This is a genomic window from Kitasatospora sp. SUK 42 (assembly GCF_015776785.2).
In the GTDB taxonomy this organism is placed as follows: Bacteria; Actinomycetota; Actinomycetes; order Streptomycetales; family Streptomycetaceae; genus Kitasatospora.
This window is the reverse complement of the sequence record NZ_LFMD02000005.1, coordinates 545,465-660,807: the sequence shown is the minus strand read 5'-3', so window position 1 is coordinate 660,807 and position 115,343 is coordinate 545,465. Positions and strand designations below refer to the sequence as shown.

At 74.7% G+C, this 115,343-nt stretch carries 71 protein-coding genes and 1 pseudogene; 33 read left to right on the top strand and 39 right to left on the bottom strand.

Going from position 1 to position 115,343, the window contains the following annotated elements:
* Positions 1-42 precede the first annotated feature (42 nt).
* A complete protein-coding gene (locus RZ50_RS21365; protein WP_196951554.1) occupies positions 43-684 on the top strand; it encodes a phosphoribosyltransferase in 642 nt (213 codons plus the stop codon).
* Between the two features lie 251 nt (positions 685-935).
* Entirely contained in the window at positions 936-2,243 is a 1,308-nt protein-coding gene (locus RZ50_RS21360) for a YhgE/Pip domain-containing protein (protein ID WP_196951553.1), read from the top strand.
* A 6-nt stretch (positions 2,244-2,249) separates the two neighbouring features.
* Here the strand turns inward: RZ50_RS21360 and RZ50_RS21355 are convergent, their stop codons facing one another.
* Complete coding sequence (locus tag RZ50_RS21355; protein WP_196951552.1) at positions 2,250-3,494, bottom strand: MFS transporter; 1,245 nt, start codon at positions 3,492-3,494, stop codon at positions 2,250-2,252.
* Positions 3,495-3,544: 50 nt separating this feature from the next.
* Positions 3,545-4,279 (bottom strand): PIG-L deacetylase family protein, encoded by a 735-nt coding sequence (locus tag RZ50_RS21350; protein ID WP_196951551.1) that lies wholly within the window; start codon positions 4,277-4,279, stop codon positions 3,545-3,547.
* 628 nt (positions 4,280-4,907) lie between these two features.
* On the opposite strand from RZ50_RS21350, the gene RZ50_RS21345 reads away from it, so the two are divergent.
* The 3 genes from RZ50_RS21345 to RZ50_RS21335 are packed head-to-tail and all read left to right on the top strand — an operon-like array spanning position 4,908 to position 8,293.
* Positions 4,908-5,927 carry a polysaccharide deacetylase family protein gene (locus RZ50_RS21345; RefSeq protein WP_196951550.1) on the top strand — a complete coding sequence of 340 codons (1,020 nt, stop codon included), beginning with the start codon at positions 4,908-4,910 and terminating at the stop codon, positions 5,925-5,927.
* A 24-nt stretch (positions 5,928-5,951) separates the two neighbouring features.
* Positions 5,952-6,953 carry an SDR family NAD(P)-dependent oxidoreductase gene (locus RZ50_RS21340; RefSeq protein ID WP_196951549.1) on the top strand — a complete coding sequence of 334 codons (1,002 nt, stop codon included), beginning with the start codon at positions 5,952-5,954 and terminating at the stop codon, positions 6,951-6,953.
* A 41-nt stretch (positions 6,954-6,994) separates the two neighbouring features.
* Positions 6,995-8,293: a glycosyltransferase family 2 protein gene (locus RZ50_RS21335; RefSeq protein ID WP_196951548.1), complete on the top strand. Its 1,299-nt coding sequence runs from the start codon at positions 6,995-6,997 to the stop codon at positions 8,291-8,293.
* Positions 8,294-8,373: 80 nt separating this feature from the next.
* On the opposite strand, the gene RZ50_RS21330 is transcribed toward RZ50_RS21335, so the two are convergent.
* Complete coding sequence (locus tag RZ50_RS21330; protein ID WP_196951596.1) at positions 8,374-9,792, bottom strand: FAD-dependent oxidoreductase; 1,419 nt, start codon at positions 9,790-9,792, stop codon at positions 8,374-8,376.
* A gap of 115 nt (positions 9,793-9,907) precedes the next feature.
* On the opposite strand from RZ50_RS21330, the gene RZ50_RS21325 reads away from it, so the two are divergent.
* On the top strand, positions 9,908-10,552 hold the full coding sequence (locus tag RZ50_RS21325; RefSeq protein WP_196951547.1) for a TetR/AcrR family transcriptional regulator C-terminal domain-containing protein: 645 nt from the start codon (positions 9,908-9,910) through the stop codon (positions 10,550-10,552).
* Between the two features lie 271 nt (positions 10,553-10,823).
* Positions 10,824-12,677, top strand: coding sequence for a phospholipase C (locus tag RZ50_RS21320; protein ID WP_217680699.1), 1,854 nt, complete (start codon positions 10,824-10,826; stop codon positions 12,675-12,677).
* Between the two features lie 128 nt (positions 12,678-12,805).
* On the opposite strand, the gene RZ50_RS21315 is transcribed toward RZ50_RS21320, so the two are convergent.
* Together RZ50_RS21315 and RZ50_RS21310 are read right to left on the bottom strand one after the other, a co-directional pair.
* The gene (locus RZ50_RS21315; RefSeq protein ID WP_196947450.1) at positions 12,806-14,809 is read right to left on the bottom strand and encodes a LamG-like jellyroll fold domain-containing protein; all 2,004 of its coding nucleotides are present in this window, start codon (positions 14,807-14,809) and stop codon (positions 12,806-12,808) included.
* Positions 14,810-14,980: 171 nt separating this feature from the next.
* Positions 14,981-16,558 carry an alpha/beta hydrolase gene (locus RZ50_RS21310; RefSeq protein ID WP_196947449.1) on the bottom strand — a complete coding sequence of 526 codons (1,578 nt, stop codon included), beginning with the start codon at positions 16,556-16,558 and terminating at the stop codon, positions 14,981-14,983.
* Between the two features lie 284 nt (positions 16,559-16,842).
* Between RZ50_RS21310 and RZ50_RS21305 the strand changes: the two genes are divergently transcribed.
* Positions 16,843-17,523, top strand: coding sequence for a Tat pathway signal sequence domain protein (locus tag RZ50_RS21305; RefSeq protein WP_196947448.1), 681 nt, complete (start codon positions 16,843-16,845; stop codon positions 17,521-17,523).
* A gap of 18 nt (positions 17,524-17,541) precedes the next feature.
* On the opposite strand, the gene RZ50_RS21300 is transcribed toward RZ50_RS21305, so the two are convergent.
* Entirely contained in the window at positions 17,542-19,812 is a 2,271-nt protein-coding gene (locus RZ50_RS21300; RefSeq protein ID WP_196947455.1) for a heavy metal translocating P-type ATPase, read from the bottom strand.
* A 242-nt stretch (positions 19,813-20,054) separates the two neighbouring features.
* Here RZ50_RS21300 and RZ50_RS21295 point away from each other — a divergent pair, with 242 nt between their 5' ends.
* Together RZ50_RS21295 and RZ50_RS21290 are read left to right on the top strand one after the other, a co-directional pair.
* Complete coding sequence (locus RZ50_RS21295; RefSeq protein WP_196947447.1) at positions 20,055-21,308, top strand: threonine/serine exporter family protein; 1,254 nt, start codon at positions 20,055-20,057, stop codon at positions 21,306-21,308.
* 72 nt (positions 21,309-21,380) lie between these two features.
* The gene (locus RZ50_RS21290; protein ID WP_196947446.1) at positions 21,381-21,773 is read left to right on the top strand and encodes a DUF302 domain-containing protein; all 393 of its coding nucleotides are present in this window, start codon (positions 21,381-21,383) and stop codon (positions 21,771-21,773) included.
* 28 nt (positions 21,774-21,801) lie between these two features.
* On the opposite strand, the gene RZ50_RS21285 is transcribed toward RZ50_RS21290, so the two are convergent.
* Together RZ50_RS21285 and RZ50_RS21280 are read right to left on the bottom strand one after the other, a co-directional pair.
* Positions 21,802-22,941, bottom strand: a complete 1,140-nt coding sequence (locus RZ50_RS21285) for a PP2C family protein-serine/threonine phosphatase (RefSeq protein WP_254802899.1) — start codon at positions 22,939-22,941, stop codon at positions 21,802-21,804.
* Between the two features lie 198 nt (positions 22,942-23,139).
* Positions 23,140-23,736, bottom strand: a complete 597-nt coding sequence (locus RZ50_RS21280; protein WP_196947445.1) for a TetR/AcrR family transcriptional regulator — start codon at positions 23,734-23,736, stop codon at positions 23,140-23,142.
* A 143-nt stretch (positions 23,737-23,879) separates the two neighbouring features.
* Here RZ50_RS21280 and RZ50_RS21275 point away from each other — a divergent pair, with 143 nt between their 5' ends.
* Positions 23,880-24,854, top strand: a complete 975-nt coding sequence (locus tag RZ50_RS21275) for a zinc-binding dehydrogenase (protein ID WP_196947444.1) — start codon at positions 23,880-23,882, stop codon at positions 24,852-24,854.
* 156 nt (positions 24,855-25,010) lie between these two features.
* On the top strand, positions 25,011-25,751 hold the full coding sequence (locus tag RZ50_RS21270) for a sigma 54 modulation/S30EA ribosomal C-terminal domain-containing protein (RefSeq protein WP_254802898.1): 741 nt from the start codon (positions 25,011-25,013) through the stop codon (positions 25,749-25,751).
* A 73-nt stretch (positions 25,752-25,824) separates the two neighbouring features.
* Here the strand turns inward: RZ50_RS21270 and lpdA are convergent, their stop codons facing one another.
* Positions 25,825-27,231 (bottom strand): dihydrolipoyl dehydrogenase, encoded by a 1,407-nt coding sequence (gene lpdA, locus RZ50_RS21265; protein WP_196947443.1) that lies wholly within the window; start codon positions 27,229-27,231, stop codon positions 25,825-25,827.
* Between the two features lie 266 nt (positions 27,232-27,497).
* Positions 27,498-28,991 (bottom strand): M28 family metallopeptidase, encoded by a 1,494-nt coding sequence (locus RZ50_RS21260; RefSeq protein ID WP_196947452.1) that lies wholly within the window; start codon positions 28,989-28,991, stop codon positions 27,498-27,500.
* 273 nt (positions 28,992-29,264) lie between these two features.
* On the opposite strand from RZ50_RS21260, the gene RZ50_RS21255 reads away from it, so the two are divergent.
* The gene (locus RZ50_RS21255) at positions 29,265-29,441 is read left to right on the top strand and encodes an antitoxin (protein ID WP_196947442.1); all 177 of its coding nucleotides are present in this window, start codon (positions 29,265-29,267) and stop codon (positions 29,439-29,441) included.
* A gap of 45 nt (positions 29,442-29,486) precedes the next feature.
* On the opposite strand, the gene RZ50_RS21250 is transcribed toward RZ50_RS21255, so the two are convergent.
* A complete protein-coding gene (locus RZ50_RS21250) occupies positions 29,487-29,648 on the bottom strand; it encodes a hypothetical protein (protein ID WP_196947441.1) in 162 nt (53 codons plus the stop codon).
* 74 nt (positions 29,649-29,722) lie between these two features.
* Here RZ50_RS21250 and RZ50_RS29390 point away from each other — a divergent pair, with 74 nt between their 5' ends.
* Both RZ50_RS29390 and RZ50_RS21245 read left to right on the top strand, forming a co-directional pair.
* Entirely contained in the window at positions 29,723-30,313 is a 591-nt protein-coding gene (locus tag RZ50_RS29390) for a TetR/AcrR family transcriptional regulator (protein ID WP_254802897.1), read from the top strand.
* Complete coding sequence (locus RZ50_RS21245; RefSeq protein WP_308271996.1) at positions 30,310-31,722, top strand: MFS transporter; 1,413 nt, start codon at positions 30,310-30,312, stop codon at positions 31,720-31,722. The genes RZ50_RS29390 and RZ50_RS21245 overlap by 4 nt, the downstream gene beginning before the upstream one ends.
* A 61-nt stretch (positions 31,723-31,783) precedes the next feature.
* On the opposite strand, the gene RZ50_RS21240 is transcribed toward RZ50_RS21245, so the two are convergent.
* The 8 genes from RZ50_RS21240 to RZ50_RS21205 form a co-directional block, all read right to left on the bottom strand.
* Complete coding sequence (locus RZ50_RS21240) at positions 31,784-32,341, bottom strand: GNAT family N-acetyltransferase (RefSeq protein WP_196948639.1); 558 nt, start codon at positions 32,339-32,341, stop codon at positions 31,784-31,786.
* A 70-nt stretch (positions 32,342-32,411) separates the two neighbouring features.
* A complete protein-coding gene (locus RZ50_RS21235; RefSeq protein ID WP_196948638.1) occupies positions 32,412-32,924 on the bottom strand; it encodes a GNAT family N-acetyltransferase in 513 nt (170 codons plus the stop codon).
* 97 nt (positions 32,925-33,021) lie between these two features.
* Positions 33,022-33,225: an MbtH family protein gene (locus tag RZ50_RS21230; protein ID WP_196948640.1), complete on the bottom strand. Its 204-nt coding sequence runs from the start codon at positions 33,223-33,225 to the stop codon at positions 33,022-33,024.
* Between the two features lie 45 nt (positions 33,226-33,270).
* Complete coding sequence (locus tag RZ50_RS21225; protein ID WP_217680694.1) at positions 33,271-53,166, bottom strand: non-ribosomal peptide synthase/polyketide synthase; 19,896 nt, start codon at positions 53,164-53,166, stop codon at positions 33,271-33,273.
* Between the two features lie 13 nt (positions 53,167-53,179).
* Positions 53,180-71,902 (bottom strand): non-ribosomal peptide synthetase, encoded by an 18,723-nt coding sequence (locus RZ50_RS21220; protein WP_217680692.1) that lies wholly within the window; start codon positions 71,900-71,902, stop codon positions 53,180-53,182.
* Between the two features lie 167 nt (positions 71,903-72,069).
* Entirely contained in the window at positions 72,070-73,419 is a 1,350-nt protein-coding gene (locus RZ50_RS21215) for a serine hydrolase (protein WP_196950376.1), read from the bottom strand.
* A gap of 969 nt (positions 73,420-74,388) precedes the next feature.
* A complete protein-coding gene (locus RZ50_RS21210) occupies positions 74,389-75,669 on the bottom strand; it encodes a S53 family peptidase (RefSeq protein WP_254802896.1) in 1,281 nt (426 codons plus the stop codon).
* Between the two features lie 422 nt (positions 75,670-76,091).
* Positions 76,092-77,441 carry an MATE family efflux transporter gene (locus RZ50_RS21205; protein WP_217680690.1) on the bottom strand — a complete coding sequence of 450 codons (1,350 nt, stop codon included), beginning with the start codon at positions 77,439-77,441 and terminating at the stop codon, positions 76,092-76,094.
* 159 nt (positions 77,442-77,600) lie between these two features.
* Between RZ50_RS21205 and RZ50_RS21200 the strand changes: the two genes are divergently transcribed.
* From RZ50_RS21200 to RZ50_RS21180, 5 genes are all read left to right on the top strand, one after another.
* Positions 77,601-78,137 carry a PadR family transcriptional regulator gene (locus RZ50_RS21200; RefSeq protein ID WP_196949309.1) on the top strand — a complete coding sequence of 179 codons (537 nt, stop codon included), beginning with the start codon at positions 77,601-77,603 and terminating at the stop codon, positions 78,135-78,137.
* Positions 78,138-78,305: 168 nt separating this feature from the next.
* Positions 78,306-79,154, top strand: coding sequence for a class I SAM-dependent methyltransferase (locus RZ50_RS21195; RefSeq protein ID WP_308271992.1), 849 nt, complete (start codon positions 78,306-78,308; stop codon positions 79,152-79,154).
* A gap of 279 nt (positions 79,155-79,433) precedes the next feature.
* Positions 79,434-80,318 carry an oxaloacetate decarboxylase gene (locus RZ50_RS21190; RefSeq protein ID WP_196949305.1) on the top strand — a complete coding sequence of 295 codons (885 nt, stop codon included), beginning with the start codon at positions 79,434-79,436 and terminating at the stop codon, positions 80,316-80,318.
* Entirely contained in the window at positions 80,315-80,593 is a 279-nt protein-coding gene (locus tag RZ50_RS21185) for a hypothetical protein (RefSeq protein ID WP_308271989.1), read from the top strand. The genes RZ50_RS21190 and RZ50_RS21185 overlap by 4 nt, the downstream gene beginning before the upstream one ends.
* Positions 80,590-81,630 (top strand): bile acid:sodium symporter family protein, encoded by a 1,041-nt coding sequence (locus tag RZ50_RS21180; RefSeq protein ID WP_196949304.1) that lies wholly within the window; start codon positions 80,590-80,592, stop codon positions 81,628-81,630. The genes RZ50_RS21185 and RZ50_RS21180 overlap by 4 nt, the downstream gene beginning before the upstream one ends.
* On the opposite strand, the gene RZ50_RS21175 is transcribed toward RZ50_RS21180, so the two are convergent.
* The 7 genes from RZ50_RS21175 to RZ50_RS21145 form a co-directional block, all read right to left on the bottom strand.
* The gene (locus tag RZ50_RS21175) at positions 81,596-82,114 is read right to left on the bottom strand and encodes a hypothetical protein (protein WP_254802894.1); all 519 of its coding nucleotides are present in this window, start codon (positions 82,112-82,114) and stop codon (positions 81,596-81,598) included. The genes RZ50_RS21180 and RZ50_RS21175 overlap by 35 nt on opposite strands.
* A 32-nt stretch (positions 82,115-82,146) precedes the next feature.
* Positions 82,147-82,839 (bottom strand): DUF402 domain-containing protein, encoded by a 693-nt coding sequence (locus tag RZ50_RS21170; RefSeq protein WP_196949303.1) that lies wholly within the window; start codon positions 82,837-82,839, stop codon positions 82,147-82,149.
* Positions 82,836-83,678, bottom strand: a complete 843-nt coding sequence (locus tag RZ50_RS21165) for a hypothetical protein (protein ID WP_196949302.1) — start codon at positions 83,676-83,678, stop codon at positions 82,836-82,838. Before RZ50_RS21165 ends, RZ50_RS21170 begins: the two co-directional genes overlap by 4 nt.
* Entirely contained in the window at positions 83,675-85,489 is a 1,815-nt protein-coding gene (locus tag RZ50_RS30195; protein WP_217680688.1) for a GMC family oxidoreductase, read from the bottom strand. Before RZ50_RS30195 ends, RZ50_RS21165 begins: the two co-directional genes overlap by 4 nt.
* The gene (locus tag RZ50_RS21155) at positions 85,486-85,920 is read right to left on the bottom strand and encodes a hypothetical protein (RefSeq protein ID WP_196952707.1); all 435 of its coding nucleotides are present in this window, start codon (positions 85,918-85,920) and stop codon (positions 85,486-85,488) included. Before RZ50_RS21155 ends, RZ50_RS30195 begins: the two co-directional genes overlap by 4 nt.
* A gap of 284 nt (positions 85,921-86,204) precedes the next feature.
* Positions 86,205-87,251 carry a TIGR03617 family F420-dependent LLM class oxidoreductase gene (locus RZ50_RS21150; protein ID WP_196952708.1) on the bottom strand — a complete coding sequence of 349 codons (1,047 nt, stop codon included), beginning with the start codon at positions 87,249-87,251 and terminating at the stop codon, positions 86,205-86,207.
* Between the two features lie 61 nt (positions 87,252-87,312).
* Positions 87,313-87,954: a TetR/AcrR family transcriptional regulator gene (locus RZ50_RS21145; protein ID WP_196952709.1), complete on the bottom strand. Its 642-nt coding sequence runs from the start codon at positions 87,952-87,954 to the stop codon at positions 87,313-87,315.
* Positions 87,955-88,054: 100 nt separating this feature from the next.
* On the opposite strand from RZ50_RS21145, the gene RZ50_RS21140 reads away from it, so the two are divergent.
* Complete coding sequence (locus tag RZ50_RS21140; RefSeq protein ID WP_196952710.1) at positions 88,055-89,545, top strand: carboxylesterase/lipase family protein; 1,491 nt, start codon at positions 88,055-88,057, stop codon at positions 89,543-89,545.
* Between the two features lie 131 nt (positions 89,546-89,676).
* Here RZ50_RS21140 and RZ50_RS21135 read toward each other — a convergent pair whose 3' ends face one another.
* The 3 genes from RZ50_RS21135 to wecB form a co-directional block, all read right to left on the bottom strand.
* Positions 89,677-91,104, bottom strand: a complete 1,428-nt coding sequence (locus RZ50_RS21135) for an RtcB family protein (RefSeq protein ID WP_308271983.1) — start codon at positions 91,102-91,104, stop codon at positions 89,677-89,679.
* Positions 91,105-91,148: 44 nt separating this feature from the next.
* Positions 91,149-91,604 (bottom strand): archease, encoded by a 456-nt coding sequence (locus RZ50_RS21130; protein WP_196952711.1) that lies wholly within the window; start codon positions 91,602-91,604, stop codon positions 91,149-91,151.
* Between the two features lie 95 nt (positions 91,605-91,699).
* Positions 91,700-92,872 (bottom strand): non-hydrolyzing UDP-N-acetylglucosamine 2-epimerase, encoded by a 1,173-nt coding sequence (wecB, locus tag RZ50_RS21125; protein WP_196952712.1) that lies wholly within the window; start codon positions 92,870-92,872, stop codon positions 91,700-91,702.
* Between the two features lie 390 nt (positions 92,873-93,262).
* Here wecB and RZ50_RS21120 point away from each other — a divergent pair, with 390 nt between their 5' ends.
* From RZ50_RS21120 to RZ50_RS21105, 4 genes are all read left to right on the top strand, one after another.
* On the top strand, positions 93,263-93,460 hold the full coding sequence (locus tag RZ50_RS21120; protein ID WP_196952713.1) for a hypothetical protein: 198 nt from the start codon (positions 93,263-93,265) through the stop codon (positions 93,458-93,460).
* Between the two features lie 150 nt (positions 93,461-93,610).
* On the top strand, positions 93,611-94,258 hold the full coding sequence (locus RZ50_RS21115; RefSeq protein ID WP_196952714.1) for an exosortase/archaeosortase family protein: 648 nt from the start codon (positions 93,611-93,613) through the stop codon (positions 94,256-94,258).
* On the top strand, positions 94,255-95,616 hold the full coding sequence (locus RZ50_RS21110; protein ID WP_196952715.1) for a glycosyltransferase family 2 protein: 1,362 nt from the start codon (positions 94,255-94,257) through the stop codon (positions 95,614-95,616). Before RZ50_RS21115 ends, RZ50_RS21110 begins: the two co-directional genes overlap by 4 nt.
* 103 nt (positions 95,617-95,719) lie before the next feature.
* Complete coding sequence (locus tag RZ50_RS21105; RefSeq protein ID WP_196952716.1) at positions 95,720-96,472, top strand: choice-of-anchor P family protein; 753 nt, start codon at positions 95,720-95,722, stop codon at positions 96,470-96,472.
* A 56-nt stretch (positions 96,473-96,528) separates the two neighbouring features.
* Here the strand turns inward: RZ50_RS21105 and RZ50_RS21100 are convergent, their stop codons facing one another.
* Positions 96,529-96,807, bottom strand: a complete 279-nt coding sequence (locus RZ50_RS21100) for a hypothetical protein (RefSeq protein WP_217680687.1) — start codon at positions 96,805-96,807, stop codon at positions 96,529-96,531.
* Between the two features lie 461 nt (positions 96,808-97,268).
* Here RZ50_RS21100 and RZ50_RS21095 point away from each other — a divergent pair, with 461 nt between their 5' ends.
* The 3 genes from RZ50_RS21095 to RZ50_RS21085 all read left to right on the top strand — a co-directional run bounded on the left by RZ50_RS21095 (position 97,269) and on the right by RZ50_RS21085 (position 100,509).
* The gene (locus RZ50_RS21095) at positions 97,269-98,858 is read left to right on the top strand and encodes an oleate hydratase (RefSeq protein WP_196952718.1); all 1,590 of its coding nucleotides are present in this window, start codon (positions 97,269-97,271) and stop codon (positions 98,856-98,858) included.
* A 124-nt stretch (positions 98,859-98,982) separates the two neighbouring features.
* A complete protein-coding gene (locus tag RZ50_RS21090; RefSeq protein ID WP_196952719.1) occupies positions 98,983-99,855 on the top strand; it encodes a universal stress protein in 873 nt (290 codons plus the stop codon).
* A 222-nt stretch (positions 99,856-100,077) separates the two neighbouring features.
* Positions 100,078-100,509 carry a CBS domain-containing protein gene (locus RZ50_RS21085; protein ID WP_196952720.1) on the top strand — a complete coding sequence of 144 codons (432 nt, stop codon included), beginning with the start codon at positions 100,078-100,080 and terminating at the stop codon, positions 100,507-100,509.
* Between the two features lie 16 nt (positions 100,510-100,525).
* On the opposite strand, the gene RZ50_RS21080 is transcribed toward RZ50_RS21085, so the two are convergent.
* Together RZ50_RS21080 and RZ50_RS21075 are read right to left on the bottom strand one after the other, a co-directional pair.
* Positions 100,526-101,743 (bottom strand): PP2C family protein-serine/threonine phosphatase, encoded by a 1,218-nt coding sequence (locus RZ50_RS21080; RefSeq protein WP_374199964.1) that lies wholly within the window; start codon positions 101,741-101,743, stop codon positions 100,526-100,528.
* 155 nt (positions 101,744-101,898) lie between these two features.
* Complete coding sequence (locus tag RZ50_RS21075; RefSeq protein ID WP_196952721.1) at positions 101,899-103,506, bottom strand: MFS transporter; 1,608 nt, start codon at positions 103,504-103,506, stop codon at positions 101,899-101,901.
* Positions 103,507-103,595: 89 nt separating this feature from the next.
* Here RZ50_RS21075 and RZ50_RS21070 point away from each other — a divergent pair, with 89 nt between their 5' ends.
* Positions 103,596-103,961, top strand: coding sequence for a helix-turn-helix domain-containing protein (locus RZ50_RS21070; protein WP_308271980.1), 366 nt, complete (start codon positions 103,596-103,598; stop codon positions 103,959-103,961).
* 38 nt (positions 103,962-103,999) lie between these two features.
* Here RZ50_RS21070 and RZ50_RS21065 read toward each other — a convergent pair whose 3' ends face one another.
* From RZ50_RS21065 to RZ50_RS21040, 6 genes are all read right to left on the bottom strand, one after another.
* Complete coding sequence (locus RZ50_RS21065) at positions 104,000-104,587, bottom strand: malonic semialdehyde reductase (RefSeq protein ID WP_196952722.1); 588 nt, start codon at positions 104,585-104,587, stop codon at positions 104,000-104,002.
* A 39-nt stretch (positions 104,588-104,626) separates the two neighbouring features.
* A complete protein-coding gene (locus tag RZ50_RS21060) occupies positions 104,627-105,940 on the bottom strand; it encodes an NtaA/DmoA family FMN-dependent monooxygenase (protein ID WP_196952723.1) in 1,314 nt (437 codons plus the stop codon).
* Complete coding sequence (locus RZ50_RS21055; protein WP_196952724.1) at positions 105,937-106,785, bottom strand: creatininase family protein; 849 nt, start codon at positions 106,783-106,785, stop codon at positions 105,937-105,939. Before RZ50_RS21055 ends, RZ50_RS21060 begins: the two co-directional genes overlap by 4 nt.
* Positions 106,782-107,675: a dihydroorotate dehydrogenase gene (locus RZ50_RS21050; protein WP_196952725.1), complete on the bottom strand. Its 894-nt coding sequence runs from the start codon at positions 107,673-107,675 to the stop codon at positions 106,782-106,784. Before RZ50_RS21050 ends, RZ50_RS21055 begins: the two co-directional genes overlap by 4 nt.
* A gap of 46 nt (positions 107,676-107,721) precedes the next feature.
* Complete coding sequence (locus tag RZ50_RS21045) at positions 107,722-108,294, bottom strand: nucleoside 2-deoxyribosyltransferase (protein ID WP_196952726.1); 573 nt, start codon at positions 108,292-108,294, stop codon at positions 107,722-107,724.
* Between the two features lie 162 nt (positions 108,295-108,456).
* Positions 108,457-108,936, bottom strand: coding sequence for a flavin reductase family protein (locus tag RZ50_RS21040; RefSeq protein ID WP_308271976.1), 480 nt, complete (start codon positions 108,934-108,936; stop codon positions 108,457-108,459).
* Positions 108,937-109,126: 190 nt separating this feature from the next.
* On the opposite strand from RZ50_RS21040, the gene RZ50_RS21035 reads away from it, so the two are divergent.
* The gene (locus RZ50_RS21035; RefSeq protein WP_217680686.1) at positions 109,127-110,128 is read left to right on the top strand and encodes an Lrp/AsnC family transcriptional regulator; all 1,002 of its coding nucleotides are present in this window, start codon (positions 109,127-109,129) and stop codon (positions 110,126-110,128) included.
* Positions 110,129-110,181: 53 nt separating this feature from the next.
* Entirely contained in the window at positions 110,182-111,867 is a 1,686-nt protein-coding gene (locus tag RZ50_RS21030; RefSeq protein ID WP_196952729.1) for a CTP synthase, read from the top strand.
* Between the two features lie 114 nt (positions 111,868-111,981).
* On the opposite strand, the gene pepN is transcribed toward RZ50_RS21030, so the two are convergent.
* Positions 111,982-114,471 carry an aminopeptidase N gene (pepN, locus tag RZ50_RS21025; protein WP_196952730.1) on the bottom strand — a complete coding sequence of 830 codons (2,490 nt, stop codon included), beginning with the start codon at positions 114,469-114,471 and terminating at the stop codon, positions 111,982-111,984.
* A gap of 184 nt (positions 114,472-114,655) precedes the next feature.
* On the opposite strand from pepN, the gene RZ50_RS21020 reads away from it, so the two are divergent.
* Entirely contained in the window at positions 114,656-115,159 is a 504-nt protein-coding gene (locus RZ50_RS21020; protein WP_196952734.1) for a hypothetical protein, read from the top strand.
* A pseudogene (locus RZ50_RS21015) lies at positions 115,159-115,343 on the top strand (hypothetical protein); the annotation flags it as partial. The gene RZ50_RS21020 and the pseudogene RZ50_RS21015, both read left to right, overlap by 1 nt.

Genomic DNA, 115,343 nt, shown 5'->3' with positions numbered 1-115,343 from the left:
CCCAAACCTGCGGATCGTAGTGCTCCCGAGGAGGACACGCCCGTGAGATTCCTCGACCGCAGCGCCGCCGGGCTCCAACTCGCCCGGGCGCTGGCCCCGTTCGCGCGCGACCGGCGTGGCGGCGGGCTCGTCGTGCTCGGCCTGGCCCCCGGCGGGCTGCCGGTCGCCGTGGAGGTCGCCGACGCCCTGAACGCGCCGCTCGACGTCGCGGTGGTGCGGCCGCTGGCCGTGCCCGGCCACGACCGCCCGGTCGGCGCGATCGCCGACGACGACCCGCCGCTGTTCGACCGGAACTCCCTGAAGAACCTGGGTGTCACGCCGGTGGAGGTCGGCGCGAGCGTCAAGCGCGAACGCGCCGAGGTCCACCGGTGCGAGGCCCTGTACCGCGAGGGCCGGGCCGGGCTCCGGGTCCAGGGGCGCACCGCCGTCCTCGTCTCCGACGGTCTGACCGACGCCCTCACCGCCCGCGCCGCCGTCCGCGCCCTGGCCGGTGGCCGCCCGAAGCGGCTGGTCCTCGCGGCGCCGCTGTGCGACGCCCGGATCGCGGCCGAGCTGCGCCCGGACGTGGACGAGCTGGTCTGCCTCCACCTGCCCCGCTACGCGCACGCCGCCGGCCCCTGGTACGGCGAGTTCCACGACATCACCGACCGCGAGGCGGCCATCCTGCTGCACGGGCGCGGGTAGGGCCTGTCCCGGCGCCCCCCGAGCCCGGCCGGGCGGAGGCGTGTCGCGCCCGGGGGCTGCGGTGGCGGCGTCCAGGCCCTGTCCGGCCGATCTTGCCGGGCGCGCGACGCCGGATCATCCCGCCTGGACGCACGGCCGAACCGCCCAAGTACACCCAGTACGAGGACGGTCCGGCCACACGCCCAGCCGGGCGCCCGACGCCGCGCGCTGATCCGACAAGATCGGCCGGACAGGGCCTAGCGTGGAGCGCCATGGCCTCCCCGCACACCCCGCCCGACGGGGCCTCCTCCTCCCCCGCTCCCGGGCAGCAGCGCGCCGCCGCCCTGCTGCGCCACCCGAAGCTGTGGCTCGTACCCTCCGTGCTCGCCTCGCTGGTCGCCCTGCTGCTGTCGCTGCTCTACATGGGCGGCATCATCGACCCCAACGGCAGTCTGCACCGGCTGCCGGTCGCCGTGGTCGACGCCGACACCGGCACGCCGCCGCCCGGACAGCCGGAGAACCTGGGGGCGCAGCTCACGAGGTCGATCGTCACCGCCGAGCCCGTCGGCTCGGTCGACTGGCGCCAGGTCGGCCAGGGCGAGGCCCGGGACCTGCTGGCCTCCGGCAAGGTGTACGGCGCGCTGGTGATCCCCGCCGACTTCACCGCCTCCGTCGCCGCGCTGTCCACCCCCCAGGCGAAGGCCCGTCCGACGATCACCGTGCTCACCAACCCGGGCCTGGGCAGCCTCGGTTCCTCGATCGCGGCCCAGATCAACCAGAACGCGGCCCACCAGGCCTCGCTGACCATCGGGAAGCAGCTGACCGCCTCCCCCGCGGCCGCGCACGCCGCCCCGGCCGCCCGGCTGCTACTGGCCGACCCGGTCGCCGTCAGCACGCAGGTCGGCCACCCGATCGGGCGGCACAGCGGGCTGGGCCTGAGCGCCTTCTACTACACGCTGCTGCTGGTGCTGGCCGGCTTCATCTCGGGCAACCTGATCCACAACGGCGTGGACACCTCGCTCGGCTACGCCGACAGCGAGATCGGCCCCTGGCACCACCGCCGGCCGACCGTGCCGATCGGCCGGACGCAGACGCTGGTGCTGAAGATGGCGATGACCGCCGGGATCTCGGTGCTCACCACGACGATGGTGATGGTGGGGTGCATCGCGATCCTCGGGATGGACGCCTCGCACCTGCCGCTGTTGTGGATCTTCTCCTACTGCGCCTGCCTCGCGGTCGGCCTCGGTGTCCAGGCCATCAACGCCGCGTTCGGCGGCCTCGGCCAGCTGGTGTCGATGTTCGTCTTCATCGCGCTGGCCCTGCCCTCCTCCGGGGCGACCGTCCCGCTGGAGGCCGTTCCGGCGTTCTTCCGGTTCCTGGGCGCCTTCGAGCCGATCCGCCAACTCAGCGCCGGGGTCCGGGCGATCCTCTACTTCGACGCGCGCGCCGACGCGGGGCTGGCCCGCGCCTGGATCATGATCGCGGTCGGGTTCGCGGTCGCCCTCGCCTTCGGCTTCGCCATGACCCGCTACTACGACCGCAAGGGGCTCCGTCGTCTCACCCCGCAGCCGACCGAATGAGCGGACCTACTTCGCGACGGCGGCGGGGAACATCCGGGCGATGAACGCCGCCCCCGTCCCCACGATCAGTATGAGCACTCCGGGAATGACCAACGAGGCCCGCAACCCCACCAGTTCGGTCAGCCAGCCGATCGCGGGAGGACCGAGCAGGAAGCCGGCGTGCCCCAGCGTCGACACCTGGGAGACGGCGGCCGCCGTCTCCTTCTCCCCGCCGCCCGCGCTGTGGCCCGCCGCACTGGAGATGACCGGGTCGAGAATGGACATGCCCCAGCCGAAGAGGGCGAAGCCGACCACCGTCACGGCGCTCACCGGCGTGACGAGCGAGACCGTGAGGCCCACGACCCCCAGGGCCGCGAACACCCGGAGGAGCCGGGTGGTCTCGAAGCGCTCCCGGAGCCGGTCGCCGACGAGGCGGCCGATGGTCACCGTCGCGGAGAACGCGGTGAACCCGATCGTCGCGGTGAAGCGCGAACCGTGCTGATCCTCCGTGATGAAGACCGCTCCCCAGTCCTCGATCGCCCCCTGCGCGACCAGGCAGCAGAGCCCCAGCCCGCCGAGGAGGACCACCTTTCGGCTCCAACGGCCGCGGCCGCCGGCGGGCCCGTCCGCCGAGGGGGCGTCCTTGTGCTCCGTGTCCGCCTGCTCCGTGTCCGCCCGCTCCGTGTCCGCCGACAGCAGACCCCGCAGCAGCGGAACGGACAGGACGGCGGAGAGGGCGGCTACCACCAGGAAGTGGCTGCTGACGCTCCACTCCGCCCAGGTGAAGCCCATCGAGAGAACCGCGGCGGCCAGCGCCCCGATGCTCCAGGACGCGTGGAAGACGCTCAGGCACGGACGTCCCGACCTGCGCTCCACCGCCACTCCCTGGACGTTCATCCCCACGTTGAGAAGACCGTCGGCCAGCCCGAACAGCAGGAGGGCGAGGGCGAGTTGAACGCCGTTGTGAGCGAGCGCGGCAGCCCACAGCATCCCCGCCTCCGCGAGAAGGGCGAGCCGGATCACCGTGCTGCTGCCGAACGTCCCGATGAGTCGGACGGCCGCCCGCATGGACACCAGGCCCCCGATCACCGAGACCATCAGCACCGAGCCGAGCGCCCCGGCCGTCAGGTGCGTGTTCTCCTTGATGCTGGGGATCCTGGTGAACCACACGGAGATCAGCAGCCCGTTGAAGAGGAAGGCCGCAGCCGTTCCCCAGTAGGCGCGGCGGACCTCTGCGCTCGTCCTGGCAACTGCCGGGGCGGTGAGGGACATGCGAAGGAATCCTTGTCGAAGCGTTGGGCTACTTCTGTCCGGCGACGCCGTCAGCCCACGACCGCCTTCGCCGCCACCGTGCAGACGAACCAGGCTTCGGTGGCGAGCAGTCCGTCCAGCCAGGTCAGCGTGCGCTGGAAGTGGCCGAGGCTGGCCAGCTGGGAGGCGTGCTCGCGCACCAGGGCGATCTTCGCCGCCGCACGGGCAGGGGTGAGGTGGCGCAGTTGCAGCTCGCCGAGCGTCGCCCCGGCCGGCATGCTCGCCAGCGCGTCGGACCAGCGCAGAGTGCCGGTCCGTTCCCCGTCCGGTGTCGTCCAGCCGAGGGCGCCCGCGTACGGGTTGTCGGCGTACAGGTTCAGTCGCGGGATCGCCAGGCGTTGGGCGGCCAGCAGGACGGCGTCCCGGGTGGCGAGGTGGTCCTCGTGGACGCCGATGCCGGTCGGCGCCCAGACCTCGTCCGCCCCGGCCAGGTGCGGCTCCAGTGCCGCGGCGATCTCCTCGACGTCCTTCGGCCCCGAGTAGGGGAGGTCGGCGAACGGCAGGTGGACGGTCGCCGCACCGGCCGCGGCGCAGGCACGCTCGTCCTCCTGCCGACGGTGTTCCGCCGCCTGGTGGCCGTCGGCGAAGCCGCACTGCCAGTCCCACTCGGAGGGCGGGGTGCCCGGGCCGGGTGATCCGCCGCAGACCGTCAGCACGGTCGTCGCGGCGTCGCGGGTGAGCAGGGTGTCGCCGCAGGACAGCACCGCGTCGTCGAAGTGCGGGGAAACGACCAGCCTCGTAGACATCCTCAATCCGATCCCAACTCGACGCGGCCACGAGTCGTGCCGCGTTCTGCCTGATGTCCGCGCGCAGCTCACTCCTGCTCCGCGGTGGACCACATCGGCCAGGCGCCCATTTCGCGATCACGCCCTACCGCTGAAATGCTGGAATGCGCGCGCTCAATAGATTTCGGCGACTCATCACGCACTCCCCGAGCGGGGTGCCACTTCCCGGATCTTCCCGAATCTTCCCGGACAGCGGCAATCCAGAAGCACCCCGGAACGCTAGCAAGACATTCCGGCGAGGGGCAACGGCCTTTCCGGCCTAGCCGGATGGGTAGGTGGCCGACCCGGAGAGTGGTGCCGGGACGCGAGGCGGAAGGGCACCCGAAAACGCCCTGACGTGCGAATCCTTTCGAGCCGCTGATGACCGGTCATGCTCCTGGATCGCCTTTCACGCGGACGAAGTCGGGTGCGAGTACGCCCGTTCGGCTACCCCACACAGGCGGTCGGGTTGATATTCCGCGTCACCGGCGCGTACGCGAGAGTCGCCTTGTGGCCGGCACGGACCCGACCACACTCCAAACGGTCGTCCGGAGCCCGGGGGAAGCACATGTGGATCGCCGCCATTGCGTGGGACTCGCGCGGATACGAGGTGGTCTGCACCCATTCCGACGGACGGAGCCTCGCCCCCTGGCGGATGGGTGCCGGTGAGACGGACGTACTGGTGCGCCGGCTGGGGGAGCTCGCGGCGGAGACGGGCTGTGAGGTCGCGGCGGTCCTCGACAGCACCAACGGGCTGCTGGACGGCCCGTTGCTCGCCGCAGGCGTGACGGTCCTCCGCGCCGACCCGTGGCTGCTGCCGCAGCGCCCGGAGAACGCCTCCGTGAGCGCGGAGCAGCTCGCACGGCACGCGGCGCCCGCGCTGAACCGGCTGGTGCGGCTCTCCACCGAGGTCGGCACCCTGGCAGGGAGGCTCGACGACCTGCGGAGGAACATCAGGGACAGCGCGGACGTCGAGCGCGAGCTGACCCTTCGGGGCCTCTACCTCGTACGGGGCGCGCCCACCGCACCCCGCGTGGCACTGACCTTCGACGACGGTCCGCAACCGCCCCACACCGACGGCGTCCTCGACGTGCTGCGCGAATTCCAGGTGCCCGCCACCTTCTTCTGCGTGGGCCTGCACGCCGACGCGCATCCCGCGACGCTGGAGCGCATCGCGTCCGAAGGCCACCACATCGGCAACCACACGTGGTCGCACCCGTACCTGCCCGACCTGACCAGGGACGAGCTGGACTTCCAGATCGAAGCGACGAACCGTGCGATCCGCCGGGTCACCGGCACCGACCCGCGGATGCTGCGGCCGCCGTACGGTTCGCGCACCCCCGACGTGCTGCGGTGGATCGCCGACCACGGGATGGCCACGGTGCTGTGGGACAACGACCCCTGCGACTGGGCCATGCCGGGCACGGCCGCCATCGTCGACAACGCCGTGCGGCAGACCGGGTGGGGATCCGTCGTGCTGATGCACGACGGCGGTGGTGACCGGTCCCAGACCGTCCGGGCCCTCTCCGACATCATTCGGCAACTCACCGAAGACGGCTACCAGTTCGCGACCGTCGACGAAACCCTCGAACACCACGCGGCGCACCTCGCCGGCACCCCCGCCTGCTGAAACCGACGAGAAGAGGGAAATGCTGTGAACGACACACAGCCCGCCCGGTCGTGGGAGGGCCGCACCGTCGCGGTCACCGGCGCCGGCGGATTCTTGGGCGGCAACCTCGTCCGAGGACTGCTGGACGCGGGCGCCACCGTACGCGCCTTCGTGCGGCACCGTTCCGACGGCGGCACCGGCGCGCTGTCGCCCCTTTCCGGGCACGACCGGCTGGAGATCCACAGGGGGGACCTGCGGGACGAGGACAGCCTTCCCCCGCTCCTGGACGGGGCGGACACCGTCTACCACCTGGGCGCGCTGATCTCCGTGCCGCACAGCTTCCTCGACCCGGCCGCCTACCTGAACGTCAACGCGACCGGTACCGGCAACCTGCTCGTCGCGGCGCGAAAGGCGGGGAGCGGCCGCATCGTCGCGGTGTCGAGCTCCGAGGTCTACGGCACCGCGCAGGCCGAGTGCGTCGGCGAGGACCACCCCCTGGTGGCGCAGTCGCCCTACGCCGCGTCGAAGATCGCCGCGGAGAAGCTCTGCGAGTGCTTCCACCACGCCTACGCCACACCCGTCGTCACCGTGCGCCCCTTCAACCTGTACGGACCGGGCCAGAGCCCTCGCGCCGTCATTCCCGGCATCGCCCGTCAGATCGTCCGCAACGGTGTCGTGCGTCTCGGAAACACCACTTCCTACCGGGACTTCAACTACATCGACGACACGGTCGACGCCATGATCAGGGTTGGCCTCGCGCCCGCGGGGGAGGTCGTCGGCCACGTGTTCAACATCGGTTCCGGGGAGAGCGTCTCCATCAAGGCAGTCGCGGAACTGCTCCAGGAGCTCTCCGGACGCGACGTCGTCTTCGAGACGGACCCCTCCCGACTCAGGCCGCACACCAGCGAAGTACACCGCCTCCGCGCGGACAGCACGCGCCTGCGCTCGGTCGTCGGGGACTGGCGGCGCACACCACTTGAGGAGGGCCTGCGCAAGGTCCTCGACCACGAGCGTCGGACGAGTACCGCTGTCGGCTGCCTTGTCTGAGTTGCGTCTCGACCACCTTCCAGCAGACAAGGAGCCGCTTCATGACCACGCCTGATCTGACCGTGGTGATCCCCAGCTACCAACACGCCGACATGCTCGCCCTCACGTTGGGCACGCTGGCCGAGCAGACCCACAGGAACTTCCGGGTGCTCGTGATGGATGACGACTCCACCGACGACACACCCGAGGTGTGCGCGCGCTACGCCTCGCGGCTCGACCTGGAGTTGCACGTCTCCCAGGCCGACCCGAAGTCGCCGTCACGTGCCCGCGACGAGGGTGCCAGGCTCGCCGGGAGCCCCGTCGTCGCCTTCCTCGACTGCGGGATCCTGGTGCCCTCCGGGTACGTCGCCGCTCACCTCGCCTTCCACGGCGAGGCGTCGGGGCGCACCGGAGTCGGCATGTGCCACGGGCACTCTCCGGGCGCCGAGCAGGGAGACGAGTGGGCGGCGGTCCTCACCCGCCACTCCGTCGACAACTCCTCCGGCGCGTTCGGGGAGGACTCCGGGATGGCGGACGTCCGGCAGGGCTTCCCGGCGCTGCGGGACCTCCGCATGCCGTGGGTCTGGGGCTGGTCGGGCAACTTCTCCGTGGAGACGAGCGCCTACGTGGCAGCGGGGGGCTTCGACGCGTCCCGCACCTACGGGTACGAGGACAGCGACCTCTCCTACCGCCTCCACCTGCTGGGCAACAGCTTCGACTTCGTCGAGGACGGCTGGGGCATCCACTACCCCCATCCGCGCAAGCCCGCCGACGAACTGGAGGCGGCCAACTTCGCCGGGTGGTGGAAGACCTACACGACGCACCGGAGCCTCGCCCTGGAGATCGAGCGCTACTCCAACAGGAACGAGGAGCCCGGGGACGGCATCGCCCTGCACCTGAAGCGCGTCGAGGAGCTGTACACCTACCTCAACGCGCTGGGGAAGGGATGCTCCCTCCTGCCTCCCGTACCCGAGGAGGCGTTGCCGCGGGACGGGGAGAAGTCGCTGCTGATCGGGGGGAAGGAGGACACCGTCGGTTTCGACGGTGTGACCCTCTTCTCCGAGGACACCACCTCCACTCCCGAGCACTGGTCCTGCGCCGGAATCATCATTCCGCTTCCGGACAACTCGCTCGACGTCGTCGTGGTGACCGACGTGTGGCGGTGGCTCGCCCATCCCGCGGCCGGCGCCCGCACCGGGCTGCTGGAGATGATGGTCTCCGAGATCCGGAGGGTCTCGAAGCGGGCGGTGTTCGTCAACTCCCCCGCCGATCTGCCATTCCCGGGGCCCCAGCCCGTCTCGGTGGGTCGGCTGGAACGGCTCTGCTCAAGCGAGGGGCTCCCTTACACCGTTGTGAGCTGACGGCCGGTTCCGGCGCTCGGGGTGCCGGTGTCCCGGGCGCCGTAGCGGCTGCCCCCGGCAGGGCCCCGGCAGAGCCCCGGTCAGGCGCCGGGGACTCCGCAGCGGGCCGCGTACGCGGCGAGGCCCTCGGCGGTGGCCCCGGCCCAGCCGAGGTAGCCGTCCGGGCGGATCAGGAAGACGCCGTCGCCGTAGGCCCCGTAGGACGGGATGCGGACCACGGGGACGTCGAGGGCGGGCAGTTCGGCCCCGGTGCCGACGGTCAGCAGGGTCCAGTGCGGGCCGCGGAAGGCGTCGAAGAGGCGGGTGCCCTCGCGGCGGCCGTCCGGGGCGCGGTCGCCGGCCCGCAGGGCGTCGCCGGCGGGGGCCGGGCGGGTGTCCGCGGCGAGCGAGGACGCCCGGTAGCCGAGGTCGAGCTGCTGGGTGGCCCGGCCGCGGCGGACCTCGCCGCGGTGGACCCGGGTGGAGAGGTCCAGCATGGCGGCCGCGTTGGCGCGCCGCTCCTCCTCGTAGGTGTCGAGCAGCGCGGCGTCCGCGCGGCCGGACAGCACCGCGGCCAGCTTCCAGCCGAGGTTGTAGGCGTCCTGGATGCTGGTGTTCAGGCCCTGTCCGCCCGCCGGGGAGTGCACGTGGGCGGCGTCGCCCGCGAGGAAGGCCCGGCCGGAGCGGAAGCGGTCGGCGAGCGCCGCGCGCGGCCGGAACTCGGACGCCCAGCGCACGCCGGTCAGCTGGTCGGCGCCCAGGTGCGAGCGCTCGGCGACGAGGGCGCGCAGGCCGTCGAGCGAGAGGTCGGCGGTGGCGCCCTCCGGGCACCGGGCGACGAGCTGGAACTCCTCCGTCCCGGCCAGCGGGCAGATCGCCAGCAGTCCCTGCTCGGCGTGGAAGACGTGCCAGTGGTCGCGGTCGAGCCCGGTGAGCCGCACGTCGGCGACCAGCATCGGGTCCGGGTCCACCGTCTCCCCCGTCATCCCGATGCCGAGCAGCCGCCGGACCGTCGAGCGTCCGCCGTCGGCGGCGACGAGGTAGCGCGCCCGCACCGGACCACCGGTCGCGAACTCGGCGGTCACGCCGTCCTCGTCCTGCGCCAGGCCGACCAGCTCGCGCCCGAAGGCGACCTCGCCGCCCAGTTCGCGCAGCCGGGCGTACAGCACCTGCTGGGTGCGCCACTGCGGCAGCATCAGCGTCTCGGTGTACGGCTCGGCCTCGGAGGGCTCGGTCGGGTCGTACATCGGGCGCTCGCCCTGGGGCTCGCCGTCCCGCCAGAACAGGTTGGGCGGGTAGGGGCCGGCCACCGCGCGGACCTCGTCGAGCACGCCGAGGTCGTCCAGGACCTCCAGGGTGCGCGGCTGGAGGCCCTTGCCGCGTGAGCCGGGGAAGAGCGCGGGACCGCGCTCGACCAGCAGTGCGGTGACGCCGTGCCGGGCGAGGTCGAGCGCCAGCGCGAGGCCGGTGGGCCCGGCGCCGACGATCAGGACCTCCGTGGTCGTGCCGTGGAAAGCCATGTGCTGGAGAGCCTCTCCCTGGAAATTCTTGTCGTTGATCGCCACGGGAACCTCCTTAACGTTGTTAAGTAGCCGTTGCCCGCAGCTTGCACTTAACGGCGTTAAACTGTCAACCGTGACACTGCGGAGAACCCCCAAGCTCGACCGCGCCCAGGTCGTCGACACCGCCCTGAGGCTGCTGAACGAGGTCGGCCTCGACGGCCTCACCCTGCGCGCGATCGCCACCGAACTGGACGTCAAGGCACCGGCGCTGTACTGGCACTTCAAGGACAAGCAGGCGCTGCTCGACGAGATGGCGACCGAGATCATGCGCCGCATGACGGCCGAGGCGCCGCCGCCCGCGGGCGACTGGCGCCAGGAGTACCTCGCGACCATGCGCACGCTCCGCGCCCACCTGCTGCGCTACCGCGACGGCGCCAGGGTCTACAGCGGCGCCCGCTTCACGGACACCTCGTACGCGCCCGGCCTGGACGCCGCGCTGCGCGTCCTGATCGGGGCGGGCTTCAGCCCGGCCGCCGCCGCCCGCGCCTGGCAGACCGCGTACAGCTACACCATCGGCTACGTCGTCGAGGAGCAGGCCATGGGCCCCAACCCCTTCGCCGGCGAGGAGGGCCAGGACGTCGAGGCGCGCGCCGAACGGCTGGCCGCCCACCCGCTCGCGGCCGAGGCGGGCCGGGTGATGTTCCAGGACTTCGACCTGGGCTACGAGCAGGGCCTGGCGGCGGTGCTGGCCGGAGTCGAGGCGACGCTGCTGGCCTGAGGCCGCCGGAGCCGATCCGGAGCCGCCAGAAAGGACGAACACGGACCAACGCCCGCATTCGACGCCAATTCGATGGACATCGACAGACTTGTCCCCCGATTGGCCGCTCCGGCGCATCATTCCGTACCGTTGCGGTTTACCAATGGTTCACATGCACTCGTCAAGCGCGTTCATCTGCCACGTCTAGCTTCTAGCCGCCGCACCGCGCGTGCTACGCGCGTCACGGCCCCAACTCCTGACACTGATGACGATGACGTCCGAGGAACCAACCATGCACGCAGTCCCCACCCGCAAGCGGTGGCTCCGGTACGGCGCCGGCCTGGTCGGCGCGGCCTCACTGGCCGCCTTCGGCGGTGCGCCCGCCGCCTTCGCGGCCGACGGCCCGCAGACCGCCACACCGATCAAGCACCTGGTGGTGATCTTCCAGGAGAACGTCTCCTTCGACCACTACTTCGGCACCTACCCGAACGCGGCCAACACCGCCGACGACAAGGTGAAGTTCACCGCCAAGCCGGACACCCCCAAGGTCGACGGTCTCGGCGACGACCTGCTCCACAAGAACCCGAACGGCACCAACCCGAAGCGCCTGACCCCGGCGCAGGCCGTCACCTGCGACCAGGACCACACCTACAAGGCCGAGCAACTCGCCTTCAACGGCGGGAAGATGGACAAGTTCGTCGAGCACACCGACGTCGAGAGCTGCAAGGCCCCGATGTTCACCCAGCCCGGCCTGGTGATGGACTACTACGACGGCAACACCGTCACCGGCCTGTGGAACTACGCCCAGCGCTTCGCGATGAGCGACAACTCCTTCGGCACCACCTTCGGTCCGTCCACCCCCGGCGCGCTCAACCTGGTCTCCGGCCAGACCCACGGCGGCTACCCGATCGACCCGAAGACCGGTCAGAAGACCACCGACGCCTACGTGGTGGCCTCCCCGGACGCCAACGGCGTGGGCACCGTCATCAACGACCCGGACCCGGGCTACGACGACTGCTCCAACCCCAAGCACAACCAGCTGGTGATGACCGGCAAGAACATCGGCGACCTGCTCAACGACAAGGGCGTCACCTGGGGCTGGTTCCAGGGCGGTTTCAAGCCGACCGGCACCAAGGACGGCAAGGCCGCCTGCGACACCGCCCACAACAACATCGTGGGCGCCTCGCAGACCGACTACAACCCGCACCACGAGCCGTTCCAGTACTACAAGTCCACCGCGAACCCGGGCCACCTGGCCCCCAAGAACGTGGACGAGGTCGGCCACAACGGCCAGGCGAACCACCAGTACGACCTCACCGACTTCGACGCCGTGCTGGCCAACGGCAACCTGCCCGCCGTCAGCTACCTCAAGGCCGCCAACTACCAGGACGGCCACGCCGGTTACTCCGACCCGCTGGACGAGCAGCACTTCGTCGTCGACACCCTGAACAAGCTCCAGAAGTCCAAGGACTGGGCCTCCACCGCCGTCGTCATCGCCTACGACGACTCGGACGGCTGGTACGACCACAAGTTCGCCGAGCCGGTCAACGGCTCGCGCGACGCCGCCAACGACAGTCTGAGCGGCGCCGGCCAGTGCGGCAAGGACGCCGGCTCGGGCGGCTACGCCGACCGCTGCGGCTACGGCCCGCGCCTGCCGCTGATGGTGCTGTCGCCGTACGCCAGGACGAACTTCGTCGACCACGCGCTCACCGACCAGTCCTCGATCCTGCGCTTCGTCGAGGACAACTGGAAGACCGGCCGGATCGGCGACTCCTCCTTCGACGAGCGCGCCGGCTCCATCGAGGGCATGTTCGACTTCAAGAACGCCCAATCGGCCACCCTGCTGCTCGACCCGGCCACCGGCCAGCCGGCCGGCGGTGACGGCTCCCCGACCGGCCGGCCCACCGGCGGCCCCACCACCACCCCGGCCGGTTCGGCGGACGGGAACGGGAACGGGAACGGAACCGGAAACGGCAACTCCGGCACCGCGGTCGCCGGGGCCACCAGCACCGTCTCCGGCCCGCCGCTGGCCGAGACCGGCGCCAACTCCGGCACCGGCCCGATCGCGGCCGTGGCCGCGGCGCTGCTGGCGGCCGGCGGCGGCGCGGTCTACTACGCCCGCCGCAAGCGTGGCCGTCGCGCCTGACCCACGGCCCGACGACCCGTCGGGCGCATGATCCCGGTACCGCCGGGCCCTGGCGAGGGCCCGGCGGTACCCGCGTTCCGGCGGAGGGCGGACGGAAGGCGAACGGACGGCGGAGGAAGGGCGGGCGGTCAGCGGGCGTTCATGAACTCGCCCACCCGCAGCGCCCGCCGCACGATCCGCACGTCGCCGACGTACCCGTGGAACACCTTGTCGAGCACCCCCGCGTAGGAGTAGCCGCCGAGCATCCACGGGCGCCCCAGCGTGGTCAGCCCGACCGCCGGGGTCGCGGGGTTGCGCGCCACCTCGCAGCCCTCCACGTACATCCGGCTGAGCTTCCCGTCGTTGACCACCGCCACGTGCCACCATCGGTCCAGCGGCAGCTGGTGGCCCCAACAGGTCGACGCCCCGGACTGGTTGAGCGGGTAGACGCACCACTGGAGTGCCGGGGCCTCGGAGACGCTGAGCGTGGCGATCGGCTCCTGCTCGTCCGTCGAGGGGCCGCTCCTCCCCGCCTCGCCAGCCGCCCCCCAGCGGCTGAGGATCGCCGACCAGCGGCTCTGCCCGGAGTCCCAGTCGGCGGGCAGCTTGAAGAAGGCCTCGACGGTGAAGCCGCGCTCGAAGGTCTCCCGGTTCACCGGCGCGTTCGGGGCGGTCTCCAGGTAGCCGCCGCGCACCGGCGAGCGCTTGCCGTCGAAGAGCACGCTGCCGTGGCCCGGCTGGTCGGGGTGGTGCTCGGCGGACCAGGTGAGCGCCGGCTCGGCCGTGCCCGGCGCGGTCCGCGGCAGCAGGTCGTTGCCCTGCCCCGACAGGTCCTTGACGACCTGCTGCGCGCCGACGGCCGTACCGTCGCCACCTCCGCCGTCGAAGCGCCAGTAGGCCACGGTGTCGCGCACCAGCAGTTCGGCGGGCCTCCGCGCCGGGCGCTGCGGGACGGGTGCGAAGGCGGCGAAGCGCTGCTCGAAGTCGATCGGGATCGAGAAGCGGTCCACGTCCGAGGTCAGCTCCGCCTCCCGGGCCGCCAGCGCGTTGCGGTTCTCGGCGGCGGTCTGCTGGATCCACGGCGAGAAGGTCGACACGTCGATGGTGTTGCGGTCCAGGTCGAAGCGGTAGCTGCGGAGCATCGCCGCGCCGCCGTAGTAGCGGTCCTGGTAGTTGGTGATGTGGACGTGCACGTCGTGCCCGGCCTTGTTCTTCAGCACGGTGCGGCCGGGCGGCCAGTAGTGCCCGTTGACGGTGAGGAAGATCTGGTCGTTGCCGCTGATCAGTTTGTCCCACAGCCGCTTGCCGTAGTCGGACAGCGAGGCCTTGCCGTCGGCGCCGGCGTAGGCCAGCTCATGGGTGGTCAGGATCACCGGGAGCGTGGGGTTGGCGGCGATCACGCCGTTGGCCCAGGCGAAGCCGGCGTCCGACAGCCGCCAGTCCAGCGAGAGCAGCATCCAGTCCCGGCCGCCCGCCCGGAAGACGTGGCAGGTGTTGTAGCCGTCCGGGCTGGAGCCTCGGTAGCCGGCGGTGCGGGCGGCCCTGGCCTTGCTGAAGGTCTCCAGGTACGGGGTGGTGCCGCGCCGGTCGTCGGTCGAGGAGCGGACGTCGTGGTTGCCGGCCAGCACGCCGTAGGCGGCGCCCGCGTCGTCCAGCAGGCCGAACACCTTGGTGACCTCGGCGTACTCGGCGGCCAGCCCGTTCTCGGTGACGTCGCCGAGGTGGGCGAGGAAGACGATGTTGTCGTCCGTGCCGTCCTCGCGGTTGACCCCGCCGTCGAGCACGTACCGGACGGAGGCCTCCAGCGGCGCGGGGTGGATCCGGTCCTGGTCGAACAGGTACTGGGTGTCGGGCAGCACGGCCACGGTGAACTGCCGGGCGTCCGGATCGGGCTGCCAGCGGTTCCCGCGCTTCCCCGGCTTCCCGCCGGACTGCTGGTTCCGGCCCTGCTGGTCCTGCTGGTCGTTCGGCTTCGGGGCGGCCGAGGCGGGCCCGGCGGACAGCAGGCCCAGCCCGGCGGAGCCGACCCCGGCACCCAGCAGCCCGGCCCCGCGCAGGAACCGGCGGCGGCTGGCGGCGGCGGGCCCGTCCCCGTCGAGGTCGGCGGTCCGCGGGCAGCCGCAGCCGTGCTCGGGCGCCTGATCGTCGTGCATGTTCGCTCCAAGTGGGGTGGTTCGGGTCCCTGACCGTAGGTTCCGGGAGCGGTCAGAGATCATCGGCCGAGCCACGATCCGCTGAACAGCCGTCGAACGCGACGGACCCGGCGGCCGGGCGGCGGTCGCGACCGGACGGACCCCGCCCTCGGCGGGGCCCGTCGGGCGGGGCTACTCGAACGGCTGCCGGTCCGGGGCGCAGACCTCGCCGCGCGGCGGCAGCAGGCCGTCGACGAGGTAGCGCTCCTCGTGGCCGGCGGCGCAGCCGCTCGGGTTGCCGAGCACGGTGTGGCCCCCGCCGTCCACGGTCAGCAGGCGGCCGCGGTCGAGGGTGTCGGCCAGGGCGCGGGAGCCCTCGTACGGCCAGACCGGGTCGCCGGTGTTGGCGACCACCAGGACGGGCGCGGCGGTGGGCCGGTCCCACGGCCCGTCGTAGCGGTCCCGGGCGGCCTCGGCCGGCCACTGGGCGCAGCGCTCGGTCTGCCAGACCCAGTACGGGCCGGCGGCGCCGGAGCGCGCCCGGGCGAGGTCGGCGAGCGCCGGGTAGTCCGCGCCCGCGGGCGGGTCGACCGTGTCGGCGCACAGCACGCCGAGGACCTGCGGCTGGTTCGGCGGGCCGCCGACCGGCAGCGGCGCCGCGGGTGTGTCGGGAGCGGTCCACAGGCGCTGCAGCTGCTCGCCCAGGCCCGGCCAGCCGGTGCCGGGGGCGCCCGGCACCGGTGCGACGGCGTACAGCAGCACGGCGATGGTCGAGGCGGCGCTCGCCTGGTCATAGGTGACCGCCTGTGCTCCGGTGCCGACGGTGATCGGCCCCCGGTCCAGGCGCTCCGTCAGCGCGGCGAACTTCGCCCGGGTCGCCTCCGGTCCTCCCGCCGAGAAGGCGCAGGCCGCCGGGCCGGCGGCGCCGCAGCGGTCGAGGAAGGTGTTCAGCGCTCGGGCCGAGGCGAGGTCGCTGCCGGCGCGCAGGAAGGGCGGCAGCGCGCGGTCCTGCGGGGTGCGGCCGGTGGACCAGGCGGCCGGGTCGATCGCGCTGTCCAGGACCATGGCGCGCACCCGGCCCGGGAACAGGTTGGCGTAGGTGGCGCCGAGGTACGTCCCGTACGAGGTGCCCAGGTAGCTGAGCCGCCGGTCGCCGACGGCCTGGCGCAGCAGGTCGAGGTCGCGGGCGACGTCGGCGGTGGACAGGTGGGCGAGCAGGCCGGTCCGGTCGTTCCCGGCGCACCGACGGCCCAGCTGGGCGTACGTGTCGGCCCAGCGCGACTGCTGCTCGGCGCCGACCGGGTAGCCCGCGGGGAGCCCGCCGAGCAGGGCCTGTTCGGCGGCGGCGTCCGGGAAGCAGTTCAGGGTGGTGGAGGCGCCGATGCCGCGCGGGTCGAAGCTGACGATGTCGAAGCGCCGGCGCACCTGCTCGGGGAAGCGGTCGAGGACGGCGGGCAGCGCCATCGTGCCGGGCACGCCCGGGCCGCCCGGGTTGTAGAACAGCGTGCCGATCCGGTGCACCTGGTCGTCGGCGGGGCGGCGGATGAGGGCGAGCCGGATCGACGGACCGTGCGGGGCGCGGTAGTCGAGCGGCACCGGGGCGGTGTCGCACTGGAAGCCGGCCGCGCAGGGCTGCTGCCAGGTCAGGTTCGGCACCGGCGGGGCGGGCTGGGCGGCCGAGGCCGCGGCCGGGGTGAGGCCGGCCAGCAGCAGGGCGGCGGCCGTGGCGGCCGTGGCGCGGAAGGCGGCGGCGAGGCGGGGTCGGGGCACGGGCGACTCTCTCTGTTGATCTTCTGATCGGGCGTCACGGAGTCTTCCGCCCTGCGCTGTCAGGTCACCGGCGGACCGCTGTCCGCTCGCTGACAGGGCGCCGTCACGCGATGACCGGCGGCGATCGGGGAGCTCTTGTTGACGTTTCGTCAACAAGTTCGACGCGGCCGCTTGACGGGCCATCGACACGGTCCTAGAACGTAGTCAGCTCCCCCGATCCCCCACCTGCCGGGAGCAGTGGAAGTTCGTCTTCTCGCCCCCCTCACCGAGGAAGAGGCTTTCCCATGCGCATACGCCCTCACTCCGTCGTGTCCGCCGCCGTCGCCGCGCTCGCCCTGGTGACCGCGGTCCCCGCCTCCGCCGCCCCGGGTGACTCCGCCGTCCCGGTGCTGACCGCCGGGAGCGCGGGAGGCACCGCCGTGGCGGCGGGCGACGCGCTCGCCGCGCCGCTCGCCGCGAACACCTCCGCCACCTTCTACTCGACCGCGACCAGCACCACCGGGGTCACCTGCGCCACCTCCCAGCTCTCCGCGACGGTGCTGACCAACCCGGCGGCGCCCGGCACCGCGACCGAGTCCCTGACCGGGCTCACCTTCGGCGACTGCACCAGCAACGTCACCGGCGTCACCTCGGTACAGAGCCTGACGGTCGACACCCTCCCCTACGGCGTCACGGTCGACGACGGCGCCGGCCTGCCCGTCACCCTCACCGGCGGCGGCGCCGGGCCGATCCAGGCCACCGCCGTGCTCAACAGCTGGTTCGGCGCCATCACCTGCACCTACCAGCTCAGCGGCGCGTTCACCGGCAGCGCCGACAACACCGCGCACGGACTGGCCTTCGTCAACGAGCACTTCGCCAAGAGCGGAGGCTCCGGACTGTGCCCCGCCGACGGGTACTTCTCCGCCGCGTACGGGCCGGTCGCCGACACCGGCCAGCCGAGCGCACCGGCGGTCTACGTCAACTGACCGTCCCGTAGCGGCGGTTCAGTCCGCCAGCGCGAAGTACTGCTCCTCCTCCTGCGCGAAGTGCAGCCGCAGCACCCCGTGCAGCCCGTACAGGGTGGCCCGCAGGTCGTCGACCTGGGCGGGGTCGACCCGGTCCCGGTCGGCGCCCGCCAGCTCCAGGTGGGTGCCGATCCGCTCGGCGAGCCGGTGGATCTCGGTGTGGCCCCGGCTCATCGTGGCCGTCACCTCCGGCCCGCCCAGGCTCGCGGCGAGCGCCGGATACAGTTCCCGCTCCTCCGCCCGCTCGTGCGGCAGCAGGCGGTCGGTCAGCAGCCGGTCCACCCGGCGCACGGCCGTCAGGGCGCGCGGGTCCTCCGGCCGGCCCAGCAGGTCGGCGGCCTCCCGGACGGCCTCGACCACCTCGCGCAGCTCGCCGTGCTCCGCCTCGAAGCGGCGCACCAGCTCCTCCGCCTCCTCCCCCAGCTCCGGGGCCCCCTCCCGGCGGCCCGGCCGCAGCGCCCGCAGGGCGTTGAGGATCACCGCGACGTCGATGGCCTCCTGCAACAGCGCGCCGGCGGCGGGCGGCAGCCAGCCGAGGGCCGCGGCGACCATGGCGGCGCCGGACAGGGCCATGCCGCCGGCGGCGCTCTGCACCGCGATCCGGCGGGAGCGGCCGGCGATCTGGGCGGCGTCGGCCAGCCGGTCCACCCGGTCGGTGGTCAGCACGACGTCCGCCGCCTGGGCCGAGGCCCCGGTGCCGCGGGCGCCCATCGCGACGCCCACGTCCGCGGCGGCCAGCGCCGGAGCGTCGTTGACGCCGTCGCCGACCATCACGGTCACCGCGCGTTCCCGCTCGGCCCGGACCGCGGCCTCCTTGCCGGCCGGGGACAGCTGGGCGCGCACCTCGTCCAGGCCCACCGTGGCCGCGATCGCCCGGGCGGGCTCGGGGCGGTCCCCGGTGAGCATGACCAGCCGGGTGACGCCCGCGTCGCGCAGCCGCTGGACCGTCCGGGGCGCGTCGTGCCGCAGCGGGTCGCGCAGCAGCACCGCGCCCGCGACCTCGCCGTCCACCGCCAGCCAGGCGACGGCGGCGCCGTCCAGCGCGGAGCGGTTGCGGACGGCCTGCGCCCAGGCGGGCCAGACCTCGGCCTCGTGCTGGCCCACGCTCACCCGCCGGCCGTCCACCCGCCCGATGAGCCCGCGCCCGGGGTCCTCGGTCACCTCGCTCGCGGGCCGCAGCTCCAGGCCGCGCCGCCGGGCCTCGGCGACGATCGCCTCCCCCAGCACGTGGTTGGAGTACTGGTCGACGGAGGCCGCCAGCGCCAGCACCTGACCGGAGCCGCGGCCGGGCGCGGCGACCACGTCCAGGACCCGGGGCCGCCCGCCGGTGAGCGTGCCGGTCTTGTCCAGCGCGACGGTACGGGCCCGGCCGAGCGTCTCCAGCGCCGCGCCGTCCCGGACGATCACCCCGCGCCGCGCCGCCCGGGAGATGCCGGAGACCACCGCGACCGGCGCGGCCAGCAGCAGCGGGCACGGGGTGGCGACCACCAGCACCGCGACCGCCCGCACCACGTCCCCGGACAGCAGCCAGGCGAGGGCGGCGGCCGTGAGGGAGAGCGGCAGGAACCAGGCGGCGTAGCGGTCCGCCAGCCGTACGGTCGGGGAGCTCTCCTCCCCGGCCTGCTCGGTGAGCCGGACGATCTCCGCGTAGGTGCTGTCCTCGGCCGTGGCGGTGGCCCTCAGATCGAAGGCGCCGGAGACGTTGACGGCCCCGCTGCGGGCCCGGTCGTCCACGGGCCGCTCCACCGGCACGGACTCGCCGGTCAGCGCCGACTCGTCCAGCACCGCCGCGTGCGATGCGATCCGCCCGTCCACCGGGACGGCCTCACCGGGCCCGACCACGAGCAGGTCGCCGGGGCACACCTCGTCCAGCGGCACGGTCTCCAGCCCGGCGCCGGTGCGCCGCCGGGCGGAGCGCGGGGCGTTGCTCACCAGGGCGTGCAGGTCCCGCGCGGCGCGGCGTTCGGCCGCCGCGTCCAGCCAGCGGCCGGTGGCCAGCATCACCGCGATCAGCGCGCCCGCCAGGTACTCGCCGGTGGCCAGGGTGCCGACCAGCGCCAGGACGGCGATCAGGTCGACGCCCGCGCGGCCGCGGCGCAGCGCGTCGTAGACCCAGTACAGGGCGGGGAGCACGGCGGCGACCGTCCCGGCGGCCCAGCAGGCGTCGGCCGCCGTCCCCGCTCCGACCAGCCAGGCGACTCCCCCGGCGGCCAGCGCGCCGAGCGTCGCCACCAGCAGGAAGGGCTCCACGCGCCGGGCGAGGAGCGTCCCCGGAGCGGTGCTTCGGTCCTCGTTCTGCGGGCGGTCTTGAGGGCGGTCTTGAGGGCGGTCCACGACAGGCTCCCTTCGGCAGCACACCGTCCTTCCACTCTGCGCCGACGGGCGCCGCCGAGGGTAGGGCCGCTGGTCCCGGGCCGCGGGGGCCGGAGGGGCCGGACGATCAGACCGGGGCAGAGTCGGACCGATTCGGACGGGATGGGACGATACCTGCCATGTCTAGCAAGTCTCCATCATTCCGGGGCCCTGAGGCCCCGGCGGACCCGCTCCGCCGCCTGCTGCTCGAACTGGGCGAGGCCCTGCTGGGCGGCGGCCTTCCCGTCCATGACGTCGAGGAGGAACTGCACGGGCTGGGGCGGGCGTTGGGGGCTCCGGACGTACGGGTCGCCGCGTTGACCAACGGACTGTTCGTCGCACTGAGCGCGGAGGAGGCCACCCGGTTCCAACCGGTCGGCGGTACGCTCCGGTTCGAACAGACCGCGGACGTGCTCCACCTGGTGCACCGGCTGCGCACGGGCTCGCTCGACGGGCCGCGGGCGCTGGCCGAACTGGACCGGATCCGCCGGGCGCCGGCCCGCTGGCCCGCCTGGGTCGCGGACCTCGGGATGCTGCCGGTCGGGGTGGGCGTCTGCATCTTCCTCCAGCCCGTGGTGGCGAACGTGCTGGTGGCCGGGGTCGGTTCGCTGATCGTGGTGGGGCTGACGATGCTGGCGCGCCGGCTGCCGTACCTGCGGCCGCTGCTGCCCGTCACGGCCGGGTTCCTGGTCGCACTGCTGGTCCTGTCGCTCGCGCGGGCCTCGCTGCTGGAGGGGCCGCTGCGCACCATCGTGGCCACCCTGGCGATCCTTCTACCGGGCGGGCTGCTGGTCACGGGGCTGTCCGAGATAGCCGCGGGCGCCGCCAGCGCGGGGAGCGCCCGGCTGGTGTCGGGCGCGGTGCAGCTCGCGCTGTTCCTCGCCGGGGTGGCCGCCGCCGCGACCGCGATCGGCATGCCGGCCACCGCCCTGGCCAACGTCCAGGTCGCGAAGCCGAGTTGGTGGGTCATCGGGGTGGGGCTGGCGATCGCCGTGGCCGGCCTCGTGATCAATGTGCACACCCCTCCGCCGGCGATTCCGTGGATCGTCGCGGTGATCGCGGTCAGCGTCACCGTCCAGGTGGCGGTGGGCTCGGTCCACGGCGCGGCGATCGGCGGGCTGGCCGGTGCGGCCGCCGCCGGGGCGGCGGCCACCGTGGTGCACTGGCTGCCGGGCAGTCCGCTCTGGCAGGTGCTCTACCTGCCCGCGTTCTGGATCGTGGTGCCGGGCTCCTTCGGCCTGCTCAACACCGCGCAGATCGAGGTCGGCAACGGCGCGCAGTCGCTCCTGGCCGCCGTGTCGGCGGTGTTCGGGGTGTCGATCGGCACCCTGATCGGCTCGGTGATCAGCCGGATCCCGCGCCCCTCGTTCGCCGTCCTCCAGCCGCGGGCCTGACGGGCCCCGACGGGCGCCCGCCGCCGCGGAAGCCGATACTGGCCGGGGCACGGGGCACTTCGAGGAGGAATCGTGGACTACGGTCTCGGCGTCCGGCTCGACCGGCCGTTCCCGCAGGCGGTGGAGGCCGTCACCGCCGCGCTGAAGGAGCAGGGCTTCGGTGTCCTGACCACCATCGACGTCCGGGCGACCCTGCGCGAGAAGCTCGGCGAGGAGCTGGAGGACTACCTGATCCTCGGCGCCTGCAACCCCGGCCTCGCCCACCGGGCGCTGCGGGCCGACCGCCGGATCGGGCTGCTGCTGCCCTGCAACGTGGTCGTCCGGGCGGATGGTGACGCCACGGTGGTCGAGGCCGTGGACCCGCAGATGCTGGTCACCCTGGCGGGCCCCGGCGGCGGGCTGGACGAGGTCGCGGACGAGGCCGCCCGGCGGCTGGGCGCGGCGCTCGACTCCCTGCGGAGCTGACCGGCCCCGGACAGGCCCACGAGTGGGCTCAGCCGCGTGGCGCCCGGGGGAGACGCCGGACGGCGAGCAGCGCGGTGTCGTCCCGCAGGTGGCCGCCGGTGTGCCGGACGACGGCGGAGGCGACCTCGTCCACCAGGTACTCGGGGTCGGTCGCCCCGCGCGTGCCGAGCAGCCCGTCCAGGTGCGCGCGGAGGGCGAAGAAGGCGCCCTGCCGGTCGCGGGCCTCGGTCACGCCGTCGGAGACGATCAGGATGGTCTCGTCCGCTCCCAGGCGCAGCCGCCGGACCTCCGGGAGCCCGCCCGAGAGGCGGGCGAGGCCGATCGGCGCGCCGCCGCCGGACAGCACCTGCCGTACGCCGCCGGGGCCCAGGACGTGCGGCTCTTCGTGCCCGAAGTTGACCATCTCGACCTCCTCCGGCGCGTCCGCGGGGAAGCAGATGATCACCGCCGTGGCGAACCGCTCGTCCTCGGCGCCCAGCCGGACGGCCAGCTGGTTCTGCCGGTGCAGCCGCTCCTCCATCCAGGAGGAGACGGTGGCCAGGTCCTCCTCGTGGAAGGCGGCCTCCCGGAAGCAGCCGACCAGGGCCGCCGCGGTGGAGACCGCCGGCAGTCCCTTCCCCTGGACGTCACCGAGGATGACCCGCGCGCCGTAGGGGGTGGCCAGGACGTCGTAGAAGTCGCCGCCCACCCGGGCCTCGACGTCGGCGGCCAGGTAGCGCGCCGCCGAGTCCACTCCGCCCCAGCCCGGCGGTACCGGCCGCAGCACCACCTCCCGGGTGGTCTCGGCAGCGCCCCGCAGATGGCGGACGTACGCGGCGGCCTGCGCCCGGAAGACGCTGAGCGGCACCGCGAGGACGGCCCCGGCGAGCACCAGGAGGAAGTCCTCGATCCCCTGGGCCTTGGCCCAGACGTTGTCGAGGCCGGGGTAGGCGACGATCGAGAGGCAGGAGAACAGCGCGGTGACCCACGGGCCGCAGAGCGCGGCGGCGGCCACCGGGACCATCACCAGCCAGCTCACGGACGCGAAGGAGCGGGGTGTGGCCGCGTCCACCCCGATGACCGCGGCCAGCAGCACCGCGGGCACCAGCCAGGCGCGGTGGCTGTACCGGATCAGCGCCGGCATCGGCTGCTGCTGCGCCTCCACCGACCGCACGGACCGCCTCCGCAAGCGCCCCTCCTCCCGGCCTTCCGCGCGGCCTCCGGCGGGCCGGCGCGGTCGTGGTCTCCGACCGCGTGTCAGGCGCGAGGCCGCGGGGGCGGAGTGATCCCGCCCCACGGTAGGCGGCGAGGCCCACCGTGGGGGCCGCATCGGCGCGGCGCTCCGCGCCCTCGCCCGATCGGCCCACCCGAACCCACCGGGGCCGGGTCAGCGGTCCACCAGGGCGCCGGCGACATCCCGCAGCGTCCCGGCGATCCGCCGGCCCTCGCCCTGCTCCAGCAGCCGCAGGAGCGGGTTGCTCTGGAGCGAGCCGAGCAGCAGGTGGGCGACCAGTTCGGTGTCCAGGTCCGGGCGCAGTTCGGCGAGCAGCGCGCTGAGGTGGGCGTGCCAGCCCAGGTAGACCGGGTGCGCGGTGGGCGGGGCCTCCCCGGTGGACGGTGCGGCGGTGCCGGCGGCGTGGTCGAGCTCGGCCAGCAGGCTCTTGTTGCGGCCGACCACCTCGACCACGGCGTCCAGGAAGGCGTACAGCCGCTCCCGGGCCGGGGCGCCCGGGCCGAGCGGCGGAGGTCCGCTGCGGACGGCCTCGTCCAGGTCGAGTGCCCGCTCCCGCATCAGTGCGAGCATCAGGCCCGTCCGGCTGCCGAAGCGGTGGAAGACGGTGCCCTTGCCCACCCCCGCGGCGGCCGCGATCTGCTCCATCGAGATCTGCTCGGGCCGGCGCCCGGCGAGGAGTTCCTCGGTGGCGCGCAGGATCGCGCGTCGGTTGCGGACCGCGTCGGCGCGCTCGCGCCTGCCTTCGGACATGGACCGCCGGTCCCCTTTCGTTTCGTGTCCCGTGTTCGGCCCGCTTCCCGTGGACAACTGGACCGGCGGTCCAGTACGGTCCCGAGTGAAAGCTGACCGCCGGTCCAGTTCGTTCCGGGCCGGCCCCGTCGAGGGAGGCACCGATGCTACGCGTCCGCTACCACCAGTACGGCGGCCCCGAGGTCCTGACGCCGGAGGAGGCCGGGACCCCGACGCCCGGGCCGGGCCAGGTCCTGCTGCGCGCCGAGGCGATCGGGGCGAACTTCGTGGACACCAGGTTCCGCCGGGGCGAGCCCGAGGGCTCGGTCTTCCACCGCCCGTTGCCCGGCGTGCTCACCGGGGACGTCGTCGGGACGGTCGAGGCGGTCGGCCCCGACGTCTCCGCCGATCTGGTCGGGCAGCGGGCCGCGGCGCTGTCCGAGGACGCCTTCGCCGAGTTCGCCCTCGCCGACGCCGCCTGGCTGGCCCCGGTGCCGGCGGGCTTCGACCTCGGCGCCGCCAGCATGCTGCCGCTGGGCGGCCCGGTCGCCCTGGGAGTGCTGCGCCTCGGCCGGCTGGCCGCCGGCGAGACCGTCCTGGTCCACGCCGCCGCCGGCGGCATCGGGCACCTGGCCGTCCAGCTGGCGAAGCTGCTCGGCGCGGGCACGGTGATCGCCACCGCCGGTTCGGCGGCCAAGCTCGACTTCGTCCGGGCCCTCGGCGCGGACGCGGCCGTCGACTACCGCTCCCCCGACTGGCCCGAGCGGGTCCGCGCGGCCGCGCCGGGCGGCGTGGACCTCGTCCTCGACTCGGTCGGCGGCGACGTGCTCCAGCGCAGCTTCGAGGTGCTGGCCCCGCTGGGCCGGGTGGTGCTGTACGGCGCCGCCGACGGCCAGCCGGGCAGCGTGCCCGTCATGCGGCTGTTCCGGCTCAACGAGGCCCTCGGCTTCTCCCTCCTCGCCTGGCGCGCGGCCCGCCCCGAGCAGGCCCGCCGGGACGTCGAGGAGATCACCCGGCACTTCGCGACCGGCCGGCTGGCGACGACGGTGCACGCCCGCGTCCCGCTCGCCGAGGCGGCCACCGCCCACCGGCTGCTGGAGGAACGCGCCAACCTCGGCCGCGTCCTCCTGCTGCCCTGACACGCCCCGGCCTGGGCCCGCACGCGAAAGGCCCTCACCGTGAGTACTCCCCGGGCTGGGGTCGTTGGGCCCTGGCCAACTCCCCGGGGAGGCCGCGATCCTGGTCGCCGGACGCGCCGAAGGAACGCGCCGAGCGGCAGGGAAAGGGCCTGGGTGATGGGCGAGTTGGTCACGGTGGGAGCGTTCGAGGGCGGGTCGGCCGGTGAGGTGCCGGCCGAGGCCCGGGAGCGGGTCACGGCCGCCGCGGCCGCCGCGGCGGCGGCCTCCGGGGCGGGAACGCTGGTGGAGGCGCTGCGGGTCAGGCTCGCCGCCGTGACCGGCGGGGTGCTGGCGCAGGTGAACGCCGAGGTGGACGGGCGGCGGATCCGGGTCCAGCAGGCCGTCTCCGGGGCCGGCGACTCGCTCGACCGGGTCGCCGACGCCCTGCGCGGCAGGATCCGGGCCGTCACCGGCGCCTGGGCGCCGCGCCCCTGGTCGACGCAGCACGTGCCGACCCGGCCCGCCCTGCCCGCCGGTGAGCGCCGGATCGTCCGGCGCAAGGAGCCGGCCCTGGTCTGGTGCTCGCCCGAGGCGGCGGCCCGGACGATGGACGCGATGGACTACGACATCCACCTCTTCACCGATCCGGCGACCGAGACCGACGCCGTCGTCTACCGGGTCGGGCCGACCGGCTACCGCCTGGCCCGTACGCTCCCGGCGGGCCCGTCCGGCCGCCGGACCTCGCCGATCACGCTCAGCCCGCACGGCGCGCCCCGGCTCACCGAGGAGCAGGCCGTCGACCGGCTGGCGGGCGCCGAACTGCCGTTCCTGTTCTTCGCCCACCCCGCCGGCGGCCGGGGCCGGGTGCTCTACCGGCGCTTCGACGGCCGGCTCGGCCTGATCGCGGGCAGGGTCTGAAGGAGGGCGGTCCGACGAGCGTGACCCGCCGGGCGGCGGCCCGGCGGGTCACGGGGTCACGCGGGAGGGCCCGTCACATGTTGATCATGTGGCCGGCGAGACCGTGGATGGCCTCCTTGACCGCCTCGCCCAGGGTCGGGTGGGCGTGCACGTTGCGGGCGACCTCGTGGACGGTGAGGTCCCACTGCTGGGCCAGCGTCAGCTCGGGCAGCAGCTCGGTGACCTCGGGGCCGATCAGGTGGGCGCCCAGCAGCTCGCCGTGCGCGTTGTCGCTGATGACCTTCACGAAGCCGATCGGGTGGCCGAGGCCGTGCGCCTTGCCGTTCGCGGTGAACGGGAACTTGGCGACCTTGACGTCGTAGCCCAGCTCGCGGGCCTGCGCCTCGGTGTAGCCGAAGGAGGCGATCTGCGGCTGGCAGTAGGTGGCGCGCGGGATCATGACGAAGTCGACCTCCATGGTCTCCGCCCCGCCGATGGTCTCGGCGGCGATCACGGCCATCGTCTCGGCGGCGTGCGCCAGCATCAGCTTGGCGGTGACGTCGCCGATCGCGAAGATGTGCTCGACGCTGGTGCGGCCGCGGCCGTCCACCGCGATGGCGTTGCGGTCGGTCAGCTTGACCCCGGTGTTCTCCAGGCCGTAGCCGTTGACCCGCGGCGCGAAGCCGATCGCCTGGAGCACCTTGTCGGCCTCCAGCACCTGCTGCCGGCCGTCCTTGGTGACGGTCACCCGGACCTTGGCGTTCGGGTTGCTGTCGTCGATCGACTCGACCCGGGTGGAGGTGTGCACCTCGATGCCCAGCTTGCGGTACTGCTTGGCGAGTTCGGTGGAGACCTCGACGTCCTCCAGCGGCACCACGCGGTCCAGGAACTCGACGATGGTGACCTTGACGCCGTAGTTGTGCAGCACGTACGCGAACTCGACGCCGATCGCGCCGGCGCCCGCGATGATGATGCTCTCCGGCAGCTGCTCGGTGAGGATCTGCTCCTCGTACGTCACCACGCGGTCGCTCAGGCTGGTGCCGGGCAGCAGGCGGGTGGTGGCACCGGCCGCGATGATGCAGTTGTCGAAGGTCACGACGTCGAAGCCGCCGCCGCTGAGCGCGACCTGGATGGAGCGGTCGTCGATGAACGTGCCCCAGCCGTCGATCTCGGTGATGCCGTTCTTCTTCATCAGGTAGTGGACGCCCTTGACCCGGCCGTCGGCCACCGAGCGGCTGCGGCGGAACGCCTCGCCGAAGTCGAAGGACACCTGGCCCTCGACCTTGATGCCGAAGGTCTTGGCCTCCTTGGTGAAGATGTGGGCGAGCTCGGCGTTGCGCAGCAGGGCCTTGGAGGGGATGCAGCCCACGTTGAGGCAGACGCCGCCCCAGTACTTGGCCTCGATGACCGCGACCTTCAGGCCCAGCTGTGCGGACCGGACGGCGGCGGTGTAGCCGCCGGGGCCCGCGCCGAGGACGACGACGTCGTAGTGCGTGCTCATCTTGCTGACTCCTCCGAGGGTGTCACGGTGTCGTGATCTCGGTCCCATGGTGTCAGGACCGGGCTCGGCGCACCCACCGGGTCCCGGCGGTTGCGCTCCGCGCGGCACCGTACAGCGCTCGGGCGCACTTGTCAGTGGGGTCCGCTACGGTGGCTCGCGCCCGCCCCACCAGGGGCGATGTCGGAGGGGAGGGGCCTGATGAACGCAGTGCGCGCGGTGGGCGGGTGGGCCCGCCGCCCGAGGACGGCAGCGGGCCCACCCGGGCGTCAGGCGGTCACCCCGTGGGCGTCGCCGCCGCCCGTACCGCTGATACCCGCGGCGGGGCGCTGGGCCGCGGAGACGGGCCGGCTCAGCGAGGAGAGGTCCCAGGCGTAGGTGCCGACGGCGTGGGCGATCACGTCGATGTTGACGTCGAACGCGTCCATGTCCAGGTTGTCCAGGTCGTCGCAGGCCTTGTGGTAGCAGGGGTCGAAGGCGGTGCCCGCCGTGCCGCCGTAGCGGGCCGCCTGCTCGGGGGACTTGATCACCTCGGCGCCGGTGTCGGTGCCGCCCGCAGGGATGCCCGCGTCGATGAACGGGCCGTAGTCGGAGCGGCCGTTGAAGGCGGACGGGTCGTGCGGCAGGCCCCGGCCGTCCAGGTAGCCGGTCAGGTCCCGCTCGATCTGTGCCGAGCCCTCGGGACCCGCGCCGCCTCCGGCGCTGCCGGAGCCGTTGTAGACGAACTGCGCGTAGTTGGGGGACGCGATCATGTCGAAGTTGAGGTAGAGCCGGACCTTCTTCCGGTCCGCCTCGGAGAGCGACTTCACGTACGCCTCGGAGCCCCGCAGGCCGAACTCCTCGGCGGACCACCAGGCGAACCTGACCTTGTTCCTCACCGGGTGGGCGCCGAGGTTCCTCGCGACCTCCAGGATCCCGGCCGAGCCGGAGCCGTTGTCGTTGACGCCCGGCCCGGCGGGGACGGAGTCCAGGTGGGCGCCGATCATCACGGTGTTGTCCGGGTCCCCGCCGCGGGTCTCGGCGATGACGTTCCAGGTCTTGCGCGGCTCCATGAAGGTGCGGATGTCGAGGGTCACCCGCACCGGGCCGGCGGCGGCCTTCGCGGCCAGCGCCTCCCCGGCGGCCTTGGTGATCCCGCCGGTCGGGACCTTCCCGGCGGTCGGCTCGCCCAGCGTCCCGTTGAGGTCGCCCTCGGCGTTGTTGTAGACGATCGCGCCGACGGCGCCGGCCGCCGCCGCGGCCGCCTGCTTCTCGGCGAAGCTGCACCCGCCGCGCCGGATCAGGGCGATCCGGCCGGTGAAGCCGCCCGCCGGGTAGTCGGCGGGCGTGCAGCCGGTGGTGGCGCCCACCGGGGCGACGGCCAACTCGGCGGTCAGGCCCGCCTGCGGGCCGCTCACCGAGTACGTCATGGCGATCACCGGCACGGACTCGGCCTGCGGGGACACCACGTCCAGCCGCTGCGAGCGCGCCTCGAAGAAGGTGTACTCGAACTCCTGCCGGGAGACCTTGAGCCCGGCCCGCCGGGCCTGCTCGTAGACGTACCGCGCGGACTCGTCGTGCCCGCGGGAGCCGGCCGCTCTGGTGCCGCCGTTGCGGTCGGCGATCCGTTGCAGCGCGGCCAGGGTGTCGTGTGCGTCCTCGGCGCTGCTCGCCTCGACCAGCCGTTCCGCCAGTCTGGCGCCCTTGCGGGCCGGATCCGGGTCGGCGTTCGCGGCTCCCGCGCCGACCAGCAGCAGCGGGGTGACCAGGGTGGCGACGGTCAGCGCGGCGCCCGCGCGGTGCCGGTGGGACGTGGGGCGGGCGGTGCGCGGGCGCGGTAACGGGGTGGTTCGGTCCAGCGGGGTGGAACGGTCGAGCGGGGCGGGCCGGCGACGGGTGCGCAGCTTCAAGGCGACTCCTTCCGACGGTTCGTGGAGTCACGATTTGACATGACCGGCATCGCCTTGCCAAGCCCGCCGCGCGGCCGCGAAATGCGGAGGACGGCCCCCGCGGTGATCCTGGAGGGGTGGGGGCGTCTCATCCAGGAGGGTGACCACATGTCCATGCTGGATAAGCTCAAGAGCCTGCTGAAGGGCCACGAGGATCAGGCGGAGAAGGGCGTCGACAAGGCGGGAAGCGCCGTCGACGAACGCACCCAGGGCAAGTACAGCGGCCAGGTCGACACCGCCGAGGAGAAGCTCAAGGAGCAGTTCCGCGACCAGCCGCCGCAGTAGGACGCGCGCGGCCGGGACCGCCCGCCGGGCCGGGGGCGGCGGCGCTCAGCCGTCGCCCCGGTCCGGCGCCGTGGGCTCCTCTCCCGTGCCGCCCGTACCGCCCGCGCCGCAGTTCTCGCACGGCCCCGGGCCGGGCCGCTCACGCAGCCGGCCGCACTCCGGGCACACCCGCTCCAGCCAACAGGCCGACTCGCCGCCTTCGTCCATGCCTTCGATGGTGCCCGAGGCAGTCGAACACATGCGAGTAGACACTGTCTACGACCGGCTGGTAGACAGGGCCCATGACCGATCAGGACAGGGACCTCCGCGCCCGGCTGGTGGCCGCGGGCGTCGAACTGGTGACCCGCGAGGGCGTCCACGCGCTCGGCCTGCGCGAGATCGCCCGCCACGCCGGCGTCTCGCACGGAGCACCGCGCCGCCACTTCCCCACCCACCGAGCCCTGCTCGCCGCCGTCGCCCAGCAGGGCTTCGGCCGGCTCACCGACGCCCTGGCCGGCGCCGACGCACTCGCCGCCACCACCGGCGCCGACGCACGAACCCGGATCGACGCCCTCGCCCGCGCCTACCTCGGCTTCGCGGCCGCCAACCCGGGCATGTTCGAGCTGATGTTCCGCCACGACCTGCTGGAGGGCAGCGGCGCCGAACTGCGCCGCACCACCCTGCCGCTGTTCCTGACCTTCGCGGGCCTGGTCGCCGAGGTCCATCCGCGGTCCGACGACCCGACCGCCGCCACCGCCGCGCTCTGGGCCAACCTGCACGGCCTCGCCCAGCTCCGCAGCTGGGGCAGCCTGCGGCTCGCCACCGGCGGGGAGGACCTCGAACCCCTGCTGCGAGCCGCCCTGGACGCCCACCTCGGCCCGGCCGACCGGTGACGCCCCGGCGCAGCCGACGGCTCGCCCTCGCCGCGAGCATCACCGGCGCCGTCCTGGTCGCCCTCGACGGCACCGTGCTGACCGTCGCCCAGCCCACCCTCCAGCGCGACCTGCACGCCTCCGTCGCCGCCGTCCAGTGGACCAGCACCGGCTACCTGGTCACCGTCGCCGCCCTGCTGGTCTTCGCCGGCCGCCTCGGCGACCGGTTCGGGCACCGGCGCGTCTTCGCGCTCGGCGTGGCGGGCTTCGCGGCCGGTTCCGCCGGGATCGCGCTCGCGCCCGGCATCGGATGGGTCATCGCGCTGCGCGTCCTCCAGGGCGTGGCGGGCGCCCTGCTCCAGCCGGCCACCCTCGGCCTGCTGCGCACGGTCTGGCCCGCCGACCGGCTGCCCGGTGCGATCGCCGTCCGGACCGCCGCCATCGGCCTCGCCGCGGCGGCCGGCCCGCTGGTCGGCGGCGCCCTCACCACGTACCTGGGCTGGCGTGCGGTCTTCCTGCTCGGCCTGCCGCCCGCCGCGGCCGCCCTGCTCGCGGCCCTCGCCGTACCCGCCGCGCGCCCCGACCAGGAACGCCCCGACCGGGAACGCCGCGACCGGGCCGCCACCGCCGCCGGGCTCGACCTGCCCGGCGCGGGTCTGCTCGCCCTCACCCTGGCCTGCCTGGTGCACGCCCTGGTCACCCTGCCGACCGACGGGTGGTCGGCGGGGACGGCACTGGGCCTCGCCACTGCCGCACTGGCCGCCCTCGCCCTCGCCCGACACGAGCGGCGCACCGCCCATCCGCTGCTGCCCGCCGCCCTGCTCCGCTCACCGACGGTCGGGCCGGCACTCGGCATCCTGCTCGCGGCCTCGGCGGCGGTGTTCGGAACGCTCTTTCCCGCCACCTACTTCCTGCAGGACGTCCTCGGCCTCGACCCCCTGCGAAGCGCCCTGCGGGCGGCGCCGCTCGCGGTGGCGATGATCCTCACGGCCATCGCCTCCGCCCGGCTGGCGAAGCGTCACGGAGAGCGCCGCACCCTGCTGTTCGGCATGGCGCTGATCGCCGTGGGCACGCTGCTCACCGCACGCCTCGACCCGTCCTCCGGCGCCGCCTCGGTCGGCTGCTGCTTCCTGTTGCTCGGCAGCGGCCTCGGTGCGGTGATGACCACGGCCACCGCGGTGATCGTCCGCGGCGCGGCCACCACCGAGGCCGGGGTCGCGGGTGGACTGCAGCAGACCGCGATGAACATCGGCCCGGCCCTGGGCGTCGCCCTCGCCGCCACCCTCGCCGGCCACACGGCACCCGGCGCGGCGCTCACCCCGACCGCCCTCGTGGCGGCCGCCGTGGCGGCGGCGGGGACGCTACCGGCCCTCCGGCTGCCCGGCCGGGCAGGCGCCGGTCAGGGGCCGGAGGTGGTCACACGCCCGTGACCGCCCGGGTGCCTCCGGCACGGGGCGTTCATCGGCTCTCCCGGGCGGAACCGGCCGCCCGTCAGATGTGCTCGCCGTGCCCGTCGCTCCCGGGCACGGCGAGTTCGTAGCGGCTGAGCCGGAAGACCGGCTTCTCGCCCGTCCGCGCGTCCGGCGCGCCTTCGACCGACACCTCGCCCCGCGGCGCGAAGCCGCGGCGCTCGTAGTAGGCCCGCAGTCGGGCGTTGGTGGCCACGCAGTCCAGCCGCAGGTAGTCGGCGCCCCTGCTCCGGACCGCGTCGGCCGCCCAGTCGAGGATGCGGGCGCCGAGGCCCGCCGCCGACCGGCGCACGGCCAGCCGGTGCAGGTAGCCCGCCTCGCCCTCGGAGTCCGCCCACAGCGGGTCCGCCCAGTCCATGGTGACCGTGCCGGCCACCTCGCCCCCGCTCCGCACCAGCCACGTCTCCCCGCGGGACAGGGCCGGTTCGACGAAGGCCGCCTCGAAACGGGCCGGCCACTGGCTGACCCCGCGGGAGCCGAGCCAGCCGGCCGCGTCGTCGAGCACGCCCAGCAGCTCGTCCATGCGGTCCAGTCCGGCCCGCTCGAAGACCACCTCGGTACCGTTCCACTCAACAGTCATGGCACGAATGATCGCAGTGGCCGCGGCGCGCGCTCCGGGCCGGGTCGGGGCTGCTCCGGTCTGCTCTGGTTCACATGAGGTCGGCCGTGGAGTAGGCGACCAGCCTCGTCACCGAGCCGTCGTCCCCGACCACGTCGCGCAGGTGCCGGAAGCCCAGTCGCCGGCACAGGGCCAGGCTGGGGGTGTTCTCCGCGCCCACCATGCCGTAGACCTCCTTGAGCCCGAGCTCGTCGGCGGCGTAGCGGATCAGGCCGCGCACCACCTCGGTGCCCAGGCCCCGGCCCCAGAAGGCCGGGGCGAGGGCGGCGACCAGTTCGTGGCCGTCGACGTTGCCGGTCTTCTTCACCTCCGCGTGGCCCGCGTATCTGCCGTCCAGCCAGAGGCCCCACACGTCGAACATCCGCTTGGGGTACACGTCGGTGAGGATCGCGCGGAAGATCACGCGGATCTCGTCCTCGGGCACCAGGTCCTGGCCCATCCAGCGGCACACGTCCGCGTCGCGCAGGAGGGCGACGAAGGAGTCCTCGTCCTCGGGCCGGTAGGGGTTGAACTCCAGGCGTTCGGTGCGCAGCGAAGGGGTCACGGCCAGCTCCTCGGGGTGTTCACGAACAGGGACGGGGACGGGGGCGGGGTGCCGGTCGGCGAAGAGGGCGCGACCGGCACCCCGCCCGGTGGGGCGGTCAGGCTCCGGTGTTCTCCATGCGCTCGCGCAGGCTCCGCGGCCGCATGTCGGTCCACACCTCGTCGACGTAGGCGGTGCACTCCGCCTCGGTGCCCTCCTTGCCGACGGGCTGCCAGCCCGCGGGCACGTCGAGGTCGGCCGGCCAGAGGGAGTACTGCTCCTCGTCGTTGCGCAGCACCTGGTAGCGGGTGTTCTCGTCCATCTCCTGCTCCTTCGTCATCGGCGGGTTCTCGTGGATGGGTCGTGGTCAGCGTCCGCCGCGGGCGTGCCGGGCGAGGTGGCGCAGGGCCTCGGCGAACTCCTCGGCCACCCGGCGTACGGTCGCGGTGTCGTGCAGGGCGGGGCGGTGGTGCCAGGTGAAGGCGAGGCGCCCCTGCTGCGCCGCGCCGACCACCTCCACCGGGTGCGAGCCGCCGTCCCGGGGGTCGTGGTCCTGGCCGAAGGAGCCGAGCTCGGCGCGGACCAGGCCGTCCTCGGCGGCCTCGGGCCGGGCGTCCCACTGGCCGAGGTAGTTGAAGACCAGTTGGCCGTGTGCTCCGGCGGCGAGGCGTTCGCGGATCTCGGGCGGGCCGAAGGTGCGCAGGGCGCCGAAGCCGAGCCCGTTCCCGGGCACCGCGCGCAGCTGGCGGCGTATCGACTTCACCAGGGCGCGCCAGTCGCGGTCCGGGCCGAGGTCCCCGGGCTCGGGGACGTGGAAGGTGACGGGGTGGACGGTGGTGAACCAGCCGACCGTGCGGGAGAGGTCGACGCCCTCCACCACGTCCTCGCGGCCGTGCCCCTCCAGGTCGAGCCGGATCCGCTCCTCGCCGGTCCAGCGGGCCAGCGCCAGGGCGAGGGCGGCCAGCAGCACGTCGTTGACGCGGGTGCGGTAGGCGGCCGGCGCGGCGCGCAGCAGCGCCTCGGTGTCCTGCTCGTCGAGTTCGACGGTGACCGCCGCCGTCCCGGCGCCGCCGGGCTCTGCCGGGTCGCCGGTCGGGTCGGCCGGGTCGGCCGGGTCGCCGGGAAGGTCGGCCGCGACGCTCACCGCCTCGTCCCAGTAGGGCAGTTCGTGGTCCAGCCCGCCCTCGGCGACATGGGCCGCGAGGCGCTGCGCCCACTCCCGGAAGGAGGTGGTGCGCTCCCCCAGGGTGATCTCGTCGCCCTGGACGGCCTGCCGGTAGGCGCTCGCCAGGTCGTCGCGCAGCACCCGCCAGGAGACGGCGTCGACGGCCAGGTGGTGGGCGACGAGGAGTAGCAGTGCCGGGCGGTCCGCCTCGCGGGTGAACAGGGCCGCGCGCAGCAGCGGGCCGCGGGCCAGGTCGAAGCCGCCGTGCAGGTCGTCGGCGGCCTTGGCCATGGCGGCGTCGGCGTCCTCGGCGGTGCGCCCGGTCAGGTCGTACCGGAGGAGGACGTCCTCGGTGCGGGCCGGCGGCGGGTTGAACTGCCGCCAGCCCGTCTCCTCACGGGTGAAGCGCATCCGCAGGGCGTCGTGGTGTTCCAGCAGGGCGTCCAGTGCGGCCCGCAGCGCCGACGGGTCGGCGTCGGCGGCGAGTTCGAGCAGCATCGACTGGTTGAAGTGGTGGTGGGCGGCGCGCGGGGTGGTCAGGAACCACTCCTGGATGGGGGTGAGCGGCACGTCGCCGGTCACCGGGCCGTCGTCGGCGCGCTGCGGGGCGGTGCGCACGACGGTGGCCAGTTCGGCGACGGTCTGGTGGGTGAAGAGGTCGCGGGTGGCCAGGTGCAGTCCGTCCCGGCGCAGCCGTGACACCACCTGCATGCTGAGGATGGAGTCGCCGCCGAGCAGGAAGAAGTTGTCGTCGGCGCCCACCTCCTCGACGCCCAGGACGTCGGCCCAGATCCGGGCGATCCGGCGTTCGGTGTCGGTCCCGGGTGCCCGGCCCGGTCCGGCGGTGGCCGGGGCGGGCGCGGGTGCGGGCAGCGCCCTCCGGTCGGTCTTGCCGTTCGGGGTGAGCGGCAGCCGCTCCAGCGGCACGAAGAGGGACGGGACCAGGTGCGGGGGCAGCAGTCCGGCGAGGTGGGTGCGCAGTTCGAGGGCCAGGCCGTCGCCCTCGGGGGCGATGGGGGTCACGTAGGCGACCAGCCGGTCGGCGCGGACGGTGACGGCGGCGTCGCGCACCAGGGGGCTGCGGCGCAGCGCGCTCTCGATCTCCCCCGGCTCGATCCGGAAGCCGCGCAGCTTGAGCTGGTCGTCGGCGCGGCCGGCGAAGCGCAGTTGGCCGTCGGCGTCGCGGCGGGCGAGGTCGCCGGTGCGGTACATGCGCTCGCCCGGTTCGCCGTACGGGTCGGCGAGGAAGCGCTGGGCGGTGAGGCCCGGGCGGCCCAGGTAGCCGCGGGCGAGGCCGGGGCCGGCCAGGTAGAGCTCGCCGGTCACGCCGGTGGGCACCGGCCGCAGGGCGGTGTCGAGGACGTAGGCGCGGGTGGCGCCGCTGGGGCGGCCGATCGCCGGTGCGCCGCTGCCCGGTGCCAGCGGGCCGGTCCAGGTGGCGACGACGGTGGCCTCGGTGGGGCCGTAGGAGTTGATCATCCGTCGGCCGGGGGCCCAGGTGTCGACCAGGTCGGCCGGGCAGGCCTCCGCGCCGACGACCAGGGTGCGCAGGGCGGGCAGCGCCGAGGCCGCCTCGGGGTCGACGGTGGCCAGGGCGGCCGGGGGGATCAGGGTGTGGCTGATGCGGCGTTCGGCGAGGACCTCGGCCAGCCGCTCGCCGACGAGCGGGCCCTCCTCGCCGGTGACCAGCGCGGCCCCGGCGAGCAGGGAGATGCACAGTTCCAGGACGGAGGCGTCGAAGCTGGGCGAGGCGAACTGGAGCACCCGGTCGCCGGGGCCGACGGCGTAGCGTTCGGCGGCGGCGGCCGCGAAGGCGGCGAGGCCGCGGTGGGTCACCAGCACGCCCTTGGGCGTTCCGGTCGATCCGGAGGTGTAGATGACGTACGCCGGGTGTCCGGGGGTGAGCGCGGTGGTGCGGTCGGCGTCGGTGGGCGGGGTCGGCGGCCCGTCGGCGGCCCACACCTCGGCCGGGTCGTCGAGCAGCAGGTGGGCGGCGGCGTCGCGCACCATGAACTCCCGCCGGGGCGCGGGGTAGTCCGGGTCGACCGGGAGGAAGGCGCCGCCGGCCTTGGCGACGGCGAGCTGGGCCACGACCATCGCGGCCGAGCGGGGCAGGGCGAGGGCGACCAGCCGCTCCGGGCCCACTCCGCGCCGGATCAGGTGGTGGGCGAGCCGGTTGGCCGCCCGGTCCACCTCGGCGTAGGTCAGTTCCCGGTCGCCGTCGAGCAGGGCGGGCGCGTCGGGAGTGCGGGCCGCCTGGCGCTCGAACAGCTCGGGCAGGGTCGCCTCGGGGACCGGGCGGAAGGTGCCGTGCGCGTGGTCCGGCCGCTCGGCCGCGCCCAGGGGCAGTGCGCCGACGGCGCGGTCCGGGTCGTCGGCGACGGCGGCCAGCAGGACGGCGAGCTGACCGGCCATCCGCTCGGCCGTGGCCGGTTCGAACAGGTCGGTGTTGTAGGTGAGCAGGCCGTGCAGGGCACCGGAGTCGGCCTCGGCGAACTCCAGGACGAGGTCGAAGGCCGTCCGCGTGGTGTCGGTCTCGACGTCCGTGACGTCGAGGCCCGGCAGGTCGAGGTCGGCGGCCGGGGCGTTCTGCAGGACGACCAGGGCCTGGAAGAGCGGGCTGCGGCTGGTGTCGCGCGCCGGCTGCACCTCGTCCACCACCCGCTCGAAGGGCACGTCCTGGTGGGCGAAGGCGTCCCGCACGGTCCGCCGCACCTCGTCGAGGAGTTCGGCGAAGGGCCGGTGGGGCTCGACCCGGGAGCGCAGCACCAGGGTGTTGACGAAGAAGCCGATGAGGTCCCGGGTCTCGGGCCGCTCGCGGCCGGAGGTGACGGTGCCGACGGCGATGTCCTGGTCGCCGCCGAGCCGGGCGAGGTAGGCCTGGGTGGCGGCGGCCAGGGTGGTGAACAGGGTGGCGCCGCGCTCCCGGCCGGTCCTCGCCAGCCGGCGGGCGGTGTCGGCGGGCAGCTCCAGCCGGACGGTGGCCCCGTTGCTGGTGCGCACCGCGGGCCTGGGCCGGTCGGTGGGCAGGCGGAGCGCCACCACACCCTCCAACTGGCGCTTCCAGTAGTCGAGTTGTTGGTCGGCGGCGGCGCCGACGGTGCGCTGCCAGTGCGCGTAGTCGGCGTACTGCACCGGCAGCGGCGCGAGCCCGGGGTGGTCGGGGTCGAGTGCGGCGCGGTAGAGGTGGGCCAGGTCCGTGAGCAGCACGCCGGTCGACCAGCCGTCGGTGACGATGTGGTGCAGGGTCAGCGCCAGCACGTGGTCCCCGTCGGCCAGCCGGACCAGGGCGGCGCGCAGCAGGGGCCCGCGGCGCAGGTCGAAGGGGCGGGCGCGTTCCGCGGCGAGCAGGCGGCGCAGCGCCGGTTCCCTTTCCGGCTCCGGCAGTTCGGCGAGGTCGTGCGCGAGCAGCGGCACGTCCTGGGGCGGGTGGATGTGCTGGACGCCGTGGCCGTCGACGCTGTCGAAGGTGGTGCGCAGCGACTCGTGCCGGGCCGTCAGGGCGCGCAGGGCCGCGCCGAGGGCGTCGGCGTCCAGCGCGCCGCGCAGCCGCAGGGCGAGCGCGGTCACGTACTCGGCGCCGCCGGGCGCGAACTCCTCCAGGAACCAGAGGCGTTGCTGGGCGTAGGACATCGGCGCCGCGCCGTCGCGGGCGACCGGGAGGACGGGCGGGCGGGCCGGGCCGCCCTGTTCCTCGGTGAGCAGCCGGGCCAGGCCGGCCGGGGTGGGGTGGTCGAACACCGCGCGGGGGGTGAGATCGGTGCCGAAGGCCTCGGCCAGGCGGGCGGTGAGCCGGATGCTGAGGATGGAGTCGCCGCCCAGCTCGAAGAAGCCCTCCGTGACGCCGGGCGGGCGGATGCCCAGGACCTCCCCGAAGACCTCGGCGGTGCGGCGTTCGGCGGCGGTGCGCGGCTCGACCCTCTCGCGGCGCCCGCCGTCGTGCTCCTCGCCGGGCGAGCCGGGGGCGGGGAGGGCGGAGCGGTCGAGCTTGCCGTTGCGGCTCAGCGGCAGGGCGGTGAGCGGGACGAACGCGGCGGGGACGAGGTAGTCGGGCAGCGTGCGGGCGGCGAAGGCCCGCAGCTCCTCCGGCTCGGCGCCGGCCGGGCCGACCACGTACGCGACCAGCCGCCGGGCGCCGGGCCGGTCCTCCCGGGCGACGACGGCGAGGTCGGCGACCCCGGGGTGGGCGGCGAGGGCGGCCTCCACCTCGCCGGGCTCGACCCGGAAGCCGCGGATCTTCACCTGGTGGTCGGCGCGGCCGAGGAATTCGACGGTGCCGTCCGGACGGCGCCGGGCGAGGTCCCCGGTGCGGTACATCCGGGCGCCGGGCGGGCCGGCCGGGTCGGCGAGGAAGCGGGCCGCCGTCGCGCCGGGGCGGCCGAGGTAGCCGCGGGCGACGCCCTCGCCGGCCAGGTACAGCTCGCCCGCGCAGCCCGGCGGGACGGGCCGCAGGCGCCGGTCGAGGACGTGGACGCGCCGGTCGTCCAGGGGGCGGCCGACGGGCACGGTGTCGGGCACCGCGGCCGCGTCGGTGAGCTCGTGGGCGGTGGCGAAGGTCGTGGTCTCGGTGGGCCCGTAGCCGTCCACCACGGTGAGCCCGGGGCAGGCGGCCAGGACTCGGCGGACGGCGGCGGCGGGCACCACGTCGCCGCCGGTCCACAGGGTGCGCAGGCCGGCGAAGCAGTCCGGCGCGTCCTGGGCGAGGAGCCGGAAGAGCCCGGCGGTGAGCCACAGCGCCGTGGGCCCGTCCGGCCCGGCGAGGCGCCGCAGCAGTGCCGCGTCCACCGGCCCGTCGGGGGCGACGAGGACGCAGCCGCCGGTGAGCAGGGGCGCCCACACCTCGAAGGTGGCGGCGTCGAAGGCCACCGGGGAGTGCAGCAGCACCCGGTCGCACCGACCGTCGGCGAAGCGGCTGTCGGTGGCGAGGGAGGCCACGTCGCGGTGCCGGACGGCCACGGCCTTGGGCTCCCCGGTGGAGCCGGAGGTGTACATCACGTAGGCCAGCCGGTCGGGGTCGGCGGGCGGCAGCGGTGCGGTGGCCGCTTCGGTCCGGACGGCTGCGACGTCGGCGGCGGTGAGGCGGCGGGTGGCGCCGGCCCGGGCGAGCAGGGTGCGGCGGCGCTCCTCGGGGGCCCGCAGGTCGACGGGCAGGTAGGCGCCGCCCGCCTTGAGGACAGCCAGTTGGGCGACGACGAGTTCGGCCGAGCGGTCCAGCTCCAGCGCGACCGGCTCCTCGGGCGCCAGGCCCTCGACGAGCAGCCGGGCCGCCAGGCTGTCCGACCACTCGTCGAGCCGGCGGTAGGTCAGTTCGCGCTCGCCGTCGCGGACGGCGGGCGCGTCGGGGGTGCGGCGGACCTGCTCGGCGAAGAGCGGCAGCGGGCTGCCCGGCGCCGCCGGGCGGGCGGTGGGGTGCCAGGCTGCGAGCAGCTCGCGGTCGGCCGGGGTGAGCAGGTCCAGGTCGGCGAGGTCGCGGTCGAGGCCCTCGGCGAGGGCGGTGAGCAGCAGGGCGAGGCGGTCGGCGGCGTCCTCGGCCGTCCGGTGGTCGAAGAGCGCCGGGTCGTAGGCGAGGTCGAAGCCGAGCCGCTCGGTGAGGTGGGCGCGCAGGCACCAGGGGAAGGTGGTGGCGTCGTCGGCGCGCACCTCGACCACCCGCACCCCGGTGCGGGCCTCGGCGGACTCGTCGACGGGGTAGTTCTCGAACACCACCATGCTGTCGAACAGCGCCTCCCCGGCGGGCAGTTCACTGAGGGCCTGGATGCGGGGCAGCGCCAGGTGGTCGAAGCGGCGGCCGTCGGCCTGGCGGTCCTGGAGGTCGCGCAGCCAGGGCAGCACCCCGCCCACGAGGATCGGGACGCGGGCCGGCACGGTGTTGATGAACATGCCGATCATCGACTCGACGCCGGGCAGTTCGGCCGGGCGCCCGGACACGGTGGTGCCGAAGACCACGTCCTCCCCGCCGCCGTAGCGCGCCAGCAGCAGCGCCCAGGCGCCCTCCACCACGGTGTTGACGGTGAGTCCGGCGGCGGCGGTGCGCTCGCGCAGCCGTACGGAGAGCGGCTCGTCCAGTTCCCGGTGGACGGCGGCGGTGGAGCGGGCGCGGTGGGCCTCGGCGGGCCGGCGGTCGTACGGCAGCGCGGTCCGTTCGGTGAACCCGGCCAGGGCGTCCGCCCAGTGGGCCTCGGCGGCCTCGTCGTCCTGCTCGCGCAGCCAGCCCAGGAAGTCCGCGAAGGGCCGCCGCACCGGGCGGGGGGCCTGCGGGCCGCCGGTCAGCGCGGCGTACTCCTCGCACACCTCGGTGAGCAGTTGGCCGGTGCTCCAGCCGTCCAGGATCAGGTGGTGGGTGGACCACAGCAGCAGGACCTCGTCGCCGGGCAGTGCGGCCAGGGTCAGCCGGGTGAGCGGCGCGGTGGTGAGGTCCAGCGCGGTGGCGCGTTCCTCGGCGAGCAGCCGCTCGGTCTCCGACTCCCGCTGCTCCGGCGACAGTTCGCGCCAGTCCAGGTGGCGGACGGGCAGTGCGGCGCGGCGGGCGACCACCTGGACGGGGTGCGGCAGGCCGCGCCAGTGCACGGCGGAGCGCAGCGCCGGGGTGCGGTCGGCGACGTGCTGCCAGGCCTCGGCGAAGGCCCTCGGATCGGCCACTCCGGCGAGGCGGACGGCGATCCGGTCGACGTAGGCGCCGTCGGTGTCGACGAGTCCGTGGAAGAGCATGCCGGACTGCAACGGGGTCAGCGGCAGCACGTCCTCGACCGCGCGGCCGTCGCCGACCAGCCGGTCCAGCCGCTCCTGGTCGAGGCCGGCCAGCGGGAAGTCCGAGGGGGTGCGGCCGCCGGCCTCGGGCCGGGCGCAGTGCGCCGCGAGTTCGCGCAGCGCGGCGGCCGTCTCCTCGGCGAGGGCACGGACGGTGGCCTCCTCGTAGACGGCCGAGGGGTAGGTCCACTCCAGTTCCAGGCGGCCGTCCTGGACGATGCCGGTGATGTCCAGCAGGTAGGGGCGGGGCGCGTCGGGGTCGGTGTCGCGTCCGGCCGGGGGCAGCGAGCCGAGGACCAGGCCGTCGGCGGCCGGGCCCCGGGCGTCCCACCGGCCGTGGTAGTTGAAGCCGATCCGCGGCGCGGCGGAGCCGGCCAGCGGGCTGTCGGGCCGCAGGTGGCGCAGCGCGCCGTGGCTGAGTCCGCGCAGCGGGACGGCGCGCAGCTGCTCCTTGACCGAGCGCAGGGTGTCGTGCCAGCCGGCCTGTGGATCGACGTGCAGGGCGAGTGGGAACTCGGCGGTGAACCAGCCGACCGTGCGGGACAGGTCGAGGTCCGCGAAGAGGTCCTCGCGGCCGTGGCCCTCCACACCGATCAGCACGGTGTCGCGGCCGCACCAGCGGGCCAGGGTGCGGCCGAGGGCGCTGAGCAGGACGTCGTTGGCCTGGGTGCGGTAGACCTCGGGGGCCAGGCGCAGCAGCGCGTCGGTGGTCGGCTCGTCCAGCGTGACGCCGACGGTGGCGGCGGTCGCGTGGGTGTTGGGGCCGGGCGAGCCGGCGGGCAGGGCGGCCGGGGCCGCGCCGGTGCGCGTCCAGTGGTCGAGGTCGCCGTCCAGGGCGCCGGAGCGGGTGTGCCGCTCCAGCCGGGTGGCCCAGTGGCCGTAGGAGGTGGCGACGGGCGGGAGTTCGACGGGGGCGCCGGTGCGGGCGGTGCGGTAGGCCGCTTCGAGGTCGGCCAGCAGGATGCGCCAGGAGACGCCGTCGACGGCCAGGTGGTGGACGGTGAGGACGAGTTGGCCGGGCTGCCCGGCGCCCCGGTCGAAGAACTGGGCGCGGACGGTACGGCCCTCGACGGGGTCGAGCGAGCGCTGGGCCTCGTCGGTGGCCTGCTGCACCCGCTGCTCCAGGGCGGCGGCGTCGAGGCCGGTCGTGTCGTGGTGGGTGAAGACGCCCTCCGCTCGCCCCTCCCCCGTCTCCTGGTGCCAGCCTTCGCCGGTGTGGCGGAAGCGGGTGCGCAGCGCCGTGTGGTGGTCCACCAGTGCGGTCACCGCCCGGTGCAGGGCCGCCGGGTCGGTGCCGGGGGCGAGTTCCAGGCGCTGGGTCATGGTGAAGCGCAGGGCCTCGCCGGGGCGGCGGCCGTCGAGGTACCAGTGCTGGATCGGGGTGAGCGGTGCCTCGCCGGGCTCGGCCTCGCCCGCCTCCGGGTGCTCCGCCAGGTCTGCGGCGTGCAGGGCGAGTTCGGCGATGTTCTGGTACCGGAAGACGTCCTTGGTGGTGAGGGCGAGTCCGGCGGCGCGGGCGCGGGAGACGATCTGGATGCTGAGGATGGAGTCGCCGCCGAGCGCGAAGAAGTTGTCCCGGGCGCCGACGCGCTCCACGCCCAGCACCTCGGCCCAGATCGCGGCGAGCCGCTGCTCGGCGCCGGGTCGCGGCGCGACGTACGGGGTGCCGCGGTCGGGCTGGGCGGGCGGTGCGGGCAGGGCGCGCCGGTCGGTCTTGCCGCCGGTGGTGCGCGGGATCCGGGCCAGCGGGACGAAGGCGGCGGGTATCAGGTGGTCGGGCAGGGTCCGGCGCAGCCAGGCCCGCAGTTCCTCGGCGGGCGGCACCCGGTCGCCGGCCGGCACCGGGTAGCCGACCAGCATGGTGCGGCCGGCGTGCTCGCGCGCGGCGACGGCGCAGTCGGCGAGGTCGGGGTGCGTCAGCAGGGCGGCCTCGACCTCCCCGGGCTCGATCCGGAACCCCCGGATCTTGACCTGCGCGTCGGCCCGGCCGAGGAACTCCAGCTGCCCGTCCGCGTCCCAGCGGGCCAGGTCGCCGGTGCGGTACATCCGGGTGCCGGGGGCGCCGAGCGGGTCGGCGAGGAAGCGGGCGGCGGTCAGCCCGGGCCGGCCCAGGTAGCCGCGGGCCACCTGCGCCCCGGCCAGGTACAGCTCCCCCGGCATCCCGGGCGGCACGGGCCGCAGGGCGGCGTCGAGCACGTACGCGCTCAGGCCCCGGCCGGGGCGGCCGATCACCGGGCGCTCGGGGTGGTCGGCGCAGCGGGCGTAGGCGGCGTCGACGGTGCACTCGGTGGGGCCGTACACGTTGTAGGCGGTGACGCCGAGGTCCGCGTGCGCCGCGCACAGCTCCCGCCAGGTGGTGGCGGGGACGGCCTCGCCGCCGACCAGCAGCAGCCGCGGGTGGTGCGGGCCGGGCGAGAGCAGTCCGGCGGCGACGAGTTCGCGCAGGAAGGACGGGGTGACGTTGACCAGGTCCAGCCGGCGGTCGACGACCTGGGCGCGGAAGGCCTGCGGGTCCAGTCGGACGTCCTCGTCGATCAGGTGGAGCTCCTGGCCGAGCGCCAGCAGCAGCGGGCCCTCCCAGCTGGTGTCGAAGGAGAAGGAGGCGCTGAGCGCGACCTTCAGCCGCTCTCCGTCGGCGGTGTGCGGGGCGACCAGCCACTCCCGGTGGTCGCGGCAGAGGTTGACCAGCTGGCGGTGTTCGACGGCCACGCCCTTGGGGCGGCCGGTGGAGCCGGAGGTGAAGATGATGTACGCGGCGTGCTGCGGCAGCAGCGGGGAGGTCCGCTCGGCGTCGGTCAGGTCGTGGCCGGGCAGGGCGTCCCAGGGCACCTCGCGCAGGGTCCGCTCGGTGAGCACGGCCTGCGGCCGGGCGTCGTCGAGGAGGAGGGCGGCCCGCTCCTCGGGCAGGTCCGGGTCGACGAAGAGCAGGGTGGCGCCCGCCTTGAGCACCGCGAACAGCGCGACGAGCAGTTCGGAGGTGCGCGGCAGCCGGACGGCGACGACCCGCTCGGGGCCGGCGCCGAGGGCGGCGAGGTGGCGGGCGAGCCGGTTGGCCCGGGCGTTGAGGGCGGCGAAGTCGAGGGTGGCGTCCCGGGCGACCAGGGCGGTGGCGTGCGGGGTGCGGGCGGCCTGCGCCTCGAACAGGGCGGTGAAGGTGGTGTCCGGCCCGGGAAGCGGCCCGCCCCTTCCCTGGGCGAGCACGAGGCGCCGTTCCTCGGCCGTCATCAGCGGCAGCGCGCCGACGGCCGTCCCGGGCGCCTCGGCGGCGGCCGCCAGCAGGGTGGCCAGCCGGGCGGCCAGGTTCTCGGCGGTGCGGGCGTCGAACAGCCCGGTGCTGTACTCCAGGTAGCCGGTGAGGCCGCCGTCGCGTTCGACGAAGTCGAAGGAGAGGTCGAAGGTGGCGCCCAGGACCGGCGGGGTCACCGGCTCCACCGTCAGGCCCGGCAGCCGCGGGGCCTCGGCGCCGAGGTTGTGCAGGGCGACCATGACCTGGAACAGCGGGGTGCGGCTGGTGTCGCGCTCCGGCTGGAGGGCGTCCACCAGCCGTTCGAAGGGCACCTCCTGGTGGGCGAGGGCCGTGAGGACGGTCTCGCGGGCGGCGGCCAGGTGCTCGCGGAAGCTCTCCTCCGGGCGGACGGTGCCGCGCAGCACCAGGGTGTTGACGAACATGCCGACCACGTCGTGGAGTTCGCCGCGTTCGCGGCCCGAGGTGACGGTGCCGACGGCGATGTCCGACTGCCCGGCCCAGCGGGCGAGCAGCACCTGGCAGGCCGCCAGGAGGACGGTGTAGAGGGTGCCGTCGGCCTCCCGGCCGCGCTCGCGCAGCCGCTCCGTCAGCTCGGCGGGCAGGGTGAAGGTGACCAGCGCGCCGTCCCGGGTGCGGACGGCGGGGCGCGGCCGGTCGGTGGGCGGCTCCAGCGGGGTCAGGCCCGCCAGGGCCTGGCGCCAGTGGTCGAGGTCCGCCTGGGCGTGCTCGGTCCGGGTGCGCTGCCAGGCCGCGAAGTCGGTGTAGCGCACGGGCAGTTCGGGCAGGTTCGGCCGGCGGCGCTCGACGGCCGCCGCGTACAGCTCGCCCAGGTCGCGGCCCAGGACGCCCAGGGACCAGCCGTCGGTGGCGATGTGGTGCACGGCCAGCGCCAGGACGTGCTCGTCCTCGGCCGTCCGGGCCAGGTGGGCGCGCAGCAGCGGCCCGGTGGCGAGGTCGAACGGCGTGGTGGCGACCTCCTCCAGCAGCGCGTCGAGGTCGGCCGGGTGGACGTCCCGGCACGGCAGCTCGACGGGGTGCGGCGGGCGTACGACCTGCCGGGCCCGGCCGTCCCGTTCGGCGAAGGTGGTCCGCAGCGCCTCGTGCCGCTCGACCAGGGCGTCGAGCGCGGCGCCCAGCGCGGCCCGGTCGAGCGTTCCGCGCAGCCGCAGGACGGACATCGAGGTGTACTCGGTGCTGCCGGGCTCGAAGCGGTCGAGGAACCAGAGCCGCTGCTGGGCGTAGGACAGCGGCGGTTCGGTGCCCGGGTCGGCGGCGGGGATGACGTCGGGGCCGTCCGCGCCTCCCGGTTCGCCGAGGGCCTCGGCGAGGTCGGCGAGCACGGGATGGCTGAACAGCAGCCGGGGCGAGAGGTCCGTGGAGCCGAAGGCGGCGCGCAGTCGCGCGGTGACCCGGACGGCGAGGATGGAGTCGCCGCCGAGCGCGAAGAAGTCGTCCTCGGCGCCGACCTCGCCGGTGTGCAGGACCTCCGTCCAGGCCTCGGCGACCAGCCGTTCGGCGCGGGTGCGGGGCGCGGTGCGCTCGCGGCCGGCCGCGGTCGCGTAGCCGTCCGGGCCGGGGGCGGGCAGGGCGCGCCGGTCGAGCTTGCCGTTGGGGGTGAGCGGCAGGGCCGCCAGCGGGACGTAGGCGGCGGGCACCAGGTAGGCGGGCAGCAGCCGCTCCAGGTGGGCGCGCAGTTCGGCGGCGGTCGGGGGCGGCGCGGAGCCCTCGGCGACGACGTGGGCGACCAGCCGGCGGGTGCCGGAGGCGTCCTCGTGGACGCCCACGGTGGCGAGGGCCACGCCGGGGTGGGCCTGGAGGGCGGCCTCGATCTCGCCGGGTTCGATCCGGTAGCCCCGGATCTTGACCTGGGTGTCGGCGCGGCCCAGGTAGCGCAGGGTGCCGTCGTGCTGCCAGCGCGCCCGGTCGCCGGTGCGGTACATCCGGGTGCCGGGGGCGCCGAACGGGTCGGCGAGGAAGCGGGCGGCGGTCAGTCCGGGCCGGTTGAGGTAGCCGCGGGCCAGTCCCTCCCCCGCCACGTACAGCTCGCCCACCGCGCCCGGGGGCACCGGGGCGAGGTCGGCGTCGAGCACGTACAGCCGCAGGTCGGGGATGCCGGTGCCGATCGGGCCGGGGCCGCCGGCGGCGGTGCTCGCGCGGTCCAGTTCGGCGTGGGTGACGTGCACGGTGGTCTCGGTGATGCCGTACATGTTGACCAGGCGCGGCGCGTCCTCGGGGTGGCGGTCGTACCAGTCGGCGAGGCGGGTGACGTCCAGCGCCTCGCCGCCGAAGACCACCGTGCGCAGCGTCAACCGGCTTGAGGGTTCCGGGTGTTCGGCGTCCGCGCGGGCCAGCGGGTAGAACGCGGACGGGGTCTGGTTGAGGACGGTGACCCGTTCGTCGGCGAGCAGCCGCAGGAAGTCCTCCGGGGAGCGGGCGGTGTCCTCGGGCACGACGACGAGCCGGCCGCCGTGCAGCAGCGGGCCCCACAGCTCCCAGACCGAGAAGTCGAAGGTGTAGGAGTGGAACAGCGTCCAGACGTCCCGCTCGTCGAAGCCGAACCGGCTCCGGGTCTGCTCGAACAGCCGCACCACGTTGGCGTGGGGCACCACGACGCCCTTGGGGCGGCCGGTGGAGCCGGAGGTGAAGATGGCGTAGGCGGGGCTGTCGGGCAGCGGGCGGTGCCGGGCGGGCAGCGGGCCGGCCGGGCGGCGGGCCAGGTCGGCGCGCACCCCGGGGTCGGCGAGGGCGAGGACGGGCACCTCGGCGGGTACGGCGGAGGTCGTCACCAGGGCCACCGGGGCGGCGTCGCGCAGCAGTTGGTCGCGGCGCTCGGCGGGCAGGCCCGGGTCGAGCGGCAGGTAGGCCGCGCCGGTCTTGAGGACGGCGAGGACGGCGACCACCAGCTCGGCCGTGCGGGGCAGCGCGAGGGCGACGAACTCCTCCGGCCCGGCGCCGAGTTCGGCCAGCCGGTGGGCGAGCCGGTCGGCCCGGGCGTCCAGGGTGGCGTAGTCGAGGCGCTCCTCGCCGGAGGTGACGGCCTCGGCGTGCGGGGTGCGGGCGGCCTGCGCCTCGAACAGGTCCACCAGGGTGCGGTCGGGCCGGCCCTGCGCGGTGCCGTTCCAGTCGACCAGCAGGCGCCGCCGCTCCTCGGCGGTGGTCCACTCCAGGGCGCGCAGCGGGCGGTCCAGCCCCCGGGCGAGGTCGGTGAGCAGCAGGCGGAGCCGGTCGGCGAGGGTGCGCACGGTCGCGGCCTCGAACAGCTCCGGGTCGTAGGCGAGGTCGAAGCCGAGGCGCTCGCCCTGGTGGGCGCGCAGGACGAGGGGGTAGTTGGTGGCGTCCCGCGAGGCGACCTCGGCCAGGCGCACCCCGGTGCCGGCCGTGCGGGCGTCGTCGAAGGGGTAGTTCTCGAAGGCGACGAGGCTGTCGAACAGGGCGCCGCCGGCCGGGACGTCGCTGAGGCCGGTGAGTTCGGCGAGCGAGACGGCGGCGTGCCGCCGGGCCTCGGCCTGGGCCTCCTGGAGCTCCCGCAGCCAGGCGGCGGCGGTGCGGCCGCCGTCCACCCGGACCCGGGTGGGCAGGGTGTTGATGAACATGCCGATCATCGACTCGACGCCGGGCAGTTCCTCGGGGCGGCCGGAGACGGTCGTGCCGAACAGCACGTCCGGCTCGCCGCTGTAGCGGGACAGCAGCAGCGCCCAGGCGCCCTGGACGACGGTGCCCAGGGTCAGCCCGGCCTGCCGGGCGGTGCGGGCCAGCCGCTCGGAGACCTCCTCGGACAGGGCGCCGGTGCGGGCCTCGGCGGAGCGGGCCCGGTGGGCCTCGTGCCGGACCCGGTCGACGGGCAGCGGGGTGGCGGTGGCGAAGCCGTCGAGCACGCCCCGCCAGTGCGTGCGGGCGGCCCCGGTGTCCTGCTCGGCGAGCCAGTGCACGTAGTCGGCGAAGGGCCGGCGCACCGCCGGTGCGGGCGCGCCGCCGGTGGTGAGCGCCGCGTACTCGTCGAACACGTCGGTGAGCACCTGGGCGAGGCTCCAGCCGTCCAGGATCAGGTGGTGGGAGGTCCACAGCAGGTGCAGCCGGGCCTCGGGCAGTTGGACCAGGGTGAGCCGGGTGAGCGGCGCCGTGGCGAGGTCCAGCCCGCGGGCGAGGTCGTCGGCGCTCAGCCGGGCCAGCCGTTCGGCGCGCTCGCCCGGGTCGACGGCCCTCAGGTCCAGGTGGGTGACGGGCAGCCGGACGCCCCGGCGTACGACCTGGAGCGGCGCGGGGACGCCCTCCCACACCACCGAGGTGCGCAGCGCGGGCGTGCGGTCGGCGACCCGCTGCCAGGCGAGGGCGAGGGCGTGCGGGTCGGCGACGCCCTCCAGCAGCAGGGCGGCCTGGTCCAGGTAGACGTCGTCGGGGCCGCCGACCAGGCGGTGGAAGAGCATGCCCTCCTGGAGCGGGGTCAGCGGCAGCAGGTCCTCCACGTCGCGTCCGTCGCCGACGATGCGGTCCACGCCGGCCTGGTCCAGGCCGGCCAGCGGGTAGTCGGAGGGGGTGCGGCCGCCGGCGCCGGGGCGGGCGCAGTGCTCGACGATGGCGGTCAGTGCGGCGGTGGTGGCCTCGGCGAGGGCGCGGACGGTGGCCGTCTCGTGCACCTGGTCGCTGTAGTGCCAGGTGAGTTCGAGTTCGCCGTCGGCGACCACGGCGGTGACGTCGAGCAGGTGGTCCAGCGGTTCCCCGGGGGCGAGGTCCCGGCCCGGCGCCGGCCCGGCGGGGGCGAAGTCCCCGCCGGTGGGGGCCGTCCACTGCCCGTGGTAGTTGAAGGAGACCTGGGGCAGCGGGACGTCCCGCAGGGCGCGGGCGGCCGGGTCGGGCGAGCCGAGCCGGGCGAGTGCCTCGTAGCTCAGGCCCCGGCGGGGGACGGCCCGCAGCCGTTCCTTGACGGCCTTGAGCGTGGCGGCCCAGTCCGGTGCGTGGGCGGGGCCCGCCGGGGTGAGGGTGACGGGGTACTGGGTGGTGAACCAGCCGACGGTGCGGGAGAGGTCGACGCCGTCGAACAGTTCCTCACGGCCGTGGCCCTCCAGGGCGACGGTCACCCGGTCGCGGCCCGTCCAGTCGGCGAGGGCCCGGCCCAGGGCGCTGAGCAGCACGTCGTTGACCTGGGTCCGGTAGACCTCGGGGACCTTGCGCAGCAGCGCGCCGGTGGTGGGGCCGTCCAGCCGGGTGCGCAGGGTGCGGACGGAGTCGGCCGTGGGGGTGCCGGGGTGGTCGACGGGCAGCGGGTCGGCCGGTGCCCGGGTCTCGGCGGTCCAGTACGGCAGGTCCTCGTCGAGCGCGCCCTCCCCGGTGTGCTCGGCGAGCCGGTGGGCCCAGTCGGTGAACGGGGTGTGCTCGGGCTCCGGATGCGGGCGCTCCCCCGCCGCGGCCTGACGGTAGGCCTGCTCCAGCTCGGGGAGCAGCACCCGCCAGGAGACGCTGTCCACCGCCAGGTGGTGGGCGGTCAGGAGGAGTTGGGGGCGGTCGTCGCAGCTCGGCCGGAACAGGACGGCGCGCAGCAGCTCGCCGGTGGCCGGGTCCAGGGCGGCGCGGGCGGCGTCGGCGGCCCCGGCCCGGTCGGCGGCTTCAGCCCGGTCGAGCGCGGTCAGCGGTGCGGTGTCCGGGGCCGGGACGGGCTGCTGGCGCCAGCCGTCCCCGGTGCGGGTGAAGCGGGTGCGCAGCGCCGGGTGGGCGGCGAGCAGCGCCCGCAGGGCGCGTTCCAGGGCCGGTTCGTCGAGGTCGTGCGGCAGGTCGAGCAGCACCGACATGGTGAAGTGCCGCAGCGGGCCGTGGGCGGCGAGGAACCACTCCTGGACGGGCGTCAGCGGGGCCGGCCCGTCCGCACGGCGCGGCCCGGCGGGGGCCTGGGCGGTCGGCTCGGTGGCCGGGCGGGCGGCGGCGGCCAGGTCGGCGACGGTCTGGTGGCGGAAGACGTCCTGGGAGCCGATCCGCAGGCCGGCGGCGCGGGCCCGGGAGACGGCCTGGATGCTCAGGATGGAGTCGCCGCCGAGTTCGAAGAAGTTGTCGGTGACGCCCACTTTCGCCACGCCCAGCACCTCGGCCCAGATCCGGGCCAGGGTCTCCTCGTCGGGGGTGCGCGGGGCGACGAACTCCCCCTCCCGTGCGTCGCCTTCGGGGTCGGGGGCGGGCAGTGCGCGGCGGTCGAGCTTGCCGCTGGTGGTGAGCGGCAGGGCGTCGAGCGCGGTGAAGGAGGACGGCACCATGTGGTCGGGCAGCACCCGGCGCAGTGCCGCCCGCAGTTCGGCGGCGGGGCGGGCCGCGCCGTCGGCGTGGACGAGGTAGGCCGCCAGCCGGGTGTGGCCGCGGGCGTCGGGTACGGCGAGGACGGCGGCCGCGGTGACCTGCGGCAGGTCGAGCAGCGCGGCCTCGATCTCGCCGGGTTCGATCCGGTGGCCGCGCACCTTGACCTGGTCGTCGAGGCGCCCGAGGTACTCCAGCCGCCCGTCGGCGGTCCAGCGGGCGAGGTCGCCGGTGCGGTACATCCGGGTGCCGGGCGGCCCGTACGGGTCGGCGGGGAAGCGGGCGGCGGTCAGGCCGGGGCGGCCGGCGTAGCCGCGGGCGACCTGCTCGCCCGCCAGGTGGAGTTCGCCGCCGACGCCGGGCGGCACCGGCTGGAGCCGGTCGTCGAGCACGTACGCCCGGACGTTGGGCAGCGGGCGGCCGACCAGCGGCCGGTCCTCGGCGGCGATGCGGCAGGCGAGCGCGTCGACGGTGCACTCGGTGGGGCCGTAGTAGTTGTAGGCGGCGACGTCCGGGCGGGCGGCGAGTTCGCGCCAGAGCCGGGGCCCGACCGCCTCGCCGCCGAGCATCAGCACCCGGGGGCGGTGGCGGGGGTCGTCGAGCAGTCCGGCGGGCAGGAGTTGGCGCAGGTAGGAGGGGGTGACGTCGAGGAAGTCGACGCGGTGGCGCACGACGTACTCGACCAGGGCGGCCGGGTCCATCCGGGTCTGCTCGTCGACGAGGTGCAGCGGGTGGCCGTCGGCCATCAGCAGCACGCCCTCCAGGGAGGTGTCGAAGGAGAACGAGGCGGTCAGGGCGACCCGCAGCGGCCCGCCGCCGGCGTCGGCGACGAAGCCGGCCCGGTGGGCGGCGAGCAGGTTGACCAGGGCGCGGTGCGGGACGGCGACGCCCTTGGGACGGCCGGTGGAGCCGGAGGTGTAGAGCACGTACGCGGTGTTCGACGGGTCCGGCGGGGTGAGCGGGCGGGCGCCGTCGGGGCCGGTGCCGGGCAGCGCGCGCAGTGTCTCCTCGTCCAGGACGAGGGCCGGGCGGGCGTCCTCCAGCAGGTACCGGACGCGTTCGTCCGGCAGTGCCGGGTCCAGCGGCAGGTATCCGGCGCCCGTCTTCCAGACGGCGAGGATCGCCGCGACCAGGTCGGCGGTGCGCGGCAGCCGCAGCGCGACCAGCCGTTCGGGGCCGGCGCCGAGGGCGGCGAGGTGGTGGGCGAGCCGGTCGGCGCGGGCGTCGAGGGCCGCGTAGTCCAGCTGCTCGTCCCCGGCGAGCAGGGCCGGGGCGTGCGGGGTGAGGGCGGCGCGGCGCCGGAACAGCTCGGGGTAGGTGGTCTCCTCGACGGGCAGCGCGGTGGCGTTCCAGTCCGAGGTCACCTGCCGGGTCTCCCGCTCCGAGAGCAGCGGCAGGGTGCCGAGCGGGCGGTCCGGTTCGGCGGCGGCGCCCTCCAGCAGTCGCAGCAGCTGCTCGGCCATCCGCTGCGCGGTGGGCGCGTCGAAGAGGTCGGCGCGGTACTCCAGCAGGCCGGTGAGCGCCTCGCCGTCGGGGACGAACTCCACGCTGAGGTCGAAGGTGGCGGCCTGCCGGGGCACGGCGACCGGGGAGAGCGCGAGCCCGTGCGGGGCCCGGGCCTCGGGGGGCGCGGGGTGCAGCAGGACGAGGACGTCGAACAGCGGGTTTCGGCCCGCCTCGCGGGGCGCGCCAGCCGCCTCGACGATCCGCTCGAAGGGCGTGTCGCCGTGGGCGAGCGCGTCGTTGCCCGTCTCGGTGGCGGCTGCCAGCAGGGCGCGGAAGGAGTCGGAGGGCTCCACCCGGGTGCGCAGGACCACGGTGTTGACGAAGCAGCCGACGGCGCGTTCCAGCTCGGTGCGGGTGCGCCCGGGCGTCAGGGAGCCGACGGTGACGTCCTGCCGGCCGGACCAGCGGGCCAGCAGCGCCTGGGTGGCGGCGACCAGGGCGGTGTGCAGGGTGCCGTGCCGTTCGGTGGCGAGTTCGCGCAGCCGGGCGGTGAGCGGCGCGGGGACGGTGAAGGTGTGGACGGCTCCGGGGCCGGCCTCCTCGCCGCGCCGCGGGTGGTCCAGCGGGAGCTCCGGCGCCACCGCCCCGGTCAACTTCTCCTTCCAGTGGCCGAGTTGCCTCTCCAGGCGATCCCCGGAGAGCTGCTCGCGCTGCCACACGGCGAAGTCCGGGTACTGGGCGGCCACCTCGGGCAGCTCCGGTTCGGCGCCCCGGGCGAGGGCGTCGTAGGCGGTGCACAGCTCGTCCAGGACGACGCCCATCGACCAGCCGTCGGTGACGATGTGGTGCGCGGTCAGCTGGAGGACGTGCGCGGTGTCCGACTCGCGCACCAGCAGGGCGCGCAGCAGCGGCCCCTCGCGGAGGTCGAAGGGGCGGGAGTACTCCTGGAGCAGGATCGCGTCGAGGGCCTGCGCGTCGAGCGCCCGCGTGTCGGCGGGCTCCTTCAGCGGCAGCGGCACCGGCCCGGCGGGCCGGACGGTCTGCACCGGCCGGCCGTCGGCCTCCTCGAACACGGTGCGCAGCCCCTCGTGCCGTGCCACGACGGCGGCCAGCGCCCCGGCGAGCGCGGTGCGGTCCAGCGGCCCGGTGAGGCGGACGGCGATCGCGCTGTTGTAGCGCGGATCGCCGGGCCGCAGCCGGTCCAGGAACCACAGGCGCTGCTGGACGAAGGAGGGCGGCAGCGGTCGGCCGCGGTCGGCGCGCGGGATGGCCCGCTCGGCGGCGGCCTCGGCACCGCCGGAGCGTCCGGCGAGCCGGAGCCGCAGCGCTTCGCGCAGGTCGGCGGGCAGGGCGGCGGCGCGGTCTCGCTTCGAAGGCGTCATGGTCGTCGGATCCTCACCGTTCGTCATCGTGGGGGCCGTCGGAGGCGGCGGCTTCGTCGGGGCCGTCGAAGGCCGCTTCGTCGAGGCCACCGGCGGCGGCTTCGAGTTCGCTCAGCACCTGCTCCTCGACCAGGTCCGCCAGGGCGGCCACGGTGCGGGAGACCAGGACGTCGCGGGGGGTGAGCGTGACGCCGAAGGCATCGTTGGCGCGGGAGGCGATCAGCAGGGCCCGCATCGAGTCGCCGCCCAGCTGGAAGAAGTCGTCGGTGACGCCCACGGCCGTCCGCAGGGTCTCGGTCCAGATCTCCGCGACGGCCTCCTCGGTGGGCGTGCGGGGGGCGACCCGTTCGGCGGGCTCCTCCTCGGCCGGTTCGGGGGCGGGCAGCGCGGCGCGGTCGGTCTTGCCGCTCTCGGTGAGCGGGAAGCGGTCGAGGACGGCGAAGGCCGAGGGGACCATGTGTCCGGGCAGCGAGCGGGCGGCCAGCGCGCGCAGTTCGGCGCCGGTCGGCGGTTCGGTGCCGGGGGCGGCCAGCAGGTGGGCGACCAGGCGGGGCAGCCCGGGTTCGTCCTCCCGCACGCTCACCACGGCGTCCAGCACGGCGGGGTGGCGGGCCAGGACGGCCTCGACCTCGCCCGCCTCGATCCGGTGGCCGCGCAGTTTGAGCTGGTGGTCGGTGCGGCCCAGGTAGTGCAGTTCGCCCCGGCGGTCGCGGCGCACCAGGTCGCCGGTGCGGTACATCCGGGTGCCGGGCGGGCCGTACGGGTCGGCGGTGAAGCGGGCGGCGGTCAGTCCGGGGCGGCCGAGGTAGCCGCGGGCCAGGGCCGGTCCGCTCAGCCACAGTTCGCCGGGGACGCCCTCGGGCACCGGGCGCAGCCGGACGTCGAGCACGTAGGCGCCGGTGCCGGGCCGGGGGCGGCCGATCGGCGGCGCGGCGCCGTCGGGGGCCAGCGGGGCGGACCAGGTGGCGACGACGGTGGCCTCGGTGGGGCCGTAGGAGTTGACCATGCGGTGGTGCGGGGCCCAGCGGGCGACGAGGTCGGGGCCGCACGCCTCGGCGCCGACCACCAGGGTCCTGAGCGCGGGCAGGGTGCCGGGGGTGTCGGCGGGCAGGGTGGCGAGGGCGGCCGGCGGGAGCAGGGTGTGGGTGATCCGCTCCGCCCGCAGGACCTCGGCCAGCGGGGCGCCGAGCAGCGGTCCGGGGGCGGGCACCACCAGTCGGGCGCCGTGCGGCAGGGACATGCACAGTTCCAGGACGGAGGCGTCGAAGCTGGGGGTGGCGAAGGCCAGCACCCGGTCCCCCGGCGCCACCCGGTAGTGGTCGGCCTCGGCGGCGGCGAAGGCCGCGAGCCCGCGGTGGGTGAGCACCACGCCCTTCGGGGTGCCGGTGGAGCCGGAGGTGTAGATGACGTAGGCGGGGTCGTCCAGGTCGAGCGGGCGGGTCCGGTCGCGGTCGGTGGGGCGGTGGCCGGGGGCGCCGTCCGGTGGGGCGGCCAGCAGCGCGGCGGTCTCCTTGGCGTCCAGGGTCAGCGCGGGCGCGGCGTCACGCAGCATCAGCTCGATCCGCGCCTCGGGGTAGTGGGGGTCGACGGGCAGGAACGCGGCGCCGGTCTTCGCCACCGCGAGCTGGGCGAGCACCATGTCCGCCGAGCGCGGCAGCAGGAGGGCGACGACCTCGCCCGGCCCCGCGCCGCGTGCGATGAGCCGATGGGCCAGCCGGTTGGCGTGCGCCTCCACCTCGGCGAAGGACAGCTCCAGGCCGGGGGCGCTCAGCGCGGGGGCCTGCGACCACCGGTCCACGGCGGCCTCGACCAGGGCGGGCAGGGCCTCCGGAGGCACCGGGCCGAGCGCCGGGCGCGCGGGCGGGCGCAGCAGCCGCTCGTACTCCGCGGGCGGCAGCGGGTCGAGGTCGTCCAGGCGGGTGGTGCCGTCCGAGCCGGCCAGCGCGGTCAGGGTGTGCAGCAGGTGGGCGGCGAGCTGTTCGGCGGTGGCCCGGTCGACGTACCGGGGGTCGTGGCCGAGTTCGACGGCGAGCCGCTCGCCGGGCGAGACCACCACGGTGAGCGGGTAGTTGGTGGCCTCCCTGGCGTCCAGTTCGCGGATCAGCAGGCCGTGCGCGCCGGCCGTGGCGTCGCCGACCGGGTAGTTCTCGAAGACCACCAGGCTGTCGAAGAGCGCCGTGCCGGGCGGCAGTGCGCTCAGCCCGTGCATCCCGGCGAGCGGCAGGTGGTCGAAGCGGCGGTCCTCGGCCCGGTCCTCCTGGAGTGCGCGCAGCCAGGCCGCGCAGGGCTGGGCGCCGTCGACGGTGACGCGGGCGGGCAGGGTGGTGATGAACAGGCCGACGATGTCGTCGGAGCCGGCCAGGTCGGTGGGCCGCCCGGAGACGGTGGTGCCGAAGCAGACCCGCCGCTCCCCGCTCCAGCGCGACAGCAGCAGCGCCCAGGCGCCCTGCACCAGGGTGTTGAGGGTGAGGCGGTGGCGGCGGGCGAACTCCTGGAGCCGGTCGGTCGCGGCCTCGTCCAGCCGGTGCGAGAGCCAGGAGTCGGAGCGGGCGGTGGCGCCGGGGGCGGGCCTGCGGTCGTAGGGCATCGCGGTGGGCGTGGCGAGGTCGGCCAGGACGCCGCGCCAGTGCGCCTCGGCGGGGGCGGTGTCGCGGGCGGCGAGCCAGCCGACGTAGTCCGCGAAGGGCCGGCGCTCGGGCAGGCCGGGCTGTTCGCCGCGGGCGAGCGCGGCGTGGGCGGCCAGGACGTCGGACAGGACGTGGAAGACGCTCCAGCCGTCCAGCAGCACGTGGTGGAACGTCCACACCACCCGTACCGCGTCCGGCCCGAGCCGGATCAGGTCGAGGCGCAGCAGCGGGGCCCGGTCCAGGGCGAGCGGGCGGGCCCGCCGTTCGGCGAGCAGCCGTTCCAGCCGGGCTTCGCGCTCGGCCTCGGCCAGGTCGCTCCAGTCGTGGTCGGTGACCGGCAGCGGCGCCTGCCGGTGGACCACCTGGAGGGGTACGGGCACGTCGTGCAGGGCGACGGCGGTGCGCAGCACGGGGGTGCGGTCGATGACGTGCTGCCAGGCGGCGGCGAGCAGCCGGGGGTCGCGGGCGCCGTCCAGGACGAAGGTGATCCGCTCGACGTACAGGCCGTGTTCCGCCTCGTCGAGGCCGTGCACCACCATGCCGGTCTGGGTGGGGGTGAGCGGCTGGATGTCCGTGACGTCCCGTCCGGTGCCGGCCAGCCGGTCGACGGCGGCCTGGTCGAGGGGGGCGAGCGGGAAGTCGGAGGGGGTGCGGCCGCCCGCGCCGGGTTCGGCGCAGTGGCGGACGATCTCCCGCAGTTCGTCGAGCAGTTCGGCGGCCAGCCGGGCGATCGTCTCGCGGTGGTGCACCTCGCGGGAGTAGGACCAGGTGAAGTCCAGCCGGCCCTCGCTCACCCGCCCGAGCACGTCCAGCAGGTGCGGCCGCCGGGCCGTCCGGTCCATGCCGCCGGCGAGCGGGCCGTACGGGGAGTGCAGCAGGCCGCCGGGGGTGGCGGTCCAGTCCTGCCGGCCCAGGTAGTTGAAGGCGAGTTGCGGCGGCTCCGGCAGCCGGGGGTCGGGGGCGGGCGTGAGGTGGCGCAGCGCGCCGTGGCCGAGGCCGCCGTGCGGGACGGCGCGCAGGTTCTCCTTGACGGCCTTGAGGACGGTGCCGGTGTCGGCGCCCCGGGGGACGTCGAGGGCGACGGGGTGCAGGGCGGTGAACCAGCCGACGGTGCGGCTCAGGTCGACGTCGTCGAACAGTTCCTCACGGCCGTGGCCCTCCAGGGCGACGGCCACCCGGTCCCGTCCGGTCCAGCGGGCCAGGACCCGGCCCAGGGCGCAGAGCAGGACGTCGTTGACGCGGGTGCGGTAGGTCTCGGGGACGTCCTGGAGCAGCCGCCGGGTGGACTCGGCGTCCAGGCCGAGGGTCAGCGACTCCTCGACGGCGGCGGTGTTGGCGCCGTCGCGGTCGGTCGGCAGGGCGGTCGCGGCCTCGCGGCCCTGGTCCAGCCAGTGGGCGTGTTCCCCGTCGAAGCCGCCGGCCGCGGTGTGGGCGGCGAGCCGTTCCGCCCAGGCCCGGAAGGAGGTGCTCTTGGGGCCCAGGTCGGGCCGCTCTCCGGCGCGCAGGGCGCGGTGGGCGCCTTCGAGGTCCTCCAGGATGATCCGCCAGGACACCGCGTCCACCACCAGGTGGTGCGCGGCCAGCAGCAGGACGGGGTGGGCTTCGCCCTCGACGCGGCAGAGCGCGGCCCGCAGCAGCGGCCCGTCGGCCAGGTCGAAGCCCTCGGCCAGCTCGCGCGCCACCTCCTCCAACCGCGGTGCGGCGGCGGGCAGGTCGTACGTCCGCAGGTCGGGCGCCTCGCCGGGCGGGGTGCCGTACTGGCGCCACCGGCCGTCGGCGAGGGGCCGGAAGCGCAGCCGCAGCGCGTCGTGCCGGTCCAGGACGGCGGCCAGTGCGGCGCGCAGCAGGGCCGGGTCGGTGTCGGGGGCGAGGCGGAAGGAGACGGACTGGGTGAAGCGGGCGGGGTCTCCGTCGAGGGTGTCCAGCAGCCAGTGCTGGACGGGGGTGAGCGGGGCCTCGCCGACCACGGCGCCCTGTTCGGCGAGGACGGCCGGGCGGGGTGACTCCTGGGCGGCGAGGGCGAGTTCGGCCAGCGTCTGGTGGGCGAACAGGTGCCGGGGGGTGAGCGCGAGCCCGGCCCGGCGGGCCGCCGAGACGATCCGGATGCCGAGGATCGAGTCGCCGCCGAGCGCGAAGTAGTTGTCGTCCGCGCCGACTTCGGGCACGCCGAGGACCTCGCGCCAGATCGCGGCAAGGGTGCGTTCCGCCTCGGTACGGGGCCGGCGGGCAACGGTGGTGGCCTGGGTGGTCCAGGACGGTTCGGGCAGGGCGCGCCGGTCGAGTTTGCCGGTGGCGCCGAGCGGCAGCCGCTCCAGCGGCACCACCAGCGCGGGCACCAGGTGGTCGGGGAGCGTGCGGCCGAGGAAGTCGCGCCACTCGGCGGCCTCCGGCAGCCCGCCCGCGCGGGGCACCGCGTAGCCGACCAGGCGCCGGTGGCCGTCGTGGTCCACCACCCGGGCGGCGGCGGCCGCCACCTGCGGGTGGCGGGCCAATGCGGCCTCGACCTCGCCGAGTTCGATCCGGAAGCCGCGCACCTTGACCTGGTCGTCGGCGCGGCCGAGGTAGACGAGGTCGCCGTCGGCCGTCCAGCGCACCCGGTCGCCGGTGCGGTACATCCGGCGCCCGGCCGGGCCGAAGGGGTCGGGCAGGAAGCGGGCGGCGGTCAGCCCGGGGCGGCGCAGGTAGCCACGTGCCACGCCGGTGCCGGCCAGGTACAGCTCCCCCGGCGCGCCGACGGGCACCGGGCGCAGCCGCTCGTCCAGGACGTAGGCGCGGGCGCCGCCGACGGGGCGGCCGATCGGCGGGTCCCGGTCGGGGTCGGCGGGGTCGGCGGGCTCGGCGGGCTCGCAGGTGAAGGCGGTGGCGTAGACGGTGGCCTCGGTGGGGCCGTAGATGTTCATCACCCGGCAGCCGGGAACGGCCTCCCGCACCTGGCGCACGGTGCGGGCGGGCAGCCCCTCACCGGCCAGGACGACGGTGTCCGCGTCGACTCGCACGGCGCCGTCGGCGAGCAGTCCGCCGAGGGCGGAGGGGACGGCGCTGAGCAGTCCGGCCCGCCACGGCCCGGGGCGTTCGGCCAGGGCCAGCAGGTCCCGGACGAGTTCGACGAGGCCGCCGGACAGCAGGGGCGCGAAGAGCTCGAACACCGACACGTCGAAGTTGAGCGAGGTGGCGGCCACCACGTGGGCGAGGCCCCGGCCGGTGAACTCCTCGGCGGCCCAGTCGGTCAGCGCGAGCACCGAGGCGTGGGCGACCACGACGCCCTTGGGGCGGCCGGTGGAGCCGGAGGTGTGGATGACGTAGGCGGGGTGCTCGGGCAGCAGGGCGCCGGATCGTTCCCGCTCGGCCACGCCGTCGCTGCGGGCGGCCGCGAGCCGGGCGGCGCAGGCCGGGTCGTCGAGCAGGATCCGGGCGTACGGGCCCTGCGGCAGCCGCCCTGCCGTCCCGGTGTCGGTGACCACGGCGTCCGGCCGCACGTCGTCGAACAGGAACGCGATCCGCTCGGCCGGGTACCCCGGGTCCACCGGCAGGTAGCCGGCGCCGCTCTTGAGCACCGCCAGCAGGGCCACGACCAGGTCGGCGGTGCGGGGCAGCGCGAGCGCGACGAAGCGCTCGGGGCCGGCGCCCGACTCGATCAGCAGCCGGGCCAGCCGGTTGGAGCGCTCGTCGAGCTCCCGGTAGGTCAGCTGGACGTCGCCGGAGCGGACGGCCGGGGCGTCGGGCGTGCGGGCGGCCTGCCGGGCGAAGGCCTCGGGCAGGGTGCGCCGTGGGGCGTCGAGCGCCGCGCCGCCGAACCGTTCGACGAGTTCGCGCGCCCCGGCCGGGTCCAGCAGCGGCAGCTCGGCCGCCGCCCGGTCGAGGCCGCCCGCCAGCCCCGCGAGCAGGGTGCGCAGGCTCGCCCCGAGGCCTTCGACGGTCGCGGGGTCGAAGGCGGCCGGGTCGTAGTCGAGGTCGACCTCGATGGCCTCGCCGGGGGCCACCACCACGCTGAGCGGGTAGTTGGTGGGCTCCAGGACGCGTTCGGTCTCCACGCCCAGGCCGTGCCTGGTCAGCGACCGCGCGTCGAACGGGTAGTTCTCGAAGACCACGATGCTGTCGAACAGGCCCGTCCCGCCCGGAAGTTCGCTCCATCCCTGGAGCTGCGCGAGGGAGACGGCGTCGTACCGGCGGGCCTCCGACTGGGCGTCCTGGAGCTCCCGCAGCCACTCCCGCAGCGGGCGCCGGGCGTCGATCCGCACCCGGGTGGGCAGGGCGTTGATGAACAGCCCCACCATCGAGGTGACGCCCGGGAGTTCGGCGGGCCGGCCGGAGACGATCGTGCCGAACAGCACGTCCTCGCCGCCGCCGTAGCGGGAGAGCAGCAGCGCCCAGGCGCCCTGCAGCACGGTGTTGACGGTCAGCCCGGCCTGCCGGGCGGTGTCGCGCAGCCGCTCCGACAGCTCGCCGCCGAGGGTCACCCGCACCTTCGCCGAGGAGGAGTCGTTGTGGGCCCCGGCGGGGCGGCGGTCCCGGGGCAGTTCGGTGGGGGCGGGGAATCCGGCCAGGGCCGTGCGCCAGTACCGTTCGGCCCGCGCCTGGTCCTGTTCGGACAGCCAGCGCAGGTACGCGCCGAAGGGTGCGCGCTCGGCCGGCTCGGGGCGGCGCCCGGCGGTCAGGGCGGCGTAGCGCTCGCACACCTCGTCGAAGACCTGGGCCGCGCTCCACCCGTCCAGCAGGACGTGGTGGAACGTCCACACCATCCGCACCCGGGTGGGCGACAGCCGGACCAGGGACAGCCGCATCAGCGGCGCGGCGCCCAGGTCCAGGCCCGCCTCGCGGTCCTCGGCGAGCAGCCGGGCGGTGTCCCGCTCGATCCGCTCGGCGGGCCGGCCCGTCCAGTCGTGGTGGGCGACCGGCACGGCGGCCCGCCGCTGGACGACCTGCACCGGCTCGGCGGTGTCCTGCCAGCTGAGCCGGGTGCGCAGCGCCGGGTTGGCGTCCACGGTCTGCTGCCAGGCCTCGGCCAGGGCGTGCGGGTCGGTGACGCCGGTCAGCACGAGCTGGACCTGGTTGACGTAGGTGCCGCCGTCCGGGTCCAGCAGGCTGTGGAAGAGCATGCCCGCCTGCATCGGCGTCAGCGGGTACACGTCCTCGACGGAGCGGCCGTCCCCGGCGATCCGGTCCACCGCCGCCTGGTCGAGGCGGGCGAGCGGGAAGTCGGCGGGGGTGCGGCCGCCGGCGCCGGGCTCGGCGCAGTGGGCGACGATCTCCTCCAGCGCGCGCAGCATGGCGTCCGCGAGGGCGGTGACGGTCGGTTCGCGGTGCAGTCCGCTGCTGTAGTACCAGCCGATCTCCAGCCTGCCGTCCTCCACGCGGGCGATCACGTCCAGCAGGTACGGGCGCTCGGTGCCGGGCGCCTCCGCGCCGCCGAGGCCGCCGAGGACGGCGCGGACCAGGGCGGCGGCGTCGTCCGACCAGTCGAACCGGCCCAGGTAGTTGAAGCTGATGCCGGGCTCCGGGGCGGCGGCGAACCGCTCGTCCCGGGCGAGGTGGCGCAGCGCGCCGTACCCGAGGCCGCGGTCGGGCACAGCCCGCAGCTGTTCCTTGACGGACTTCAGCGCGGTGCCCCAGTCGCCGTCGGAAACGTCCGGGACGTCGAGGGCGACGGGGAAGAGCGAGGTGAACCAGCCGACCGTGCGGGAGAGGTCGACGCCGTCGAACAGCCGGTCCTCGCGGCCGTGGCCCTCCAGGCCGATCGCGACGGTGCGCCGCCCGGTCCACTCGGCGAGCACCCGGCCCAGGGCGGTGAGCAGCACGTCGTCGATCCTGGTGCGGTAGACCCCGGGGACCTGGCGCAGCAGGGCGTCGGTGCGCTCGCGGTCCAGCCGGACGGTCACCGCGCGCAGGTCGGCGGCGGTGTTGCCGCCGTCGCCGTCCACCGGCAGGGGGGCCGCGCTGTGCCGGGCGACCTGCGCCCAGTGGGCGCGCTGGTCCGCGAAGCCTCCGGCCGCGGTGTGCACGCTCAGCCGGCGGGTCCACTCCCGCAGGGAGCTGGTGCGGGCGGGCAGGCGCAGCGGCCGGCCCTCCACGGCCTGCCGGTAGGCGGTCTCCAGGTCCTCCAGCAGCACCCGCCAGGAGACGCCGTCGACCACCAGGTGGTGGACGTCCAGCAGCAGCCGGGCGGGGCGGGTGGCGTCGGCCGGCAGCAGGCGGGCGGTGAGCAGCGGGCCGGTGTCCAGCCGGAACGCGGCCTGGGCCTGCTCCTCGGTGCCCGGCTCGCGGACCTCCAGCAGCTCGGGGGCGGGGGCGTCGGCGGGGGCGCAGTACTGCCGCCAGGTGCCGTCCGGCCCGGTGCTGAAGGTGGTGCGCAGGGCGTCGTGGTGGGTCCACAGGGCGGTCAGGGCGCGGCGCAGGGCCCGCGGGTCGACCTCGCCCGGCGACTCCACCACCAGGGACTGGTTGAAGTACCCGGCGTACGGCGGGTGCGGGTCGAGGAACCAGTGCTGGACGGGCGTCAGGGCGACCTCGCCCTCGACCGGTTCGGTGCCCGCGATGGTGGTGGCGGTGCCGGCGTTGGCGGCCAGCGCGGCGACGGTGGGGTTCCGGAACAGGTCACGGGGGGAGAGTGCGAGGCCCGCGGCCCGGGCGCGGGAGACGACCTGGATGCTGAGGATCGAGTCGCCGCCGAGCAGGAAGAAGTCGTCGTCGACGCCGACCTCGGCCACCCCGAGCAGCTCCGCCCAGATCGCGGCGAGGGTGCGTTCGGCGTCGGTGCCCGGGGCGCGGTGGGCGCGGTCGCCGGCCGCCGCCGGGTCGGGTGCGGGCAGGCGTCGGCGGTCCACCTTGCCGTTGGCCGTCAGCGGCAGTGCGGGCAGGGCGACGAAGGCGGCGGGCACCATGTAGTCGGGCAGTTCGGCCGCCAGGTGGGCGCGCAGTTCGGCGGCGGAGGGCGGTTCGGCTCCCCCGGCGGGCACCAGGTGGGCGACCAGCCGCCTGCGGCCCGCGTCCTCGCGCAGCGAGACGACGGCCTCGGCGACGGCCGGGTGGGCGGTGAGCCGGGCCTCGATCTCGGCGGGTTCGAGGCGGAAGCCGCGGAGCTTGATCTGGTCGTCCGCCCGGCCCACGAAGTGCAGTTCGCCGTCCTCGCTCCACCGGACGGTGTCGCCGGTGCGGTACATCCGGGCCCCGGGCGGGCCGTAGGGATCGGCGAGGTAGCGGGCGGCGGTCGCGCCGGGCCGGCCCGCGTAGCCCCGGGCCACCCCGGCGCCAGCGATGTACAACTCCCCCGTGATGCCCGGGGGTTGCGGCTGGAGCGCGCCGTCCAGCACATACGCCCGGGTGTCGTCCAGGGGGCGCCCGATCGGCAGGGTGGCGGGCAGCGGGTCGCCGGCGCGGAAGGCCCGGCGGGTGGCGAAGGTGGTGGTCTCGGTGGGGCCGTAGCCGTCGACCACGGTGAGGTCGGGGCAGGCCTCCAGGACGCGCCGCACGACCGCGCCCGGCACCGCCTCGCCGCCGGTCCACACCTCCCGGGCGCCGCGCAGGCAGCCCGGGTCCTCCTGGGCGAGCAGCCGGAACAGGCCGGCGGTCAGCCACAGGCAGCGCACGCCCCGCTCGGTGACGGCGTGGCGGACGGCGGCGGCGTCCAGGTCCCCGGGCGGGGCCAGCACGGCGGTGCCGCCGCGCAGCAGCGGCACCCACAGCTCGTAGGTGGAGGCGTCGAAGGCGTGCGGGGAGTGCACCAGGACCCGGTCGTGGCCGGCGAAGGCCCGGTCCAGCGCGAGGGCGGCGACGTCGCGCTGGCGCACGGCGACGCCCTTGGGGGTGCCGGTGGAGCCCGAGGTGAACATCAGGTACTGGACGTTGTCGGGGTGGACCTCGGGGGTGGCGGTGGGCGCGGGCTCGTCAGGGCCCGGATCGCTCAGGTTCAACACCCGGTCGGCGGGCAGCAGTTCGCGCGCCGACTCCTCCCATTCGGCGTCGGTGAGCAGCAGCTCGGCGCCGGCCTCGGCCAGCATCCGGCGCAGCCGTTCGCGCGGCGCCCGGCCGTCCAGCGGCACGTGGACCCCGCCGGTGCGGACCAGGGCCAGCTGGGCGACGACCAGGGCGACGGAACGATTCATCAGCACGCCGACCGGACGCTCGGGCCGGACCCCGAGCGCGGCCAGCCGCCCGGCCAACGCGGCGGCGCGGGCGTCGAGTTCGCGGTAGTCGAGGCGCTCGCCGCCGGCCTCCAGGGCGACGGCCCCGGGGGTGCGGCGCACCTGCTCGGCGAAGAGCTCGGCGACGGTGCGCCCGGGCCGGCCGACGGCGGTGTCGTTCCAGTCGACGAGGATCCGCCGGCGCTCCTCGGCGGTCAGCAGCGGCAGGCGCGCGGGCGGGCGCCCCGCCCCCTCGGGCATGGCCGTGAGCGCGGCGGTGAGCTGCCCGGCCAGCCGCCGGACGGTGCGGGCGTCGAACAGCCGCGGGTCGTAGCAGAGCCGCAGGGCCAGCTCCGGGCCGGGCTGGGCGAGCAGGGCGAGCGGGTAGTTGGTGGTCTCGATCCCGTCCAGGTCGCGCAGCCGCAGGCCGTGGGCGGCGGCCGCGTCGGCGTCGACCGGGTAGTTCTCGAAGACCACGATGCTGTCGAACAGGGCGGTGCGCTCGGGCAGTTCGGTGGCGGCCCGCAGCCTGGGGAGCGGGAGGTGGCCGTGGCGGCGGTCCTCGCTCTGCTCGCGTTGCAGCGCGCGCAGCCAGTCGAGCAGGGTGCCGTCGGCGGGCACCGTCGTGCGGGTGGGCAGGGTGGTGATGAACAGGCCGGTCATGGTCTCGACCCCGGGCAGCTCGGGCGGCCGCCCGGAGGAGGTGGCACCGAACACCACCTCATCGCGGCCCGCCTGACGGGCCAGCAGGATCGCCCACGCACCCTGGACCAGGGTGTTCAGGGTGAGCCCGGAGGTGCGGGCGAGCTCCTCCAGGGCCCGGGTCGCGGCGGCGGGCAGCGTGAAGGGCACGGCCCGGGTGGACTCCGCGCGGTGGCTCTGGCGCGGCTCGCGGTCGTAGGGCAGCGGCGTGGCCTCGGACAGTCCGGCCAGGCGGCCCCGCCAGTGCCGCTCCGCCTCGGCCGGGTCGCGCTCGCCCAGCCAGGCGACGTAGTCGCGGTAGGGGCGGCGCTCCGGCACGGTGCCGTACGGGACGTCTCCGTACGGGGCGTCGCCGTCCTCGGCATCGCCGTCCTGGACATCGCCGTTCAGCCCGGAACTGGCCAGAGCGGCGTGCGCGGCGAAGACGTCCGACAGCACCTGGAAGAGGCTCCAGCCGTCCAGGACCAGGTGGTGGAAGGACCACAGCACCCGCACCCGGTCGTCGGAGAGCCGGATCAGCAGCAGGCGCTGGAGCGGGGCCCGGCCCAGGTCGAGGCCGCGGGCCCGGTCGCGGTCCAGCAGCTCGGCGAGCCGGTCCCGCCGCTCGGGCTCGGGCACCTCGCGCCAGTCCAGGTGGGTGACCGGCACGGCGGCCCGGCGCCGCACCACCAGCAGCGGCTCGGGCACGTCCTGCCAGCGGACGTCGGCGCGCAGCACCGCGGTGCGGTCGGTCACCCACTGCCAGGCGGCGGCCAGCCGCCCGGGGTCGGGCACGCCGTCCAGGACGAAGTCCAGCTGCTGGAAGTAGGCGCCGCTGTCCTCCTCGGCGAGGCCGTGGAAGAGCATGCCGGACTGGGTCGGCGTGAGCGGGAGGACGTCCTCCACCGCGGCCGGGTCGTCGCCGGTGATCCGGTCCACGGCGGCCTGGTCGAGCCGGGCCAGCGGGAAGTCGGACGGGGTGCGCCCGGCGGCGCCCGGGCGCACCGCGTGGCGCGCGAGGTCGGCCAGCTCCTCGGCGAACCGCCGGGCCAGCGCCTCGACGGTGTCGCGCCGGTGCACCGTCTCGGCGTAGAACCAGGTGAACTCCAGTGACTCGCCGTTGAGTTGGCCGACCACCTCCAGGGCGTGCGGGCGCTCGGCGCGCGGGTCGGCGTCCAGTTCCAGGCTGCGGAAGGTGCCCCGGTAGAGGCCGTCCGGGTCGTCCGGGAGGGCCATCCTGCCGAGGTAGTTGAAGCTGATCCGCGCGGCCGGGGCGGCGGGCGCCGTCCCGGGGCGGCCGAGGTGGCGCAGGGCGTCGAAGCCGAGGCCGCGCCGGGGGACGGCGCGCAGCTGCTCCTTGACCAGCTTGAGCACGCCGTCCCAGTCGCCCTGGGCGGGGACCTCCAGCGCGACGGGGTGCCGGGTGGTGAACCAGCCGACCGTACGGCTCAGGTCGAGGTCGGCGAAGAGCTCCTCCCGCCCGTGCCCCTCGACGTCCACCACGACCCGCCGCTGCCCGCTCGCCGCGCACAGGGCCCGGCCGAGGGCGCTCAGCAGCACGTCGTTGGCCTGGGTGCGGTAGGTGTCGGGCAGGGTGCGCAGCAGGGCGGCGGTGTCGGCGGGGCCGAGCCGGACGGTCACGGCGCGGGCCGAGGCGTAGCCGTCGGCGCCCGCGAGGTCGGCCGGGAACGGCTCGGCGGCGGGCCCCTCGGCCTCGGCCCGATCGGGGAGAGCCCGCGCCCAGTACTCCGCCTCGTCCTCGAAGCCGCCCCCGGCCGCGTACGCACCGAGGCGCTGGGCCCACTGCCGCAGCGGCGAGGACTTCGCCGGCAGCGCGCCCGCCCCGTCCCGGCCCTCGCGGCGGGCGCGGTAGGCGGTGTCGAGGTCCTCCAGCAGCACCCGCCAGGAGACCCCGTCGACCACCAGGTGGTGGACGGCCAGGTGCAGCACCGGCGGCAGTTCCCCGCCGCGCTGGTGCAGCACCGCGCGCAGCAGCGGCCCGGCGCTCAGGTCGAAGGGGCCGAAGTGGGGGGTGTCGTCCTCGGGGCCGGTGTGCCGGGCCAGGCGGAGGCGGGGCGTCCGGTCCTCGATCCGCCACCGCACCCCGGCGGCCCCGTCGCCGCCGGCGCCGCCGTCCCCGCCCTCGGCGAAGGCCGAGCGCAGGGCGTCGTGGTGGGCGATCAGGTCGTTGAGGGCGTCCTCCAGCGCCGCCGGGTCCACGTCGCCGGGCAGCAGCAGCGAGAGCGCCTGGTTGAAGTGGCCGGCGCGGCCGGCGGCCCGGTCGAACCACCAGCGCTGGATCGGCGTCAGCACGCCGGATCCGGTGGCGGGCACCCGGGCGGGCGCGGCGGGCCGTTCGGCGTCGTCCGCGCACCGGGCCAGCGCGGCGACCGTCTGGTGCCGGTAGAGGTCCCGGGAGGTCACCGGCAGGCCCGCCTGCCGGGACCGGGCCACCACCTGGATGCCGAGGATGGAGTCCCCGCCCAGGTCGAAGAAGTTGTCGTCCGCGCCGACCCGTTCCAGCCGCAGGACCTCCGCCCAGATGGCGGCCAGCTCCCGTTCGGTGGGGGTGCGGGGGTCGACGTGGCGGACGGCCCGCACGGCCGGCCCCGGGTCGGGGAGCCGGCTCCGGTCGAGTTTGCCGTTGGGGTTGAGCGGCAGGGCGGGCAGCGGCACGACGACCGAGGGGACGAGGTAGTCGGGCAGGGACAGCCCGAGCGCGCGGCGCACGGCCTCGGGCTCCACCCGGGCGTCCGGGGCGGGCACCACGTAGCCGACCAGACGCCGGCCGCCGTCGCCCTCGATGACGGCGGCGGCCGCCTCCGCGACGCCCTCGCAGCGCCGCAGCGCCTCCTCCACCTCGCCGAGTTCGATCCGGAAGCCGCGGACCTTGACCTGCTGGTCGATCCGCCCGAGGTACTCCAGCTCCCCGTCGGCGTTCCACCGCACCAGGTCCCCGGTGCGGTACATCCGCTCCCCCGGCACGCCGTACGGGTCGGCCACGAACCGGGCCGAGGTCAGCCCGGGGCGGCCGAGGTAGCCGCGTGCCAGGCCGCCGCCCCCGAGGTACAACTCACCGACCACGCCCGGGGGTTGCGGGCGCAGCGCGTAGTCGAGGACGTAGGCCCTGGTGAGTGCCAGCGGTCGGCCGATCGGCGGCGCCTGCTCCGGCGCCCGGCCGTCGGCGTGCCAGGCGGTGGCGTACACGGTGGCCTCGGTGGGGCCGTAGATGTTGGCGATGGCACTGCCGGGCAGGGCCTGCCGGAGGTCGCGCACCGCCTGGGCGGAGAGGGCCTCGCCGGCCAGCACGACGGTGTCCGGGGCGACCGGGACGGTGCCGCCGGCGATCAGCCGGGAGATCACCGAGGGCACGCCGCTGAGCAGCCCGACGCGTCGCGGGGCCGACTCCTCGGCGGGGGCCGGGAGTTCGGCGAGCGCGGGGAGGTCGGCGACCAGCTCGACGCTTCCGCCCGCCAGCAGCGGGCAGAGCAGTTCGAAGACCGACACGTCGAAGTTGAGCGAGGTGGCGGCGAGCACGTGGTCCAGCCCGTCGGGCCCGAAGCGCTCCGCCGCCCACCGGGCGAGGGCGACGACGCTGCGGTGGGTGACCACGACGCCCTTGGGCCGGCCGGTCGATCCGGAGGTGTAGATGACGTAGGCGGGGTGCTCCGGCAGCAGCGGGCCGAGCCGGTCGGCGTCGGTCGGATCGCTGTCGGGCAGGTGGGCACCGCAGTCCTCCAGCAACAGCACCGGGCACCCCTCGGGCAGGGCGGCGGCGGTCTCCCGGGTGGCGAGGACCAGCGCGGGCTCGGCGTCGGCCAGCATGAAGCGGATCCGCTCGGCCGGGTACCCCGGGTCCACCGGCAGGTACGCCGCGCCCGACTTCAGCACCGCCCACAGCGCCGCGGGCAGTTCGGCGGTGCGCGGCAGGCAGAGCGCGACCAGCCGCTCGGGGCCCGCGCCGCGTGCGATCAGCAGCCGGGCCAGCCGGTTGGCGCTCCGGTTCAGCTCCGCGTAGTCCAGCCGGTCCGGGCCGCAGAGCACGGCGGTCCGCTCGGGGCCGGCGGCCGCCCGCGCCTCGAACAGCACGGGCAGCACGGTGTCCGGGAGGTCCCGTCCGTCGTCGGCGGGCGGGTTCCAGGAGTCGAGCAGGGTGCGCTGCTCCTCGGCGGAGAGCATCGGCAGTTCGGCGAGGGTGCGCTGCGGTCCGTCCGCCATGCCGACCAGCAGGCGGTGCAGGTGACGCGCCATCCGGGCGACCGTCCGCGCGTCGAACAGGTCGGTGTTGTACTCCACCGTCAGCGCGCAGCCGCCGGTGTCCTCCGGGGTGAACTCCAGCACCAGGTCGAAGCGGGCGGCCGGGCGCGGCAGCGGGTGGTCCTCGAAGCGCAGCCCTCCGGCGGGCGGCGGTGTGGTGGGGGTCTGCTGGACGACCAGGACCTGGACCAGCGGGGTCCGGCTCGGGTCCCGGGGCGGGGCGAGTTCCTCGACCACCCGGTCGAAGGGCACCCCCGCGTGGGCGAAGGCGTCCAGCAGGGTGGTGCGCACGCCCTCCACGAACCGGTCGACGGTGGCCCGTTCGTCCACCTCGCCGCGCAGCACGACGGTGTTGACGAAGAAGCCGGTCACCTCCTCCAGCTCCCGGCGGTCGCGTCCGTTCGTCACGGTGCCGAAGGCCACGTCCCGCTGGCCGGAGTAGCGCGAGAACAGCAGCGCGGACGCCCCGGCGAACAGGGTGAACGCGGTGGTGCCGCGGCCCGCCGCGAGGTGCCGCAGCCGGACCACCAGCTCCGCCGGGAGGTGGTGGCGGTGGGCGGCGCCGTTCACGGTGCGCTGGGCGGGGCGGGGCCGGTCGGTGGGCAGTTGCAGGGGTTGCAGGTCCGCCAGGCAGCGCTTCCAGTACGCGAGGTCGCGGGCGTCCCCGGCGTCCGGCCGTCGCTGTTCCCAGTGCGCGAAGTCGGGGTACTGCAGGGCGGGGGCGGGCAGCCCGTGCGGTTCGCCGGAGGCCTCCGCCCGGTAGAGCGCGGACAGTTCGCGGGTGAGGACGCCCACCGACCAGCCGTCGGTGACGATGTGGTGCTGTCCGAGCAGCAGCAGGTGCTCCTCGGCGGTGAGCCGGATCAGCAGCGCCCGGGTGAGCGGGCCGTCCGTCAGGTCGTAGCGGCGGCCCAGCTCCTCGGTGAGCAGCCGCTCGGCCGTCTCGGCGCGCTCGCCGGCGGGCAGTTCGCCGAGGTCCGCGGTGCGCAGCGGCAGGACGGGCTCCTCGGCGACGCGCTGCACGAGGTGCCCGTCGACGCTGGTGACGGTGGTGCGCAGCGAGTCGTGGCGGGCGGCGAGCCGGCGCAGGGCCCGGCGCAGGGCCTCGGGGTCGAGCGGTCCGTGCAGCCGCAGGGCGACGCCGGTGTTGTACTCGGTGCCGCCGGCGCTGAGGTCGTCGAGGAACCACAGCCGCCGTTGGGCGCTGGACAGCGGCAGCGGCCCGGTGCGCGGGGCGAGCGGGATCGGCTCCGGTGGGGCGGCGGTCTGCCGTTCGCCGAGCAGCGGGGCGAGGGCGGCGACGGTGCGCGCGGTGAAGACGTCCCGGAGGGTGAGCCGTGCGCCCAGGCGCTCGGCGACCCGGGCCAGGGTGCGGGCGGCGAGGATCGAGTCGCCGCCCAGGTCGAAGAAGTCGTCGGTCGCCCCGACGGCGTCGACGCCGAGCACCTCGGCCCAGACGGCGGCCAGGGTGCGTTCGTCCTCGGTGCGCGGTTCGAGGTGTCCGGCCGTGGTGGCCGGGTGCGCGGGTGCGGGCAGTGCCCTCTGGTCGATCTTGTGCTGCGGGGTGAGCGGCAGCGCGGCCAGGACGACGACGGCGGCGGGCACCAGGTGGGCCGGCAGGGCGGCGGCCAGGGCCGTGCGCAGCTCCGCGGGGTCCGGGGCGTCGTCCGGTTCGGCGGGCGTGACGTAGCCGACCAGGCGCTCCCGGCCGGGTTCGTCCTCCCGGACCACGACGACGGCCTGGTCGACGGCGGGGTGCGCCAGCAGCGCGGCCTCGATCTCCCCCGGCTCGATGCGGAAGCCGCGGAGCTTCACCTGCCGGTCGAGCCGACCGAGGAACTCCAGCTCCCCGTCGGCGGTCCACCGGGCGCGGTCGCCGGTGCGGTAGAGCCGGGAGCCGGGCGGGCCGAAGGGGTCGGCGACGAAGCGCGCGGCGGTCAGGCCGGGGCGGCCGAGGTAGCCGCGGGCCACGCCCTCCCCGCCGACGTACAACTCGCCGTCGGTGCCCGGCGGCTGGGGTCGCATGGCCGCGTCCAGCACGTACGCCCGGGTGTGCGGCAGCGCGCCGCCGATGGTGGGCGTGCCGGTGCCGGCGGTGAGCGGCCCGGTCCAGGTGGCGACGATGGTGGCCTCGGTCGGGCCGTAGGAGTTGATCATGCGTCGGCCGGGCGCCCAGCGGTCGACCAGTGCGGCGGGGCAGGCCTCGGCCCCGACGATCAGGGTGCGCAGGTGGCGGCCCGCGCCGGCGGGCACGGTGGCCAGCGCCGCGGGTGGGATGAGGGCGTGGGTGATCCGGTGCTCGTCGAGCACGGCGGCGAGTTCCTCGCCCAGCCACGGACCGTTCGGGGGGATCACCAGCGTGGCGCCGGCCAGGACGGAGCTGAGAAGTTCGAGGACGGAGGCGTCGAAGCTGGGCGAGGAGAACTGGAGCACCCGGTCGCCGGGGCGTACGGCGTAGTGCTCGGCGGCGGCCTCGGCGAACCCGGCGATCCCCCGGTGGGTGACGACCACGCCCTTGGGCGTGCCGGTGGAGCCCGAGGTGTAGATCACGTACGCGGGGTGGTCGGTGCCGGTCGGGCGGGGCGGGTCTTCGGCATCGGCGGCGCCGGCCTCCGACTCCAGTGCCGCGCGGACCGCGGCCGGGTCGTCCAGGACCACCGCGGGGGCGGCGTCGGCGAGCATCAGCGCCCGCCGCTCGGCCGGGTAGCCCGGGTCCACGGGCAGGAAGGCGGCGCCGGTCCGTACGACGGCCAGCTCCGCCGCGACCAGCTCCATCGAGCGCGGCAGGACCAGCGCCACCGTCCGGTCCGGCCCGGCGCCCCGGTGGCCGAGGTCGCGGGCCAGGCGCTCGACCCGGTCGGCGAGTTCCCGGTAGGTCCAGGTGCGCCGACCGTCGGTCAGCGCGGGCGCGTCCGGCGTGTCGGCCGCCCGGGCGGCGAACAGCGCGTCGAGCGTCCGGTGCGCCGGGGCCGCGTCGTTCCCCGGTGCGCCGGGGGCGTCGCCGGCCTGCGGCGGAACGGGCGTACGCACGGGCTGGGCAGGCCAGTCGGCCATGGCGGGAGGTCCTTCCGGACGGGAGGGGGCGACGCGCGCACCGGGGGCGGGCGGGAGCTCCGTGGGGACGGGTGTGGCGGCGGTGGCCGCGGTACGGGCCGGCGGGGTGAGCCGCTCGGGCGGGGCCTGCGGGGTGGGCCGCGTCGGCGGGGCCTGCGGTGGGCCGCTCAGGCGGGGTCGGCGCGGCGGGCCGTGCGCCCGGACACCTGCACCCGGTCGATCACGCCGGTGGCGGGATCCCGGTGGAAGCGCCCGCCTGGCTCGGGGCGGCCGGTGTCCGGGGCGACCAGGTCGTACGAGAGGTCGGCGGAACAGCGCAGCGGGATCGGGAGGTCGCCGTCCACGGAGAGCGTGGGCGATCCGTCCCGGCCCGGCTCGATCCGGTAGCGGATCCCGCCGTTGACGTAGGTGCCCGTGCACCCGGGCAGGTCGACGTGCTCGCCCGAGCCGAACGGCGCGATCGCGGCGGGCACCCGTACGTCGGCCAGCTCGGCCAGCTCGGCGGCGAGCTCGTGCCAGAGCGCGGTGGCGGTGCCGGAGTTGCCGGTGAAGGCGACGACCACGCCGCTGTCCGGTTCGGCCCTCAGGTGGCAGGAGGTGCCCATGGCGTTGCCGTCGTGGCCGCACCAGAGCCGGTCGTCCTGCCGGTAGAGGGCCGCGCCCGGCCCCCAGCCGTCCGCGAGCGCCCCGGGCCGGGCGCCGGGCTGCGGGCGGCGCAGCTCCTCGGCGACGGCGGCGGGCAGGGCCTTGTGCCGGCCGGTCAGGGCGCTGCCGAGCGCGGCGAGGTCCAGGGCGCTGGCCAGCAGGGCTCCGGCCGGCGCCTCCAGCGGCGCCAGGTTCTGCCGGACGGGCCGGGCGAGGCCGGTGGCGGCGTTGAGCGCGTGGCCGACGGCGACCGGGCGGGCGGGTGCGGCCGGGTCGAGGAACTGGGGCACGGTGCCGAGCGGTTCGAGCAGCAGGGTGCGCACGGCCTCGTGCCACGGCATGCCGGTCACGGCCTCCACCAGGCGTCCGGCGGCGACGTAGCCGGCGTTGGAGTAGGAGAAGTCGGCCCCGGGTGGGAACAGTTCCTCCCCGGCGGCGCACACGGCGGACAGGTAGCGGGCCGGGGTGGTGCGGGCGGCCGCGTCGGAGTCCGGCCCGGTGGGCAGTCCCCCGGTGTGGCTGAGCAGCTGGCGAATCGTTACTTCTGGCATTCCCCGCAGCTCGGGAAGGTGGTCGGCGATCGGGTCGTCGGGGTCGAGGTCGCCGTCGTCGGCGAGGAGCAGCACCAGGGCGGCCGTGTAGGGCTTGGTGAGCGACCCCACCGGGACGGCGGTCTCCCCGGTGAACGGGGTGCCGGTGGCGGCGTCGGCCACACCGGTGTGCAGCGCGAGGACCTCTGACCCGGTGTCCAGGACCAGCTGGGCGCCGGGTACCCGGTGGGTGTGCGCGAGGGTGTCGAGCCGGTGCTGTAGTTCGCGGCGTAAGAGGTACGGCGCGCGCTCGCGAACCGGCGCGGAGGTGCGGTACGGCATGGACGGAAGCTCCCGTTGACTGGTTCTCGGGTACGGACCCGGCTGGGCGTCCGCGGATTAATTTCTGATTAGCGGGGAGCGCCCTGCGCATTTTCCCGTCATCTGCGCTCCTTGCCTCAGGACTCGCGGGAACGACGGGAATGCGCGGAAGCCCTGCCGGCGACCGTCGGCGGAGCATGAACGGGAATCACCCGGCGCCTTGCCGGCACGGCGTCGAACCCGCCCGCGCGCAGTCGTTCCGGACCGCTTCGGCGCTCCCCGAGCGGACGGTGCGAATGCGACCGGAATTCCGAGCCGCACGAGGGAACGGCGAACAGTCGAATGCCTTCACCCCGCCGGCTGGCCCGGACGGGATTCCCGGACGTTCCGTCCGGTCACCGCTACGGCCCTGACCTGCGTGATCGCCGCACTCGGCATACCCATCCCCCTTGCGATCCCTCTCCCCGCGACCGCCGTACGGAAGCCTCCGCACCGGCCGCGAGAGCCGCGCAATCCTCGTCGGCCCGAACACTCGGATCGACGAACGCGGAACAGTCTTCACGGCCGGTCACCCGCTCGCAACCCCTTGAGATTGAACGGAAAGCGACTCTCATCAGAATCTGATCCGCAAAATCCCTGGTGCGACTCCCGGCCGCACCCGGAACGCCTGCTGGCGGATGTGAATTCTTTGGCCGAAACCATCGCTTCCGGATGCGGACGGCCCGTCACCAGGTTTTCGCAGGAATGGCCGAGTGATTCCGCTGACACCTGGGGCGGCTGTTCCGGAATGCGACCGGAAGGACCGGAAGCGGCGCGGATGAATACGACGGGGGCCCGGTGCGGATGTGACGTGGAGTGCGCGGAGGGCCTCCGGTGTCCGGAGCGGCCGGACATGCCGGTGGGGCCGCGGTACGCCGCGGCCCCACCGGGTGGTTCGGCTCGGATCGGTCGGATCCAGTTGGATCGGTTGGATCGGTCGGATCGGTCGGATCAGGAGGCGGTGAAGGCGGTCAGGCCGTTGGGGGTCCCGAGGCCGGTCGGGCCGTCGTAGCCGGGGCCCGCGGTGCAGAGGTAGGACGGCGAGCAGGTGCCGTTGGCGCCGCTGGTGACGTCGTTGAGCGCGCCGGTGTGCGCGTACGGGTACCGGGCCGGGTAGTCGCTCGCGCCCGGGGTGCCCGCGTCGGCGTAGACGCCCGCGATGATCGGCGAGGAGGCGCTGGTGCCGCCGTAGACGGCCCAGCCGCTGCCGCCGTAGGTCTGGTAGACCGCGACGCCGGTGGCCGGGTCGGCGACCGCCGACACGTCCGCGACGGTGCGGGCGGAGCAGCCGCTGTCGGTCTGCCAGCTCGGCTTGGGGTCGTAGGAGGAGCAGCCGGAGCCGGCCCCGTTGCCGCCGAAGCTGGAGCCCCAGACGCTCTCGCTCCAGCCGCGGGAGCTGGAGTCAGGGGTGAGCGAGGTGCCGCCGACCGCGGTGACGTACTGGGAGGCGGCCGGGTACTCGGTGCCGTAGCCGGAGTCGCCCGAGGAGACGGTGATGGCGACGCCGGGGTGGTTGAAGTACTGGCTGTCCGAGGTGGTGTCGGTGGCGTCCTCGGGGCCGCCGTAGCTGTTGGAGACGAACTTCGCGCCCTGGGCGACGGCCTGGTTGACCGCGGCGCCGAGGTCGGACATGTTCGCCGAGCTGGCCTCGACCAGCAGGATGTGGGCGTTCGGGGCGACGGCGGAGACCATGTCGACGTCGAGCGATATCTCGCCCGCCCAACCGGTGTCGGGGGTCGGGTAGTTGGAGCCGCCGTTCTGGTCGATCTTCTGGAAGCAGCCGTTGGCGGTGGTGCACGCCGGCAGGCCGTACTGCGCCCGGTAGGTGGCCAGGTCGGACTCCGCGTTGGGGTCGTCCTGGGCGTCGACGATGGCGATGGTCTGCCCGGCGCCGCCGTTGGCCGGCAGGCCGTACGCGCTCTGCAGGTCGCCCGGCCCGTAGCCGGAGGGCGTCGCGTCCGCGGACACGGCGCCGAGCGAGAAGGCGTGCGGCTGGACGGCGTCGGTGCGCACCAAGGCCAGGCAGGCCATCTGGTGGGGCTGGGTCGGCCGGGCACAGACGTGCCTGGTGCCGGCCCGATGGGCGTCGGCCTGGCTGGTGCCGGTCGCGGCGGTGGCGCCGGCGGGCGCCGCCACGGCGAGCCCGGCGGCGACCACGGCACCGACCGCGAGGGACGCGGTCGTGGCGCGGAGTCCGCCGCGCCGCAGGGCCGAGCGGATGAGGCTGTGCAACTTGCGCCTCCCTGATGGGGGTTGTCGCCCCGGGCACACGGCGCGCCGAAGTCCTGCTTCCGGCCGGCGCACCGGCCCGGGGGTGGGGGAAGTCGCGCCCGTGCAGACGGCGCCCGGAAGGTCCGGCGGGTACGGGGCGTCGATCGCTCAGGGATGACGGCGGTCCGGCCGGGAGCTGGAATGATCCGGGCATGCCAAGGAGGTGGTGCTGCGCCTGCTGGACGTCAGCGCCAGAAAGGTAGCGAAGCACCAACGGGCCGACAAGCTCGCGGTGAACCCCATGACCGAGGCTTGACCGGGCGGACTCCCGCCACTGGCGCCCTCGCGCCGCCGCACCGACCCACCGTCACCTTGCCGCGCCCCGGAGCATCCGGGGTTCGTACCGCGGGCGGCCGCACCGGTTCGATCGCGCCTCGGCCCCGTCACTCGACGGCATGGAGGCTCCGCGCCCGACGGCCCGCCACCGGAACGGCCCCGCGACGGGTGAGGACGAGCACCAGGCCGAGCTGGACCAGCGCCCCCACCGCCTGGCCCAGCCAGACGCCGGTCACCCCGAGCACCCCCGACAGGACTGCCGAGGCGGCGAGTTGGGCGCCGAGGCCGAGGAGGGCGGACAGGACGAGCGCCCGGCCGGCGCCCGTCGCCTGGTGGACGCCGCCGAGGACGACCACCAGGGCGTAAGGGGGGAGGTAGAGGGCCGCCGCGCGCAGGAAGCCGACGGACTGGACGGCCACGGACCGGTCGTCGGTGAAGAGGGCGGTGAGCGGACCGGAGAGGGCCACCGACATCAGGGCCGCCGCGGCGCCGAGCAGGACGGCCAGACGGACGGCGGCTCGGCGGAGGTCGCGCAGCGCGGCGGTCGCGCCGCCGCCGGCGAGGCGGGCGGCACGGATGGCGGCGGCCTGGCGCAGCGCGTAGAAGGCCATGGTGGCGACGAGGAGGAGCCGGTAGCCGATTCCGTACCCGGCCACCGCCCCGACGCCGAAGCCTGCGACCAGGGCGAGTTGGGCCGTGCCGACGGCCATCCGGGCCGTGAAGTCCAGCCCGAAGGGTGCACCGGCACGCAGGATGCGAAGGGCCGCCGGGCCCACGCCCCGTACTCCGCCCCCGGCTCGCGGCTGCGGCCTGGGCTCTGACCGCGGGCGCGAGCGCAGGCGCAGGGTGACGGCGAAGGCGATCGCCCGGGAGAGCGCCAGGGCGAGGGCCGCACCCGGCACGCCGAGGGCCGGCACCGGGCCGGCGCCGAGGACGAGCAGGGGATCGAGCACCAGCAGCAGTGCGTTGCCGAGCAGCGCGATCCGCATCGGGGTGCGGGTGTCGCCCGCGCCCTTGAAGAGTTCGTCGGCGACGCGTTGGGCGAAGAACAGCGCGAACGCCGGGAAGGCGACGGCGAAGTACTCCCCGGCCCGGGTCGCGGCCTCGCCGTCGAGGAAGGCGGCCGCGATCCTGTCGCGCAGCAGGAAGCCGGGAACGGCGAGGGCCGAGGCACCGACGGCGCACAGGCGCCAGGCGGCGCGGGTGGTCCGGGCGGCGTCGTCGTGGTCACCGGCGCCGAGGGCGCGGGAGAGCCGCACGCTGGTGCCGGAGGAGACCACCAGGACGAGTCCCAGCAGCAGGTTCTCGACGGTGCCGGCCAGGGTGACGGCGGCGACGGCGGCCCCGCCGAGGCCGGCCACCCAGAAGGTGCCGATCACCGAGGCGATCACGCCCGACAGCAGTTCCACGTAGATCGGTCCGGCCGATGCGGCCAGGCGGGGCAGGTGCCCGCGCATGGTTCCCCCCTGTTCCTCGTTCCTGTTCGGCTCGTTCGGCCTTGTTCGGCCGATGCGGCCCGGCGCTTGCCTCGAATAGAGATACCTCGGTTCGATGTATCTCGACAAGAGGTAGCATGGCCGCGTCATGGGATGCACGCCGATGAAAGGGCTTCGATCGTGCTGACGCTCGCGATCCTCGGGTTCCTCTACGACCAGCCGTTGCACGGCTACGAGCTCAAGTCCCGGATCACCGGCCTGACCGGTCACGTCCGGCCGGTGAGCGACGGTGCGCTCTACCCCGCGATCACCCGGCTGGAGAAGTCCGGGCTGCTGGAGCGCCGCAGCGAGCCGGGCAGCGGGGCGGCGCCGCGCCAGACGCTGGAGCTGACCGAACAGGGCCGGGCGGAGCTGCTGCGGCGACTGGCCGACCCCGAACAGGGCGAGATCACCGACCAGATGCGCTTCTTCGCGCTCGCCGCCTTCCTGCACCACCTGGCCGACCCGTCCCGGCAGGCCGCCGTGCTCCGCCGCCGGCTGGCCTTCCTGGAGGCGCCGAGCAGCTTCTTCCACGACGGGGACGGCTCACCGGTCACCGCCGAGCGGGAGCCGAACCCGTTCCGGCGCGGAATGCTGCTCGTCGCCCGGGCCTCCACCACGGCCGAGCGGGCCTGGCTGGCCGAGACCGTCGCAGGCCTGGAACGCCAGGGCGCGTAGGGCGCGGCGCGGCCCCTGCCGAACGGCAGGTCGCGGGGCGGAAACCCTGCGGTTCCGGACCAGGTCACACCAGGCCCGTGCGTCGCTATGATGACCTGCCACACGCCCACGGCGCCCCCTCCGCGGCGTGCCCCTCCGCCGCGCCCCGCCCGTCCCCTGGAGGCCGCCGTGCCCACTGACGAGACCGTCGCCGTCCACCCCGCGCCGCTGAAGCGGGACGACATCCCGGGCTGGTTCTTCGGCCTGGACCGGGCCGCCTTCGGGCACCTGCTCTCCACCCAGAGCGCGGCCGGGATCACCGGCGACATCCTGGAGCTGGGCAGCTACCTGGGCCGCAGCGCCGTCCTGCTCGGCGACCACCTGCGGCCGGGCGAGCGGCTGACCGTCTGCGACCTGTTCGACTCCGAGGCGGGCGACGCCGACAACGCGGCCGAGATGGCGATGTCCTACCGCAAGACCCTCACCCGCAGCGCCTTCGAGTCCAACTACCTCGCCTTCCACGACGAACTGCCCGAGATCGTGCAGGCGCCCACCTCGGCGCTGGCCGACGGCCGCATCCGGGCGGGCAGCTGCCGGTTCGTCCACGTCGACGCCTCGCACCTCTACGAGCACGTCGCCGGGGACATCGCGGTGGCGCGCGGGGCGCTCTCCGCGCACGGCCTGGTCGCGCTGGACGACTACCGCTCCGAGCACACCCCCGGTGTCTCGGCCGCGGTCTGGGAGGCGGTCTTCACCGGCGGCCTGCACCCGGTGCTGTTCACCCCGATGAAGTTCTACGGCACCTGGGGCGACACCGGGGCCGTCCGGCAGTCCCTGCTGGAGCACGACTGGCGGGCCGCGGGCTACACCGTGGACGAGGACACCATCGCCGGGCGGCGCGTGCTGCGACTCAACTACCAGGTCAAGGCTCCGGTGCGCTCCACCTCGCGCCGCCTGGCGCTGGACCTGCTGCCGCCGGTCGCCACCCGCGCGACCCGCCGCGTGCTGCGGACGCTGCGCGAGCGCCGCACCATCTGACGCGCGGCACCGCACAGCCTCGCCGCACGGCCCGACCCGCAGCCCCGTCCACTCCCCCCGGAACGCAACGGCCCTGGTCGGCCGGGCGGTCAGGCATGCCCGGACTTTATTTTCCATCTCATATTCCTGACATACATTCACGCCCACCCTTCACTCACACGAGGGAATCTCCTTTAAAGATTTGCCCACGGAACATTAAAGGGCGCACAGTGATGACACCTCAGTTTGGTCTAGGCAAGGCCAAGTTCAGGCAAAATCACCGCAGGTGAGGAGAGTCCCTTGTTCCACGGTTCCACCACGGCCGGTCCCGGTCGGCGGCTGCGCGCGGCGATCGCGAGCCCCGGCACCACGCCGCTGATCGGCGTCCACGACATGTACTCGGCCTCCATCGCGGCCGAGCACTACGACGGCATGTTCGTCTCCGGCTTCGGCTTCGCCGCCTCCTACTACGGCCTGCCGGACATCGGCTTCATCGCCTGGCCCGACATGGTCGGCTTCGTCGAACGGCTGCGCTGCGCCTTCCCCCGGCACCACCTGCTGGTCGACATCGACGACGGCTACGTCGATCCCGAGGTCGCCTGCCACGTCGTGCGCAGGCTGGAGCGCATCGGCGCCTCGGGCGTGGTCCTGGAGGACCAGAAGCGCCCCCGCCGCTGCGGCCACGCCGACGGCAAGCAGGTCCTCCCGCTGGACGAGTACCTCGCCAAGCTCGACGCCGTGCTCGCCAACCGCACCGACCTCCTGGTGGTCGCCCGCACCGACGCCACCGAGGAGCCGGAGATCCTGCGCCGCGCCCGCGCCCTCGCCGAGACGGAGGCCGACGTGGTGCTGGTGGACGGCGTGCGCAGCGAGGAGTCGATCCGCCGGATCCGCCGCGTGGTCGGCGACAGGCCGCTGCTGTTCAACCAGATCGAGGGCGGCAAGTCCCCCAGGCTCTCGCTCTCCGAGCTGGCCGGGCTCGGGGTGGACGTGGCCATCTACAGCACGCCGTGCCTGTTCGCCGCGCACCGGGCGATGGCGGAGGCGCTGGCCGGGCTGAAGGTCTCCGACGGGCGATTGCCCGCCACGGCCGCCGAGGGCCGACGGGTCGGGGTGCGGGAGTCCACCGAGCTGTTGGAGCGGAACCTCACCCGCTCCCGCGCCCTCCTGGCGGTGTCCGGGTGAGGGCCCGCCCGCGCGGGCCCGCGCCGCCCTCCCCGCGCACCGTGCCGAGGGCCACCGCGCTGGCGCCGGCCGGGGCTTGCACCGTGCTCGTCGTCGGGGCTGCCCCGGCCGCCGCGGGTGGCGCCCTGATCACCGTCATCGACACCTCGAACGCCGACTCCTGGCTGGAGGTCGACCGGGCAGCCGGCCTCCAGAGCGGCAGCGGCTCGGCAGCCGGCGACCACGCGGGTGCCGGGTCGCCGACCGGAGGTCTGCTGCGCGGAGGTGCCCGATGACCGACCACCCCACCCGCACCGCCCGTCCGCGCCGGCTCGACCCGTACCTGCCGGCCCTGGCCGGGGCGGTCGCCCTGGCCGCCCTGTTCCCGGCCTCCGGCCCCTCGGCCCGGTTCGCCGGAACGGCCTGCGACCTCGCGGTGGCGCTGCTGTTCCTCCTCTACGGCGCCCGCCTCTCCACCCGCGAGACGCTGGCGGGGCTGCGTCACCTGCGGTTGCACGGGCTGGTGCTCGCCGCCACCTTCGGTCTCTTCCCGCTGCTCGGCCTGGCCACCGCGCTGCTCACGCCCGTCCCGCTCACGGGGCCGTTGCAGGCCGGGGTGCTGTTCCTCTGCCTGGTGCCGTCGACGGTGCAGTCCTCGGTGGCGCTCACCGGGGCCGCCGGAGGCGACGTCCCGGGGGCGATCTGCGCGGGGACGTACTCCAGCCTCGCCGGGCTGCTCCTCACCCCGCTGCTGGCGGCCGGAGTGCTGGGCTCGCACACCGGGCCGTCCGCCGACGGGCTGCTGCGGATCGGGGCGCAGCTGCTCGCTCCGTTCCTGCTCGGGCAGGCGCTGCGGCCCTGGCTCGGCGCCCTCCTGACCCGGCACAGACGGGTGCTGGCCCCGGTGGACCGCGGCTCGATCCTGCTGGTCGTCTACACCGCGTTCAGCGCGGCGACGGCCCAGGGCGTCTGGAGCCAGGCGACCTTGCCGGCCCTGCTCGGGCTGCTCGCGGTGCTGCTCGCCCTGCTCGCCACGGTCCTGGCGGCCACCCGCCTCGGCGCCCGGCTGCTGGGGCTCGACCGGCCGGCCGCGGTCGCGGCGATGCTGTGCGGCTCGCAGAAGAGCCTGGCCAGCGGTCTGCCGATGGCCACCGTGCTGTTCGGGCCGGAGGCGGGGGCGATGGTGCTGCCGCTGATGGCCTACCACCAGCTCCAACTGCTCGTCGGCACCGCCCTCGCCGCGCACTGGGCCCGGGCACCCGCCACAGGCTCGCCCGGCGTTCGGGCCCGGGCCGCGCTCACCGATCGGCCCGCGCCGCCAACGCCCGGGTGATCCCCCGCCGCAACCAGGCGGAGGCGCCCGGCAGATGCCCCAACCAGTGCAGCCGCTCGACCGTCACCTCCGACCGCCGGGCCAGCTCCAGCACCGCGGCGTACGGGCGGTCCTCCGCCCGCAGCCGTACGGCCACCAGGTCGACCAGTGCGTTCAGGGCCGCACCGGTGAGGGCGGGGTGCGCGGCGAGCAGTTCCAGCAGCCGGTTGTCGTTCCAGGTGCTGTGGCGCCGGGTGGACAGCGCGGCGAGCACCTCGGCGGGCGTGGCGGGGTTCCGGGCGATCGCGTGCCAGACGAACGGGTATTCGGCCCGGGCCAGTTGGCGCAGCACGTCCGGGTCGGCCGTCCGCTCGGCCAGCCGCCGGTAGTCTCCGCCGTCGTGCAGGTGCCTGAGCGCCTCGGCGTCGCCCGTCGCACCGGTCCGACCGGTCCCGCGAGGCTCACCGCTCTCGCTGCTCTCGCCGTTCTCGCTGCTCTCGTCCATGTCGGCGCGCCAGGCTAGCAGGCGGCCGGCCGTCAGGCCCAGGTGGCCGCAGGGGTGCTGAGGGTGGTGGCCGGCAGGACGGGCAGCGGGCCGGGCGGCGGCAGCGTCCAGGCGGCCGGGTCGGGAGCGAACGGGCCGGTGCGGTCGCGGAGTTGGGCGAGGGCGCGGTCGCGGGCGAGGTCCACCTGCCGGTGGGTCGTCTCGTCGATCAGGCCGAGGCGCCGGGCCTGGGCGTACTCGTCCTCGTCCTTCCAGGTGTGTGTCGACAGATCGGGGGCGATCACCAGGTCCAGGTAGAGGTCGAGGGTGTCGATGCCGATGGCGGTCCGCCGGTACGGGAGCTCGAAGTTGACGTACCAGCGCAACGGCCGGCCCTCGGGGGTCAGGAAGCGGTGGACGCTGAACGGCTCCCCGGCGGTGAAGTGGCCGAGCGTCACCGTGTCGCGCCAGGTCCAGCTGTCGAGCTCCCAGTGTCCGGCGGCGAGGCCGTCGATGCCGCGCATGCGGTCGGCGGCGTTCCCGGTGCGCTGCGCGGTGGTCCAGCTGTCGGGCACCAGGCTCTCGATACCGGGGCGGGCGGCCAGGGTCAGGGTGGCGCCGTCGTCCGCGAGCACGGTGTACGGCATGGCCGACCAGACCCGGCCACGCGCGATGTCCCGGCGGACGGCGGTCCTACCCGGAACGAACGGCGGGAGGCCCTCGGAGGAGGGCGTTCGGGCCGTCACCGGATGTAGTAGGCGCGGTTGTGGGCGGCGACCGGCGGGGACTGGTAGGTCCAGACCCCGGCGGCCTGGGCGTCGGCGATCAGCCGGGCGAGGTCCCGGGCGGGCTCCTCGGCCGGGTTGCCGAGGTCGAGCCGGACGCGGTCGGCGGTGCGGTCGTCCAGGGCGTAGTAGCGGTACGGCTGGTGGACGTTGAGCGGTCCGGCGAGCAGCTTGCCCTCGTCGTCGGTGCCGTAGCCGGTGATCGGGGTGTTGTTGACCGGCTCGGGGGTGAGCCCGATCAGGTCGACGTCGAGGGCGAGGATCTCGTCCTCGTGGCGGCGCAGCCCGTCCGCGCCGAGGGTGGCGCGGCGGCAGGAGACGGTCCACCGCTCGCGCACGGCGGGCGCGTTGAGCGAGGGCAGGGTGGTCTCGAACCAGCCGGGCCGCTTGGGTTCGGCGTACAGCCGCCGCCCGGCGTCGATGGCGAGCGGGTTGTCGCACAGCACGTGCAGCCGGGCGATGCCGAGCAGCTTGGTCTGGTCGTAACCCCGGGCGTACTGCCCGTAGTTGACCGCCGGAATGCGCTCCTCGGCGAAGAGCGGGTGGGCGATCAGGTTGATCTCCACCTCCTGGGTGATGCCGCCGCCGTTCGGATACTGGGCGAAGTACAGCTGGTAGTTGAGCGACACGCAGGCCCCGCCGTCGAAGGCGGCGACGGCCAGCCCCGGGTGGCGCTTGGCGAGCAGTCGGCGGGCCCGCTCGGGCTCGACCAGGTAGTCGACACCGATGTTGTGCAGGGCTCCGTAGTGGAAGGGCAGGTGGTACGGCTCCGGAACGGGCGGCAGCGGCAGGCCGGTCATACGGGCTCCGAGGAGGAAGGGGGTGCGGGCGTACGGGGAGGAGGGGGCGCGGTCGTGCGGGCGGCGGGGATGGCCACCGGCCGGTTCAGCTCCAGCAGCTCCCGGTGCATCCGGTCGGAGCTGCGCAGTGCGAGGGCGGCCATGGTGAGCGAGGGGTTGGAGGTGCCGAGCGAGGGCATCGAGCCGCAGCCGACGGCGTACAGGTTGGGGTGGTCCCAGCTGCGCTGCCAGTGGTCGACCACGGAAGTGCCGGGCGCGTCGCCCATCAGGTGGGTGCCGCCCGCGTGGCCCGCGCCCCGGTAGCCGTGGACGGCGCCCCGGTGTTCGAGCCGGCCGGGCCACCGGACGGCCGGGTAGGCGGTGTGGTCCTCGGCGCCCAGCAGGGCGAACAGCTGGTCGGAGACGGCCCGGGCTGAGGCCATGCCCTCGCGGACGTACTCGGAGAGGTCGTAGTGGATCGCCGGTGCGGGCAGGCCGAGCGGGTCGCGCCGGTCCGGGTCGAGGGTGACCCGGTTGGCCGGGTCGGCGGGCTGCTCCAGTTCGAACTGGAGCGAGAACTGGCGGCCGAGCCGGTCGCCGAGGCGCTCGCGCAGCTCCTTGCCGCGCAGTCCGGCGGCGAGCAGGTCGGCGGCCTCGGCCTCGGGGGTGCCGCCGGCCCAGGACCAGCCCCAGTTGCCGATCTCGATCCGGAACGGCGCCCGGTGGCGCCGGGACGGGCCGAAGCGGAAGGCCTCCAGTCCGCTGGTGGAGCCGGGCCCCCGGTACGGGCCGACCGGTCGGGGCATCAGGCCCCAGGTGAGCAGCGCCGGGTGGTCCATCAGGTTCCGGCCGACCTGGTCGCTGCGGTTGGCCAGGCCGGACAGGAGCAGCAGCCGGGCGTTCTCGATCGCGTGCGCGGCGAGCACCACGAGGTCGGCGTCGACCCGGTGGGTGGTGCCGCCCGCCAGGTACTCGACGCCGGTGGCCCGTCCGGTCACCGGGTCGGCGACCACCCGGCCGACCACCGCCTCGGTGCGCAGTTCGACGCCGGACGCCCAGCGGGCCTGGGTGCGCAGCGGGGTGTACTTGGCGCCGGTCGGGCAGGCCGGGACGCAGCTCGCGCTGCCCTCGCAGAGCGGTCCGACGCGGCTGCCCGGCCGGCCGGGCCGGCCGTTGCGGGCGTGCGGGGTGCCGGTGACGGCGAGCCGGGCCGGGTCGGCCATGGCGGGGTCGCGGACGCTCCGGCCGTCGAGCGCGCGGGCGAGCTGCCGGTCGAGGTAGCTGGCGGGGATGGCCCGCATCGGGTAGGCGTAGCCGTCCGGGAGGGGCAGTCCGACGGCGCGGCGCTGCTCCTCGGCGTCGGCGGCGACGCCGAGCTCCTGCTCGGCCTCGCGGTAGTACGGCTCCAGGTCGTGGTAGCCGATCGGCCAGTTGCGGCCGTGGCCGAGGTCGCCGGTGCGGAAGTCCTCGGGGTGCATGCGCGGGGTGAGACCGGTCCAGAGCAGCCCGGTGCCACCGTTGGCGCGCAGGTAGCCGCTGGCGTAGGGCAGCGGTCCGTGCTGCCGGAGGTGCCCGGTGGCGGTGAATCCGCCGTCCGGGCGTCCGGTGAGGTCGGTGACGTCGGGTGACGGCGCGTCGGGGCTGTGCGGGTAGGGCGCGGTGGGCGGGCCGCCGCCGGCGGCGCGGTGGGCGGTGGCGGTCTCGGCGGCGCCGGGCGCGGCCCGTCCGGCCTCCAGGACGAGGACCCGCCAGCCGTGTGCGCCGAGCCGGTGGGCGACCAGGCTCCCGGCGAAGCCGGCGCCGACGACGATGGCGTCCCAGCGGGCGGTCACCGCTCCTCACCCCCGCGGGGCGCCAGGGCCCAGCTGCCGTGGCCGGGGGATGCGGTGCCGGGCGGGCTGCCGTGGAAGGTCCGCCAGACCAGCCCCTGGTCGTGGGCGCGGGCGGAGGTGGGCGCCTCGCCGGGCCAGGCGCCGACGTACCAGAGGTGGACGAGGGCGTGCTCGTCGCGGGCCGGGTGGGCCAGGGCGGTGCGGTGGTGCTCCTGCGCCATGCCGGTGGCGCGCAGTTCGGCCACGTCGAAGCCGGTCAGTTCGGCGCAGACGCGCAGGAACTCGTCGAGCTCGGCCAGTTCGTCGGCCTCGACGAACTCCTCGCTCTCGGCGTACTCCCAGCTCTCGGCGTGTTCGCCCCCCTCGCCCTGGTCCCCGCTCTCGCGGCGGGGCCCGTACGGGCCCTGGGCGGTGGTGCGATCGTCGGACACGGACACGCGGGCACCCCCACGATCGGCAACGGGCGGTCAGGACCCGACCGGAGCGCGCCGTCCCGGCCGCGCGGCCCGTCCTGTCCGACTTCAGCGCGATCCTGCCGCCCGTCCGTGCCACCGGAAACCGCTTGCCCGAATGTGCCCGTTCTTGGCCGGCTCCCGATCGATCGATGCCACTCCCCGACCGCCCGGCGTCAGATTCCGCTCACCCCGGCAGACGCCTCACCCCAGCAGACGCCTCCCCCCGACAGACGCACCGCTCCCCCCGGCCGGCGCACCGCTCACCCCAGCGCGCGCACCGCCGCCAGCACGTCGAGTCCGAGCTCCGGGTCCGCGTCCTCCGGCAGGCTGACGGACAGCCGGGTGACCAGCCCCGCGTACCGGCGGTGGATCTCCCGCGCGACCTCCTCGACCGAACCGGACACCGCGAAGGTGTCGAACACCTCGTCGTCGATCAGCGCGGCCATCTCCGCCCAGCGCCCCCGCACCGAGTGGGTGTGCAGCTCCTCCTGCAGGCCCTCCCAGCCGTGCTGCGCCAGCACCGGCCGGTAGGCCGGGGTGGAGGCGTAGAAGGCGAGCCGTTCGCGCACCCCGGCCCGGTTGGCCGCCAGCTCCTCCTCGGTACGGCCGGTGGCGGTGAGCACGTTCCCGACGATCTCGAACGGCCGCCCCGTCCACGCGGCGCCCTCCGCCTCGGCCCGCGCCCGTTCCCCGGTCAGCCCGGGCAGCACCTGCTCGGTCAGGTAGGCGGTGGAGGAGAAGGGGTGGCTGAGGAAGCCGTCGGCCACCGCCCCGGCGGTGCGGGTCATCAGCGGCCCGACGCCCGCCAGCAGGATCCGCGGTACCCCGGCCGGGACCGGGTCCGGCGAGAAGACCGGCGTCATCACCGTGTGGGTGTAGAACTCGCCCCGGAAGCGCAGCCGTTCACCGGTCTGCCAGCTGTTCCAGATCGCCCGCACCGCGTGCACGTACTCGCGCATCCGGGCGGCCGGACGGTCCCAGGGCATCCCGAAGCGCTTCTCGATGTGCGGCTTGACCTGCGAGCCCAGCCCGATGACGGCCCGTCCGCCAGAGGCCGCGTGCAGCCCCCAGGCCTGGTAGGCGAGCGTCATGGGGGTACGGGCGAAGGCCACCGCGATGCCGGTGGCCAGTTCGATCGACTCGGTGCGGTCGGCGGCCCGGGCGAGCTGGAGGAACGGGTCGTAGGCGGTCTCGGCGACCACCAGCCGGTCCATGCCCCGGCGTTCGGCCCGCTCGGCGGCGTCGAGGATGCCCGCCGGGTGCCCGGAGGCGGTGGCGTCGAGGCGGAGGGCGGCGGGTCGGTCCACGTGGTGCTCCTGGTACTCCTGGTCGCGGGCTGCGGTGCTACCCGGTCAGCCTGCCACGCCGTCACCGGCCCGAGGACCCGCCCTCCGCCTCACCCGCAGACCGGCCCGCCACCTCGAACAGCCGGTCCAGGTGCCGGTCGACGGCCGTGAGCGCGGCGGCCGGCTCGACCACGCCCAGCTCCAGCAGCGTGGTGAACCCGGTGAGCGCGAGCAGCAGGTCGGTCTCCACCACCGGGTCGCGGTCGGCCGCGATCAGCCCGTCGGCGCTCGCCTGCCGGACGACCTGCTCCACCATCGCCCGCCCCCGCGACAGCGCCCCCCGTGCCCGCTCGCGGACCTCCTCGTCGTGCAGCGCCTCCAGCACGTAGGCGGCGCTCATCCGGCTGGTGGTGCGGGAGTCGACGTGCAGCGGCAGCAGCTCGACGAGCATCGCCCGCAGCACCGCGCGCGGGTGCGGCCGCTCGCCGAGCCCCGCCAGCGCCCGGCCGACCCGCAGCGCGCTCTGCTCCCCGGCGAGGTCCGTGGCGAAGCCGAGCAGCTCCGCCCGGGAGCCGAAGTAGTGCTGCAACTGCCCGAGCGAGATGCCCGCCTCCCGGGCGACCTCGCGCAGGGTCAGGTGCGTGGTGCCGCGCTGCTCCACCACCCGCCACAGCGCCCGGGCGATGGTCTCGCGGCGCTCCTGGTGGTCCACCTGCTTGGGCATGCCCGGCGCTCCTCGAAGACTCCTCGAACCTTTCCCATACGCTTGACATAATACAGCTGACCGATAACGCTGATGGCATTCCGAGGGAGGGAGTGTCCACATGCTCGTCCAGCCCGTCGCCCCCACCACCGAGGGAACCGTCCGCGGCTTCCTGGACCGGGGACTCGCGGTGTTCCGCGGCATCCCGTACGGCCGACCGCCGGTCGGAGCGCTCCGCTTCGCCGCCCCCGCCCCGCCCGAGCCCTGGGACGGCGTCCGCGAGGCCTTCGAGTTCGGCCCCGTCGTCCCGCAGTCCGGGCCGCTGCCCGCCGAGCCGACCCAGGGCACCGACTGGCTCACCCTCAACGTCTGCACCCCGGATCCGGGCGCGGCCGGACTGCCGGTGCTGGTCTGGATCCACGGCGGCGCGTTCATCTCGGGCACCGCGGGCGACCCGCTGTACGACCCGGTCGGGCTGGCCCGGGCCGGGATGGTCGTGGTGAGCGTCAACTACCGGGTCGGCGCGGAGGGTTTCGCGTTGCTCCCCGGCGCCCCCGCCAACCGCGCCTTCCTCGACCAGATCGCGGCCCTGGAGTGGGTGCGGCACAACATCACCGGCTTCGGCGGCGACCCCGACCGGGTGACCGTCGCCGGCCAGTCCGCCGGCGCCGCATCGGTCGCCGCGCTGTTGACCATGGACCGGGCACGCGGCCTGTTCCACCGTGCCATCGCCCACACCGTCGGGGGCAACCTCTGCACCCCCGCACTGGCCGCCGAGGTCACCGCCGAGCTGGCGAAGCGGCTCGGCACGGCCCCCACCACCACCGCCCTCGCCGAGGTGGACCCCTGGCGCCTGGCGGCCGCGGTCACCGACCTCGGCACCGCACTCCCGGAGCACCTGGAGCGCTGGGGGCGGCTCGCCCAGACCGGCGTCGCCACCGTTCCGGTCGTCGACGGCGAGGTGCTGACCGAGGAGCCCTGGGCCGCCCTGGCCGCCGGCCGGGCCGCCGGGACCGCCCTGCTCGTCGGCCACACCCGCGACGAGTTCCGGCTGTTCAGCGTGCTCAGCGGCCGGCACGGCACCTTCACGGAGGAGGAGGCCCGCACCGCCCTGGACCAGCTCGCCCCGCGACCGGACGGCCCGGACGCCTACCGCGCCGCCCTCCCCGGCGCCACGCCCGGGGAACTGCTCGAAGCGGTCGGCTCCGACGCCCTGTTCCGGATGCCCTCGCTCCACCTGGCCGAGGGCAACACCGCCGCCGGCGGCACCTCCCACCTCTTCGAGCTGGCCTTCCCGGCCCCCGCCGCGGGCGGGGTGTTCGGCGCCTGCCACGGCCTGGACGTTCCGCTGGCCTTCGGCACCCTGGACAGCCCGATGGCCCGGCACTTCCTCGGCGACCCGCCCGGCCCGGAGGCCGTCCAGGTCTCCGCCGAGCTGCAACAGGCCTGGATCCGGTTCGTCGCCACCGGCGACCCCGGGTGGGCCGCCTTCGAGCCGGACCGGCAGCTCACCCGGGTGTTCGACGCCCGCTCGGAGACCGTCCGCTACCCCGAGCAGGCCTCCCGCCGGATCTGGACGGGGCGCACCCCCGCCGCCTTCGACCTCGTGTGACGCAGGCGGCGGGAGCGGCCCGGAACGGGAGCGGCCCGGAACCTCAGGAGCTGCGGCGCGGCACCGCCTTCTCGAAGCGCCCGATTCCGCCGAGCCCACAGCCCCGAGGCCATCCGGCGGGCCGGGCCGGCTCACCCCTTGCACACGCCCAGCGGCACCAGCCGGGCGACCTGCCGGGCCAGGCCGGCGGCCTCGGTGACGGCGGCCACCGCGTCCACGTCCTTGTACGCCTGGGGCGTCTCCTCGGCCAGGGCCCGCATCGAGGCGGGGCGGACGGCGATGCCGTGCGCCTCCAGCTCGGCCCTGAGCCGCTCGCCGCGCACCATCCGCAGTGCCTGGTGGCGGCTCCAGACCCGCCCGGCGCCGTGGCAGGCGGAGCTGAACGCCTCGTTGCCGGGCAGCCCGACCATGACGTACGAGGCGGTGCCCATCGTGCCCGGCACCAGCACCGGCTGCCCGGCCTCGGCGAGGTCGGCGGGCAGGTCGGGGTCGCCGGGCGGCAGGGCCCGGGTGGCGCCCTTGCGGTGGACGCACAGCCTCCGGGCCACGCCGTCCACCTCGTGGGTCTCCAGCTTGGCGAGGTTGTGCGACACGTCGTAGACCAGCTCCAGCCCGACGCCGAGGGCGGTGGCGAAGGCCCGGCGGGCGGCTTCGGAGAGCAGCTGCCGGTTGGCCCGCCCGTAGTTGGCGGCGGCGGTCATGGCACCCAGGTAGGCGCGGCCGCGCGGGGAGTCCACCGGGGTGCAGGCGAGCTGGCGGTCCGGGAGCTCGATCCGGTAGCGGTGCAGCTCGCGGTCCATGGCGCGAACGTGGTCGGTGCAGATCTGGTGGCCGAGGCCGCGCGAGCCGCAGTGGATCATGACGCAGACCTGGCCGGGCCGCAGGCCGAAGGCGGCCGCCGTCTCCGGGTCGTGCACCCGGTCGACGGCCTGCACCTCCAGGAAGTGGTTGGCCGAGCCGAGGCTGCCGACCTGCTGCAGTCCGCGTTCGACGGCCCGGGTGCTCACCTCTCCGGGGGCCGCGCCCGCCAGGACGCCCCGGTCCTCGCAGCGTTCGAGGTCGCGCGGCACGCCGTGACCGTGCTCGACGGCGTAGCGGGCGCCGCCGAGCAGCAGGTCGTCCAGCTCCTCCGGCCCGGCGAGGTGCCACAGTCCGCCGCGGCCGAGACCGCGCGGGACGGTGCGGTCCAGCAGGTCCATCAGCCGGCGCAGGCGTTCGGCGTCGAGTTCGTCCCGGCCGACCCCGGCGGCCAGCAGCCGGACCCCGCAGGAGATGTCGAAGCCGACGCCGCCGGGCGAGACCACCCCGCCCTGTTCGACGTCGGTGGCGGCGACCCCGCCGATCGGGAAGCCGTAGCCCCAGTGCACGTCGGGCATCGCGTACGAGGCCCGGACGATCCCGGGCAGCGTCGCCACGTTCGCCACCTGCTCCAGCGCGCGGTCCCCGGCGGCCTGCGGCAGCAGCGCGTCGTTCGCGAAGACCACGCCCGGCACCCGCATCGGCGGGTGCGGCTCGATCCGCCAGCGGTGACGGCCCGCCTCGGTCAGTGCGATCTCCACCTCGCTCACCCCGCTCCCGTCGCGCGCGCTCGAAGGTCCACGGCTCAGACGTCCACGGTGGCCGCGCAGGTCCAGCCGTCCGGCCCGGCGGCCAGCTCCAGGCCCTGCAGGGAGACGGCCTTCGGGACGGCGCCGACCAGCGCGGCGGTGGCGGCGTCGGCCATCCGGAAGCGCACCTCGATGCTCCGGGCGCCGTCCAGGCCGCGGATCGGGCCGAGGGCGAGCGCGGCGGGCAGTTCGCCGTCGGCGTCCATCCGGTAGATGACCTCCTCCAGCACCCCGGCCAGCAGGTCCGGGTCGCTCACCGCGAGCACGGTGCAGGCGCGTTCGCCGACGATCCGGGCGCCGCCGAGTTCGGCGAAGCTGCCGACGACGGCGTGCACCAGCTCGCCGATGCAGCCCTCGGCCGTCGGCGCCCACGCCTCCACCCGCAGGTCCGCCGTGTGCGGCACGCTCCGGTGGCCGCTGCCGGTCCGGCCCGCGGACTCGCGTCCGTCCACGAGTGACGCCTCCCGCGCCCGTTTCCGTCCTCCCTCCAGCCTCGTCCCGGGGGCGGCCCGGGGGCAAGCCCGGGGCGCGCGGCCGCCGGGAGCCGTCAGACGGGCCTCAGCTCGGCCGCCGCGGCCGCGAGCGTCACGAGCTCGCGGTCGGGCCCCGGAACGGAGGGCCGTTCACGGGCCAGGTAGCGGTTGCGCACGGCGGTGACGATGTCGGCGCTCGCCTGCCCGGTGCCGTACGGGGAGGGCAGCCGGGCCAGCCGTTCGGCGCCGGCCGGGTCGTCGAGCAAGTCCCGCAGGGCCCGCGCGAGTTGGTGGCCCGGGCGGGCGAGGCGGGCGAAGCCGGCCTGGACCGCCTCAGGGCGCTCGGTGGAGTTGCGCACCACCACGAGCGGGCGCTTGAGCACCGTGCACTCCTCCTGGATCCCGCCGGAGTCCGACACCAGCAGGCGGCAGTGCCGGGCCAGGGCGAGGAAGGCGGCGTGGTCCAGCGGCTCGATCTGGCGCAGCCGGGCGGCGGAGGCGCGCAGGCCGAACCCGTCGACGGCGCCCTGGGTCCGGGGGTGCAGCGGCAGCAGCACCGGCAGGTCGAGGGCGGCGAGTTGGTCGAGGATCTGGGCGAGCCGCGCGGCGTCGTCGGTGTTCTCGGGGCGGTGGATGGTGGCGAGCACGTAGCCGCCCGGGGTGACGCCGTGCCCGGCGACGATGCGGCGGGCCTCGGCCTCGGCGGGCAGGGTCTCCAGGGTCGCCTCGACGACGGTGTTCCCGGTGATCACCACCCGCTCCGGTTCGACGCCCTCGCGCAGCAGGTGCGCCGCCGCGGTCGCGGTGGGCGCGCAGTGCAGGTCGGCGAGGGGGGCGATGAGGCGGCGGTTGGCCTCCTCGGGCATGTCGGGGTCGAAGGAGCGCAGGCCGGCCTCGACGTGGACGACGGGTATGCCGGCGCAGTGCGCCGCGAGCGCGCCGGCGGCGGCGGTGTTGGTGTCGCCCTGGACGACGACGGCGGCCGGCGGGCGGGCCGCGAGGTGGTCGCTCAGCGCGCTGACCATGCGGCCGATCTGCCGGCCGCGCGGTTCGCCGCCGACGCCCTTCAGCAGGTGGTGCGGGCGGGGCAGGCCGTACTGCGCGAAGAAGGTGGTGGTGAGGGCCGGGTCCCAGTGCTGGCCGCTCCACACGACGCGGGCCTGCGGTCCCAGGAGGCGGGCCACTCCGGCGAGTTTGACGATCTCCGGCCGGGTTCCGAAGACCAGGGCGACATCGGTCGAGGACATGACGCTCCGAAGGGGGCGAGGGGTGGAGGGGGTGTGCCGAGGAAGTATCAGCAGACGATATGGACGGATTCGAAAGAAAGATCCATACATCGACCCAATGTCACCCTCATGGCCTAATACGCCCTGGTCCGGCCCGCAGGCGACCACCCGCCGGCCGACCCGGTCGACCCTTCGGACCCTCAAACCCGCCTCCCGAAGGCGGGGTTGACCGGCGATCACCGTCGCCGACCACCCGTCCGATCATCGTTCCTGCGCGACCGATTGAGGCAAATGGGTGATTTACACCCGAATGGGCGCGGCGTGCCCATCCGAACATCCGATCGGCACAGCACCATACGGCTGCCAGAACGCAGATCGGGACGACCCGGTCGCAACGAGAGGAACCTGCCCATGTACGGACCCATAGGCGGCGGCCTTCCCCCGGCGGCGGCCGGGGGCGGTGTACTCGCCTCGACCGGCTCACCCGGCCTCGGCCTCGCGGCGGCGGCCGCGACGGCCCTGGTGGTCCTGGGAGCCGTCCTGCTCCGGCGCAGCCGGCTCGCCGCCGACCGCTCCGAGCCGACCGGCCGGCGCCGCGACGACGCGTAGCCGGCCCCGGAGCGCCGGTCCGCCCACCGGTCCTCCCACCGGTCCGGGCGGACCGGGCGGACCGGAACGACCTGACAGACCACGCGGACCGGACGGGCCCGACCGCCGCCCGCCGTCCCGCCAACCCGCCTTTCCCCAGGGGGATTCCTCGTGACCGCAGACGTGTACCCGCAACCCTCCCGGCCCTCCCGGCCGGCCCGCTCGCACCTGCCGCAGCACGGCCGCACCCCGCTGTCCGGCCGACTGCTCGCCGGGGTGTCCGGGCCGCTGCTGCTGGGCCTGTGCGGGTTCCTGGTCGTCGGCGAGCGCTACTACCGCTACCGCGAGATGGCCGGGGCGCAGTGGTTCGTCTCCCACGCGCTCGGCCTGCGGACCATGCTGCTCTCCTCCCCCGACGCGCCCGTGCTCTACGCCGGCGGCGACGGCGGGTTCGGGCGCGGGATCGCACTGACCACCGGGTGCAGCAGCGCCCTGCTGATCGCCCCGCTCGCCCTGCTGTCCGGCGTCCTGCTGCTGTTCGGCTCGCGCCGGCCGACCCGGGTGCTGCTGGGCTTCGTCCTGGCGGCCGGTCTGGTCGTCGCCGCCAACCTGGGCCGCCTGACGCTGATCGTCGCCATGCAGAACCGTTACGGCGACGAGGGGTTCGGCTGGACGCACGTCCTGTTCGGCTCGGTGCTGATGATGGCCGCCGCCGTGATCGCCCTGCTGCTCTTCCTCTTCCTGATCACCCGAACGTCCACCCACGACACGTCCGCCCGCGACGCGTCCACCCACGACGCGGAGGTCGGTGCGCCGTGACCCTGCTCGACGTCTCCATATCCCTGTCCTTCGTCCTCGGGGTCAGCTTCCTCGCCTACGTCGGCGTGATCGTGCGCAACTTCCTGCGGGCCCGCCCGGACACCCCGGGCGACCCGACCCGGTTCAGCTGGCACTTCTTCGTCCCCTGCCGGGACGAGGAGGCCGTGATCGGCACCACCCTCGACTACCTCGCCCGGCACTTCCCCGACGCCCGCGTCTGGGTCATCGACGACCACTCCGAGGACCGGACGGCCGAGGTGGTGCGCGCCCGGATGGACGCCGGCCGGCCCGTCCACCTCGTCAGCCGGCGACTGCCGCAGGCGCGGACGGGCAAGGGCGACGCCCTGAACACCGCCTACCGGGCGCTCCAGGCCTGGCTGCCCGAGGACACCGACGCCGACCGGGTCGTCGTGACCGTCCTGGACGCCGACGGACGCCCCTCCCCCGGCATGCTGGACTGCTTCGCCGGACCGTCGTTCTTCGGCGACCCGGCCATCGGCGCCGTCCAGGTCGAGGTCCGGATGTCCAACCGCGACGTGGCCGTGCCACTGCCCGGCCGGGGCCGCCTCGCCAACCGCTTCGCCCGGCTGCTGGCCCGGATGCAGGACATCGAGTTCCGCGGGCCGATCTCCGCCATCCAGATCACCCGCCGGCACACCGGGACGGTCAACGTGGGCGGCAACGGCCAGGCCAACCGGCTCAGCGCACTGCGCTCGATCGAGCGGGGCGACGGCGAACCGTGGGGCAGGGCGCTGCTGGAGGACTTCGAGCTCGGGCTGCGGATGATGCTCGCCGGCTGGCGCAACGGCTACACCACGACCGCCTGGGTGGACCAGGAAGCCCTCTGGAACGTACGGCAGTTGATCACCCAGCGGGTCCGCTGGGCCCAGGGCGCGATGCAGTGCGCGCCCTACCTGCGCCGGATCTGGAGCTCCCGCGAGTTCACCACGATGGGCTTCCTGGAGGTCCTCTACTTCATGGTCCAGCCCTGGCTCCAGGTCATCGGCCTGATCGTGTACGCCGTTCCGATCGCCGCCTTCGCCTACAACATCGTCGCCTACCCGGAGTTCGTCCTCGCCTTCCTCCGCCAGGGCGGTGCTCTGCTGATCGCGCTCTACCTCCTCGTCGGCGTCGCCGAGTTCGCCGTCTGGGGGCCGCTCTACCGGCGCCGCAGCGAACCGGGGATCAGCCGCCGGGCCGCGCTCGGCTACGGCCTGGCGCTCGCGGTCTACGCCGCGACCACCTACATCGTCGCGGTCCGCGCCTTCTGGCGGATCGTGCGGCGCAAGGGCTCCTGGCAGAAGACGGCGCGCACGGCCGAGCCGCTGCCCGCCGCCCAGGAGATCGCCGCCGCCTGACCGATGAGACTTCTCCGCGGCCGGGGCCCGCGGCCGAACGCCACGGCCCGTCGGCGGAGTGGACCCACAACCCTCAACCTGCCACACACGAAAGGCCCACCACGTGAGCATTCGCACCAGCATCCGTGTCCTGGCCGGCGCCACGCTCGCCACCGGCGTCCTGGCCACGGCCACCCCGGCGTTCGCGGCCCTCCCCGCCCCCACGGCCGACGCCTACGTCGTCTCCACGGAGGCCCTCGCCGGGCTGGTCGCCGTCGCCCCGTCGCCCGAGTCGACCTACCCGGCCGGCGGCACGCAGACCCTCGTCGGCCTCAACGTGGGGCCGGTCGCCACCACTTCCGTGCTCACCGCGACCACCGCCGGGGACCCGGCCGCCGGCACCTCGTCGGCCTCGGCGACGGTCGACAAGCTCGGGCTCAACCTCGGCGTCGCCTCGGTCTCCCTGAACGGCGTCAACTCGACCTGCACCGCCACCCCCACCGGGGCCACCGGCAGCGGCCTGATCGCGGGCGGGACGATCACCGTCGGCGTCCTGCCGACCAACCTCCAGGCCAACGCCCCCGCCAACACCAAGGTCGACATCCCCCTCGTCGGCTCGATCGTCCTCAACGAGCAGACCACCGACGCCAACGGCGTGCTGACCGTCAACGCCGTCCACATCACCCTGCTGCCGTCCCTGAACGGCGCCAACCTCGTCATAGGCCACGCCCAGTGCGGCGGGGCCCAGCCCGCCGCCTCCGTCCCCATGATCAACCCGACCGTCGCCGGCGCCTCCGGCGGAGCGGTGATCGCCGCCGCCCTCGCCACCGTCTACGTCCGCCGCCGCAACACCAGGACCACCGCGCCGACCGCCTGACGTACCGCCAGGGAGAAGGACGCCCGCCCGGTCGCCCCGAGCGACCGGGCGGGCGCCTACTCCGCTTGCCCGCGTCCCCGGATGTCACCGCTGTGCACCGCCGCCACGACGCCGACCACGGGAGTGGAGAGGAGGGTGAGCAGCATCGGCCCGTATCCGCCGTCGGTCGCCACCGCCATGACGACGGTCTCGCCGAGACAGGCCGTCCCGGCGACGATCCCGGCGAGTGGTCCTCGCAGCCAGGCGCGCCCGGCCAACCACTCGGGTGACAGCGCCAGCACCACACCGGTGACCGCGCCGACCAGGACGCCGACACCCAGGCTTCCACCGACCACGACGGCAAGGAGCGGCAAACCCCCCGTCAGGGCATGCGGTTCCCTGAGGAGCCGCGCCGCGGCGGCGCCGAACCACAACGAACCGGCCACTCCGGCGGGCACCGCTCCGATGCGGACCCCCAGCCGAACACCTCGTCGAACCACGGCACCGACCACGGCACGCCCCCCTCACTCGACCGCGGCCACTCTAGGGAAAATATTGAACGCGTTCAAATAGCCTGCGAGGACGCCCTGCTCCGAGTCGGCCCCGGCAGACCGTCCCGGGCCCCGCTCGAACGGCCCCGGCCCGCCGCCGACCAGCGACCACCCGCCACCCGCCACCCGCCACCGGGACGTACGGCCCCGGAAAGGGGACTGCCGGCCCCTGCGCGGGGCTGCCGCTCCTGCCGCAGGCTGGCAGCACCTGCCGAACGCTGCAGGCGCGCCGCACGGGCGCGGGCGGGACGACGAATGGACGGATCATGATCGACTGTGGGCGCGAGACGAAGGCCTACCTGGTCGGCGGCGGAATAGCGGCACTGGCCGCCGCGGCCTTCCTGATCCGCGACGGCGACTTCCCCGGCGAGAACATCCACGTCCTGGAGCGGCTCCCCCTGCCCGGCGGCTCACTCGACGGGCAGGGCTCGCCGGAGCAGGCGTACGTCACCCGGGGCGGGCGGATGCTGGAGGACGAGGCGTACACCTGCCTGTGGGACCTGCTGGAGACGATTCCCACCCTCGACGACGAACAGGTCTCCGTACGGCAGGAGATCACCGACTTCAACCGGGACTGGCCCACCCACGCCAAGGCCCGGCTGATCGACCGGGACCACCGCGTCCTCGACGCCTCCCGCCTCGGGCTCGACGCGCGCGACCGGCTGGAGCTGGCCCGGCTGCTCGTCCTTCCGGAGTCGGTGATCGGCTCCCGGAGGATCGACGAGTTCTTCTCCGAGCACTTCTTCGCCACGAACTTCTGGACGATGTGGCGCACCACCTTCGCCTTCCAGAACTGGCACAGCGCCATCGAACTCAAGCGCTACTTCCTGCGCTTCCTCCAGGAGTTCCCGCGCATCCACACCCTGGCCGGCGTGCGCCGCACCCGCCTCAACCAGTACGACTCCATCGTGCGGCCGCTCACCGAGTGGCTGCTGGAGCGCGGCGTGCACTTCGAGCACGGCGTCACCGTCACCGATGTCGACTTCACCGAGCAGGACGGCGTGCGCCGCGCGAAGCGTCTCCACCTCCTCCGGGACGGCGGCGCGGAGACCGTCGAACTCGCCGATCCCGACCTGGCGTTCATCACGCTCGGTTCGATGACCGCCGACGCGGCCTTCGGCGGCGACGACACCGTGCCGGAGTTGATCCGGGACAAGCGCGACGGCAGCTGGACCCTCTGGGAGACCCTCTCCCGCAAGGCGTCCGACTTCGGCCGGCCCGGCGTGTTCAACGGCAACGTGGCCGAAGCCGCCTGGGAGTCCTTCACCCTCACCATGCGCAGCCCCGCACTGCTCAAGCGCATCGAGGAGTTCAGCGGCAACGCGCCCGGCACCGGCGCCCTGATGACCTTCAAGGACTCGCCCTGGCTGATGTCGATCGTGGTCCCCCGCCCGCCGCACTTCGCCGGCCAGCCCGAGGACGTCTTCACCCTCTGGGGCTACGGCCTGTTCCTGGACACCCCGGGCGAACACACCGGCACCACCATGGCCGGGTCCACCGGACGGCAGATCCTCACCGAACTCCTCGGCCAGCTCGGCTTCGACGACATCGCGGACGAGGTGCGCGCGACCACCACCGTCACCACGGTGATGATGCCGTACATCACCAGCCAGTTCGCCCGCCGCTCCGTACACGACCGCCCCCTGGTCATCCCGCACGGAGCCCGCAACTTCGCCCTCCTCGGCCAGTACGTCGAGATCCCCGAGGACGTCGTGTTCACCGTCGAGTACTCGGTGCGCGGCGCGATGCACGCCGTGTACCGCCTGCTCGGACTCGGCTTCCCCGTCCCGCCGGTCCACCACGCCCTGACCGACGCCGACACCGTCCTCCAGGCCCTCAGGACCGCCTTCGCCTGACCGGACGCCCCGGGCGAGGCGTGTGCCCGCGCCTCGCCCGGCCCCCGTACACACCCCCCGTCCGTCCGCGCCCGATCGGGGCGCCGGGCCGGGACGGAAAAGCCCGAGAGTTGGAGGAGACACGATGAACACCCATGTGCTGACCGGCGTCGACGGTTCCGAGGAGAGCACGGCGGCAGCCCGGTGGGCCGCCGACGAAGCCGTCCGCCAGGGGCTCGGCCTCCGGGTGGTCCACGCCCAGACCTGGCTCGACGGCCTGCACGCGGATCGGGGCCGGTCGGAGGAGTTCCGTACGCTGACCGCGCGCATGGTCGCCGATGCCGCCCGGGACGTCCGGGCGGCCCACCCGGACCTGGACGTGCGCACCGACCTCCTCGACGGGGACGATCCGGTCGCGGCGCTCATGGCGGCCGCCGAGGACGCCGACATGCTGGTGGTCGGATCACTGGGCGTCGGCGGCTTCGAGGGGCTGCTGGTCGGCTCGGTCGGCCTGGCCGCCGCGGCCAGGTGCGAGGTGCCGCTCGTCCTGGTCCGCGCAGGGGAGCAGGAGCGCGTCACCGGCCCCGACACCCCGGAGGTCGTCGTCGGCGTCGACACCGGCGCACCCGCCGACCAGGTGCTGGACTTCGCCTTCCGACAGGCCGCCTCGCGCCGGGCCGTGCTGCGGGCCGTCCACGGCTGGACGCCGCCGCCCGTCATGGCCTACCCGGGATGGGTGGGACCGGGCATCGAGACGGAGCCGTTCCGGGCCGTCGAGGCCGGGCTGCTCACCCAGGCCCTCGCCCCGTGGCGGGAGAAGTACCCCGCGGTCACGGTCGTCGAGGACTGCCGGGTCGCCGGCGGCGCCGGCGCGGTGGTGGACGCCTCCGGCGCCGCGGACCTCGTGGTCGTCGGCCGTCGTCGGCGGTCCCACCGCCTCGGCATGCGGCTCGGGCCCGTCGCCCACGCGGCGATCCACCACTCCACCGCCCCGGTGGCGGTCGTACCGCACGACTGAGTCCTCGGGGACGGGGTCCGGGGGCGCCCGCCACGCGCCCCGCGGATCACCGCCGCCACTCCCCGGCCGGCAGCCCGAGCACCACCCCGTCCACCGGTTTCCACGTCACCCGGCTCCCGGCCACCGGCTCTCGGGATGCGGAGGCTCCACCGGCGGGACAACGCTGGAAGGGACAGCTCCCGTCCGGAGGCCGAAACCCGTACCCCGAAGGAGGCGGCAGTCATGAGCACCGCGCGGGACATCATGCACGCCGGGGCCACCTGTGTTCAGGAGAGCGAAACGCTGGAGACCGCGGCCCGGCGGATGCGCGAACTGGACGTCGGCGCGCTGCCGATCTGCGGCGCCGACGACCGGCTGCACGGGATCGTCACCGACCGCGACATCGTGGTCAAGTGCCTCGCCGAGGGCCGCGACCCCAGGACCACGACCGCCGGCGAACTCGCCCAGGGCAAGCCGGTCACCATCGACGCGAGCGCCGACCAGGCCGAGGTCCTGCAACTCATGGAGAAGCACCGGATCCGCCGCCTGCCGGTCACCGAAGCCCACCGGCTGGTCGGCATGATCAGCGAGGCCGACATCGCACAGCACCTGGACCGGCACGAGGTCGGCGAGTTCGTCGAGATCGTCTCCTCCCCGCGCCCGGTCCTTCAGTGACCGGCGCGGTACGGCGTCACCGGCGCTGCGGGCGCCATTCGAAGAGCAGGATGGTCGCGTCGTCCCGCAGCTGGTCGCACTGGCGGTCGAGGACGGCGTGGATGAGCAGCCGCAGCACCTCGGCCGGGCGCTGGCCGGCGGCGGAGGAGCGGATGATGAAGTCGGTGAACTGGTCGAGGCCGAACTCCACACCGTCCGCGTCGCGCGCCTCCACGACGCCGTCGGTGTAGAGCAGGACGCGGTCGCCCGGCTCCAGCACCGTCTCGTGGACCTGCCGGGTTTCCGTGGCGAGGTGGTCGGCCAGGCCGATCGGGGGCTGCGGGGGGCTGTCCAGCGCTCCTTCGAGCACCCGCTCGGCACGGATCAGCAGTGGCGGCGGGTGGCCACAGTTGACCCAGCGCAGCACCCCGGTGACGGCGTCGAGCCGGCACAGCACGCCGGTGCAGAAGTGGTCGGGCAGCCACTGGGTGAGGGCCTGGTCGACGGAGCCGACCACGTCGGACAGGTTGCCGCCGCCGCGGCGGGCGTTCCGCGCCGCCGCCATGGCGACCGACGTGGTCAGGCCGGCGGCCAGATCGTGCCCCATGGAGTCGAGGATCATGGTGTTCAGCACGTCCTTGATCACCGAGTGGTCGAAGGCGTCACCGGCGACGTCGTACGCCGGCTCCAGGACCGCGGTCGAGACGCACCGGGCGCTGCCGACGGTGTGGGGCGGCAGGAAGGCCCGGAGCATCTCGGCGGGCAGCCGCATGGCCGCGGTGCGGGTGAGGCCGGCGAGCCAGTCGCTGTAGGCGCGCTTGGAGGTGATCAGCATGGCGAAGAGGTGGGACAGCATCCGGCTGCGGCGCATCCGCACTCCGTCGAGCGAGGCGGTCCGGACCGCCAGCACGCCCAGCCGCTCGGCACCGTCGACCAGGGGCATCCAGACGATCACCCCGCCCTCGACGTCGTCCACCCTCGGGAAGACCGTGCGGTAGGCCCAGCCGGCCGGCGAGCGGTCCACCGCCAGCGGCACCGCGGTCTCGTCCAGCGGGATGAGGAGCTGTTGCTGCAGGTCGACGAGGTAGATCAGCGCCGATTCCAGACCCAGGGCCGAGGCACACCGGTTGGCCAGAGCGGGCAGTTCGACCGGCAGGGCCGTCTGCGCCTCGACGATCAGCTCCTCCAACAGGCCCTCGTCGAAACCGGCGTCGGCCCCGGTGTACCCCTGCGGCGGGTCCAACACCGAGATCACCCCTTCCCTCCCCCAGTCTCACACCGACCCCGCCCCCTCTCACCTCAGCCGCGATCCCGGCGGGGAACCCGGCCCCGCCTCCGCCCGGCCGGGTTCCCCGTGGACACGTCGCCGCGGGCCTTCGCCTCGGCACCGCCGAACCGGCGCCCGCCCGGTCAGTCCTCGCCGGCCCGCTTCGCGGCCGGGCGGGGGCGCAGCAGGGCCGAGGCCATGAGTGCGGTGGCGGCCAGGCCGATCGCCGCGATCACCGACACCGCGGTGAAGCCCCGGTCGTAGGCGTGCCGTGCCGACTCCAGCACCGCGTTGGCGGTCCCGGAGGGCAGGTGCGCCATGACGTCCTCCGCCGCGGCGAACGACTCCCCGGCCCTGGCCTGCTGTTCTCCGGAGAGGCCCGGCACCTCGGGCAGGCCCGTGCGGTACACGGCGGCCAGGACGGTGCCGAGGACGGCGACGCCGAGCCCGGCGCCGAGTTCGAAGGAGGTCTCCTGGATGGCGGCAGCCTCTCCGGACCGCTCGGGTTGCGCGGCGGCCATGATGGAGTCGGCGCCCAGGGTCATGACGATGCCGGCGCCGTACCCGGCGGCGAGCAGCGGGAGGAGGAGTTCGCCGTAGTGCGCGGCGTCACCGACGACCGCGATGGCGGCGTACGCGAGGGCGAAGAGGGAGAGCGCCCCGGTGAGCGCCCAGCGGTTGCCCCACCGGTTCGCCGCCCAGGGGGCCGTGATCGCGCCGAGGGCGTTGGCCCCGGCCAGCGGCATCAGCGCGAGCCCGGCGAGCACCGGCGAGTACGCGCCCACCTGCTGCAGCCACTGGGTGAGGAAGAACAGAAGCGCGACATAGCTGCCGAAGCAGCCGATGACACACAGGGTGGCCGTGGTGAAGCGGCGTTCGCGGAAGAGGGCGAAGTCCAACAACGGCTCGCGGATGCGCCGTTGGCGTCGTACGAAGGTGTAGAGCAGGGCGCTGCCGGCGAGGGCCGTGAGGACGATGACGGCGTTCACCCCCGCGTGCTCGCCGGCCTGCTTGAGCGCGTAGACCACGGCGGCCAGGCCGGTGACGGACAGCGCGACACTGGCCACGTCCCAGCGACGGGGCACGGGGTTGCGCGACTCGGGGATGACCCGGGCGCCGACGGCCAGGATGACGACGATGACGGGGACGTTGATGAGGAACACCGCTCCCCAGCCCCACCGCTCGACGACCAGACCGCCCGCCAGCGGACCGATCGTGGCCCCGACACTGTGCGCGGAGGTCCAGATGCCGATCGCCATGGCGCGTTCGCGGTCGTCGGTGAAGACGACCCGGATGATCGCCACCGTGGACGCCATGATCATCGCCGCGCCGACGCCCAGTGCGGCCCGGGCAGCGATGAGTTGTGCGGTCGAGGTCGAGAAGGCGGCCGCCGCGGAGGCGAGGCCGAAGGTGAGGAAGCCGCTGAGCACCATGCGGCGCCGGCCGATGCGGTCGCCGAGGGTGCCGCAGGTCACCAGGAGGGCGGCCAGCGTCAGTGAGTAGACGTCGACGATCCACAGCAGTTGGGCCGGGCTCGGTTCGAGGTCCCGGCTCAGGCTCGGCACCGCGACGTGCAGGACGGTGAGGTCGATGCCGCACAGGAAGAGACTCCCCGACACCACGGCCAGCACCAGCCACCGCTGCCGCGCGCGAAGGGCCGGCCCGCCCGGCTGCCCGGAGGCCGTCGAATGCTCTGCGCGCTCTTTCCCGGCGGCCGGTCCGGCCGCGGCGGGCACCTTGCTCTCTGTCATAGTCTCAGCTTCCGGAAGTACCAACGCGGGCCGCAAGTACGGTCATTCGTGTCCCCTAGTGCCACGCTGTATACCAATGGAGGTCAGGTGTGCGTTCCAACGTCGAGGAAAGCTCGGATCACTGTGCGGTCGAGTTCGCCATGGAGCTCCTCGGCGGCCGCTGGAAACTGGCCATCCTCAAGCAGCTGGTCTCGGGTACCCACCGGTTCGGCGAACTGAGGCGCGCCCTGCCGGGTGTCACCCAGCGCATGCTGACCCGCCAGCTCAGGGAGCTGGAGGCGGACGGGCTGGTGGAGCGGACGGTGTACCGGGAGGTGCCGCCGCGGGTCGAGTACGCGCTCACCGACGTCGGCCACACGCTGGACTCCGTCACGGAGCAGCTGGACACGTGGGGCCGCTGGTACCGCGACACGGTGCACCGCGCGGCGCCGTCCGGTCCCGGCGAGTCCGCCTGACCGTGGCACGGTGGGCGGCTGCCGGGGCCGAACGGCGCTCACAGGGTGCGGTGGACCTCGTCGTAGGCCAGGCGCGGGGCGCGTGGTCGCGGGCCCGTCGCCGCGGGTCTGCCGATGTTCACCACCAGCAGCGCCGACTGCTCGGCGTCCGGGAAGAACTCCCGGTCGACTCCGGACTGGTCGAATCCGCTCACCGGCCCCGCCGCGAGTCCGGCGGCGCGGATTCCGACGAGGAAGTACGCGGCCTGCAGCGAGCCGTTCATCAGCGCGGACCGTTCCCGCAGCCCGGGGTCCTCCGCGTAGAGTGCGGCGGCTCCCGGAAAGGCGGGGAACAGCTCCGGCAGCCGGAGGTGGAACGCGTTGTCCACCGCCAGCAGCGCGGTCAGCGGTGCCGCCAGGGTCTTCTCCCGGTTACTCCGCGAGAGATGGCGGGCCAGCCGGCCGCGGCTCGCCGCGGAGCGGAGGAGGTGGATCCTGAGCGGCTGCTGGTTGAAGGCGGTCGGGCCGTTGCGGACGAGGTCGTGGACGGCCCGCAGTGCGTCCTCGGGGACCGCCTCGCCGGTGAAGCGGTCCTCGGTGTACGCCTGCCGGAACAGCAGGTCCTGCGCGGCGGGGTCCAGGAGCAACCGATGCGTGGTGGAGGTCGACACGGTCTGCCGCCGGGCTCAGAATTCCGTGAGGTTCTGCCGCAGGGTGTGGCCGGGTGTGTACGCGGCCCGGGTCAGCCCGCGGCGCTGGAGTGCGGGCACGAGTCCGTCGGTGACATCGGCGACCCAGTGGCGGTTCAACCGCAGGACCGGGGTCGTCAGCATGAAGCCGTCGCCTCCGACCTCCTCCATCACCTCCCCCATCCGCTGCGCCACCTGGTCGGGCGTGCCGACGAGTTCCACCGAGGAGACCAGCCCGCCGGCGGCGTCCATCACCAGTTCCCGCAGCGTCTTGCCGCTGCCCCACTGCTGGAGCTGGTCCAGCGAACCCTGCTCGCCGTTGGTCTGGAGCCGGTACGGCAGGGGCTCGTCGAGGTCGAACCGGGCGAAGTCGATCTCCGTGAGGGCGGAGGTCTCGGCGAGGATGTCGTGGATGAACTGCGGCGACGAGATCATCCGCTCGTGCTTGTCCCGTGCCTCCTGCTCCGTCTCGCCGAGCGTGGGCGTCACACAGAACAGGACCTTGACGTCGTCGGGGTCGCGGCCGGCCGCCTCGGCGTGTTTGCGCACGTCGTCCCGGAACTCCTTCATCCCCTCCACCCCGTTGGCGATGGCGATGACGGAGTCGGCGTTGCGCGCGGCGAAGACCCGGCCCCGGGGCGAGGCCCCGGCCTGGACGAACGCGGGCCGGTGCTGCGGGGAGGGCACGGTGTTCAACGGGCCCCGCACGCTGAAGTGCTCGCCCTTGAAGTGGATCGGGCGGACCTTGGTGTGGTCGGCGTAGATCCCCTTCTCCCGGTCGAGCACGACGGCGTCCGCGTCCCAGGAGGCGAAGAGCTGCCGGACGACGTCGACGTACTCGTCGGCCATGGCGTAGCGGACGTCCCGTGACGGCAGCTCGTCCAGGCCGAAGTTCTGCGCGGCCAGGTTCTCGGCGCTGGTGACGATGTTCCAGCCGAAGCGCCCGCCGAGCATGCTGTCCATCGTCGAGGCGAGGCGCGCGGTCATGAACGGCGGGTAGGCCAGGGTCGACAGCGTGGCGACGATGCCCAGGTGGGACGTGGCGAGACCCATCGCGACGGCCAGCGGGACCGGGTCGTGCTTGGGGACGACCATGCCCTGCCGCAGCGCCCGCTCGGTGGAACCGCCGTAGCTCTCCGGGACCATCAGCTTGTCCTCGATGATCACGTAGTCGAAGCAGGCCCGTTCGAGCGCCTGGGCCACCTCCGTGTGGAACTTTCCGTCCCAGGGTGAGCCTCCGGTACCGAAGGGGCCCTGCCAGTCGTCCGGAGTGAAGTTGAAGATGCAGGCGAGGTGGAACTTCCGGGTCACGGCTGCTTCCCTTCGGGGTGTGCGGCGGTTCGGCGCTGCGGGTCCGGGCGGCGGCGGTCGGGGTGGGCCTGGGCGAGGAGCAGCCCGGCGCCGTCGCGCACCATGGCCGTCGCCTCGTCCACGACGTGGCGCAGCAGCTTCTCCCCGAGGCCGGCGTCGGCGCCGGAGGTCGAGGACAGGATTCCGCGGTTGGTGGTCTGTCCGACGTCGACGGGGTGCAGGTAGACACCCGCCCGGGGCGGGTTGTCGTGGTCGGGGCGCTCGTCGGTGACGAGGTCGGGGCGCAGGTGGAGCATGAGGCTCGTCTCGGTGACGCCCGCGTGCTCGGCGTGCCAGCCGGGGAACCTGGGGATCTCCGAGCCGGTCCAGGTGTCCCGGACCAGGCTCCACCAGCTGAACGCGAAGACCTCCGTGCCGTCCAGCAGCCCCTGCTCCCGCACCTGGTCCAGCGCCTCGAAGAGGAACGGTTCGTTCTCGTAGTGCCCGTTGACCACGATCAGGCGGGCCATGGGCAGTGCCGCGAGCGCCGTGAGCGTCTCGCGCAGGAAGCGGACGAGGGTGTCGCCGGCCACGTAGACCGTGCCGGGGAAGTGGAGCCCGCCGCCGCTCTGCGGCAGGGAGCGGGCGCCGACGGCCTGCGCGGGCAGGGTGAACGCGTCGAGTTCCTTCGCGATCTCGCCGGCGAACGCCTCCGCGAGGATCAGGTCGACGGACAGCGGCAGGTGCGGGCCGTGCTGTTCGATCGCCCCGATGGGCCACACGACGGTGCGTCCGCGCACGGCGTCGGCGACCTGGGCGCTGGTCAGGTCGGTGAGCAGCGGGGCGCCGGAGTGCCGGGTGGTCATATCGCCGCCTCCTGGGGTGTTTCCGCCGGGAGCGGGGCGCCGGCGGAGGAGCCGGTGAGGTCCCGGGTCTCCGCCACGATGCGTTCGAGCGTCTCGTACATGTCGGTGTGCAGCGCCGTGTAGACCTGGGCCACGTTCGCTCCGACGCTGAGGTAGTCGGCCACGTCGCGGCCGCTGCTCACTCCTCCGCAGCCCATGATGGGCAACTCGACGCCCCTTCTGCGCAGTTGCCAGACGGCGGCGAGGACGAGCGGTTTGAGGCCGGGGCCCGAGTAGCCGAAGACGCCGTTCAGTTCGAGCCGCCCGGTCGCGGGGTCCACGGCCGCGCCGCCGATGGTGTCGCTGAGGGTGATGGCGTCGGCTCCGCCCGCGATGGCGGCGCGCACCCGGTCCTGGAGGCCCTCGCCGACCGCCAGCTTGACGGAGAGCGGCAGCGTCGTCCTGCCGCGGGTCTCGGAGGTGTAGGCGTAGACCCGGTCGGGGTTGTCGTCCTCCAGCCCCTCCTCCTCGTTGAGGCAGGAGATGCCCAGTTCCAGGGCCTGGCAGCCGGTCGTCTCGACGTCCTTGGCCAGGGCGGCGAGTTCGGCCGGGCTGTCGGCGTGGAGGGAGGCGATGACGGGCAGCCGGTCGTCGGCGAACGAACGCAGCACGTCCAGCCAGTGGTTGACCGACCGCTTGGAGTAGGTGGTGCTGTTCAGCATCCCGACGGGCAGACGGATGATCCGCTCGTCGAGGCCCTGCGGCGGGTTGGGGTGGATGGTCTTGGTGACGACGGCTCCAGCGCCCCGCTCGACGAGTCGGCGGATGTTGCGCTCCTGGTCGGTCAGCAGTCCGGATCCGACTATCACGGGGTTGGCCAGAGGCAGGCCTAGGATCGACGCGTCGGGCACTCGATGGCTCCGTCCGGAGGGTGAGGGGTGTGAGGGCGGACGCCGGTCAGGCGACGAGGCTCGCGCTGATGGCCTCGCGCTGCCGCTCGGTGGCGGCGAGCACGGCGTCGATGAGCAGCGCCGGCTTCTCGGTGAACTCGTCGAAGTCGATGGCCTGGACGAACCCGACGCGGTGCAGGCCCTTCAGGAGGTGGCTCGCGGAGTCGACGAAGGGCTGCTTGGTGATCAGGACGATGGGACGCCCCAGGGCCGTGGCCCAGCCGAGTTCGACGTGGGTGCCGTCCGTGCGCCGCAGGGTCCCGTCCTCCAGCACCGGCAGGACGGGCACGAAGACGTCGCACTTCTTCATCCAGCGGAGGTCGCGCACGGAGACCTGCTCCGGGGTGAACGACGCCGTCTCGGCCCCGAACTTCTCCACGAGGTGGGCCGAGAAGACGTTCGCTCCGTTGTCCCGGACGGTGCCGATCGCCGTGGTGATCGCGTCCTGCAGGTGGCCGACGAATCCGTTCTCCAGAATGGCGTGCTGGATCGGTCCGCCCACGAAGACGTCGAGCCCAGCGAGCAGGCCGGACTTCTGCGCGGACGTCGCTCCGGTGCGAGAGCCTGGCTTCGTTTCCATGACGAATTCACTCCTGGTTCGTTTCGGGGTGGGTGTGCCCGGAATCGGGCACGGCGGTGTGCGGTGCGGCGGGCCACGCGGGCAGGCGCCGGCATACCGGCATCGCGGGAAGGAGGAAAGCGAGGGGTGTGCGGCGCGAAGTGGCGCCTCTCCGCGCCCCGGTCAGGAGGCGTCGGCGATCCGCGCGTACCGGCCGCGGTAGTACAGCAGGGGCTGCGGCGACTCGGCCGGCGCCTCGACCCGGCGCACGTCGCCGATCACCACGAGGTGGTCGCCTCCGTCGTGCTCGGTGTGCACGCGACAGTCGATCCACGCTGTGGCACCGTCCAGGCGCGGCGCCCCGTCCGGTGACGCGCTCCATGCCACGCCCTGGAACTTGTCACCGCCGGAGCGGGCGAACCGCTCGCACAGCGAACGCTGGCTCTGCGCCAGCACGTTGACGCTGAAGGACGTACCACTCCTGATGACGGGCCAGCTCGTCGAGGTGCGGCTGACACACAGGATGACGCGCGGCGGGTCGAGGGAGAGCGACGAGAACGCCTGGCAGGTGAATCCGGCGGGCCCGGTGGGTCCCATGGCGGTGACGACGGTGACGCCGGAACAGAAACGTCCCAGAACCGAGCGGAACGCGCTGGAGGCCACGGGGTCCTGAACTGCTGCGGTGGTGCTCTCGCCTAACAAAGCCCTGTCCTTTCGGCCCGTACGGGCAGTTCGGGTACGACAAGCTCCCCAGGCGCCACTTCGGCGATGGATCTGCGAGTCTGCCTCAGCTGATCGACCCCGACAACACCCATCGATTTTCTGACAAAGATCCTGCCATCATTGCGGAGTGATGAACGATTCAGACGCCTGTGACGGCCTTGACCAGCGCATCGTGGCGGCGATCCAGATCAACCCCCGGGCCGGAGTGGCAGAGGTGGGGCGCATCCTCGGTGAGCACGAGCGCATGGTGGCGCGGCGCGTCCAGCGCCTCCTGAGCGCGGGGACCATCCGCTGCACGGCCGACTACGACCCCCTGTACAGCGGGCTCGGACGCTCCGTGCACCTTCGGCTGCGGACCGCAATGGGATGTCCGGAAAATATCCCTCAAGGATTGGCAAAGCTCCCCGGTGTGCTTAACGTCGCCGCTGTGAGCGGAGGGGCGGGCCTCCTCTGGTGCCACCTGCTCGCGGAGGGACGGCCGCGCCTGCCCTCCCAGCCGCTGAAGGAAATGCCCGGCCTCCACGACGCCACGGTGCTCAGCGCACACGTCACACTGCGCCCGTTTCGAACCGAGGCCGAGTGGCACGCCCCTGTCCTGACCGAGGAGGAGGAGAAGCGCTTGCGGGCAAGCCTGGTCCAGCCCCTGCCCGGACCCGCCCGCCGACACGACCTCACGCCCACCGACCGGCGCGTCGCCGACGTCCTGACGAGGAACGCCCGCATCAGCCTCACCGACCTCGGCAAGGAGCTCGGCTTCTCCACCGCCACGGCGGGACGGCGGGTGGCCTCCCTCCTGGAGCGCCGGGTGCTGCGTCTGCGGACCGTCGCCGATCCGGCCGTCCTGGGCCGCCCCGTGGAGGCACGGGTACGGCTGAAGGTTCACCCGGCGGGCATCGAAGCCGTCGGTGCCGCCCTGTCCCGATGTCCCGAGGTGTCCTTCTGCGCCGCGGTGACGGGGTGTCACAACATCCTGGCCAACGTGTGCGTCGAGGACGAGACCAGCCTGTACGGCTTCATCGTCGGCACGCTCGGAGCGCTACCGCACATCCTCGACTGCGACACGGAGATCCTCACCCACGTCTCCGAAACCCACGCCTCCGAACACGGCTCCGCCGCGACCGATGCGCCCTGACGAGCCCCGCCCACCCTCCAGCCAGCCGCGACCACGGGAGCCCCCTCTTGGCCATGCCGCCGAAATCCACGACGCCCAAGCACATCTTCGTCACCGGGGGTGTCGTCTCCTCGCTCGGCAAGGGCCTCACCGCCTCCAGCCTGGGCATGCTGCTCAAGGCCCGTGGCCTGCGCGTCGTGATGCAGAAGCTGGATCCGTACCTGAACGTCGACCCGGGCACGATGAACCCCTTCCAGCACGGCGAGGTGTTCGTCACCAACGACGGGGCCGAGACCGACCTCGACATCGGACACTACGAGCGCTTCCTCGACCGCGACGTGGACGGCACCGCCAACGTCACCACGGGCCAGGTCTACTCGACCGTGATCGCCAAGGAGCGGCGCGGAGAGTACCTGGGCGACACCGTGCAGGTCATCCCGCACATCACCAACGAGATCAAGCACCGCATCCGGCGGATGGCGACGGACAAGGTCGACGTCGTCATCACCGAGGTCGGAGGCACCGTCGGCGACATCGAGTCGCTGCCGTTCCTGGAGGCCGTCCGCCAGGTCCGCCACGAGGTCGGCCGGGACAACGTCCTCGTCGTGCACATCTCCCTGCTGCCCTACATCGGCCCCTCGGGCGAGCTCAAGACCAAGCCCACCCAGCACTCCGTGGCCGCCCTGCGCAACATCGGCATCCAGCCGGACGCCATCGTGCTGCGCTGCGACCGCGAGGTCCCCGCCGCCATCAAGCGCAAGATCTCGCTGATGTGCGACGTCGACGAGGCCGCCGTGGTCGCCTGCCCCGACGCCCGCTCGATCTACGACATCCCGAAGGTCGTGCACGCCGAGGGCCTGGACGCCCATGTCGTCCGCAGGCTGGACCTGCCGCTGCGCGACGTGGACTGGACGGTCTGGGACGACCTGCTGGAGCGCGTCCACAACCCCGATCACGAGATCGCCCTCGCGCTGGTCGGCAAGTACACCGACCTGCCCGACGCCTACCTGTCGGTCACCGAGGCGCTGCGCGCCGGCGGCTTCGCCAACAGGGCCCGCGTGAGGATCAAGTGGGTCACCTCCGACGACTGCAGGACCCCGGCCGGCGCCAGGGCCCAGCTCGGTGACGTCGACGGCATCTGCATCCCCGGCGGCTTCGGCGACCGCGGTGTGCTCGGCAAGGTCGGCGCGATCAGGTTCGCCCGCGAGAACAGGATCCCGCTGCTCGGCCTCTGCCTCGGCCTGCAGTGCGTCGTGATCGAGGCCGCGCGCAGCCTGGCCGACCTCCCGGACGCCAACTCCACCGAGTTCGACCCGGAGACCGCCCACCCGGTCGTCTCCACCCTGGCCGAGCAGATGGACATCGTCGACGGCAAGGGCGACCTCGGCGGCACCATGCGTCTCGGCATGTATCCGGCCAGGCTCGCCGAGGGCTCCATCGTGCGCGAGGTGTACGACGGCGAGGAGTACGTCGAGGAGCGCCACCGCCACCGCTACGAGGTCAACAACGCCTACCGCGCGGAGTTGGAGAAGAAGGCCGGGATCCTGTTCTCCGGCACATCGCCCGACGGCACGCTCGTGGAGTACCTGGAGTACCCCCGCGACGCGCACCCCTACCTGGTCGCCACCCAGGCCCACCCGGAGCTGCGCTCGCGCCCCACCCGCCCGCACCCGCTCTTCACCGGACTGGTGAAGGCGGCCGTCGAACGCCTCGCCGGCCGCCACCCGGGCCCGCACGGTTCCCGTCGGCCCACCCCGTGAGGTCCGCGCCGAGCGCGGTGCGTGGAACCCGGACGACCACGTCGTAGGCGTCCGGGCCGAGGCGGGCCGGGGCGGCGGCGCGACCACCCGGGTCGCGCCGCCGCCCGTCGGGTGCTACTGCTCGGCCAGCGCCCGCGCCCGGACCGCGCGGCGCAGCGTGTCCAGCTGGTCCGCCAGTCCGCGGCGGGTCGCCGCGGTGAGGTCCGGGTCGGCCAGGCAGGCCTCGGCCGCGCGGACCGTCCGTTCGGTGGCGGCGTGGGCGGGGAAGGCCTTCGTGGCGAGCACCCGGGCCAGTGCGGGGCCGCGGTGGCCGGCGGCCGGCCCCAGCTCCGTGAAGTAGCGCGCGGTCAGCCCGTCCAGCAGCTCGGCCTGCTCGGGCTGCCACAGGCCGCTGGCGGTGGCGGCGGCCAGGTAGTTGGAGAGCTCGCCGTGGAACAGCGACTGCCAGGCGGCCTCCTTGGCGTCCGGGTCGGGCAGTGCGGCGCGGCAGCGGGCGGCGCCCTCCTCGCTGGTGTCGCTCGGGTCGGCGGCGAGTTCGGCGGCGATCTCCGGCTCACCCGCCACGCCGAGCACGCACAGCCGCAGCAGCAGCTGCCAGCGCAGGTCCGGGTCGAGCACCGGCCCGCCGGGCAGCGTGCCGGCCGCCAGCCAGTCGCGCAGCTCGGCGGCCTGCGACTCGCCGGCGGCGGTGCCGATCACACCGCGCGCGGCCACCAGGCGCAGGCCGGTGCGGTCCGGCTCGCCCTCGGTGCGCCGCAGGAGGGTGCGGCAGACCTGGGCCAGTACGGCCAGTGCCGCGGGCCGCCCGGCCGGCGGCACCGCGCAGTCGACCACGAACTCGCGGGCGAAGGAGAGCACCGCGTCCACCAGGTGCACCGAGGTCTCGCCGGGCAGGTGGGCGGCGACCAGCTCCAGGTACTCGCCGGGCGTCAGCTCCCCGTCGCGCACCTGGTCCCGGGCGGCGCTCCAGAGCACCGCCCGGGCCAGCTCCTCGGGCACGGCGCCGAGCGAGGAGCGCACGGTCCGCCAGGAGGCGGGGTCGAGGCGGATCTTGACGAAGCTGAGGTCGGTGTCGTTGAGCAGGGTCAGCTCGGCGGCGGCCGCGTGCGCCACGTCGGCGTCGGCCGCCAGGTCGAGCGGCATCCGGTCGGCCAGCTCCAGGGCGCCCTCGGCGGTGCGCCGGTAGTGGCCCACGGTCAGCTGGTGCGGGCGCGTCCCGCCGTCGGCCGAGGTGTGCTCGATCCGGCCGTCGGTGAGCCGCAGGGTGTCCACGCCGGTGGTGCGCAGCCAGCGGTCGGCCCAGCCGTGGACGTCGCGGCCGCTCGCCGCCGCCAGCGCCCGGAGCAGGTCGTCGAGGGTGGCGTTGCCGAAGGCGTGCTCGTCGAAGTAGTCGTTGACTCCGGCCAGGAAGGCCTCCTCGCCGAGCCAGGCGACCAGCTGGCGCAGCGCGGCGGCGCCCTTGGCGTAGGAGATGCCGTCGAAGTTCTGGAGCGCCTGGGCGGTGTCGTCCACCGTGCCGGGTGCCACCGGGTGGGTGGAGGGGCGCTGGTCGGCGTCGTAGCCCCAGGCCTTGCGGTTGGCGGCGAAGCCGGTCCAGGCGCTGGTGAAGCGGGTGGAGGCGGCGGTGACGCTGTAGGCCATGTACTCGGCGAAGGACTCGTTCAGCCACAGGTCGTCCCACCACTTCATGGTGACCAGGTCGCCGAACCACATGTGCGCCATCTCGTGCACCACCGTCAGGGCGCGGTGCTCGCGCTGGATGTCGGCCACGGCGGAGCGGAAGACGTACTCGTCGCGCAGCGTGACGCAGCCCGGGTTCTCCATCGCACCGGCGTTGAACTCCGGTACGAAGCACTGGTCGTAGCTGTCGAAGGGGTAGCGCTGCCGGAAGACCCGGTGGTAGTGGTCGAAGCCCTGCCGGGTGATCTCCAGCAGCTCGGGGGCGTCGGCGTCCAGGTGGGCGGCGAGCGAGCGGCGGCAGTGCAGGCCGAGCGGGATCCCGTCGTGCTCGGCGCGCACCGAGTGCAGCGGGCCGGCCACCACGGAGACCAGGTAGCTGCTGATCGCCGGGGTGGGCGCGAACTCCCAGCGCCCGGGCGAGACCTGGCGCCCCAGGCCGTTGCCGACCACGGTCCACTGCTGCGGGGCGGTGACGGACACCGTGTACCGCGCCTTGAGGTCGGGCTGGTCGAAGGACGCGAACACCCGCGGGCCGTCGTCGAGGAAGGACTGGGTGTAGACGTAGTCCTCACCGTCGGCGGGGTCGGTGAAGCGGTGCATGCCCTCGCCGGTGTGCGAGTAGGCCATGTCGGCCTCGACGGTGAGTTCGTTGTCGGCCGCCAGGCCGGTCAGCGGGAAGCGCCCGGCCCGCAGCGCGGCGACGTCCAGTTCGCGGCCGTTCAGCACCACCCGGCGCAGCCCGGCCGGTTTGACGTCCACGTAGGTCCCGGCACCCGGGGTCGTGCAGCCGAAGCGGATCACCGTGGTGGAGCCGAACACCTCCCGGCCGCGGGTCAGGTCGAGGTCGACGTGGACGGTGCGGACGTCGAGCAGACGGTGGCGCTCGACGGCCTCGGCGCGGGTGAGTACTGAGGTATCCGACATGTGGACCATGCTGCGCCATCCGTCGGGCGAACGGCACCCGCTTTTCCGCGGCGGCCCTCCGGCCGCGGGCGCGCCCCGGCACCCGCCGGGCGTCGCTGTCAGTGGGCGGCACTAGGTTGATCAGCACGAACGCCGCTCCGATGCGGCGTGAATCCCCCTGTCATCCTGAGGAGCTGGTGTGCTGTTGCCTGCCTGGGAGGAATCGAGCACGGCCCGGGTGGTCCCACCCGCCCTGCCGCGCAAGCTCGCCAAGGTGCCGTTCGTGCAGCTGGCCGACGGACGTCTGCAGGGCGTCGTCTCCAGTGGCTCGGACATCGGCCGGGTGTACGTGTCGGCGATCGCGGCCGGCGGCTTCGAGTTCGCGTGCAGCACCAACAACAACCGCCCCTGCGGCGGTGCGCACGGCGGCTACTGCAAGCACCTCACCGCCCTGATCGCCGAGGGCGTGGTGCAGTTCGGCGGCGCGCGGGTCGCCCGCTACCTGCGGGTGGACACCGAGGCCGCGGAGCCCGACGCCGGGGACATCGGCCGCGTCATGACCGCGGCCCGCCCGGCGAAGGCCGAGTCCTCGCCGGCGGCCGCGGTGTTCGCCCGGTTCCTGAACCACCTGGAGTACCTGGAGTTCGAGGCGACGACCGAGCCGCTGCCGGACATGCAGTGGTTCCCGACGGCCGGGGCGGTGGCGTGATGCGCACCGACCTCCTCTCCGCACCGGTCGACGGCCTCGACGAGGCCCTGGCCGTCGTCGACGCCTTCGACCAGGCGCTGTCCGCCGGCCTGCTGCGGCCGCAGCCCGCCCAGGCCACCGCGCTGGGGCGGCTGGCACCTCGACGCGCTCGCCTCCTCCCCGCTCGCCTCGCGCGTCGCCGAGG

Coding starts and splice junctions, on each gene's coding strand:
- RZ50_RS21360 (WP_196951553.1), top strand. CDS start 936: ATGGCCTCCCCGCACACCCCGCCCGACGGGGCCTCCTCCTCCCCCGCT.
- RZ50_RS21355 (WP_196951552.1), bottom strand. CDS start 3,494: ATGTCCCTCACCGCCCCGGCAGTTGCCAGGACGAGCGCAGAGGTCCGC.
- RZ50_RS21350 (WP_196951551.1), bottom strand. CDS start 4,279: ATGTCTACGAGGCTGGTCGTTTCCCCGCACTTCGACGACGCGGTGCTG.
- RZ50_RS21335 (WP_196951548.1), top strand. CDS start 6,995: ATGACCACGCCTGATCTGACCGTGGTGATCCCCAGCTACCAACACGCC.
- RZ50_RS21330 (WP_196951596.1), bottom strand. CDS start 9,792: ATGGCTTTCCACGGCACGACCACGGAGGTCCTGATCGTCGGCGCCGGG.
- RZ50_RS21320 (WP_217680699.1), top strand. CDS start 10,824: ATGCACGCAGTCCCCACCCGCAAGCGGTGGCTCCGGTACGGCGCCGGC.
- RZ50_RS21315 (WP_196947450.1), bottom strand. CDS start 14,809: ATGCACGACGATCAGGCGCCCGAGCACGGCTGCGGCTGCCCGCGGACC.
- RZ50_RS21305 (WP_196947448.1), top strand. CDS start 16,843: ATGCGCATACGCCCTCACTCCGTCGTGTCCGCCGCCGTCGCCGCGCTC.
- RZ50_RS21295 (WP_196947447.1), top strand. CDS start 20,055: ATGTCTAGCAAGTCTCCATCATTCCGGGGCCCTGAGGCCCCGGCGGAC.
- RZ50_RS21280 (WP_196947445.1), bottom strand. CDS start 23,736: ATGTCCGAAGGCAGGCGCGAGCGCGCCGACGCGGTCCGCAACCGACGC.
- RZ50_RS21275 (WP_196947444.1), top strand. CDS start 23,880: ATGCTACGCGTCCGCTACCACCAGTACGGCGGCCCCGAGGTCCTGACG.
- RZ50_RS21270 (WP_254802898.1), top strand. CDS start 25,011: ATGGGCGAGTTGGTCACGGTGGGAGCGTTCGAGGGCGGGTCGGCCGGT.
- lpdA (WP_196947443.1), bottom strand. CDS start 27,231: ATGAGCACGCACTACGACGTCGTCGTCCTCGGCGCGGGCCCCGGCGGC.
- RZ50_RS21255 (WP_196947442.1), top strand. CDS start 29,265: ATGTCCATGCTGGATAAGCTCAAGAGCCTGCTGAAGGGCCACGAGGAT.
- RZ50_RS21250 (WP_196947441.1), bottom strand. CDS start 29,648: ATGGACGAAGGCGGCGAGTCGGCCTGTTGGCTGGAGCGGGTGTGCCCG.
- RZ50_RS29390 (WP_254802897.1), top strand. CDS start 29,723: ATGACCGATCAGGACAGGGACCTCCGCGCCCGGCTGGTGGCCGCGGGC.
- RZ50_RS21240 (WP_196948639.1), bottom strand. CDS start 32,341: ATGACTGTTGAGTGGAACGGTACCGAGGTGGTCTTCGAGCGGGCCGGA.
- RZ50_RS21230 (WP_196948640.1), bottom strand. CDS start 33,225: ATGGACGAGAACACCCGCTACCAGGTGCTGCGCAACGACGAGGAGCAG.
- RZ50_RS21225 (WP_217680694.1), bottom strand. CDS start 53,166: ATGACGCCTTCGAAGCGAGACCGCGCCGCCGCCCTGCCCGCCGACCTG.
- RZ50_RS21220 (WP_217680692.1), bottom strand. CDS start 71,902: ATGGCCGACTGGCCTGCCCAGCCCGTGCGTACGCCCGTTCCGCCGCAG.
- RZ50_RS21215 (WP_196950376.1), bottom strand. CDS start 73,419: ATGCCGTACCGCACCTCCGCGCCGGTTCGCGAGCGCGCGCCGTACCTC.
- RZ50_RS21205 (WP_217680690.1), bottom strand. CDS start 77,441: ATGCGCGGGCACCTGCCCCGCCTGGCCGCATCGGCCGGACCGATCTAC.
- RZ50_RS21180 (WP_196949304.1), top strand. CDS start 80,590: ATGACCGACCACCCCACCCGCACCGCCCGTCCGCGCCGGCTCGACCCG.
- RZ50_RS21175 (WP_254802894.1), bottom strand. CDS start 82,114: ATGGACGAGAGCAGCGAGAACGGCGAGAGCAGCGAGAGCGGTGAGCCT.
- RZ50_RS21165 (WP_196949302.1), bottom strand. CDS start 83,678: ATGACCGGCCTGCCGCTGCCGCCCGTTCCGGAGCCGTACCACCTGCCC.
- RZ50_RS21145 (WP_196952709.1), bottom strand. CDS start 87,954: ATGCCCAAGCAGGTGGACCACCAGGAGCGCCGCGAGACCATCGCCCGG.
- RZ50_RS21140 (WP_196952710.1), top strand. CDS start 88,055: ATGCTCGTCCAGCCCGTCGCCCCCACCACCGAGGGAACCGTCCGCGGC.
- wecB (WP_196952712.1), bottom strand. CDS start 92,872: ATGTCCTCGACCGATGTCGCCCTGGTCTTCGGAACCCGGCCGGAGATC.
- RZ50_RS21120 (WP_196952713.1), top strand. CDS start 93,263: ATGTACGGACCCATAGGCGGCGGCCTTCCCCCGGCGGCGGCCGGGGGC.
- RZ50_RS21095 (WP_196952718.1), top strand. CDS start 97,269: ATGATCGACTGTGGGCGCGAGACGAAGGCCTACCTGGTCGGCGGCGGA.
- RZ50_RS21090 (WP_196952719.1), top strand. CDS start 98,983: ATGAACACCCATGTGCTGACCGGCGTCGACGGTTCCGAGGAGAGCACG.
- RZ50_RS21085 (WP_196952720.1), top strand. CDS start 100,078: ATGAGCACCGCGCGGGACATCATGCACGCCGGGGCCACCTGTGTTCAG.
- RZ50_RS21075 (WP_196952721.1), bottom strand. CDS start 103,506: ATGACAGAGAGCAAGGTGCCCGCCGCGGCCGGACCGGCCGCCGGGAAA.
- RZ50_RS21055 (WP_196952724.1), bottom strand. CDS start 106,785: ATGACCACCCGGCACTCCGGCGCCCCGCTGCTCACCGACCTGACCAGC.
- RZ50_RS21045 (WP_196952726.1), bottom strand. CDS start 108,294: ATGGAAACGAAGCCAGGCTCTCGCACCGGAGCGACGTCCGCGCAGAAG.
- RZ50_RS21035 (WP_217680686.1), top strand. CDS start 109,127: ATGAACGATTCAGACGCCTGTGACGGCCTTGACCAGCGCATCGTGGCG.
- RZ50_RS21030 (WP_196952729.1), top strand. CDS start 110,182: ATGCCGCCGAAATCCACGACGCCCAAGCACATCTTCGTCACCGGGGGT.
- pepN (WP_196952730.1), bottom strand. CDS start 114,471: ATGTCGGATACCTCAGTACTCACCCGCGCCGAGGCCGTCGAGCGCCAC.